The 115,343-nt window shown below is 60.8% G+C and carries 99 protein-coding genes and 2 tRNA genes (1 of these 101 running past the window's edge); 62 read left to right on the forward strand and 39 right to left on the reverse strand.

All coding sequences use genetic code 11. From position 1 onward, the window contains the following. Window positions 1–287 precede the first annotated feature (287 nt). The 10 genes from eno (at window position 288) to ACP7B9_RS11825 (ending at window position 10,387) form a co-directional block, all read left to right on the forward strand. Entirely contained in the window at window positions 288–1,568 is a 1,281-nt protein-coding gene (eno, locus tag ACP7B9_RS11780; RefSeq protein WP_425863592.1) for a phosphopyruvate hydratase, read from the forward strand. A gap of 127 nt (window positions 1,569–1,695) precedes the next feature. Continuing rightward, window positions 1,696–2,502: an FtsB family cell division protein gene (locus ACP7B9_RS11785; RefSeq protein ID WP_425863593.1), complete on the forward strand. Its 807-nt coding sequence runs from the start codon at window positions 1,696–1,698 to the stop codon at window positions 2,500–2,502. Window positions 2,503–2,608: 106 nt separating this feature from the next. Continuing rightward, the gene (locus tag ACP7B9_RS11790; protein ID WP_425863595.1) at window positions 2,609–3,226 is read left to right on the forward strand and encodes a DUF501 domain-containing protein; all 618 of its coding nucleotides are present in this window, start codon (window positions 2,609–2,611) and stop codon (window positions 3,224–3,226) included. A 5-nt stretch (window positions 3,227–3,231) separates the two neighbouring features. Then, a complete protein-coding gene (locus ACP7B9_RS11795) occupies window positions 3,232–4,212 on the forward strand; it encodes an exopolyphosphatase (protein ID WP_425863597.1) in 981 nt (326 codons plus the stop codon). Between the two features lie 27 nt (window positions 4,213–4,239). Further along, window positions 4,240–5,757: a S8 family serine peptidase gene (locus ACP7B9_RS11800; RefSeq protein WP_425863598.1), complete on the forward strand. Its 1,518-nt coding sequence runs from the start codon at window positions 4,240–4,242 to the stop codon at window positions 5,755–5,757. A gap of 103 nt (window positions 5,758–5,860) precedes the next feature. Beyond that, on the forward strand, window positions 5,861–7,306 hold the full coding sequence (locus ACP7B9_RS11805) for an NAD(P)/FAD-dependent oxidoreductase (RefSeq protein ID WP_425863600.1): 1,446 nt from the start codon (window positions 5,861–5,863) through the stop codon (window positions 7,304–7,306). 125 nt (window positions 7,307–7,431) lie between these two features. Beyond that, a complete protein-coding gene (locus tag ACP7B9_RS11810; protein ID WP_425863602.1) occupies window positions 7,432–7,932 on the forward strand; it encodes a GNAT family N-acetyltransferase in 501 nt (166 codons plus the stop codon). 67 nt (window positions 7,933–7,999) lie between these two features. Further along, a tRNA-Leu gene (locus ACP7B9_RS11815) sits at window positions 8,000–8,075 on the forward strand. A gap of 172 nt (window positions 8,076–8,247) precedes the next feature. Further along, complete coding sequence (locus ACP7B9_RS11820) at window positions 8,248–9,093, forward strand: Bax inhibitor-1/YccA family protein (protein WP_425863604.1); 846 nt, start codon at window positions 8,248–8,250, stop codon at window positions 9,091–9,093. A gap of 106 nt (window positions 9,094–9,199) precedes the next feature. Further along, on the forward strand, window positions 9,200–10,387 hold the full coding sequence (locus tag ACP7B9_RS11825) for a TerC family protein (protein WP_425863606.1): 1,188 nt from the start codon (window positions 9,200–9,202) through the stop codon (window positions 10,385–10,387). A gap of 181 nt (window positions 10,388–10,568) precedes the next feature. Here ACP7B9_RS11825 and galK read toward each other — a convergent pair whose 3' ends face one another. Genes galK through ACP7B9_RS11840 form a run of 3 tightly spaced genes read right to left on the reverse strand, consistent with a single transcriptional unit; the run spans window position 10,569 to window position 13,653 of the window. Then, complete coding sequence (gene galK, locus ACP7B9_RS11830) at window positions 10,569–11,729, reverse strand: galactokinase (RefSeq protein ID WP_425863608.1); 1,161 nt, start codon at window positions 11,727–11,729, stop codon at window positions 10,569–10,571. Continuing rightward, window positions 11,726–12,844 (reverse strand): galactose-1-phosphate uridylyltransferase, encoded by a 1,119-nt coding sequence (gene galT / locus ACP7B9_RS11835; RefSeq protein WP_425863610.1) that lies wholly within the window; start codon window positions 12,842–12,844, stop codon window positions 11,726–11,728. Before galT ends, galK begins: the two co-directional genes overlap by 4 nt. After that, the gene (locus tag ACP7B9_RS11840) at window positions 12,841–13,653 is read right to left on the reverse strand and encodes a DeoR/GlpR family DNA-binding transcription regulator (RefSeq protein ID WP_425863612.1); all 813 of its coding nucleotides are present in this window, start codon (window positions 13,651–13,653) and stop codon (window positions 12,841–12,843) included. The genes galT and ACP7B9_RS11840 overlap by 4 nt, the downstream gene beginning before the upstream one ends. A 159-nt stretch (window positions 13,654–13,812) precedes the next feature. On the opposite strand from ACP7B9_RS11840, the gene ACP7B9_RS11845 reads away from it, so the two are divergent. The 3 genes from ACP7B9_RS11845 (at window position 13,813) to ilvA (ending at window position 17,378) form a co-directional block, all read left to right on the forward strand. Next, window positions 13,813–14,742 (forward strand): aldose 1-epimerase family protein, encoded by a 930-nt coding sequence (locus ACP7B9_RS11845; RefSeq protein WP_425863614.1) that lies wholly within the window; start codon window positions 13,813–13,815, stop codon window positions 14,740–14,742. A gap of 93 nt (window positions 14,743–14,835) precedes the next feature. Then, window positions 14,836–16,059 (forward strand): AI-2E family transporter, encoded by a 1,224-nt coding sequence (locus tag ACP7B9_RS11850; protein ID WP_425863616.1) that lies wholly within the window; start codon window positions 14,836–14,838, stop codon window positions 16,057–16,059. Between the two features lie 80 nt (window positions 16,060–16,139). Further along, window positions 16,140–17,378 carry a threonine ammonia-lyase gene (gene ilvA, locus ACP7B9_RS11855; RefSeq protein WP_425863618.1) on the forward strand — a complete coding sequence of 413 codons (1,239 nt, stop codon included), beginning with the start codon at window positions 16,140–16,142 and terminating at the stop codon, window positions 17,376–17,378. 236 nt (window positions 17,379–17,614) lie between these two features. Here the strand turns inward: ilvA and greA are convergent, their stop codons facing one another. Beyond that, window positions 17,615–18,109 carry a transcription elongation factor GreA gene (gene greA / locus ACP7B9_RS11860; RefSeq protein WP_425863620.1) on the reverse strand — a complete coding sequence of 165 codons (495 nt, stop codon included), beginning with the start codon at window positions 18,107–18,109 and terminating at the stop codon, window positions 17,615–17,617. A gap of 189 nt (window positions 18,110–18,298) precedes the next feature. After that, on the reverse strand, window positions 18,299–18,670 hold the full coding sequence (locus ACP7B9_RS11865; protein WP_425863622.1) for a DUF4307 domain-containing protein: 372 nt from the start codon (window positions 18,668–18,670) through the stop codon (window positions 18,299–18,301). Between the two features lie 313 nt (window positions 18,671–18,983). Between ACP7B9_RS11865 and mca the strand changes: the two genes are divergently transcribed. From mca to ACP7B9_RS11895, 6 genes are all read left to right on the forward strand, one after another. After that, a complete protein-coding gene (gene mca / locus ACP7B9_RS11870) occupies window positions 18,984–19,871 on the forward strand; it encodes a mycothiol conjugate amidase Mca (RefSeq protein ID WP_425863867.1) in 888 nt (295 codons plus the stop codon). Window positions 19,872–19,929: 58 nt separating this feature from the next. Further along, on the forward strand, window positions 19,930–20,280 hold the full coding sequence (locus tag ACP7B9_RS11875) for a hypothetical protein (protein ID WP_425863623.1): 351 nt from the start codon (window positions 19,930–19,932) through the stop codon (window positions 20,278–20,280). Window positions 20,281–20,289: 9 nt separating this feature from the next. Next, the gene (locus ACP7B9_RS11880; protein WP_425863625.1) at window positions 20,290–22,461 is read left to right on the forward strand and encodes a thioredoxin domain-containing protein; all 2,172 of its coding nucleotides are present in this window, start codon (window positions 20,290–20,292) and stop codon (window positions 22,459–22,461) included. Window positions 22,462–22,626: 165 nt separating this feature from the next. Further along, entirely contained in the window at window positions 22,627–23,682 is a 1,056-nt protein-coding gene (locus tag ACP7B9_RS11885; protein ID WP_425863627.1) for a hypothetical protein, read from the forward strand. A 2-nt stretch (window positions 23,683–23,684) separates the two neighbouring features. Then, the gene (locus ACP7B9_RS11890; RefSeq protein ID WP_425863629.1) at window positions 23,685–24,530 is read left to right on the forward strand and encodes an ABC transporter ATP-binding protein; all 846 of its coding nucleotides are present in this window, start codon (window positions 23,685–23,687) and stop codon (window positions 24,528–24,530) included. Beyond that, window positions 24,527–25,732, forward strand: a complete 1,206-nt coding sequence (locus tag ACP7B9_RS11895; RefSeq protein ID WP_425863631.1) for an ABC transporter permease — start codon at window positions 24,527–24,529, stop codon at window positions 25,730–25,732. The genes ACP7B9_RS11890 and ACP7B9_RS11895 overlap by 4 nt, the downstream gene beginning before the upstream one ends. A 71-nt stretch (window positions 25,733–25,803) precedes the next feature. Here the strand turns inward: ACP7B9_RS11895 and trhA are convergent, their stop codons facing one another. Then, window positions 25,804–26,451, reverse strand: a complete 648-nt coding sequence (trhA, locus tag ACP7B9_RS11900; RefSeq protein ID WP_425863633.1) for a PAQR family membrane homeostasis protein TrhA — start codon at window positions 26,449–26,451, stop codon at window positions 25,804–25,806. Window positions 26,452–26,623: 172 nt separating this feature from the next. Here trhA and ACP7B9_RS11905 point away from each other — a divergent pair, with 172 nt between their 5' ends. Together ACP7B9_RS11905 and ACP7B9_RS11910 are read left to right on the forward strand one after the other, a co-directional pair. Continuing rightward, window positions 26,624–27,379, forward strand: a complete 756-nt coding sequence (locus ACP7B9_RS11905; RefSeq protein ID WP_425863634.1) for an isoprenyl transferase — start codon at window positions 26,624–26,626, stop codon at window positions 27,377–27,379. 237 nt (window positions 27,380–27,616) lie between these two features. Continuing rightward, window positions 27,617–28,948, forward strand: coding sequence for a PhoH family protein (locus ACP7B9_RS11910; RefSeq protein ID WP_425863869.1), 1,332 nt, complete (start codon window positions 27,617–27,619; stop codon window positions 28,946–28,948). 107 nt (window positions 28,949–29,055) lie between these two features. On the opposite strand, the gene ACP7B9_RS11915 is transcribed toward ACP7B9_RS11910, so the two are convergent. Next, the gene (locus tag ACP7B9_RS11915) at window positions 29,056–29,859 is read right to left on the reverse strand and encodes a hypothetical protein (protein ID WP_425863636.1); all 804 of its coding nucleotides are present in this window, start codon (window positions 29,857–29,859) and stop codon (window positions 29,056–29,058) included. Between the two features lie 67 nt (window positions 29,860–29,926). On the opposite strand from ACP7B9_RS11915, the gene ACP7B9_RS11920 reads away from it, so the two are divergent. After that, the gene (locus tag ACP7B9_RS11920) at window positions 29,927–30,436 is read left to right on the forward strand and encodes a prepilin peptidase (RefSeq protein ID WP_425863637.1); all 510 of its coding nucleotides are present in this window, start codon (window positions 29,927–29,929) and stop codon (window positions 30,434–30,436) included. A gap of 33 nt (window positions 30,437–30,469) precedes the next feature. Here ACP7B9_RS11920 and ACP7B9_RS11925 read toward each other — a convergent pair whose 3' ends face one another. The 4 genes from ACP7B9_RS11925 to ACP7B9_RS11940 form a co-directional block, all read right to left on the reverse strand. Continuing rightward, window positions 30,470–30,664: a hypothetical protein gene (locus ACP7B9_RS11925; protein ID WP_425863638.1), complete on the reverse strand. Its 195-nt coding sequence runs from the start codon at window positions 30,662–30,664 to the stop codon at window positions 30,470–30,472. A gap of 97 nt (window positions 30,665–30,761) precedes the next feature. Continuing rightward, the gene (locus ACP7B9_RS11930) at window positions 30,762–31,208 is read right to left on the reverse strand and encodes a Fur family transcriptional regulator (protein WP_425863640.1); all 447 of its coding nucleotides are present in this window, start codon (window positions 31,206–31,208) and stop codon (window positions 30,762–30,764) included. Between the two features lie 67 nt (window positions 31,209–31,275). Continuing rightward, window positions 31,276–31,938, reverse strand: coding sequence for a response regulator (locus ACP7B9_RS11935; RefSeq protein WP_425863642.1), 663 nt, complete (start codon window positions 31,936–31,938; stop codon window positions 31,276–31,278). Beyond that, complete coding sequence (locus tag ACP7B9_RS11940; protein ID WP_425863643.1) at window positions 31,935–33,680, reverse strand: ATP-binding protein; 1,746 nt, start codon at window positions 33,678–33,680, stop codon at window positions 31,935–31,937. Before ACP7B9_RS11940 ends, ACP7B9_RS11935 begins: the two co-directional genes overlap by 4 nt. Before the next feature lie 162 nt (window positions 33,681–33,842). On the opposite strand from ACP7B9_RS11940, the gene ACP7B9_RS11945 reads away from it, so the two are divergent. Together ACP7B9_RS11945 and ACP7B9_RS11950 are read left to right on the forward strand one after the other, a co-directional pair. Then, window positions 33,843–35,360 (forward strand): CitMHS family transporter, encoded by a 1,518-nt coding sequence (locus tag ACP7B9_RS11945; protein ID WP_425863645.1) that lies wholly within the window; start codon window positions 33,843–33,845, stop codon window positions 35,358–35,360. Between the two features lie 73 nt (window positions 35,361–35,433). Further along, on the forward strand, window positions 35,434–35,904 hold the full coding sequence (locus ACP7B9_RS11950; protein WP_425863647.1) for an NUDIX hydrolase: 471 nt from the start codon (window positions 35,434–35,436) through the stop codon (window positions 35,902–35,904). 541 nt (window positions 35,905–36,445) lie between these two features. Here ACP7B9_RS11950 and ACP7B9_RS11955 read toward each other — a convergent pair. From ACP7B9_RS11955 to ACP7B9_RS11975, 5 genes are all read right to left on the reverse strand, one after another. Then, window positions 36,446–38,143: an MDR family MFS transporter gene (locus ACP7B9_RS11955; RefSeq protein WP_425863649.1), complete on the reverse strand. Its 1,698-nt coding sequence runs from the start codon at window positions 38,141–38,143 to the stop codon at window positions 36,446–36,448. Beyond that, window positions 38,140–38,808, reverse strand: a complete 669-nt coding sequence (locus tag ACP7B9_RS11960; RefSeq protein WP_425863651.1) for a TetR/AcrR family transcriptional regulator — start codon at window positions 38,806–38,808, stop codon at window positions 38,140–38,142. The genes ACP7B9_RS11955 and ACP7B9_RS11960 overlap by 4 nt, the downstream gene beginning before the upstream one ends. Before the next feature lie 143 nt (window positions 38,809–38,951). Then, window positions 38,952–40,382 carry a class II fumarate hydratase gene (locus ACP7B9_RS11965; RefSeq protein ID WP_425863653.1) on the reverse strand — a complete coding sequence of 477 codons (1,431 nt, stop codon included), beginning with the start codon at window positions 40,380–40,382 and terminating at the stop codon, window positions 38,952–38,954. Between the two features lie 139 nt (window positions 40,383–40,521). Continuing rightward, the gene (locus ACP7B9_RS11970) at window positions 40,522–41,181 is read right to left on the reverse strand and encodes a carbonic anhydrase (RefSeq protein ID WP_425863655.1); all 660 of its coding nucleotides are present in this window, start codon (window positions 41,179–41,181) and stop codon (window positions 40,522–40,524) included. After that, window positions 41,181–41,819, reverse strand: a complete 639-nt coding sequence (locus ACP7B9_RS11975) for a DUF4245 domain-containing protein (RefSeq protein ID WP_425863656.1) — start codon at window positions 41,817–41,819, stop codon at window positions 41,181–41,183. Before ACP7B9_RS11975 ends, ACP7B9_RS11970 begins: the two co-directional genes overlap by 1 nt. A gap of 177 nt (window positions 41,820–41,996) precedes the next feature. On the opposite strand from ACP7B9_RS11975, the gene glpX reads away from it, so the two are divergent. Next, window positions 41,997–43,034, forward strand: a complete 1,038-nt coding sequence (gene glpX, locus ACP7B9_RS11980) for a class II fructose-bisphosphatase (RefSeq protein ID WP_425863658.1) — start codon at window positions 41,997–41,999, stop codon at window positions 43,032–43,034. A gap of 40 nt (window positions 43,035–43,074) precedes the next feature. Next, the gene (locus tag ACP7B9_RS11985; RefSeq protein ID WP_425863659.1) at window positions 43,075–44,079 is read left to right on the forward strand and encodes a lipid II:glycine glycyltransferase FemX; all 1,005 of its coding nucleotides are present in this window, start codon (window positions 43,075–43,077) and stop codon (window positions 44,077–44,079) included. 81 nt (window positions 44,080–44,160) lie between these two features. On the opposite strand, the gene ACP7B9_RS11990 is transcribed toward ACP7B9_RS11985, so the two are convergent. From ACP7B9_RS11990 to ACP7B9_RS12010, 5 genes are all read right to left on the reverse strand, one after another. After that, entirely contained in the window at window positions 44,161–45,162 is a 1,002-nt protein-coding gene (locus ACP7B9_RS11990; protein WP_425863661.1) for a hypothetical protein, read from the reverse strand. A gap of 243 nt (window positions 45,163–45,405) precedes the next feature. Next, window positions 45,406–46,668, reverse strand: a complete 1,263-nt coding sequence (gene manA / locus ACP7B9_RS11995) for a mannose-6-phosphate isomerase, class I (RefSeq protein WP_425863663.1) — start codon at window positions 46,666–46,668, stop codon at window positions 45,406–45,408. 140 nt (window positions 46,669–46,808) lie between these two features. Then, window positions 46,809–48,449 (reverse strand): LCP family protein, encoded by a 1,641-nt coding sequence (locus tag ACP7B9_RS12000; RefSeq protein ID WP_425863664.1) that lies wholly within the window; start codon window positions 48,447–48,449, stop codon window positions 46,809–46,811. 10 nt (window positions 48,450–48,459) lie between these two features. Beyond that, window positions 48,460–48,981, reverse strand: coding sequence for a 5-(carboxyamino)imidazole ribonucleotide mutase (purE, locus tag ACP7B9_RS12005; RefSeq protein WP_425863871.1), 522 nt, complete (start codon window positions 48,979–48,981; stop codon window positions 48,460–48,462). A 48-nt stretch (window positions 48,982–49,029) separates the two neighbouring features. Next, entirely contained in the window at window positions 49,030–50,184 is a 1,155-nt protein-coding gene (locus ACP7B9_RS12010; protein ID WP_425863666.1) for a 5-(carboxyamino)imidazole ribonucleotide synthase, read from the reverse strand. Between the two features lie 264 nt (window positions 50,185–50,448). Between ACP7B9_RS12010 and ACP7B9_RS12015 the strand changes: the two genes are divergently transcribed. Then, window positions 50,449–50,949, forward strand: a complete 501-nt coding sequence (locus tag ACP7B9_RS12015) for a GtrA family protein (RefSeq protein ID WP_425863667.1) — start codon at window positions 50,449–50,451, stop codon at window positions 50,947–50,949. Window positions 50,950–50,957: 8 nt separating this feature from the next. Here ACP7B9_RS12015 and ACP7B9_RS12020 read toward each other — a convergent pair whose 3' ends face one another. Further along, complete coding sequence (locus ACP7B9_RS12020; protein WP_425863669.1) at window positions 50,958–51,707, reverse strand: TIGR03089 family protein; 750 nt, start codon at window positions 51,705–51,707, stop codon at window positions 50,958–50,960. Between the two features lie 436 nt (window positions 51,708–52,143). Between ACP7B9_RS12020 and ACP7B9_RS12025 the strand changes: the two genes are divergently transcribed. The 3 genes from ACP7B9_RS12025 to ACP7B9_RS12035 are packed head-to-tail and all read left to right on the forward strand — an operon-like array spanning window position 52,144 to window position 58,155. Further along, complete coding sequence (locus tag ACP7B9_RS12025) at window positions 52,144–52,677, forward strand: WhiB family transcriptional regulator (protein ID WP_425863671.1); 534 nt, start codon at window positions 52,144–52,146, stop codon at window positions 52,675–52,677. 29 nt (window positions 52,678–52,706) lie between these two features. After that, window positions 52,707–56,180 carry a glycosyltransferase gene (locus ACP7B9_RS12030; protein ID WP_425863673.1) on the forward strand — a complete coding sequence of 1,158 codons (3,474 nt, stop codon included), beginning with the start codon at window positions 52,707–52,709 and terminating at the stop codon, window positions 56,178–56,180. Then, entirely contained in the window at window positions 56,173–58,155 is a 1,983-nt protein-coding gene (locus ACP7B9_RS12035; RefSeq protein ID WP_425863675.1) for a DUF5719 family protein, read from the forward strand. The genes ACP7B9_RS12030 and ACP7B9_RS12035 overlap by 8 nt, the downstream gene beginning before the upstream one ends. Window positions 58,156–58,287: 132 nt before the next feature. Here ACP7B9_RS12035 and ACP7B9_RS12040 read toward each other — a convergent pair whose 3' ends face one another. Next, window positions 58,288–58,842: a metallopeptidase family protein gene (locus tag ACP7B9_RS12040; RefSeq protein WP_425863676.1), complete on the reverse strand. Its 555-nt coding sequence runs from the start codon at window positions 58,840–58,842 to the stop codon at window positions 58,288–58,290. 67 nt (window positions 58,843–58,909) lie between these two features. Between ACP7B9_RS12040 and ACP7B9_RS12045 the strand changes: the two genes are divergently transcribed. The 7 genes from ACP7B9_RS12045 to ACP7B9_RS12075 all read left to right on the forward strand — a co-directional run bounded on the left by ACP7B9_RS12045 (window position 58,910) and on the right by ACP7B9_RS12075 (window position 64,265). Further along, complete coding sequence (locus ACP7B9_RS12045; RefSeq protein ID WP_425863678.1) at window positions 58,910–59,329, forward strand: DUF3499 domain-containing protein; 420 nt, start codon at window positions 58,910–58,912, stop codon at window positions 59,327–59,329. 23 nt (window positions 59,330–59,352) lie between these two features. Continuing rightward, window positions 59,353–59,532: a hypothetical protein gene (locus ACP7B9_RS12050; RefSeq protein ID WP_425863679.1), complete on the forward strand. Its 180-nt coding sequence runs from the start codon at window positions 59,353–59,355 to the stop codon at window positions 59,530–59,532. Window positions 59,533–59,559: 27 nt separating this feature from the next. Beyond that, window positions 59,560–60,345 carry an MBL fold metallo-hydrolase gene (locus ACP7B9_RS12055; RefSeq protein ID WP_425863681.1) on the forward strand — a complete coding sequence of 262 codons (786 nt, stop codon included), beginning with the start codon at window positions 59,560–59,562 and terminating at the stop codon, window positions 60,343–60,345. Window positions 60,346–60,473: 128 nt separating this feature from the next. Then, window positions 60,474–60,878, forward strand: coding sequence for a hypothetical protein (locus tag ACP7B9_RS12060; RefSeq protein ID WP_425863683.1), 405 nt, complete (start codon window positions 60,474–60,476; stop codon window positions 60,876–60,878). A 160-nt stretch (window positions 60,879–61,038) separates the two neighbouring features. Further along, the gene (locus ACP7B9_RS12065) at window positions 61,039–62,289 is read left to right on the forward strand and encodes an Ig-like domain-containing protein (RefSeq protein ID WP_425863685.1); all 1,251 of its coding nucleotides are present in this window, start codon (window positions 61,039–61,041) and stop codon (window positions 62,287–62,289) included. 155 nt (window positions 62,290–62,444) lie between these two features. Then, on the forward strand, window positions 62,445–63,707 hold the full coding sequence (locus tag ACP7B9_RS12070; protein WP_425863687.1) for an Ig-like domain-containing protein: 1,263 nt from the start codon (window positions 62,445–62,447) through the stop codon (window positions 63,705–63,707). A 54-nt stretch (window positions 63,708–63,761) separates the two neighbouring features. After that, entirely contained in the window at window positions 63,762–64,265 is a 504-nt protein-coding gene (locus tag ACP7B9_RS12075; protein ID WP_425863689.1) for a prepilin peptidase, read from the forward strand. 20 nt (window positions 64,266–64,285) lie between these two features. Here ACP7B9_RS12075 and ACP7B9_RS12080 read toward each other — a convergent pair whose 3' ends face one another. The 11 genes from ACP7B9_RS12080 to ACP7B9_RS12130 form a co-directional block, all read right to left on the reverse strand. After that, window positions 64,286–64,894 carry a hypothetical protein gene (locus tag ACP7B9_RS12080; protein ID WP_425863690.1) on the reverse strand — a complete coding sequence of 203 codons (609 nt, stop codon included), beginning with the start codon at window positions 64,892–64,894 and terminating at the stop codon, window positions 64,286–64,288. Between the two features lie 207 nt (window positions 64,895–65,101). Further along, window positions 65,102–65,995 (reverse strand): type II secretion system F family protein, encoded by an 894-nt coding sequence (locus ACP7B9_RS12085; RefSeq protein WP_425863692.1) that lies wholly within the window; start codon window positions 65,993–65,995, stop codon window positions 65,102–65,104. 11 nt (window positions 65,996–66,006) lie between these two features. Next, window positions 66,007–66,963: a type II secretion system F family protein gene (locus ACP7B9_RS12090; RefSeq protein ID WP_425863694.1), complete on the reverse strand. Its 957-nt coding sequence runs from the start codon at window positions 66,961–66,963 to the stop codon at window positions 66,007–66,009. Further along, complete coding sequence (locus ACP7B9_RS12095; RefSeq protein WP_425863695.1) at window positions 66,960–68,423, reverse strand: CpaF family protein; 1,464 nt, start codon at window positions 68,421–68,423, stop codon at window positions 66,960–66,962. Before ACP7B9_RS12095 ends, ACP7B9_RS12090 begins: the two co-directional genes overlap by 4 nt. After that, on the reverse strand, window positions 68,420–69,619 hold the full coding sequence (locus tag ACP7B9_RS12100; protein WP_425863696.1) for an AAA family ATPase: 1,200 nt from the start codon (window positions 69,617–69,619) through the stop codon (window positions 68,420–68,422). The genes ACP7B9_RS12095 and ACP7B9_RS12100 overlap by 4 nt, the downstream gene beginning before the upstream one ends. Next, window positions 69,616–70,380, reverse strand: coding sequence for a Flp pilus assembly protein CpaB (gene cpaB / locus ACP7B9_RS12105; RefSeq protein ID WP_425863698.1), 765 nt, complete (start codon window positions 70,378–70,380; stop codon window positions 69,616–69,618). Before cpaB ends, ACP7B9_RS12100 begins: the two co-directional genes overlap by 4 nt. Window positions 70,381–70,400: 20 nt before the next feature. Continuing rightward, window positions 70,401–71,378, reverse strand: a complete 978-nt coding sequence (locus ACP7B9_RS12110) for a pilus assembly protein TadG-related protein (RefSeq protein ID WP_425863700.1) — start codon at window positions 71,376–71,378, stop codon at window positions 70,401–70,403. Further along, on the reverse strand, window positions 71,366–71,764 hold the full coding sequence (locus tag ACP7B9_RS12115; protein ID WP_425863701.1) for a TadE/TadG family type IV pilus assembly protein: 399 nt from the start codon (window positions 71,762–71,764) through the stop codon (window positions 71,366–71,368). The genes ACP7B9_RS12110 and ACP7B9_RS12115 overlap by 13 nt, the downstream gene beginning before the upstream one ends. 170 nt (window positions 71,765–71,934) lie before the next feature. Next, window positions 71,935–72,144, reverse strand: a complete 210-nt coding sequence (locus ACP7B9_RS12120) for a Flp family type IVb pilin (protein WP_425863703.1) — start codon at window positions 72,142–72,144, stop codon at window positions 71,935–71,937. 582 nt (window positions 72,145–72,726) lie between these two features. Further along, window positions 72,727–72,954 (reverse strand): Flp family type IVb pilin, encoded by a 228-nt coding sequence (locus ACP7B9_RS12125; RefSeq protein WP_425863705.1) that lies wholly within the window; start codon window positions 72,952–72,954, stop codon window positions 72,727–72,729. Window positions 72,955–73,128: 174 nt separating this feature from the next. Then, window positions 73,129–73,932 (reverse strand): RDD family protein, encoded by an 804-nt coding sequence (locus tag ACP7B9_RS12130; protein ID WP_425863707.1) that lies wholly within the window; start codon window positions 73,930–73,932, stop codon window positions 73,129–73,131. 43 nt (window positions 73,933–73,975) lie between these two features. Between ACP7B9_RS12130 and ACP7B9_RS12135 the strand changes: the two genes are divergently transcribed. Beyond that, window positions 73,976–74,968, forward strand: coding sequence for a stage II sporulation protein M (locus ACP7B9_RS12135; protein WP_425863873.1), 993 nt, complete (start codon window positions 73,976–73,978; stop codon window positions 74,966–74,968). A gap of 26 nt (window positions 74,969–74,994) precedes the next feature. Here ACP7B9_RS12135 and ACP7B9_RS12140 read toward each other — a convergent pair whose 3' ends face one another. After that, window positions 74,995–75,804: an alpha/beta fold hydrolase gene (locus tag ACP7B9_RS12140; RefSeq protein WP_425863708.1), complete on the reverse strand. Its 810-nt coding sequence runs from the start codon at window positions 75,802–75,804 to the stop codon at window positions 74,995–74,997. Window positions 75,805–76,023: 219 nt separating this feature from the next. Between ACP7B9_RS12140 and ACP7B9_RS12145 the strand changes: the two genes are divergently transcribed. From ACP7B9_RS12145 to ACP7B9_RS12160, 4 genes are all read left to right on the forward strand, one after another. Continuing rightward, complete coding sequence (locus tag ACP7B9_RS12145; RefSeq protein WP_425863710.1) at window positions 76,024–76,782, forward strand: DUF6994 family protein; 759 nt, start codon at window positions 76,024–76,026, stop codon at window positions 76,780–76,782. Between the two features lie 438 nt (window positions 76,783–77,220). Next, window positions 77,221–77,757 carry a hypothetical protein gene (locus tag ACP7B9_RS12150; RefSeq protein WP_425863712.1) on the forward strand — a complete coding sequence of 179 codons (537 nt, stop codon included), beginning with the start codon at window positions 77,221–77,223 and terminating at the stop codon, window positions 77,755–77,757. A 303-nt stretch (window positions 77,758–78,060) separates the two neighbouring features. Then, the gene (locus ACP7B9_RS12155) at window positions 78,061–78,927 is read left to right on the forward strand and encodes an SGNH/GDSL hydrolase family protein (protein WP_425863714.1); all 867 of its coding nucleotides are present in this window, start codon (window positions 78,061–78,063) and stop codon (window positions 78,925–78,927) included. An 80-nt stretch (window positions 78,928–79,007) separates the two neighbouring features. Next, a complete protein-coding gene (locus ACP7B9_RS12160) occupies window positions 79,008–80,081 on the forward strand; it encodes a TIGR01906 family membrane protein (RefSeq protein WP_425863716.1) in 1,074 nt (357 codons plus the stop codon). Window positions 80,082–80,144: 63 nt separating this feature from the next. Here ACP7B9_RS12160 and ACP7B9_RS12165 read toward each other — a convergent pair whose 3' ends face one another. Then, window positions 80,145–81,881, reverse strand: a complete 1,737-nt coding sequence (locus ACP7B9_RS12165; RefSeq protein WP_425863718.1) for a dolichyl-phosphate-mannose--protein mannosyltransferase — start codon at window positions 81,879–81,881, stop codon at window positions 80,145–80,147. Window positions 81,882–82,004: 123 nt separating this feature from the next. On the opposite strand from ACP7B9_RS12165, the gene rsmI reads away from it, so the two are divergent. After that, a complete protein-coding gene (gene rsmI / locus ACP7B9_RS12170; RefSeq protein ID WP_425863875.1) occupies window positions 82,005–82,874 on the forward strand; it encodes a 16S rRNA (cytidine(1402)-2'-O)-methyltransferase in 870 nt (289 codons plus the stop codon). 301 nt (window positions 82,875–83,175) lie between these two features. Continuing rightward, the gene (locus ACP7B9_RS12175) at window positions 83,176–84,672 is read left to right on the forward strand and encodes an NAD-dependent succinate-semialdehyde dehydrogenase (RefSeq protein WP_425863719.1); all 1,497 of its coding nucleotides are present in this window, start codon (window positions 83,176–83,178) and stop codon (window positions 84,670–84,672) included. 191 nt (window positions 84,673–84,863) lie between these two features. Here the strand turns inward: ACP7B9_RS12175 and ACP7B9_RS12180 are convergent, their stop codons facing one another. From ACP7B9_RS12180 to ACP7B9_RS12190, 3 genes are read right to left on the reverse strand one after another with little or no spacing between them, the layout of a single operon-like run. Beyond that, window positions 84,864–87,275, reverse strand: coding sequence for a transglutaminase TgpA family protein (locus tag ACP7B9_RS12180; protein WP_425863721.1), 2,412 nt, complete (start codon window positions 87,273–87,275; stop codon window positions 84,864–84,866). Continuing rightward, window positions 87,272–88,615, reverse strand: coding sequence for a DUF58 domain-containing protein (locus ACP7B9_RS12185; protein WP_425863723.1), 1,344 nt, complete (start codon window positions 88,613–88,615; stop codon window positions 87,272–87,274). The genes ACP7B9_RS12180 and ACP7B9_RS12185 overlap by 4 nt, the downstream gene beginning before the upstream one ends. 11 nt (window positions 88,616–88,626) lie before the next feature. Continuing rightward, window positions 88,627–89,739, reverse strand: a complete 1,113-nt coding sequence (locus ACP7B9_RS12190; protein WP_425863725.1) for an AAA family ATPase — start codon at window positions 89,737–89,739, stop codon at window positions 88,627–88,629. A gap of 122 nt (window positions 89,740–89,861) precedes the next feature. Here ACP7B9_RS12190 and ACP7B9_RS12195 point away from each other — a divergent pair, with 122 nt between their 5' ends. The 18 genes from ACP7B9_RS12195 to ACP7B9_RS12280 form a co-directional block, all read left to right on the forward strand. Further along, window positions 89,862–90,755, forward strand: coding sequence for a TatD family hydrolase (locus tag ACP7B9_RS12195; protein WP_425863726.1), 894 nt, complete (start codon window positions 89,862–89,864; stop codon window positions 90,753–90,755). Window positions 90,756–91,014: 259 nt separating this feature from the next. After that, a complete protein-coding gene (locus ACP7B9_RS12200) occupies window positions 91,015–92,190 on the forward strand; it encodes a transglycosylase family protein (RefSeq protein ID WP_425863728.1) in 1,176 nt (391 codons plus the stop codon). Between the two features lie 98 nt (window positions 92,191–92,288). Next, window positions 92,289–93,167: a 16S rRNA (adenine(1518)-N(6)/adenine(1519)-N(6))-dimethyltransferase RsmA gene (gene rsmA, locus ACP7B9_RS12205; RefSeq protein WP_425863730.1), complete on the forward strand. Its 879-nt coding sequence runs from the start codon at window positions 92,289–92,291 to the stop codon at window positions 93,165–93,167. 3 nt (window positions 93,168–93,170) lie between these two features. After that, window positions 93,171–94,193 carry a 4-(cytidine 5'-diphospho)-2-C-methyl-D-erythritol kinase gene (locus ACP7B9_RS12210; protein ID WP_425863731.1) on the forward strand — a complete coding sequence of 341 codons (1,023 nt, stop codon included), beginning with the start codon at window positions 93,171–93,173 and terminating at the stop codon, window positions 94,191–94,193. Between the two features lie 38 nt (window positions 94,194–94,231). Beyond that, complete coding sequence (locus ACP7B9_RS12215; RefSeq protein WP_425863733.1) at window positions 94,232–96,010, forward strand: ABC-F family ATP-binding cassette domain-containing protein; 1,779 nt, start codon at window positions 94,232–94,234, stop codon at window positions 96,008–96,010. Between the two features lie 669 nt (window positions 96,011–96,679). After that, window positions 96,680–96,841, forward strand: a complete 162-nt coding sequence (locus tag ACP7B9_RS12220; protein ID WP_425863735.1) for a hypothetical protein — start codon at window positions 96,680–96,682, stop codon at window positions 96,839–96,841. Between the two features lie 417 nt (window positions 96,842–97,258). Next, window positions 97,259–97,333 (forward strand) — tRNA-Gln (locus tag ACP7B9_RS12225). Window positions 97,334–97,434: 101 nt separating this feature from the next. Beyond that, window positions 97,435–98,895: a bifunctional UDP-N-acetylglucosamine diphosphorylase/glucosamine-1-phosphate N-acetyltransferase GlmU gene (gene glmU / locus ACP7B9_RS12230; protein ID WP_425863736.1), complete on the forward strand. Its 1,461-nt coding sequence runs from the start codon at window positions 97,435–97,437 to the stop codon at window positions 98,893–98,895. Window positions 98,896–98,933: 38 nt separating this feature from the next. Next, a complete protein-coding gene (locus tag ACP7B9_RS12235; RefSeq protein ID WP_425863737.1) occupies window positions 98,934–99,914 on the forward strand; it encodes a ribose-phosphate diphosphokinase in 981 nt (326 codons plus the stop codon). Window positions 99,915–99,931: 17 nt separating this feature from the next. Next, the gene (locus tag ACP7B9_RS12240; protein WP_425863738.1) at window positions 99,932–100,204 is read left to right on the forward strand and encodes a hypothetical protein; all 273 of its coding nucleotides are present in this window, start codon (window positions 99,932–99,934) and stop codon (window positions 100,202–100,204) included. Window positions 100,205–100,321: 117 nt separating this feature from the next. Next, a complete protein-coding gene (locus ACP7B9_RS12245) occupies window positions 100,322–101,158 on the forward strand; it encodes a hypothetical protein (protein ID WP_425863739.1) in 837 nt (278 codons plus the stop codon). A 390-nt stretch (window positions 101,159–101,548) separates the two neighbouring features. Further along, on the forward strand, window positions 101,549–102,115 hold the full coding sequence (locus ACP7B9_RS12250) for a 50S ribosomal protein L25/general stress protein Ctc (protein ID WP_425863740.1): 567 nt from the start codon (window positions 101,549–101,551) through the stop codon (window positions 102,113–102,115). A 12-nt stretch (window positions 102,116–102,127) separates the two neighbouring features. Further along, complete coding sequence (pth, locus tag ACP7B9_RS12255) at window positions 102,128–102,700, forward strand: aminoacyl-tRNA hydrolase (RefSeq protein ID WP_425863742.1); 573 nt, start codon at window positions 102,128–102,130, stop codon at window positions 102,698–102,700. A 147-nt stretch (window positions 102,701–102,847) separates the two neighbouring features. After that, a complete protein-coding gene (locus ACP7B9_RS12260) occupies window positions 102,848–105,574 on the forward strand; it encodes a LuxR C-terminal-related transcriptional regulator (RefSeq protein ID WP_425863743.1) in 2,727 nt (908 codons plus the stop codon). A gap of 50 nt (window positions 105,575–105,624) precedes the next feature. Further along, entirely contained in the window at window positions 105,625–108,309 is a 2,685-nt protein-coding gene (locus tag ACP7B9_RS12265; RefSeq protein WP_425863745.1) for a LuxR C-terminal-related transcriptional regulator, read from the forward strand. A gap of 830 nt (window positions 108,310–109,139) precedes the next feature. Beyond that, complete coding sequence (locus tag ACP7B9_RS12270) at window positions 109,140–111,845, forward strand: helix-turn-helix transcriptional regulator (RefSeq protein WP_425863747.1); 2,706 nt, start codon at window positions 109,140–109,142, stop codon at window positions 111,843–111,845. Further along, a complete protein-coding gene (locus tag ACP7B9_RS12275) occupies window positions 111,842–114,529 on the forward strand; it encodes a LuxR C-terminal-related transcriptional regulator (RefSeq protein WP_425863748.1) in 2,688 nt (895 codons plus the stop codon). The genes ACP7B9_RS12270 and ACP7B9_RS12275 overlap by 4 nt, the downstream gene beginning before the upstream one ends. 584 nt (window positions 114,530–115,113) lie before the next feature. Next, on the forward strand, window positions 115,114–115,343 hold the 5' portion of the coding sequence (locus tag ACP7B9_RS12280) for a nucleotide sugar dehydrogenase (RefSeq protein WP_425863750.1). Its footprint extends 1,180 nt past the window's final position; the window shows 230 of its 1,410 coding nt (coding positions 1–230); its start codon is at window positions 115,114–115,116; the stop codon falls past the right edge of the window.

Below are 115,343 nucleotides of genomic sequence, written 5' to 3' on the forward strand. Positions count from 1 at the left end.
GCGAAACTCAACCGCCGGCCCCGCCCGACCCTCAACCTTGAGACGCCTGCCAACCGACTCAACCAGCTGCTGCAAACAGCAGCATAACCCCCGCGTTGCTACGACCACTTGACTTTGCCCGAGAAACATCGACACCTAATGTACTTTCGCGGAGGGGTTCGGGTACTCAAAGTCCACAAAAAGCGCTGTCAGCGTAGCAATGAGTGCCCGGTCACGCCGTCCGCTACGATTGAGAAGACAGCGTGGTCGACATTTTCACAACAAAGCTGACTATTTAGGAGCAATACGTGGCACTTATTGAAGCCATTCATGCACGCGAAATTTTGGATTCCCGCGGAAACCCGACCGTTGAGGTTGAAGTTCTGCTGACCGATGGTGCCATGGGCCGCGCAGGCGTTCCCTCCGGCGCATCCACCGGTGCCTTTGAGGCAGTGGAACTCCGTGACGGCGACAAGGCCCGTTACCAGGGCAAGGGCGTTTTGCAGGCAGTTGAAGCTGTTCTGGAAGTTATTGCCCCTGAGCTTGAGGGCATTGACGCTACTGACCAGCGCCTGATCGATTCCATGATGTTGGAACTGGACGGCACCCCGAACAAGGGCAAGCTCGGCGCCAACGCCATCTTGGGCGTCTCCTTGGCCGTGGCAAGCGCCGCAGCCGAGTCTGCTGGACTGCCGCTGTACCGCTACCTCGGTGGCCCCAACGCACACGTTCTGCCGGTGCCGTTGATGAACATCCTCAACGGTGGCTCACACGCTGACTCCGACGTTGACATCCAGGAATTCATGGTTGTGCCGCTGGGTGCCTCCACGTTCTCCGAGGGCCTGCGCTGGGGCGTTGAGGTTTACCACAACCTCAAGTCCGTCCTGCAGGAAAAGGGTCTCTCCACCGGCCTGGGCGACGAGGGTGGCTTCGCGCCGAACCTGCCGTCCAACCGTGCAGCACTTGACCTGATCCTTGAAGCCATCACGCGCGCCGGCTACAAGCCCGGCACCGACATTGGCCTGGCTCTGGACGTTGCCTCCTCCGAGTTCTTCAAGGACGGCGCCTACCAGTTCGAGGGCAAGGCACTTTCTGCCGCCGAGATGAGCGCTTACTACGCTGAGCTCGTTGCCGATTACCCGCTCGTTTCCATCGAGGATCCCCTGGATGAAGATGACTGGGAAGGCTGGAAGACCCTGACCGACGCCATCGGCGACAAGGTTCAGATTGTTGGCGATGACTTGTTCGTCACCAACCCTGAGCGCCTTTCCCGCGGCATCGAAGCGGCTACCGCCAACTCGCTGCTCGTGAAGGTCAACCAGATCGGTTCATTGACCGAGACCCTGGATGCCGTTTCCATGGCCCAGCGTGCCGGTTACACCACCATCACCTCGCACCGTTCAGGCGAGACCGAAGACACCACCATTGCTGACATCTGCGTTGCTACCAACGCCGGTCAGATCAAGACAGGTGCCCCGGCCCGCTCCGAGCGCGTTGCCAAGTACAACCAGCTGCTGCGCATCGAAGAAGAGCTCGACGACGCCGCACGCTACGCAGGCCGCAGCGCGTTCCCGCGTTTCAAGGGCTAAATAGCACCAAGAGTCGCGGTAGCTGGCTAAGGTGGATCACACACCTTGGCTCAGCTACCGCGGCTTTGCCGTTTAACGAAGCCACCGGTGTAGCAAGTCTTGATCGGCAGAAGTAACTAGGAGAAGCATGGCCACGCGACGGCCCTCAGTGCCAAAAGCCACGTTCACTGCCGGTATTGGCACTAGCCCAGATGCATCGGGCAAATCCGGCAAATCGGGCAAATCCGGCAGCCCCGCGGAAAGCGCTGCCGCAGACGGTTCTGCCGCCAAAGGTTCGACGCCGGGTCCCGGCAAGGGTGCTTCGCCTGCCACTGGCGCGGGTGGTGCCCGCGGCAAGACCGAAGGTAAGGCTGGCGGTAAGGCCGGTGGCAAAGTGCGCCAACCCGCCTCGGATCCGAACAGTCGCAATGACCGAAATGAGCAGGACGGTGTGGTTCACTCCGCCGACAACAGTCCCGTGCCGGCGCGGTCCTTCTCCGGACGGTTGTTGGTTCTTGGCCTGGCCATGGGTGTTGTGACAGTGCTGCTGGCTCCAAATGTGCACACGTTTTTGCAGCAGCGTGCGGAAATTTCCGCACTGCGCGCTGACATCGCCGTCAAAGAAGGTCAACAAGACAACTTTGAAGCCGAACTGGCTCGGTGGGATGATCCGGCCTACGTCAAGCAGCAGGCCCGTGACCGGGTCAGTATGTTGATGCCGGGGGAGACCGGTTACTGGGTTTATGGGGCCAACGGTGTTGAGGCGGTTGCCGGCGCGCCCGATGCTGACGCTGCGAAGTCGTCCACGGCCAAGAACTCCACCGAGATTTCCATCAAACCATGGGTGGATGGCCTGTGGGACGCTGTGCAGGAATCTGCCAAGGTTGAGGCAAAGGTTGAGCCGAAAGCTGCACCGGCAACAGCTAGTCCGACGGAGCCAACTACGGCGCCATAATCGGCGGCCGACACGCATGGCTCAGCTGTTCCGCGGCCATCGTCCGCGGGGACAGGCTAAAATGACTGGTTGAACACCCCCGAAAAAGTTTTATGGAAGGCCAACCGTGCCCGCAACTGAAAGCTCCGCCACCGGCGGGCGCGTCCCCACGCAGCATGATCTGGACACGTTGAGCCGTCAGCTCCACCGCCCGGTGCGGGACGTCGTCGAGATCCCGGCACGCTGCGTCTGCGGCAATCCCTTGGTCGCAGCTACCGCGCCGCGCCTGAGCAACGGGATCCCGTTCCCGACCACGTATTACCTGACGCATCCCATCCTCACGGCCGCGGCATCCCGTCTGGAGGCCGCGGGCCTCATGAACGAGATGACCGACCGGCTGGGCGAGGACGCCGAGCTGGCCACCAAGTACCAAGAGGCCCACGAGAGCTATATTGCAGCTCGTGAGGCCATTGGTGAGCGGGCCGGCACCGGTCCGGTGCCCGAGATCGCCGGAATCTCCGCCGGTGGCATGCCCACCCGTGTGAAGTGCCTGCATGTGCTCATTGGCCATTCGCTGGCAGCCGGGCCCGGTGTTAACCCGCTCGGTGATGAAGCCCTAGCGGGAGTTGCCCAGTGGTGGACCGCGGACAAGTGCTACTGCGAAGGTGCCTGGGATGACGCTGCTCCCGTGCCCAACAAGGACCTGAGCCGCCACGTTAAGCACCTGAACAAGCAGGAAGGCTAGGCCCCATGCGCGTTGCAGCCATTGACTGTGGAACCAACTCCATCCGCCTGCTGATTGCAGATATAGCAGATCCATCGGATGGACAAGTTAGCGATGGCCAGGCCAGCGGTGGGCAGCAGCTCACCGACGTGCACCGCGAGATGCGAGTGGTCCGGCTGGGCCAGGGCGTCGACGTCACAGGCATGTTGGCGCCGGAAGCTCTCGAACGCACCTTTGCAGCCGTTGATGACTACGCGGAGTTGATCCGCACCTCGGCCGTGGAGCGGGTGCGGTTTGTCGCCACCAGTGCTACGCGGGATGCGGGCAATCGCGATGTATTTGTCGCCGGTATCCAGGCCCGCCTTGGCATTGCTCCCGAGGTCGTCAGCGGTGCCGAAGAGGCCGAGCTGTCCTTCAACGGTGCCGCCAGCGTCCTGCCCATGACGGAAAACCACAACGTGTTGGTGGTTGATTTGGGTGGTGGCAGCACCGAATTTGTCATGGGTAACGCGGCCGGAGTCACGGCCGCGTTGAGCACCGATATGGGCTGCGTCCGCTTCACGGAGCGCTACCTGCAAAATGATCCGCCCACAGCCCAGGAGATCGCGGTCGCCGAGCACGCCATTGCGGAAAAACTTCAGGAAGTTTTGGCTGTGGTCCCGCTCGGCGACGTTGAGCGGATCGTCGGCGTGGCGGGCTCCATCACCACCATCACGGCGCACGCCCTCGGGTTGGTGAGGTATGACAGCGAGGCGATTCATGCCGCCGTCGTACCTCTTGAAGCGATGGACGCCGCGGCCTCATCGCTGTTGACCATGACACACGCGGAACGGGCCGAACTTGGCTTCATGCACCCTGGCCGCGTCGATGTCATCGGCGCCGGTGCGCTGATCTGGCGCACCATCTTGCGCAAGCTGGTGCAGCTCGGTGACGGCGAACTGGAATCGGCAACCACTAGCGAACACGATATTCTTGACGGAATTGCCCTCGGTGCAGCACGCAGCTGACCTGCCCAACTCACGAAACGAGCCTTCATGGAGTTAGTCCCACGGTTGCGATCCATCGCCGCCGCGCTGATGACCCTTGTCCTGGCCGGATCGTTGTCGGTGGCGGTTGCCCCGGCGGCCTCGGCCGACGATATCCGGAATCGCGAATACTGGCTTGAACAGTCCGGTGTGAAAAAAGCGTGGGATGTTTCCCAGGGTGAAGGCGTCAAGGTCGCCATCATCGACAGCGGCATTGACACCGCCCACAAGGACCTCAAGGGTGCCGTAGTGGGTGGCGTTGACATGTCTGGCGCCGGAAATGCGACAGGTTCCAAGGGAATCGGCGCCGAACCCGAGCACGGCACCCTGGTAGCTACGATGCTCGCCGGTCGCGGCCATGTCGAAAGCACCGCCACCCCCACGTCCAAAAGTGCGACGGCGGCCCCCAAGCCAACTGTTGGCGCAGGTAATGACGGGGTCATCGGCGTCGCGCCCAAGGCTGAGCTGTTGAGTATTTCCGTTTGGCTGGGCAGCGATAACCCGTCCGGCAAGAACATTGACGATCAGATTCCGGCCGCCGTGAAGTGGGCCGTTGACCATGGTGCCAAGGTCATCAACATGTCACTGGGCAGTACGTCCACAGCCTGGCCGCAAAGCTGGGATGACGCCTTTGCTTATGCGGAGGCCAAGGACGTTGTCATCGTCGCGGCCGCGGGCAACCGCAAGTCCGGCAGCGAGCAGGTAGGCGCCCCGGCAACGATCCCCGGCATCCTCGCCGTTGGCGGTTTGGACAAGGACGGAACCGCAAGTGTCGATTCATCCTCGCAGGGCATCAGTATTGGCGTCAGTGCTCCCGCCGAAGATCTCGCCGGGGGACTGCCGGGCGGCGGTTATGCCCGGTGGAACGGCACAAGTGGCGCTGCGCCGATCGTTTCCGGCGTAGCGGCGCTGTTGCGAGCCAAGTACCCCGAGATGAGCGCGGCTCAGGTCGTTAATAGGATCATTTCGACGGCCAAGCCCAAGGGGGAGGGTGTCCCGAATGCGATCTATGGCTATGGAATTCTTGACGCCGAGGCCGCACTGAGCGCCGATGTGCCCCTTGTTGAAAAGAACCCGCTGGGCAGCATTGCTGACTGGATTCGGGTGCACCGTCGCGGTGAGGTGACCCCTCCGGCCGAGGATGGCAAGCCGGCCACCACCGTTCCGCAGGAAAAACCCACCCTGAATGACGCGACAGTACCCGTGGCCATTCCGGCAGGGCAAAGCACGAGCGCGCTGCCAAAGGTTTTGGTCCTCGGCTTTGGCGGGCTCTTGCTGTTGGTTTTGATAGGTGGGTCCACGCACGTGCTGTTGGTCCGCCGTCGTCTATCCACAGTGGGTGGAGAGCCAGCAACTGGAGACAAAGCGGGTGGAGGCTCGCCAACTGGAGAGTCAGCCGGCGCAGCCTCTGGGGGAGATGCTCCTAGCGGGGACTCCTCCGGCGCAGCTGATACCGAAGCAGCTCCTGGTGGAGCCGCTCCCAGCGGGACCGCACCGACACCGGGAAAGCCCGGCCACAAGCACTAACTTCACGTTCGGCGTACATCATGCGGCCCATTAACAGTGTGTCGTTACATTTTCCTGTAACACGGCTAGTGAATATTTTCACAAAGAGCGGTATCATTGGAATATGGCAATCACTCCCACCTTTTCAGCACGTCCGCGCGTCCTTGTAGTTGGCGGCGGTTACGTCGGCCTGTACACGGCCTTCAACCTGCAGAAGAAGATCGCAAAAACAGGTGGCATTGTCACCTTGATCGATCCACTGCCCTACATGACTTACCAGCCGTTCCTGCCCGAGGTAGCCGGCGGCAACATCGAAGCACGCCACGCGGTTGTTTCCTACCGCAAGCACCTGAAGCAGACCGAGGTCATTCAGGGCTCCGTGACGAGCATCGACCACGAGAACCGTACGGCCGTTGTAGCCCCGGCCGACGGCGGAGAGAACTTTGAGCTGCCCTACCACGACGTCGTCGTGGCTGCTGGCGCCATCACTCGTACGTTCCCCATCAAGGGTCTTGCCGAATCCGGCATCGGCCTGAAGACGATTGAAGAAGCCATTGCCCTGCGCAACCAGGTTCTCTCAAACATCGAGAAGGCCTCCACGGAGACTGACCCGGCAAAGCGCAAGCGCGCACTGACGTTCGTTGTTGTTGGTGGCGGCTTCGCCGGCATCGAGACCATCGCCGAGCTCGAGGACATGGCCCGTGCGGCCGTCAAGCTCAACGCTCGCGTTGATCAGTCCGAACTGCGCTTCGTGCTCGTTGAGGCCATGGGCCGCATCATGCCCGAGGTCACCGAGGCTCAGGCCCTGTGGGTTGTGGAGCACCTCCGCGGCCGCGGTGTTGAAGTTCTGCTGAACACCTCGCTGGACAACGCCGAGGAATCCAACCTCAAGCTCATCAACCTGCCGGACAAGTCCTTGGCCCAGCAGTTCGATGCTGACACCCTGATCTGGACCGCTGGCGTCATGGCCAACCCCATGGTTCGCTCCACCGATTTCCCGATCGAGCCCCGCGGCCGCGTTTCTGTCAACGTGAACCTGCAGGTTTCCGGCGAATTCGGCGTCATCGAAAACGCCTGGGCTGCCGGCGACGTTGCGGCTGTTCCGGATGTTACCGGCGGCCTGCCCGACGGTACCTGCGTTCCCAACGCCCAGCACGCTCTCCGTCAGGCCAAGCGCCTGGCCAAGAACCTGTGGGCAAGCCGCTTCAACAAGCCGTTGAAGGGCTACAAGCACAAGAACCTCGGCGCAGTTGCCGGCTTCGGCCAGTGGAAGGGTGTCGCCAAGATCATGGGCATCCAGCTCAAGGGTGCCCCGGCCTGGGTCGCACACCGCGGCTACCATGGCCTGGCCATGCCCACCGTCGAGCGCAAGATCCGCGTCCTCAGCGACTGGTTCGTCACCATGATCGCCGGCCGCGATCTGGCTCAGTTGGAGAACCTGCAGGCGCCCCGCGCCACGTTCGTCTCCGCTGCAACCCCGAAGCCCAAGCCGGCTGCAGCCGCTCCGGTTGAGGCTCCCAAGGCTGAGGTCAAGGAAGAATCCAAGGAAGAAGCAACCGCCAGCAAGTAGCTAGCGCAGCTGTTCCAAGTACGACGGCGGCCCGCGCCTCGGTCTGATTCCAGACTGAGGGCGGGCCGCCGTCGTTTCTTTTGTTTGATGGGGAACCGTTCAGTTCCCGGCGCTAGACTGTGCCCATGATCATCAGAGCTGAGCGTCCCGGGGATCGGCCCGAAATTCTGGCCCTGGTTGAGGCCGCCTTCCCGCAACCGGCTGAGGCCAAGCTCATCAGGGAGCTCTTTGCTTCGAGGGAGTACCTGCCGGCACTCTCATTGGTGGCCGAGTCTGATCGCCAGGAAATTTTAGGTTATGTCATCACCACGCGGGCATGGATCGGCGCCGGCACATCCTTGGGATTGGGCCCCATCGCCGTTCTGCCGGGCTACCAAAAGCAGGGTATTGGTTCGGCCCTGATGGAGGCCACCATCGCCGCGGCCACCACGATGGGGGAATCAACCATCGTGCTGCTGGGCAGCACGGAATACTTTCCCCGCTTTGGGTTCGTCCCCGCAGATTCGTTGGGCATCGCCTCACCTGACCCTTCGTGGGGATCGCACTTTATGGCGCTGCGACTCGAGGGCTTTGTTGCGGGCCAGCACGGACACTTCAAGTACGCGGATCCCTTCAACCACCTCTAGGCCCCGGTTTCTTCCGAGCGTGCCGATCCAGTAATGTGGAGGTCAGCCGCTGGCCAAAACCAGCCGCGCCCCAGTAGCCCAATGGCAGAGGCACCAGACTTAAAATCTGTTCAGTGTCGGTTCGAGTCCGACCTGGGGTACCAATTGCAGCAGTTTCGCGAAACCACTTATTGCAGTCTCTAAGTGAATTTTAGGTGAACTCCACGTGGTAATTCGCTGGCAATACTAGACAGCGGGAACAAAATAGGTTTCCCCAGTGTCGTACTTGGTAGAGTTGCAAATAGTATTTTCCCCCTATTTTGGAGGCACAGCATCATGGCACTTGGTGGTAATCCGGTTTTTGCGAAAGACAAAAACTTCAAGGACCAGCCGGCAGGACAGTTTGGTTACGCCAATGGCGGGGCCAACACCATGGCTGCCCAGTCGCAGTTTTCCACGCAGCAGTTGCAGGACATGTACAACAAACCTGCTGCAGGACCGGCACAGACCGGCCGCATGAGCTATGACGACGTCATCATGAAGACCGTCATGACGCTCGGCCTGGTGCTGGTGGGTGCAGCCCTTGGCTGGATGATCCCGGTTCTCATGTTCCCCGGCATGATTGTTGGCTTGATTCTTGGACTGGTGAACTCCTTCAAGAAGGAGCCCTCGCCCGTACTGATCCTGCTGTACGCCGGATTTGAGGGCCTGTTCCTTGGTGGTCTCTCGGGTCTCCTTGAGAATATGTACCCGGGTATCGCGATTCAGGCAATCCTTGGCACCTTGAGTGTGTTCGTTGTGACCCTAGTGCTGTTCCGTAATGGCAAGGTCCGCGCCACCCCCAAGATGATGCGCTTTTTCATCATTGCAATGGCCGGTTACGCGCTGTTCTCACTCATTAATTTCTTCTTGATGATCTTCAATGTCACCACCACCCCTTGGGGCGTCAACGGCATGGACATCCCGGGCACCAACATTCCCTTCGGTGTTGTGATTGGCCTGCTGGCGATCGGCCTGGCCGCCTTCTCCTTGATCGTTGATTTCACGTCGATCGAGAAGGGCATCCAGAACGGCGTCCCTGCCAAGTATTCCTGGACTGCTGCCTTCGGCTTGACCGTCACCTTGGTGTGGCTCTACGTGGAGATCCTGCGCCTGCTCGCGATCCTTCGCGGCAACGACTAATAATTTCTCAGCTTCAGTATTGCAACGCCCGGCCCATTGGACCGGGCGTTGTTCACATAACTCAAAATCAAGTTCCACCCATGTACGCATCTAACGAAAGCATCTCATGACCGTCTCCCCTCTGATCTGGGGCATTACCATCCTCGTCATCCTGGGCCTGCTGGCCTTCGATTACTTTTTCCACATCCGCAAGGCGCACATCCCCACCCTGCGTGAAGCAGCGATCTGGTCCTCAATCTATGTAGGTCTGGCAGTTGTTTTCGGCGTGGTTGTTTTCATCTTCGGCGGCTCTGCCATGGGCGGGGAGTACTTCGCCGGTTACATCACCGAAAAAGCACTCAGCGTAGACAACCTCTTCGTCTTCCTTGTCATCATCGCTAGTTTCAAGGTTCCCCGCGAGGATCAGCAGAAGGTCCTGCTTTTCGGCATCGTCTTCGCGCTGATCGCCCGCACGGGCTTCATCTTTGCCGGCGCCGCGCTGATCAACACCTGGTCCTGGATGTTCTACATCTTCGGCATCATCTTGCTCATTACGGCAGGTAACCTGCTCAAGGGTGAGGACGGTGACGACGACGGCGCTGACAACTTCATCATCAAGCTCGCCAAGCGTATGTTCAAGACCTCGGAGCACTACGACGGCGACAAACTCTTCACAGTTGTCAACGGCAAGAAGCTGCTCACCCCGATGCTGCTCGTCATGGTCGCCATTGGCGGCACCGACCTGCTCTTCGCGCTGGACTCCATCCCGGCCATCTTCGGTTTGACCCAGAACGTATACGTTGTCTTCACGGCCACGGCATTCTCACTCATGGGTCTGCGCCAGCTGTACTTCCTCCTTGACGGCCTGCTGGATCGCCTGATCTACCTTGCTTACGGTTTGGCCGCCATCTTGGCCTTCATCGGCGTCAAGCTGGTTCTCCACGCACTGCATGAGAACAACCTGCCGTTCATCAACGGTGGCGAGCACGTGCCCGTCTTCGAGATCTCCACGAGCCTCTCCCTGACGGTCATCATCGGCGTCCTCGCGCTGACCATCATCGCCTCCTTGGTCAGCAAGTCCGGCAAGGCCCAGACGGTGTTGAATAACGCTCGTCGCCACTCCGCGAGCTACCTTGAGTTGGACTACACGGCAGATGCTGGCGAGCGTGAGCGCGTCTACCAGCAGCTCATGGTCGAGGAGAACGCCATCCAGAACCTGGAGGTCAAGTTCCGTGACAAGCACAAGGACTCTGAGGAGATCCTCGAGCAGGTTGCCAAGGCACACGCCCTGCACGAAAAGATGACGGGCCGCTAAGCCCCAGTCACTCCTGTACAAAGAAGGGTCTCGTTGCTTTCGACCACTACGGTGGTTGAAAGCAACGAGACCCTTTTGCGTCGGTGGGCGGAGCGTGTCCGTCGCTGGTTGAGCTTGTCGTTCGTTGGTTGAGCCTGTCGAAACCTGGATCTCGACAAGCTCGATCAGCGGGGCCGCTCGGTCAGCTGATTCGGCGGGCTCCCGGTGCCGGCGATACGGCGAAAATATCCGGGGTGGTGAAGCCTGCCTGAGCGAAAGCTTCCTGAATTGCGGTGCTGACCTCGGCCTCCGAGGCTGCCGGAATCAACGCAATTGCCGAGCCGCCAAATCCGCCGCCCGTCATACGTGCGCCCAAGGCGCCCTGCGCCAACGACGTGTCAACGACGAGATCCAATTCGGGGCAGGAGATCTCAAAGTCGTCCCGCATGGAGGCGTGGCTTGCGGTGAGGAGCGCGCCAATGGCGACCGGTCCGGCGTCGTCCAGTACCTCCACGGTGTCGAGGACACGCTGATTCTCAGTCACAATATGACGCACTCGGCGGAATGTTTCTTCATCCAGCAGGCCGGATGCCTCGGGAAGATCGGCCGCGCTCACATCGCGAAGCGCCTTCACGCCAAGAACCTCGGCGCCAAGCTCGCAGGACGCGCGGCGGGCCGCGTAGCCACCCGTCGCGTGGGCGTGCGTGACCTTGGTGTCCACCACCAGGATCAACAGCTCCGCGGCGGCCAGGTCCAACGGAACCAGATTCGATTCCTGCGTGCGGCAGTCGAGGAACACGGCATTGCCGTCGGTTGAAAGCAATGACGCCGACTGGTCCAAAATGCCGGTGGGCGCACCAACAACCTCGTTCTCGGCGCGCTGGCCCACCAGAACCAGCTCGTTCAGGCTGAGCCCCGCGGATTCCAGTTCGTTGAAGGCCGTGGCAACCGCACATTCGATGGCGGCGGAAGAGGACAGCCCGGCACCGGAGGGCACTGTCGAGTGCAGGTACAGGTCAAAGCCGCCGATGGCGATGCCCATCTGGCCCATGACCCAGACAACGCCCAGCGGGTAGGCCGTCCATCCGTCCATGCTCTCGCGGGACAGGGTGGTCAGATCTACGCTGACAATTTCCGAATCGCCGTAACTGGAGACCAGGCGCGCCGTGTTGTCCTCGCGCAGGCGGATGGCAACCGCTGCGGCGCGGTCAATGGCGAAGGGGAGCACAAAGCCTTCGTTGTAATCGGTGTGTTCGCCGATCAGGTTCACACGGCCCGGGGCCGACCATACGCCGTCGGGCTCGGCACCAAAGCTGTCAGCAAACGCTTGGGCTACGTGGCTCGCATCGATGGACGCGCTCATGCCTGTCCTGCTTTCAATTTCGTGGAGACGTTGCGCAACATGGCGGCAGTCTGCTCCGGGGAGGTGTCGTTGATGAAGGCACCCATGGCGGCCTCGGAGCCGGCAAGGAACTTCAGCTTGTCCGCTGCTCGGCGCGGTGAGGTGAGCTGGAGGTGGAAGCGGCTCGCGGGGCGCAGGAGCGTATCCAGCGGGGCCTGGTGCCAGGCAGCAATGTACGGCGTCGGCGTCTCATAAATGTTGTCCAACGTTCGCAGGAGGTCAAGGTACATGACAGCCAGTTCATCGCGTTCCTCGCCTGTCAGGGCCGCGAAATCAGGCACGTGGCGGTGCGGTGTCAGGTGGATTTCCAACGGCATGTGCGCGGCAAACGGCACGTACGCGCTGAAGTGCTCGCCCTGGGCGAGCATGCGTTCGCCGGATGCGGACTCCTTGGCAACGATGTCTCCGAGCAGGGTTGCGGTGCCTTGGTTCTCGTCGTAGAACTTCCGGGCAGCGTTGGCCATGACCTGGCTGCGCGGCGGCACGTAGGAGTAGGCGTAGATCTGGCCGTGCGGGTGGTGCAGCGTGACGCCGATGTCCTGCCCGCGGTTCTCGAAGGGGAACACCTGCTTGATGCCGGGCAGCGCGCTGAGGGCCTCGGTACGGTGGGCCCAGGCGTCAATGACGGTGCGTGCACGTTCGGTGGAGAGCCCGCCAAAGGAGCCCGTGTGCTCCGGGGTGAAGGCCACTACTTCGCAGCGGCCAAAGGCTCGTCCCAGTGTGCCCCAGCTTGGGTTTTCGGGCACGGATCCCACGGCCGGGCCGAGGGAAGGGAAACGGTTTTCAAACACGGCCACGTCGTAATCGGCCTCAGGGATTTCCGAAAGGTTCACACCCGTGGTGGGGCACAGTGGGCACTGGTCTGCCGGGGGGAGGTACGTGCGTGTTTGGCGGTGGGCGGCGATCGCCACCCAATCTCCGGTCAAGGCGTCGAAGCGCAGATCCCCGGTGTTGTCCTCGGAGCGGGCATCCAACGGGCGGGTGTCAACCGCGGTATGGGCCTTGGCCGTATGACCGTCGTCAAAGTAGATGAGCTCGCGCCCATCGGCCAAAAGTGTGGAGGTGGCGTCAGTCATGAGGTCTTCCTGATTGAGGTTGAGGCCGGGGCCGTAATGAAGTTGGTGACCTTGGCAGAGAACAGCGCTGCCGTGGCGGGGCTGACCGCATCGTCGGTGATGATGGTGTCCACCGCGGAGAGCGGTGCGATCGAGGCCAGCGAACGGACCTGGAACTTGGTGCTGTCGGCCAGAATGACCAAGCGGCTGGTGGCTTCGATGAAAGCTGCATTGGTCTCAGCTTCCAAGGAATTGGGGCTTGTCAGACCCCTGCTGGAGTCCAGCCCATGGACGCCCATGAAGCACAGATCGGTGTTGAGGTTGTTCAAGGCAGTTCGTGCAACGGGCCCCACGAGTGCTTCCGAGGGAGTCCGCTCGCCGCCGGTGACAATGACCTTTATGTCCGAGCTCCCTTCCTGTCGGTACAGCAGCTCGGTGACCTTCAGCGAGTTGGTGACAACCGTCAGATGGGGCAGCCGATCCAACGCTCCGGCCAGGCAGACGGCCAGCTGGTAAGTGGTTGTGCCGCCTGTCAGGGCGAGCGTCATTCCCGGCTGGATCAGTGACAAGGCTTCTTCGGCGATGGCCAGCTTGCCGTCAAGTTGCTTGTCCACGTTGAGGAGGAACCCAGGCTCCAGTGAGCTCAAGCGGGCAAGGCGCATGGCGCCCCCGTGGATCTTCCTGGCCAAACCATTGTGATCCAGGGCTTCAATGTCGCGGCGGATGGTCATTTCGCTGACACTGAGAGCTGCGGCGATGTCGGTGACTCGAACCGCCTCGTGAAGCTGCAGCTCCTTGAGAATGCGCGCTTGGCGCTCCGGTGCCAGCATAGGGGACTCCTGCCTATCAATGATGTCTATCAATGATGAAGTGAACTTATAAACAAACTAAACAGTTTCAAACAAAATCGTACATTATGACTCGTCATGTGTCAGCAAAATGTCATCTAACAACTATTTCCGCGCATCTTTGGCGGTACTCTTTTCCTCATGACAACTTCCTCTGACACCGCCGCGATTCGGGCGGCCACCGGAACCCAGTTCACCTTGCGCCACGGCGATGCCACCGCCATTATTGCGTCACTGGCGGCCGGGCTGCGCCATTATGACAAGGGCGGTGTGGAGCTGGTTGAGAGCTACCCGTTGGACTCGATCGCCCCTGGTGCAGCTGGGATCACGCTTGCGCCCTTCGCCAACCGCATCGATGGCGGACTGTGGGAGCTCGATGGCACCCGCCAGCAGCTGGACATCACGGAGGTTCCGCGGAACAACGCCATCCACGGCCTCTTGCGCAATACCGGGTACCACGCCCTTGAATCCAGCGAGACGCACGTGCTGCTTGAAGCTATGATTCACCCGCAGCACGGCTACCCGTTCCTGGTCCGGCATCAGGTCCGCTACGAACTTCTTGCCAACGGCGATCTCCGTGTGGCCCAAACCCTCATCAACGATTCCGCCCGGCCGGCCCCTTTCGTCCTCGGCGCGCACCCCTACTTCACCCTCGGCACCACCGCCGCTGAGGACCTGCACATCCAGGTCAACGCCGCCAGCTACCTGACAGCCAACGAGCGCATGATCCCGACGGCCGCCGTCGAGGTTTCCGGGGTCTTTGATCTGCGCGCGGGCAAGTCGGTGCCGGAGTCACTTATGGATCACGCGTTTACGGACCTCGTGACGGACGACGGCGTTGCCCGGCACACGCTCTCGGCTCAGGACGGGCGGAGCGTGAGTTTGTGGCATGACGCCAGCGTCCGGTACGTGCACGTCTTCATCACGAAGGATTTTCCTGGCCGTTCGCTGGCCGTCGCTATGGAACCAATGACGGGGCCGGCCAACGCGTTCAACAGCGGCGACGGCCTCCGCTGGCTGGCTGCAGGGGAGTCCTTCACCATGAATTGGGGCATCGAATCAACGCTCTAAAGGCCACTGCTTAGGGTGCTGCTTAGGGGCTGCCGCCACGCGGAAGATGGACACCGTTTAACGTATCGGCGGCCAATGGGGAATTATTGATTCATGACGCCTGCACAGCATGAACAACAGAGCTATTCGCAGAATGATTCGGCAGGAGTTCCCTTCGCGATGCGCGTGGCCGGAGCATGGGCTTGGCGACTAGCCATTGTCCTCATAGTCACGGCCATGTTGATCTGGTTGCTGAGCAAGGTCACCATCTTGCTCATTCCCATCATGGTGGCTGCAATCATTGCATCCCTGCTACGACCACTGGTCCTCGGGATGAAAAAAATTGGCATGCCGCAAGGCCTCAGCGTGGCCCTTGCCGAGGGTGGGCTTATTGTTCTGGTGGTGGGTGGCCTGTTCCTCGTGGGACGGCAGCTGGTTGTCGGATTCTCCGATCTCAGCAAGCAAGCCATCACGGGCCTGATCCAGATCCAGGATTGGCTGACAAGCGGTCCGCTGGGTCTGAGCAACGATGAGATCTCCAAGTACCTCGACGACGCACTTGCTGCGCTGCAGAACAACACCAGCGTGATCCTTTCCAGCGCGCTGGGTGTTGGCACCAGTGTCACCCACTTCGCTGTGGGTATTCTGTTGACGCTGTTCATCCTGCTGTTCTTCTTATTGGAGGGCCAGGATATTTGGGCGTTCATCGTCAAATTCTTCCCACGCCGGGCACGCCCCGCAGTGGACGGTGCCGGACGCCGAGGCTGGACGTCGCTGGGCAATTACGCCCGTGTCCAGGTGCTCGTCGCCGCAGTTGATGCCATCGGCATTGGTGCCGGTGCCGCGATCATTCAGGTCCCGTTGGCACTGCCGCTGGGTGTCCTGGTCTTTGTTGGTTCATTCATTCCTGTGGTGGGTGCCCTGGTGACAGGCGTGATCGCGGTACTGCTGGCCCTCGTAGCCAACGGGTGGGTCAATGCGCTAATCATGCTCGGCATCGTGCTCTTGGTGCAGCAGCTGGAAAGTCACCTCCTGCAGCCGTTCGTCATGGGACGTGCTGTCTCCCTTCACCCCGTGGCCGTCATCCTTGCCGTTGCAGCGGGCTCTGGAATCGCAGGAATTCTTGGCGCACTGTTTGCCGTCCCGTTGCTGGCCGTGGCCAATTCCTTCATTCGCTACATTTCCGACCGTGGTTGGGAACATGATCCGCTGCTGCCCGATATTTACGGGCTGCCTCAGGTGATTCCCGACGGCGTCGTCGCTGAGCCAGCGACTGCCCAAGCCGGCGCTGAAGAAGTGCCAGGATCCGGCGTCGTAAGTAAACCTCCGGCCGAATAGGCCGGGCAACCCCGGGCGCGGCAGGACCGTGCCCGGATTTTAGATCCACCTCAGTTCCGTATAGAAAGAGATAAAGAACCGTGAACGCAATCAGCGATCTCCCCGTCACCCTTGCAGATGTAGAACAGGCACGGGAGTTGTTGACTGAGATTATTGCGCTGACGCCGATTGAGAGTTCGCGGGCGCTGGGGCGGATGACCGGCTCAGAGGTTTTCTTCAAGTGTGAAAACCTGCAGCGTGCGGGCTCATTCAAGGTTCGCGGCGCCTACGTACGCATGGCCAAGCTCACCGCGGAAGAGCGTGCTCGCGGTGTGGTGGCAGCATCCGCAGGAAACCATGCCCAGGGTGTTGCCGTCGCGGCAAAGGCGCTCGGCATTAAGGCCCGGATCTACATGCCAGTTGGTGTGGCTCTCCCCAAACTGGCTGCCACACGCGGCCATGGTGCTGAGGTGATTCTGCATGGCTTCAACGTGGACGAATCGCTGGCCGAGGCCGAGCGCTTCGCCAATGAAAGTGGCGCCGTGTTTGTGCACCCCTTCGACAACGTCGACGTGGTATCCGGTCAGGGGACCATCGGCCTTGAAATCCTGGACCAGGTTCCCAACGTAGACACCATCATCATGGGCGTTGGCGGCGGTGGGCTGTTGGCCGGCGTTGCCGTTGCCGTGAAGGCGCGTGCCAAGGAGCTGGGCCGGGAAATCCGGGTCATCGGCGTCCAGGCGGAGAACGCCGCGGCCTACCCTCCCTCCCTCGCCGCCGACGCGTTGGTGCCGCTGAAGAAGGTCTCAACCATGGCGGACGGCATTGCCGTTGGCCGTCCTGGACAGCTGCCGTTCTCCATCATCCGAGAGCTGGTTGATGACGTGATCACTGTCAGTGAAGACTCACTTGCCCGCGCCCTGATCTTCCTGTTGGAACGCGCCAAGATGGTGGTTGAGCCGGCCGGTGCCGTAGGTGTGGCCGCGCTCATGGAAGGCAAGATCGAAAACCCGGGAACTACCGTGGTTGTCCTCTCCGGCGGCAACATCGATCCGATGTTGATGCTCAAGGTGATCCAGCGCGGTCTTGCCGCTGCCGGCCGGTTCATGACAGTCCGAATGATGCTCAACGACCGACCCGGTTCACTGGCGACCATCTCACGCATCATCGCCGAAAACGATGCTAACGTCACCGGCGTCGACCACACACGAGTGGGTGGCTCCATCTCGATGGGCGATGTCTCCATCACCGTGAACCTTGAAACCAAGGGCCACGAGCACTGCGAAATTGTTCTGACGGCGCTGCGCTCCGAGGGCTTCCAGCCGATCGTGGTGCACTAAGGGCCCTGCTGCTGTGCTCCAGTGATCCATTAAGCAGCTCCTGCGGGTGTTTCTCGGCTCCGGAAATCCATTAAGCATGTCCTGCGGGTACTCGGCTTGGTAGCCCGCAGGAGCTGCTTAAACGATTCTGGGTTGCGCCCGGAAGCGGCTCAATAGCTGCAGCGGACACAAGAAAGGCCGGGCTTCCACTGGGAAACCCGGCCTTTCTTGTGTCGGCTGCGCGCTATAGCGGCAGATTAGCCAACGTACGGCTTGGCGGAGACGATGACAACGTCGATGGTGCGGCCATTGGGCGCAACATAGTTCAGCTTGTCGCCAACTTTGGAGCCCATGATGGCCTCACCGAGGGCCGAACGCTCGCTGTAAACTTCCAAGTCACCGGCGCCAACCTCGCGGCTGCCGAGCAGGAAGGTTGTTTCGTCACCGGCGATGGTGGCCACAACAACCATGCCCTGCTCCACGATGCCGTCATCGGCAGGCGCCTCGCCGACACGGGCATAGCGCAGCATTTCGCTCAGCTGGCGGATGCGGGCCTCGATCTTGCCCTGCTCGTCCTTGGCAGCGTGGTAGCCGCCGTTTTCCTTCAAATCGCCCTCTTGACGAGCCTGTTCGATCTTGCTGACGATCTCGGCGCGGCCGGGGCCGGACATCTCGGTGAGCTCAGCCTGCAAGCGGTTGAAGGCTTCCTGAGTCAGCCATGCAGAGGGGGGCGCACTGTTGGTGGTAGCCACGAAGTTCTCCTTGAATGTACAAAAGCAAAGGCCCCGCTGCAGGTTATCCACTGACAGCTCGGGTGTATGCAACCTGAAAGGTGCACAAACCACGCGCTGAAACTCAATGTCTCACCTAGCGGGGCAGATGGTAATAGATTCCAGTTTAGTCAAGAAGAGCGATAAACCCAAGAATGGGGGTGTTTGGTGTTACGCCGGGTCCACGATCCAGCAGCTTTCCACCACGCCCGTGACGGCCAATGCATCGGTCCGCAGCTCACCACGGACCAGAGTTGTGCGGCCATTCTCCGAACCAACATCCTTGCTGTTCGGGCCAACCGTGATGACCTTCCAGCCAACCACCGCATAGGAATTGTCCATGGCCTTTATTTCGCATGCTGCTGTCGCATCGGGGTCCTTGGACACTGTCAGATCTACGGTGGTCACTGTGTCATCAACCACGTTGTAACTGACGATTTTCTGGGTAACACCGCCGTTGCCGCCAATAACTGCCCAGAGAATCCACGAAAGTGACAAGACTGCCGCCACGATCAGGAGAATCTTTTGGGTCTTTTTGGACACGGTTCGCTTGGGTGCGCCGTATCGATTGGTTAGGCTGGTAGGTGCTGAAGAATCAGAGTTTGTCACTGCATCCACTTGTGTCTGTTCCGCGGGGTTGCCGCGGTCTGGCCGCCCCAGTGACGGGGCGTTGGACTAAGGCAAGTTTAGCGTTTATTCGGTGCCCGCTTTGCCCCATCAGATCCATGTATGTTCGACGCCGGTCCCCACCGGCGTCGACCCCTCAACCGTCCGCGGCTCTACAGCAGCCAGGTTCCACCAGAATCGAAAGAAGCCCCACGTGAACAGCAATGAGCGGAACATCACCGAGCGCGCAATGGCCGCCCCGCTGCGTCTTTTGGCAGTCCACGCCCACCCCGATGACGAAGCAAGCAAGGGTGCGGCCATGATGGCGTCGTACGCTGCCTCCGGCGTTGGTGTCATGGTGGCAACCTGCACCGGCGGGGAGCGCGGAGATATTCAGAACCCCGCCCTTGTTGGCGATGCCCATTCGGCCCGCGACATGGGCGGCGCCCGTCGTGTGGAAATGGCCAAGTCGGCAGAGATCCTCGGCATCGCGCACAAGTGGCTGGGGTTCACCGACTCCGGTCTCCCGGAAGGCGACCCGTTGCCTGAGCTGCCGGTGAACTGCTTTGCCCTGACGCCTTTGGAGACGGCTGCCGCGCCGCTGGTCCGCTTGGTTCGGAGCTTCCGGCCGCACGTGATTGTTTCCTACGACGAAAATGGCGGCTACCCCCACCCCGATCACATCATGGCTCACAAGGTTGCCGTCGAGGCCTTCAATGCTGCAGGGGATCCGGAGAAATACGTGGGAACCGGTGACGCCTGGGAGCCCTCAAAGTTGTACTACGATCTGGCGTTCAATCCGCAGCGCTTCCGTGCACTTCACTTTGCCTTGGAGGAGGCGGGCCTGGCCTCACCTTACGCCGAGCGTCTTGCCGCCTGGCTCGAGGGCGACCCCGAAGGTCACACCCCTCCAATCAGCTCGCACCCGACCACAACGCAGATCGATTGCGGTGACTACTTTGACACCCGCGACGACGCCCTGCGCGCCCATGCCACCCAGGTTGACCCGGAGGGCTTCTTCTTCGCCGTGAGCCCCTCGATGCAACGCAAAGTGTGGCCGTGGGAGGACTACTCATTGATCGAATCCCGCGTTCTCACCACCACGCCGGAGAACGACCTGTTTGCTGGCTTACGATAGACAGTGGACGTTTTCCTGTTGGCACCAGCCACACCGGGGATGAAACGAAAGACGAATTGTGCTTAATTTGATGTTGCTTGCCACCACCGACCCGGCGATTCCCACCCAGCCCGGTCTTCGCCCCGGGCTGACCGAGGACCAGGTCACCCCAGGTCTTCTCGGGTTCATCGTCACCTTCTCCATCGTGGCGATCATGTTTTTCCTCATCCGTGACATGGTCAAGCGGGTCCGCCGAGTTCGTTACCGGTCCCAGGTTGAAGAGGGTCGCGTAGGCGGTTCGCATGGTCCCGCTGCCGATCACATGGGTATCCCGATCAGAACGGACGACGCCGAAACTTCCGTTCCGGGGAACACCTCGGCTTCGGCTGGGGAGCCTGAAGCTGACGCTCCGGCGCCAGAGAAAAAATAGCTCTTAGCGATGAACAGGCTGGCGGGTGAACCAAGCGCGTACCTCCGCCAGCATGCGCATAACCCCGTGGATTGGCAGCCGTTTGACGAGGCTGCCTTCGCGGAAGCGGCAGCACGCAAGGTGCCCATTTTTCTCTCGGTGGGGTACGCCGCCTGCCACTGGTGCCACGTTATGGCCGGGGAATCCTTCGAGGACCCGGCCATCGGCGATTACCTGAACACGCACTTCGTCTCCATCAAGGTTGACCGCGAGGAACGTCCCGACGTGGACGATGCCTTCATGGCCGCCACCCAGGCACTCTGCGGTGAGGGTGGCTGGCCCATGAGCGTCTTCCTGACCCCCGACGGCCGGGCGTTTCACGCCGGAACCTACTTCCCGCCGTCGCCCGTTTCTGGCCGACCTTCCTTCATGCAGGTACTCGCGGCCGTTCAAGAGGCGTGGACCGAGCGCCGCGATCAGGTGGAACGCACTGCTGCCGAGCTGGCACAGGCACTTTCCCAGCCGTTGTGGACGGTGCGTGCTGCGCCACCCGCCGAGGTAGAGCTTGCCGGGGTAGAGCTTGGAGTGGCGGACCGCCCAGACTGGACCGGGGCCGCGGCGGCTTCCGTTATTGCTATGGCTGATGCCGAGGATCTTGTTCACGGCGGTTTGGGGCAGGCGCCGAAATTCCCGCCAACTCCCGCCTTGGAATTCCTGCTGCGGCACGCCGCCTCGGGAGCGGACACGGCCTCGGTTGCCCTTGGCTTGGCTGGCCGGACCTTGGGTGCCATGGTTCACTCGGCGCTGTTCGACCAGCTTGGCGGAGGCTTCGCCCGCTACAGTGTGAGCGCCGATTGGTCCGAGCCGCACTACGAAAAAATGCTCTACGACAACGCCGGGCTGCTGCGGGCGTTGGTCCAGTGGGTCCGGCTCGCCGAGCACGTGCCCGACGCCGGGACACCCGCAAGTGCCGTGGCGCCCCTGAGCGTCGCCGACGCACGCGACGCGGCGGCCGTCGTCGTCCATTGGCTGCTGCGGGAAATGCGATTGCCGGGTGGGGCGTTCGCATCGTCTCTGGATGCCGATACCGTCATCGACGGTGTTCACCACGAGGGTGCCAGCTATCAATGGACCCTGGCCGTGATACAGCTTGCCGCTCGCGAGTGCACCGCCACCGAAGAAGAGTCTCTGGCTCTGGCCGATGCCGTGGCTGGTGCCATGAGAGTTGGTGCCGGAGCAGTTCCTCTCAACCCCGGGCGTGCTCTTTCCGCGGACGAACAACAGGCATGGGAACGGATCAAGCCCGCCTTGCTGGCTGCCCGAGCCGGCCGGGTCATGCCCGCGCGTGATGACAAGGTTGTTGCGGCCTGGAATGCCACGCTCATGGGTGCGTTGGCCGAAGCGGCCATGGTGCTGGAGGAGCCCGCCTGGCTGGCCGCCGCCGTCGAACTTGGCGAATATCTGCACGAGGTGCATTGGGACGGGCAACTATTCCGCGTCTCGCACAGTGGCGCGGCGCGTGGCATCAAGGGTCTGCTGGAAGATTATGCGGCGTGTGCCAACGCCTACCTGGAGCTTTATGCAGCCACGGGCGATCCGCGCTGGTTTGATTTTGCCGGGCAGCTGGTTCAGGTGTTGGAAGAGGATTTCATTGCCGACGGCGTGGTGTTCAACCATGGGGCCCACGGGGATTCGGCGGCGGCATTGCAGGGCTCCCGTTTTGCCGATCCGTTCGACAACGCCACGGCCAGCGCGGTCGCGTTGCTGGCCGGTGTGTTTGCTTCGTGGGCTGCGTACACGGGATCGCACAGGCACGCGGTGATAGTTGAGAATTTGTTGGCCGGTGTGCCCGAGCTGGCGCGGCGTGCGCCCCGGGCGGCCGGTGGACTGCTTGCGGTGGCCCAAGCTATGGAGGCCGGTCCGCTCGAGCTAGCCGTGGTTGGTCCGGCTGGCCCCGCACGTGATGCTCTGCTGCGCCAGGCCTGGCTTTCTCCCTCGCCGGGGATGGTCCTTGCTGTGTGGGATGGTTCTGGAACCGCACCCGTACCGCTTTTGGAGGGCCGTTCGCCAGCTCAGGCTGGGGACACCAGCGGGGATGTGGCCGGCGACGTGGCCGCTGCGCCGCTGGCCTACGTCTGCCGAAATATGGTGTGCGCCCGGCCGGTGACGACAGCGCAGGAACTCCGCGATCTCCTCCGGTAACTGCCGGGACGCTGCAAGTCCGCTGATTCTGGCGAGGACTGTCCTTTGTGCCAGTCTTTGTCGCAACGCCCGCAACAGTCTCGTGAATGTGGCGGCTACCGGATAGATTGTTCGGAACACTTCTCCATCCGGGGATCTGTGGGGAGATTCCGGAAGGAAACAAGAATGCGTGTACTTCGTCGTGTCGTTTTTCCCATCGTGTGGCTGCTGATTTTCAGCGTCATTGCGGTGGCTCTCGTCAAGATTGCTTTTATCGACGGGCTCAAGGACCAGGGCGAGCAGCTGGTTCCGGACGCTCGAATTCAGGCGCCCGTTATTGCAGCTGCGCGGGCTACTGTCACCAACAATGTGGAAATGACAGGCACCGTCCAGGCCGACGCCGCCATTCCCGTTCGCTCCACCGCCGTCGGAAAAGTTGTCTACTTCTTCGTTAACAAAGGCACGCAACTTGCCGCGGGGGACAAGATCTACCAGATCCGCAGCGAGGTTGTTCCGGAGCCCGTCGCCGTTGTTGACGACGCCGAGGAGTCCAGTGAATCTGCGGCTCCAGCAGCCGGTCCGGTCTATGCGTACACGGATGTGGTGGCCACGGAGGCTGGAATCCTGGACACCCTGACGGTCTTGATGAATCAAGAAACCAGCGTGGGCGAGACCACCGGAACCATTGCGCCTGGCACGTTTTCCATCACCGGATCATTGACAACGGCACAGCAATTTCGGCTGATGGGTAGGCCAACCACCGCCACCGGAACCGTCACCGATGGCCCGGCCCCGTTCACCTGCCAAAATGTGGAGCTCAGTAACGCTAAGGCAGAAACCGGCACCGGCGCAGCTGTTGTGGGTCCGGGAGTTCCTGACGTGATGGCCGTCGCCCCGGCTGAGGCTGGCAGTGGTCGGGTCAGCTGTTCCATTCCTGCCGAGGTGGAGGTCTTTCCCGGTCTCGGTGCAAGCATCACGCTAACGGCCGGAGAGGCGAAAGACGTCCTGACCCTGCCGCTCACTGCGGTGAAGGGTAGCGTCCAAAATGGCGTCGTATGGATCCAGACGGCGGACGGTGGCGCACCCGAAGAACGCGATGTGGTCCTGGGCCTCAACGACGGCAACCAGGTGGAGATCGCTTCCGGCCTCACGGAAGGCGAACAGGTCCTCGAATTTGTTCCGGGCACCGACGCCGTCATGCCTGATGGGCAAATGGCCGGCTACGGCATGATCGGCGGCTGACCATGACAAGTATTTTCGATAATCGAGATGAGGGCCCCTTCGAGAAGCGGTCCCAGAAAATGGACGACGGCGGTGAGCTCGCCGAACGCTCTCCGGGCACCGTCGGCGAAGCGGACAGCCAAATTGCGCCGTTTGTTGACCTTCGCAACGTCACCCGCACCGTGATTCTTCCTGACGATCAAGAGCTCCACATCCTGCGCGGGATCGATCTGCAGGTGCGGATCGGCGATCACACCGCCATCGTTGGACGATCCGGCTGCGGGAAGTCCACCTTGTTGAACATTCTCGGTCTTCTCGATGTACCCAGCAGCGGCGAGATGTTCTTTGACGGGACACCGGTGGACAGGCTGGGGAACAACACCCGGGCCAAGTTACGTGGAGCCAGCATCGGATTCATCTTCCAGCAGTTCAACCTGCTGCCGGGACGCACAGCCTTGGAAAATGTGGTGACGCCGTTGATGTATGCGGGACGCAAGGAATTTTGGCGCCGCAATGCCATCGGCATGGAGATGCTCGAGAGGGTTGGGCTGGCAGCCCGGGCAAGCACCCAGCCGCACATGCTTTCCGGTGGTGAGCAGCAGCGTGTGGCTATTGCCCGGGCTCTGGTCCGCAGGCCAAAGCTCATCCTTGCCGATGAGCCAACCGGCGCCCTTGACGTGGAAACCGGCCAGGCCGTGATGGACCTATTGGACTCCATTGCCACCGAATCGGGGGCTGCGCTGGTCACCATCACCCACGATCTCAACGTTGCGGCACGGGCGCGTACCCGGTACCGCCTGGATGCTGGTGTCTTGTCTGCCACGGATGGCATTCCGGCGGCCGAAGCACTCATGGCGGTGGGCGCATGACGGGGATCATTTCGGCCATGGTCGAGGCGTGGAGCGAATTGCGCATTCACAAGACCCGCGTCTTGCTGGCCCTGATCGGCGTCGCGCTTTCGGTGGCGGTACTCACCACAGTGGTGGGGGTTGGCAATCTGGCCCGGGAAGGTATTCGGCTCGATTCCGAGCGCAACGGTGGCCGCGAGGCGACCCTGACGGTCAGCATTCAATCCGGCCAGCCCAACGGTGATGCCCTTGACGCTGCACGGACCACCGAAATTCTCGACGCCACCATTGAACGCTATGGCTTCACCCACGCCAGCCAACTGCTGCGCTCACAAGCCCGTTTCCAGTTCCCCAATGGGGTGCAAAACGTGGAACTGCAAGTGGTGGACCCGCCGTACGGAACCATTCATCGCGTGGACGTCACCCAAGGTGCGTGGTTTGCCGACGACGACGCCGAACGCATGGCTCCCGCCGTCGTCGTCAATGAGGCGTTCTATAACGCCGCCGGACGGCCAAACCTCACCACCGAACCACAGGTGAGCGTTCTGGGTGACAACCCGGCAACGGCCGTGATTATCGGCATCATGCCGGACGCCTATCCGCAGTCGATGCCACAGGCGTTCATGCTGACCGAGGCGGCGGCCGCTGTTGGGATTGGCGGGGACCAATTTGGTATGGGCCAGGAACTGCGAATTTGGGTGCCCACTCCCATGGCTCAAGAGCTGGTAGATACGCTCACCGCCGATCTGACGCAACAATTTCCCGGCTCCTATGTTGGCGTGTACCGCAGCGACTATGCGGCGTACGGGGATCCCTTCGCCATGGTGCAGATCATGGTGTCCGGGATTGCCGCGCTGATTCTGTTGCTCGGCGCCGTGGGGCTGCTGAACATCTCCATGGTGACGGTCCGCTACCGGGTCCGTGAGATTGGCATCCGGCGCAGTTTCGGCGCCACCTCGGGGCGAATCTTCACCGGCGTCATGATGGAATCGGTGGTGGGAACGACGGTTGCTGGCGCCGTTGGCGTCATGATTGCCGTTGCGATCGTCAAGAACCCCTTCGTGGAATCCAAGGTTGCGCCGGGGCTGGATGTTTACCCGGCGTTCCCACTGGAGGCCGCACTCCTCGGCCTGGGCGCGGCCGTTCTAGTGGGTGCGCTGGCCGGAGCCATTCCGGCCCTCGTGGCCATCAGGGTCAAGGTCATCGACGCCATCCGCTTCTAGGCTCCCGGTTCCAAACAACAGATCAGGCGACTTTTCCAGCGGAAAGTCGCCTGATCTGTTGTTTGGATGAGTCAGGGGAAGGTCACCAGAATGACGGCAACAAAGTGGCATGCAAAGCCGGCCACGGTCAGTGCGTGGAAGAGCTCGTGGAAGCCAAAGTGCTGGTGGCTGAAGTTCGGTTTCTTGATCCCGTAGATCACGGCGCCGGCGATGTACATGGCGCCGCCTGCGCAGATGAGCAGTGTTGGCGCGCTACCGGCCGCCCAGAATTGCGGGAGGAAGAACAATGCCGTGGTTCCGAGCAGGACGTAGATGGGGACGTACAACCAGCGGGGTGCGCCAACCCACAAGACCCGGAACAGCACCCCGGCCACCGCTCCGATCCAGATCATCCACAACAACAAGGTGGCAGTGGGGCGCGGCAGCATCAGGTAGGACAGCGGCGTGTAGGAGCCAGCGATGACCAGCATGATGTTGCTGTGGTCCAGCCGTTTGAGCGTGGCTCGAGTGGTGGGGGACCAGTTGCCGCGATGATATAGCGCGCTCGTACCAAAAAGAAGGACGCCCGTGGCAATGTAAATCGCGCAGGTGATTTTTGCGGCCGTACTGGGCGCCAGGGCCACGAGGAAGATGCCTGCGATCAGCACCAGGGGTGCGGTTCCTGCATGCAGCCATCCTCGCCAGCTTGGTTTGTGCTCTATTTCCGGGAGGCTGGTCATGGGAAAAGCATAACGCAGCGCCATGCTATGTTACTGATCGGTAATGTGCGTCTTGGTGCGATTCAATGTCACCAGCAGGTAATCTAGAGCTAGCAAGATTCGTACGGCCGCAGGGCCATTATTCGCAAAGGTCCGGTGCACTCAAATGCGGTTGTCTACCACTTCTTTGCGGATGCCAAAGTTGTTGTACAACTTCTATGAACGGCGATTGGCCCGCGCACTCGACACAAGCCGCGTACCCGCCCACATTGGCGTCATGGTTGACGGCAACCGCCGCTGGGCCAAACAATTCAACGCCCCCACCAGCGAGGGTCACCAGGCTGGCGCCGACAAGATCCTGGAATTCCTGGGTTGGTGCCAGGACCTCGGCATCAAGGTTGTCACGCTGTACATGCTCTCTACCGACAACATGAGCCGCTCACCAGAAGAGCTTGACGAGCTCATGGGCATCATCGCCAACACCCTTGATCTGCTCGACGCCGATGCCGACATCAGCGTCCACGCCATGGGCGCACCGGAACTGCTGCCCGACTACCTCGCGGCCCGGCTTTCCTCGCTGACAACACGCGTCCCGGCCAAGGAACGCATCCACGTCAACATGGCCATCGGCTACGGTGGACGGCGCGAAATTGTCGATGCCGTCAGCGAGCTCCTCCATGATGCCAACAATGCCGGACGGACCATGGTTGACGTTGCTGACTCACTCACCGTGGATGATATTTCGAAGTACCTCTACACGCGCGGCCAGCCGGATCCGGACCTGGTCATCCGCACCTCCGGCGAGCAACGCCTCTCTGGATTCCTGATGTGGCAAAGCGCGTACAGCGAGTTTTACTTCTGCGAAGCGCTCTGGCCCGCCTTTAGGAAGATTGATTTCCTGCGCGCCCTGCGCGACTATGCCGGGCGCAGCCGCCGCTTCGGCGCATAAGAGTTTCCGCCCCCAACGATGGCGATCGGCGCCGTCGTCCGCCGTCATGCAACTGGGCAACATCGCTGTCACCCAAAGTTCACATCAACGTCATCAGACACGCCCCTAAAATGTGCCCGGCAGCACATTAAAGCGGCGTAGCTTTGGGCATAACGGAGGGCAACTCCGCCCGACGTACCGATTGGATTCCGGACCCGTTTAAAGGTCCGGAGGGCTGGAGCAGACGTGGTCGAAACCATGAACCTTGAGCAGCATTCACAGAGCCCGCACACTGGGGCAAAATTGCGTACGTATATCATCGACACCTCTGTTTTACTGTCGGATCCGCGCGCAATCGTCCGCTTTGCCGAACACCAGGTGGTGGTGCCGATCGTGGTGGTTTCCGAGCTGGAGGGCAAGCGCCACGATCCCGAACTTGGCTACTTTGCCCGCACAGCCCTGCGTCTGCTCGATGATCTGCGCGCACAGCATGGCAGCCTCGCCTCGCCGGTTCCCCTAGGGAACGACGGCGGGATGTTCCGTGTGGAACTCAATCACGTTTCGCTCGATGTGCTTCCGGCAGGCATGCGGAGCATGGACAACGACTCACGCATCCTCGCGGTCGCCAAGAACTTGGCCAACGAGGGCCATGCCGTCACGGTGGTCTCCAAGGATGTGCCGATGCGCGTCAAGGCGTCCGCACTGGGTCTGGTGGCGGAGGAATACCGCAACGAACTGGTGCAGGATTCAGGCTGGACGGGTGTTGGTGAAGTCGATGCCACTGAGGCCGAGATGACGGCTCTGTACAACCACGAGCCCGTACCGATCCCCGATGCTTCCGTCCTTCCGGTCAACACCTCGCTTGTCATCACTAGCAACAGGGGATCTGCTCTGGGCCGCGTTGGCGCAGACCAGCAGGTCCGGCTGGTGCGCGGAGACCGCGAGGTCTTTGGTCTGCACGGCCGCTCGGCCGAACAGCGTCTTGCCTTGGATCTCCTGTCCGATCCGGAAGTTGGAATTGTCTCCCTCGGTGGCCGGGCAGGAACCGGCAAGAGCGCGCTGGCCCTGTGTGCAGGGTTGGAAGCAGTCCTGGAGCGAAACGAACACCGCAAGGTTGTGGTGTTCCGGCCCCTGTACGCCGTGGGTGGTCAGGAACTCGGCTACCTGCCCGGTTCCGAAAGCGAAAAGATGAACCCGTGGGCCCAGGCAGTGTTCGACACTCTTGGCTCCGTGGTTTCAGACACGCTCATGGACGAAATCATGGAACGCGGACTGTTGGAGGTGCTGCCGCTGACTCACATCCGCGGACGCTCCCTCCACGATTCCTTCGTGATCGTGGATGAAGCACAGTCGCTCGAGAAGAACGTGCTGCTGACGGTCATGAGCCGCATTGGCCAGCGCTCGAAGATTGTTCTTACCCACGACGTTGCCCAGCGTGACAACCTCCGAGTGGGCCGGCACGATGGCATCGTGGCAGTGGTAGAGACGCTCAAGGGACACCCGCTCTTTGGGCACGTCACGCTCACCCGCTCCGAACGCTCACCCATCGCAGCCCTCGTGACGGAAATGCTGGAGCGCGCAGAAATCTAGTTCCCCTATTTCATCTGTGTGGCAGTTGTTGTACGAAAAACACCGGAAATCGGGGAAATCGGTGCAACTACTGCCACACAGATCTTAGGTGGGGACGATTTTGCTGGCTATGCGTCAGGGCCCAGATCCCACGGGATGTGGGCCCTGACGTCTGTCAGTCCCATGCTGACTTCTTCAAAGAGATCATCGAGCATGTACTCGTCAATGCCCAGGAGGATCATCCAATGCCCGGCTCCGGCGGTGCTGCCGTCCAGGGACTGGGAGGCCACGCAGATGCCCGTCTCCAGATCGATGCGGACGGCGGTGCGGCCCGGGAATAACAAAGGGGCATCGGCGAAAACGGGTCGGTAACTGGCATTGGGCGTCAGTACGGCCTCGACGGCGGATCGGCCATGGTGGGTTACCGCGGCGATGTGTTCAATTTCTGCCACGTTAGCAAAGGGCGCCTCCAAGGGAACGGGGCGATCGCCCGCCAGTTCCACGGGATCCAGCGCGGCGGCCGATCTGCCTGAACCATAAGCGGGCTCACCATAGAGGGCCTCGGGGCGGCGAACCACATAGCCGTCGCCGTCCTTCACTGGATTCACAAGAGCTGGCGGGAGCAGCCAGGGCTTCCGGTTTCCGCTGATGAAGAGCGAGTCCTTGGACTCGTTGATCTTGGTGGTGCTGGCCAATAGCTTTCCCTCGGGGGTCTCAACGCGAAGGGCTCCGGGGCGGCGGACCCAACAGTTCATGGCCAAGGCCGGAGCAAGATGCGCGGCGCCCGCGCCCGCCACCCAACTGGTGCCTGCGCCGCCGTCGGCCTGGGTAGGAAACTTACGGTGCAGCTCAAACCGGAGTGTCTGCCAACGCCACGGCGAAGACCTGCAAATGTGCCTAAATGACTCGGCCGAGTACGGGGAGGTGCTCATATCCACAGCTTAGTCCCGGCGCCGCGAATTCCGCCCGAAGTGTGGGGGATTGGCGTAGCATCGCGCTATGGTCACACGGCTGATGGACTTGTGGGGGAGCAGTGTCCCCGCATTCCTGTGCGTCGCGGCCGCCTGCCTGTATCTGCTGTGGCTCGCCGTCGTCTTGAGCGTTGTTGATGTTCGCACGCACATCTTGCCCAACCGCTACGTCCTGCCGGCCTATCCGGTGGCGGGGGTGCTGTTGGTGGGGGCTGCGCTCGCCGCCGGTGCTCCACAGTATGTGGTGGGAGCTGCTGGCGGTGCGGTGGCCATGGTCGGACTGTATTGCTTGCTGTGGGTAGTGCGCCCGTCCGGACTGGGGTTTGGGGATGTGAAGCTGGCCGGCGTTCTTGGACTGTTCCTTGGTTTCCTGAGCTGGCAGCACGTGGCGTTGGGTGCCGCCGCGGGATTCGTTCTTGGGGGTCTGTGGGCGCTGGCTCTTGTGGTGAGTGGCCGTGGAACCGCCAAATCGGCTATTCCCTTTGGGCCGTCAATGCTGGCGGGAACACTCGCCGTCATGCTCCTGGTCCCGGCCTGAACGGCCGGACCCTTTAGCTTGGACCTCCGCCGGCTAGATGCTGGTGACGTAGCTGCCCACACGACCTGAACGGGGTTCGCGGGTGGTCACATAGGCGCCAGCTGCTCCGGAGTGGGACGCAGTGGTGCTCACGTAGTGGCCGGCGGGTTCTGAGGAGGGGCTCGTGGTGGTTACATAGGAGCCATAGTGGGCGGTTTCGAGGCGTGCTGAAAGTGTGAAGGTGTTCATAATAAATCCTTTGGGTTGCGTGTTTTGGGCGCAACAAATAGCGCCCAGATGTTGTGTGGACTAGAGGGTACGGAGGGAGCGTTGCTCCCGTGGCCGGTTATTCGGCGGAGATATCAGCAGACTGGCATGCGGAGCACAGGCCCCAGAACGTAACTTCGGCCATCTGAATGGTGAAGCCATTGGTGTTCGACGGCGTGAGGCAAGGGCTGGCCCCGACGGCGCAGTCCACGTCCTCAACGCTCCCGCAGTTGAGGCAGGCCACGTGATGGTGGTTGTCACCCACGCGACTCTCATAGAGGGCCGCCGATCCGGCCGGTTCGATCTTGCGAATCAATCCGGCGGTCACAAGAGCGGCCAGTACGCCGTAGACAGCCTGCAGGGAAGTCTTCGGCAGCGCAGTGGAGACGATGGAGTACACCGTCTCGGCATCGCGATGGCCGGGCTTGGATACGGCGTCGAGAACGGCGACCCGTGGTGCGGTCACCTTCAGTTGGGCGGACCTAAGCCGACCCTCCAAAATCTCATATTGCGCATCCTTGGCCATGCTTCAACTCTAACAGTTGTTTTGAATTACTCAAAACAAAACCGGTGAGGCCTTTGCCACCTTTGAACTACCGCGCCGGCACGCTGTAACGGTGTTCGGGCCTACCCGTGGCGCCGTAGCGCAGAGAGATGGCGATAGCGCCGTCGTCGGCCAGTGCGGACAGATACCGCTGGGCCGTAGTTCGGGAAATTCCGACGGCGGCTGCCACGTCCGCGGTTGACTGGTCTCCGCGGGTGGCAAGGGCCGCCAGGACGGCCGACTCGGTTGCCGAACTCGTCTTCGGTCCCGCGGCCGGAGCGCTGGGGTGTAGGGCCTGCCATGCATTCTCGAGCCGGTCCTGGTTCAGGCTGCCGGTTTCTGATAACAGGCGCCGGTACCTGGCGTAGCCGCGCAACCGGGCTTCCAAAAGTTCCGCCGAGAAGGGCTTGATGAGATATGCCAAGGCTCCGCGCCGCATGGCCTTGCGGACCGATTCGGGGTCGGAGGCGGCGCTGAGCATCATGGCGTCGTTATCGATGGTTCGCAGTAGATCCAGCCCCGATGCATCGGGAAGATACACATCCAACAGCACTAGATCGGGCCGCTCGGCAGTTATGATCTGGAGCCCGAGGGCGGCTGTGGGAGCCGGGGGCAGGGCGCGAAAGCCCGGTACGGCGTCGACAAAACCGGCGTGCAGCCGACCCACGTGAAAATCATCCTCGACGATGAGGACGGTGAAATCTTGGCTCATGGTTGCTCCTTGAAGCGGGGTTCCAGTGCTATGACGCCTGGCAGTCGGGCGCAGAATACGGCGCCCTGGGTTTGAGGGGAGCCACTGTCAGCAACCCACACGTCGCCGCCGCGACGTCGGGCAATATGACGGACAAGGGCCAGACCCACGCCGTGGCCGGCAATGGGGTCGGTCATGGGGGCAGTAATGGGGTCAAGAGGGGAGGGGGCGGCTGTTGAATATCCGGCCGTGAAGATCAGTCCACTTTCGCCGCGCAAACCGTCCCCGGAATCGGCCACGACAAGGTGAAGCGTGCCGCCGGACTCCGTGTGCTCATCCAACACCTCCACCTCAACCCATTTGTGGGGGGAGGCGCCGGAGACGGCTGCCGTGATGGAGTTGTCGAGGAGATTTCCCAGCACGGCCGTCACGTCCTGCGGATCGGTAATGTGACCGCGGATGGAGGTGCCCGGGCCAATCCGCAGTTCCACACCGCGCTCATGGGCCTCGATGCTTTTGGCGCCGATGAAGGCCTCAAGATAGGGGTCGCTGAGCAGGCCCAGGTCCTGGGCCGGATACGTCAAGGGGCCGCTGTCCATGATTTCGCCAATGTAGTCACGCGCCTCGGCGGTGCGATCCAAGGCCAACAGGCCAGCCACGGTGTGCAAGCGATTGGCGAATTCGTGCCGCTGCGCTCGCAGGGCGGTGCCCAGTGCGTTGACGGCGTCGAGCTGGCGGGTGAGCGCCTGAACCTCGGTCCGGTCCCTGACCATGATGACGCGCCCCAACGGCAGTGCGCCCTTTTCGTTGGGTCGAATGTCATTGAGTCGAACCGGGCGGGCAGTGACAATGACAACGCGCTCGTCAACCACGTGTTCGTGTGGCCCGTAGTCCCCGGTGACCGCGCCAAGAAAATCTGGCAGACCACTTTCCGCCAGCGAAAGGCCGCTGTAATCGAGGGTCGATCCGGGCGTCAGAAGCCGGCGCGCACCCTCGTTGAAAACGGTGATTGTGCCGTTCTCGGAGATCCCTATGACACCTTCATCAACTCCGCGCAAGACCGCTTCCTGATCCTGGGCCAAACCGGAAATCTCCTCCGGCTCCAAGCCGAGGGTGAGCCGTCGCAGTCGGGCGCCCATTATGGTCGAGGCCACGGCAGCCAAGGCCAGCGACGCGGCGGCGATCAGGGCCACCGGCACAATGTTGCGCAGCATCCCGGCAACGATGTCGTCGCTGTCAAAGCCCACGCTGACCTCGCCCACCACCTTGGTGGTCGAGCCAGGGGCAAAAACGGGAACCTTGGCCCGGGCCGATCGTCCCAGCGTGCCGTTTTCCTGCGAAGTCTCCTCGCCGCCCGAGAGGGCCACCGACGGGTCTGTGGAAACCATTTGCCCCAGCAAAGCCGGGTTGGGATGCGCAAGCCGCAATCCGGCGTCGTCCGTCACCACAACAAACAGGGCGCCCGTGCGTTCCTGGGCTGAGGTGGCGAAATCCTCCAGCGGCCCACCCGCCAAGGTTTCAGGGGTCAACAAGGCCGTGGGAGTGGCGGCGAGGGTGGCGGTCTCGCGGCGAACGTCCTCCGAGGAGGCCACGGTTCGGGCCACGGCAAGAGCGCGCTCCTCGGCCTGATCGCCCAGCCACTGATACGTCAGAGCCGCGAAAGTGCCCGCCGTCATGAGCACCACGGCGCACACCACGGCCAGCTGCAGCAGCAGCACGCGGGTGGAAAAGCGCAGCCTGACGGCGGCTCGGGCTTGCGTCATTGAAAGCATCTTTCGCTCGGCACAACGGTGTGGGTTTAACGGGATAAACGTACTCAATGGGCACTACTTGTGGCAAGTGCACTAAACCCTAGGAAGTGATCCAGGCCACTCTAATCTCTGTATTGAGGCTCACAAATGCGGCCTTTGTACAAAGGAGTTCAAATGCTGGTAATCCTTGGGTTTGCCATGATCGCGGTCTTCATGACCCTGATCATGACGAAGAAGTTGACGCCCGTGGTGGCCTTGATCGTGGTCCCCACCATCTTTGGTCTTTTCGCAGGTGCCGGTCTGGGCATCGGCGATATGGTCATGGATTCAATGAAGAGCCTAACGTCAACGGCGGCGTTGTTGATGTTCGCGATCGTATTCTTCGGCATGATGATCGATGTTGGCCTGTTCGACCCGCTCGTAAAACTGATCCTGCGCACCCTCGGCAACGACCCCGCGAAGGTAGTGCTCGGCACGGCCGTTCTGGCGGCGGTGGTTTCCCTCGACGGCGACGGTTCCACCACGTTCATCCTGACCACGGCGGCCATGCTGCCCATCTATCTGCGCCTTGGCATGAGCCCGGTGGTGCTGACCTGTGTTGCTGGTCTGGCCAACGGCACCATGAACATCCTGCCCTGGGGCGGTCCCACGGCCCGCGCCGCCGCAGCCCTGAAGGTTTCGCCCAGCGAAGTGTTCGTCCCCATGATCCCGTCGCTGATCGCCGGCATGATTGTCATCTTCCTGTTCTCCTGGCACCTCGGCGTGCGTGAACGCCGTCGTCTGGCCCTGGCTGGCAGTGTGTGGGCCGGTGCTGCTGGTGCTGCCGGCACTTCCGCGGACGACGCCGGCACCACCTCGGGCGGTTCCGCCGGCAACACCTCGGCTCGCTCGGGTGGCTCGGCTGCTTTGGGTGGCTCCGGTACCGGATCCGCCGGCGTGCTGACCATCGAAAAGCCGCGCTCCGCGGCACAGGCACGGTTTGATGCACAGGTTCGCGCCGTTGCCGAGAAGGATTCGGAAACGGTCAACACGGCCCTTGCCGATTCCCAGCTGGATCCCAACCGCGCCACGCTGCGACCCAAGTTGTTCTGGTTCAACCTTGTCCTGACGGTGACGCTCATGGTGGTGCTGGTCATGGACGTTCTGCCGCTCGCCTATATCTTCATGGTGGGTTCCGCGATCGCACTCGTGGTCAACTTCCCCCGGGTCAAGGATCAGGCGAAGGCGCTCGTTTCCCATGCAGGAAGCATTGTCGCCGTAGTTTCCATGGTCATGGCGGCAGCGGTCCTCACCGGCGTGCTCAGCGGTACCGGCATGGTGGATGCCATGGCAGCTTGGCTGGTCAGCGTCATCCCCACCTCCATGGGTCCGTACATGGCCGTGATTACCGCCCTGTTGAGCATTCCCATGACGTTCTTCATGAGCAACGACGCCTTCTACTTCGGCGTCTTGCCGGTCCTCAGCGAGACCGCAGCGCACTTTGGCATCGACCCGGCAGCCATGGCCCGTGCCTCGATCACCGGCCAGCCTGTGCACATGCAGAGCCCGCTGGTTCCGGCCGTCCTGTTGCTGGTTTCGTTGTCCCGCGTTGACCTTGGCGACCACCACAAGAAGGTCCTGTGGCGTGCCTTGGTTGTCTCCCTGGTGATGTTGGTTGTGGCCATCGGAATCGGAGTCATCCCCTTCGGCTGACCTTCCCACCAAAAGCAGGTCCGGACGCCAATGGCGGACGGGCCTGCTTTTTTTTGGGGGATAGGCTGAAACCATGGGATCACCGGAATTCATCGTCAACCTCCGCAAGAAGATCGGGCATGACCCGCTGTGGCTGCCCGGCGCACGTGGCGTGGTGTTCGACGACGCCGGCCGCGTCCTCCTCGCCAAAAGCACAGACACGGGCGGCTGGGCGCTCATCACCGGAATCCTGGAACCGGGGGAGGAACCCGGCCCGGGCATGCTGCGGGAAATCTTCGAGGAGACAGCCGTCGTGGCCCGGATCGAGCACCTCATGGGCGTGGTCGCCGTGGGCCCGGTGACGTTCCCCAATGGCGATGTGTGCGAATTCTTGAATGTGGAGTTCATCTGCCGCTACGTCAGTGGCACCGCGCGCGTCAATGACGACGAGTCCCTTGACGTTGCCTGGTTCGCGATCGAGGACCTCCCGCCGCTGCGCCTCGGCCACCTCGCGTGCATCGAGCGCGCGTTGGCGTTCGACGGCGAGCCCCACTTCCAGCGCTAGCCTCCGCCCCTCTGCCTTGACCCGTCACATAATGCCGCTATGGACGTTCAGAACGGCATTATGTGACGGCTCGAGGAGTGGCGCCCGGGGCACGCGCCTTTGCTGCGCAGGTTGCGTCTTGTCTGTGGTGTCCCGGAACCAACGGGTGTTCCAGCGCTAACCTCCGCCCCTCTGCATTGACCCGTCACATAATGCCGCTATGGACGTTCAGAACGGCATTATCTGACGGCTCGAGGAGTGGCGCCCGGTCTGGAGCAACGCAAAAGGCGCGTGCCGTCGTCGTACTGAGAAAAGGACGACGACGCCACGCGCCTTTGCTGCGCAGGTTACGGCTTGTCTGTGGTGGCCCGGAACCTCCGGGACTTCCAGCGCTAACCTCCACCCCTCTGCATTGACCCGTCACGTAATGCCGCTTTGGACAGTCAAAGCGGCATTATGTGACGGCTCGACGAGTGGCGCGCGGTCCGCAGCAACGCAAAAGGCGCGTGCCGCCGTCGTACTGGGAAAAGTACGACGGCGGCACGCGCCTTTGCTGCGCAGGTTACGGCTTGTCTGTGGTGTCCCCGGGAGCATCCGGGTCTTCCTTGGTCAGCTGAAGGGTGTCACCGAGCTGTGTGTCGGCGGCCTCGGCTGAGCCGGACTTGCCGGCAAGACGCTCGGCCTCCATGCGTTCGGCTTCCTCGCCACCCACGGCCTCGCCACGGGCAACCATGCCGGAGGTGTCGGAGAGCGGGATGACCTTCATGAAGATGGCCAGCACCAGGGCGATCACCATGAACGGGATCAGGTACCAGAACACCGGTGCCAGGGAATCGGCGTAGGCGTTGATGATGCCGTCCTGGATGGACTGCGGCAGCTGGTGCAGCGCCTGCGGGTCGAGCGATGACATGGCGCTGCCAGCTTCCTCCGGCGATGCGCCACCGGCCGCGAAGACCTCCTTGAGGGACTCGGCTAGGCGCGTGGTGAACATGGCGCCGAATACGGCCACACCCAGGGCTGAGCCAACTTCACGGAAGTAGTTGTTGGTGCTCGTGGCGGTTCCCAACTGAGCGGCCGGAACCGAGTTCTGCACCACGATCACGACGATCTGCATAATCAGACCCAGGCCCGCACCGAAGACGAACAGCTGGGCGCAAATGACCCAGATGGGCGTTTCTGCGGACAGGGTTGTCAGCCACAACATGGCGATGATGGTCAGGATGGAACCGGCAATCGGGAAGGCCTTGTACTTGCCGGTCTTGGTCATGCGGATACCTGACCAAATGGAGGTACCCATCAGGCCAACCATCATGGGCAGCATGAGCAGGCCGGATTCGGCGGCTGAGGTGCCCGAGGACATCTGCAGGAAGGTCGGCACGAAGGCCAAGGCCGCGAACATGCCCATGCCCAGGACGAATCCGATGGCCGTGGAGTTCAGGAAGATCGGGTTCTTGAACAGTGACAACGGGATGATGGGGTCCGCGGCGCGGCTCTCGGTGAAGATGAACAGGGCGATAGAGGCGATCAAGCCGGCGCCCCAGGTCCAGGTCACCATCGAGGTCCAACCGTCGGTCTTGCCACCAAAGTCGGTGAAGAAGATCAAGCAGGTAGTGGCGATGGAGAGGAATACCACGCCAAGAATGTCGATCTTCTTGTCAGCCTTTTTGGTGGGCAGGGTCAGCGTGAAGAAGGCGACGATGAAAGCGGCGATACCGATCGGGATGTTGATGTAGAAAGCCCATTCCCACGTCAGGTGGTCAACGAAGTAACCACCCAGCAACGGGCCAGCCACTGCGGCAAGGCCGAAGATGGCGCCCAGAGGACCCATGTACTTACCGCGATCCTTGGCGGGGACGATGTCGGCGATGATGGCCTGCGAGAGGATCATCAAGCCACCTCCACCGAGGCCCTGGATAGCGCGGAAGATCACGAAGCCCCAGAAATCGGTGGCGAAGGCACAGCCAACGGAGGCCAGCGTGAAGATGGCAATGGCAGCAAGGAACAGGTTGCGGCGGCCGAGGATGTCACCAAACTTGCCGTAGATGGGCATCACGATGGTGGTGGCCAACAGGTACGCGGTGGTGATCCACGTCTGGTGCTCCACGCCGCCGAGCTTGCCCACGATGGTGGGCATGGCGGTGGAGACGATGGTTTGGTCGAGGCTCGAGAGCAGCATTCCGGCGATCAGCGCGGAGAAGATGATCCAGATCCTCTTTTGGGTCAGCAGGAGCGGTTCGCCTGCCTTGAGTGCGGTACTCATGATGTCCCTTCAAAGGTTAAATGCGAAAAGGAGAAAAGTTGGTGGGCCGTGCGGAGGTTTTGCGCGAGCAGATCGGCGTAACCGATGGTGTTTGTTTCCGAGAAGAAGTCTTGGCTGGCGCGGTGCGAACACGTGCCAAAGAGTGCAGAGACCATGACGGCTACGGGGTCATCCGGCTCGAGCCCTTCACGCTGGGCGATTAGATCGGCGAATTCCCGCTCACGCAGGTGAGCGCCGCCCATCATTCTCATCATGAGCTGCGGTTCCTTCTTCATGGCCGCGATCAGCAGTTGAATCTGTTCGCGGGTGAAGTTCAGTTCCTCGACCATGGCGCAGGTGAGTCCGTGCAGGTCGGCCAGAAGGGTGTTGCTCACTCCGCTGGGGCCGCGTTCAACACCTTCCGCGCCCGCCAGGAATTCGGCAATCGCTTCGGCGGGGAACTCGTCCAACAGGTGGCCCATGATGGCGTCTTCCTTGGACGGAAAGTAGTTGAAGAAGGTGCGGCGTGAGACGCCCACGTCCTCGCAGAGCTGCTCGATCGTGAACCCGTTCAGGCCCTGCTCAGCCGTGAGGGCCCGGGCTCGCGCCGTAATGGCGGATCGGGTGGCCTCGCGCTTGCGGGCACGCAGCCCGTGGGGCTGGCAGGAATTTGCACTTTCAGTCACAAAGTAAAAGTTTGCACTATTTGTGCCAAAGTGCAAAACGTTTTCTCTGTTGCGTTAGTCACACTCTCTTAATGCACGACGGCGGGAGGTCACCTTTCGCAAAAAGGTGACCTCCCGCCGATGGGCCCACGGGTGTGTGAGAGTTACTTCGGGGCGACCGTCATGGCCAGAACATCGAGGCCCTTGTCCAGCTGCTCCAACGTGATTTCGCCACGGTCAACGAAGCCCAGGGCCAGCACGGCTTCACGGATCGTGAGGCCTTCCTTGATGGCGTGCTTGGCGATCTTGGAGCCGTTTTCGTAGCCGATGTACTTGTTCAGCGGCGTCACGATGGACGGTGAAGCCTCGGCCAGGAAGCGGGCGCGCTCGACGTTGGCGGTCAGGCCGTCGATCATCTTGTCGGCCATGACGCGGCTCGTGTTGGTGAGCAAACGGATGGACTGCAAGAGGTTCGAGGCCATGACCGGGATGCCGACGTTCAATTCGAAGGCGCCGTTCGTGGAGGACAGGGCGATCGTGGTGTCGTTACCAATAACCTGAGCGGCAACCATGATGGCGGCCTCGGCGATGACCGGGTTGACCTTGCCGGGCATGATCGAGGAGCCGGGCTGCAGATCGGGGATGTTGATTTCGCCCAGGCCGGTGTTGGGGCCGGAGCCCAACCAGCGAAGGTCGTTGTTGATCTTCATGATCGAGTAGGCGATGTTACGCAGCTGGCCGGACGCCTCGATGAGACCGTCGCGGTTGGCCTGAGCCTCGAAGTGGTTGCGGGCTTCGGTCAGCGGCAAGCCGGTGTCCTGGGCCAGCAGGGCGATCACGCGCTGCGGGAAGCCGGCCGGCGTGTTGATGCCGGTACCGACGGCGGTGCCACCGAGGGGAACCTCAGCAACGCGGGGGAGTGAGGACTCGACGCGCTCGATGCCGTAGCGGATCTGGGCGGCGTAGCCACCGAATTCCTGGCCAAGCGTGACGGGCGTGGCATCCATCAAGTGGGTGCGGCCGGACTTCACAACTGTTGCGAATTCGGCTTCCTTGCGCTCCAAGGACTCGGCCAGGTAGGCCAATGCCGGGATCAGGTCGTTGATCAGGGCCGAGGTTGCAGCTACGTGAACCGAGGTCGGGAAGACGTCGTTGGAGGACTGTGAGGCGTTGACGTGGTCGTTCGGGTGAACAACCTTCTCGGAACCCGCAGCAACGAGTGCGCGGTTCGCCAAGGTCGCCAGGACCTCGTTCATGTTCATGTTGGATGAGGTACCCGAACCGGTCTGGAAGACGTCGATCGGGAAGTTGCCGTCGTAGTCGCCAGCGGCAACCAGATCAGCTGCGGCCTCGATGGCGCGTGCCAGTTCGGCGTCCAAAACACCCAACTCGGCGTTGGTGGTAGCGGCAGCCTTCTTGATGCGTGCCAGTGCAGCGATGTGGGCAGACTCCAGTGTCATGCCCGAAATCGGGAAGTTTTCAACGGCGCGCTGGGTCTGGGCGCTGTAGAGAGCGTTGACCGGAACTCGGACCTCGCCCATCGTGTCATGTTCAATACGGAATTCTTGTGCGGTAGCCGCGGCAGTATCAGTCATGCCTACACCCTATCGCCGCGGCGCCCCGAGCTAAAAACCGCAGCCTCCCCGGCCGTCACCAAGTTGCCAACTTAGCCCCAACAAAAGGAGGCCCGACGCCGGAACCTGGGTTCCGCCGTCGGGCCTTCCAAGAAGGGTGTCAGACCCCGAGGGATCCGTTGCTGTAAACCAGATCCGCGCGCCCATCGACGAGGCGGTACGTCAGGCCAACCACGGCCGTACGCTGGCGGGTGACGGCGCTGGCGATGATGGGGGAGTTCTCCACGAGGCGGGCAGCGGTCTGCTTGACGTGCTCGGTGATCATGTCGCTGACGTCGGCGTCCTTGTCCTTGCGCAACGATGTGAGCACGGACGGGGTGATGCGTTCCACAAGGTCGCGGATGAAACCGGCGGGCATGGCGCCCGTGGCAACAGCCTGCTGGGTGGCCGTCACGGCGCCGCAGCTGTCATGGCCCAGCACTACAATCAACGGCACATTGAGGTAATCGACGCTGTACTCAAGGGAGCCCAACACCGTGTTGTCGATGACGTGGCCGGCCGTGCGGACAACGAAGGCGTCGCCCAAGCCAAGGTCAAAGATGATCTCGGCGGCGAGGCGCGAATCCGAGCAACCGAAAATTACCGCGAAGGGGTGCTGGGTGGACAGCAGCGAGGTGCGGCGTGCGGCGTCCTGGTTGGGGTGGGAGGAACTGCTCGCAACAAAGCGGGCGTTCCCGGCCATCAACGTTGCCCATGCCTCGGCGGGTGAATGGGGGTGGTTTGAAATCGCGTCGACGTTGCCGTCTTCTCCGCCAATCATTATTTGCCGTCCTTCGCTGTGGGAGTTGTGCTTGCTTCGCCGCTGGCATGGCCAGAATCGGCCGCAAGCTGCGTTGTGGCGCCGGTGGCCAGAATATCGAAGTCCTCGAAGTCGGCGGCCCCGGTCAAAACGATCGTGGTGGTTCCGCTTGTCAGGACCAGGCTCCGGTCACCCTTAGGTTTATCACGGAGCTCCCACTCTTGTCCGTCAATGGTGCGGCTGCCCGTCACGGGGGCATCGCCGGTCTGGGCGGAGGTCCACGTTGGATTAGCCGTTATTGACTGGCGGAGGGCAATGAAAGTATTGCTTCCCGTGACGTAACCTACGTCCCAGAAAGCCACGCCGTCGTTCCCCGGGGGATTCCACCGCGCATAGTTGGCCGACCAGCCCTCAGGAAGTGCCGGAGCCACAGGCGTGAATCCGGCAGTGTCGGCAGCGTTCGCTGCAACAGCCGGGACGTCGATGGTGGATCGGTATGTTTCGGCTTTTTGCTGTGGGTTAAGCCACACAATGACAAGCACGATGGCCACTGTTGAGAACATGGCCAGCAGCATGCCGATCACTGATGCGTTGGCACGTTTGGCGGCGCCGGCAGCAATTACGGGCTTGACGGCTGGGGAAGGGCTGGAATCACTCACGTGACCATCTTCCCAGAATTTGTGCGTCAAAATAGCACGGCCCGTCCCGCGTGGGATACATCACAAGGATTCGGCTGCCGGTGTCGCCTATGATGGGCGGGTAGGCAAAAATACGTCAGAGGTGCGCACTGGAGCGCACAAGAAATTCTGCGCCTACCTGAACAATGAGGTTTTCACGTGGCTGAAAAAGCATCACAGTTGGATTATTCGCAGTTGTCCCGGTCGCTCGCAGTTGGCGATGACGAACCGGACCGAAATCTAGCCCTGGAACTTGTCCGCGTGACCGAAGCTGCCGCTATTGCAGGCGGGCACTGGGTTGGTTTTGGTGAGAAGAACCTGGCCGACGGCGCGGCCGTTGACGCTATGCGCTCCCTCCTTTCCACCGTCCATTTCAACGGTGTTGTTGTCATTGGCGAGGGTGAAAAAGATGAAGCCCCCATGCTGTTCAATGGCGAGGTAGTGGGCGACGGCTCCGGACCCGAGTGTGACGTTGCCGTGGATCCCATCGATGGAACCCGCCTGACGGCCATGGGCATCAACAACGCACTTTCGGTGCTGGCTGTTGCAGAACGCGGCACCATGTTCGATCCCTCCGCCGTGTTCTACATGGAAAAGCTGGTCACCGGCCCCGAAGCCGCCGACATGGTTGACCTGCGCCTGCCCGTCAAGCAGAACCTGCACCTGATCGCCAAGGCCAAGGGCGTCAAGATCAACCAGCTCACCGTCATGGTCCTTGACCGCGACCGTCACCAGCCGCTGATCGCCGAAATCCGCGAAGCCGGCGCCCGCACCAAGATCATCCTCGACGGCGACGTTGCAGGCGCCATCGCGGCTGCACGTTCCGGCACCGGTGTTGACGCACTCATGGGCATCGGCGGCACGCCCGAAGGCATCGTCGCGGCCTGCGCCATCAAGACCCTCGGCGGCGTTATTCAGGGCCGCCTCTGGCCCACCTCTGATGAGGAGAAGCAGAAGGCGATCGACGCCGGACACGATCTGGACCGCGTCCTCTCCACCAATGATCTGGTCACCAGCGACAACTGCTACTTCGCTGCCACCGGCATCACCGATGGCGATCTCCTCCGCGGCGTGCGTTACGACAAGGGCCGCGTGCTCACACAGTCGATCGTGATGCGCTCCAAGTCGGGCACCATCCGTTTCGTGGATGGCGAGCACCAGGCACACAAGTGGGAGTCCTACGCTCGCCGCAGCTAATTGGCCCGTTAGTCAGGCCGTCAGCCGGTAGGCTGGAAGCATGACTTTTAGTGTTGTGCCTTGCCTTGACCGCGACGAATGGGATGCTGCTGTTGATTCGCAGCAGGGGCATCCCATGCAACTGTGGGGTTGGGGTGAAACAAAGGCTGCGCACAATTGGCGCGTAGACCGGGTGCTGGTGCGCGATGGCGAGAAGCTTGTGGGCTCAGCCCAGATCCTGCTGCGCACCCTCCCGGCACCGTTCCGCTCCCTCGCGTACCTCGCGAGGGGACCACAGGCTGAGGCGGGCCTCGAGACTGAGGTGCTCAACGCCGTCGGACGTTACGTCAAGACCACCCACAAGTCCGTTGCCCTGAGTATTGAGCCGGACTGGGATGCCGACACGGTTGCTGTGGCGTCGTTGCCGGCTACGGGTTGGGTGCCCAGCAGCAGCACCATTTTGATTCCGCGCACCCTCATTTTGGATCTGACGCGCACCGAGGACGAGCTGCTGGCGGCCATGTCCAAGAAGACGCGCCAGTACATTCGCAAGTCCAGCCGCGAGGCCCTTGAATATCGTGCCGTCACCGAGGCCGAGTTGCCGCTGTGCATGGCCGTGTACAAAGAGACCGCTGAGCGCGCCGAGTTCGGCATCCACGAAGATCGCTATTACGCGGATATCCTGCGGAATCTCGGCGGCGGATCGCCCATCTATGGCGCGTTCGACGGCGAGAAGCTGGTGGCATTCCTGTGGCTGGCCGCGAGTGGTTCCACGGCGTTTGAACTCTACGGTGGAATGACCGAATCTGGCAGCCTTTTGCGCGCGAACTTCTCCTTGAAGTGGCTGGCGATCCAGGAAATGAAGGCCCGCGGGATCACGCGCTACGACTTCAACGGACTCCTCAATGACGGGGTCTCTAAGTTCAAGTTTGGTTTCGCAGACCACGAGAACATGCTGGCGGGCACCTGGGACCTGGCGTTGTCGCCGCTGTACCCGGTGTTCGCGAGGGTGCTCCCGGTGGCGCGTCGCTCCGTGAAGAAGGCCCGCGGCATCCTCAAGCGCTAATTGCTCCTTGACCCGTCAGATAATGCCGCTATGGACGTTCATAGCGGCATTATCTGACGGGTCAACAGCTGCTGATGAGCCCTATTCGAAGTCCTTGCGGGTATTTAGCAACCCTTGAAGCGAGCGGCCAGCCAGATTTGCGGGGTCCGGCCAACCGCCTAGCTTCAGCGCCCGGGCAATCTTGGTGATCACCACCAGTTCACCTGCCGCGATATCGTCCTTGTTTATGAGCACCTGGTGCCATCCCAGAGCCTTGGTGATGTAGTCGCGGTCGTGATCCTTGGCCTGTTGGCTCGGGGTGAAGTGGTGCAGACCGTCGTATTCTGCACAGCTCTTGTACTCTTCACAGGCCAGATCGGGCGCCACTTTTCCTTGACCTGCCGCATTCCGGATCTCCACATTGTGCTCAAATACGGGCAGGGGCCACCGCCCGATCATCAGCCGCAACTCCGTCTCCCGGGGTGAATCCGAGCCCACCCTCACCAATTCCATGGCCTGAAGCAGCTTTCCCATGCCACGGTGCCTCCGGTGCCCGGCGATGTAGGCAGTGAGCACGTCCAGAGGCACCAGCGGGTAGACCGGGGGACCAAATGAGCGGTGGTGTTCGCGGACAAGTTGATCGGCGACGACCACCAGCTCCTCAACCGTGAGCAGCGCGGCGAGGTCCAGCAGTGTTCTCTGCAGGGCGGTTACGGGGACTCCGGTATGAACAACAACGTCACCGCGGGCGAGCTCGAGTTCGTGCCCGTGGACTTGTTTCCTGCGCGGCCTGGCGTCGCCCGCGGGCCTGGTCAGATCGAATAGCTGACGCTCCTGATCCTCCTCGAGGCGGCGGGGGAGGTACAACCCGTGAATTCTTGCTGCGGTCAAATGGCTGATGATGGCATTCGGGGTGGCCTCGGTCAACGCCCGGCAACTTTCAAGGAGCTCAATCTCCACGTTCGTGGGAACCCTGATGCCGCGGCTGGGCGTGGAGAGGTCCCGGGCGCGGGTCCGCCTCTTGGTAACACCCCGTCGAAGGGCCGCCTCCAGGGTGAAAGGGACCCGGGTGATGGACATCGGAAGAGGACGTGGACTTCTCATGTTTCCATTAGGACAAAATTTCAGGCCCCTGTGGCCCGGATTTGCCGATTTAGGCAAATCTGTGGATAACGCAGAGCGGTATCCACAGGTGCAGGACCCTCGAGCCGTCACATAATGCCGCTATGAACGTCCATAGCGGCATTATCTGACGGGTCAACGCTGGGATCGTGGAGGGGCGGCGCCGGGAGAATGACGGGTCAACGCTGGGGACGTGATGGGGCGGCGCCGGGAGGGTGGGGAGCGTCAGGCGGCGACCGTGATGGCGAAAACCACTGCAGGAGCGGGATCGGGAGCGCTCGAATCCTCGCTACGGTTCACCACGGGGTGGACCATGACGGGGTTCTCTGCGGCCGGGACAAACACGGAGCCGCCGCGGCTGAGGACCATATCGCCCCGAGGGGAATCGAGCAACACCGAGCCGGACACGGCCAAAACAATCATGGGGCCGTTCTGGACCAGAGGTACGGGCTCTGAATCCGAGGAAATCTCTACCCGCTGCAGCGCAAATTCCGCAAAGGGCGGCTCCCAGACCTTTTGGCCTAGGTCGGTTACCCGGGTGGGAACCACGGGGACCGCACTCGGTGCGAAATCGACCGTCTCTAGAAGTTCGGGCACGTCGACATGCTTACCAGTGAGGCCTCCGCGCAACACGTTGTCTGAAGATGCCATGACCTCGAGCCCCAGGCCGCTCAGATATGCGTGGATATTTCCGGCGGGAAGGTAGATGGCCTCGCCGGGTTCAAGCGAGACCCGGTTCAGCAGGAGCGAAACTAGGACACCTGAATCGCCCGGGTACTGCTTGGCAAGTTCGACGACGGTGAGCAGGCTGGCGGACAGCTCGCCCGAGGAGGCGGACAGCGCAGCTGCTGCCAGACCCACCAGCTCCGTGGTGGCCGGGCCGCCACCGATCAGCATTTCAAAGGCCTTCCGCACAACCATGGGCTCGGCCATGCGGGAATTCAATGTCATTTCCACTTGGCCCAGGAGCTCGGGCACCTCGGCACCCGTCGACGCAATGGCTGCACCAACGGCACGGAACAGCTCGGCGGCCTCGGCACAGGGGCGGAACCCGCACAGCGCCTCAAACGGAGTGAGGGCCAGAATCATTTCCGGCTTGTGGTTCTCGTCCTTGTAGTTGCGGTGTGCCGCATCTCGGGGAACGCCAGCAGCTTCTTCATCGGCGAAACGTTCGCTGGCTCGTTCCAGCGTTGGGTGCACCTGCAGGGAAAGGGCCTGGTTGGCGGCGAGGAGTTTGACGAGAAACGGCAGCTTCGCACCGAATGCGGCGTGGACTTCTTCACCGAGCGTGGACAGCGGGTGCTCGGAGATCAACTGGTCAAGCGAAACGGGGCCATCAGGGGTAGACGCGATCGACGGCGAGTCCGGGTGAGCTCCCATCCACAACTCAGCCTCGGGGCCGCCACTGGGCTGTGCGCCGAGGAGCTCAGCGATGGCAGTGGACGAACCCCACGGGTAGTCGCGCATGACATTGGTGAGTGCAAACATTAGGTGGTTTCTCCTGGTCCAAGACAAGCTAAAGATCGATTGAAAGATTTCGCGGGTGTACCCGGGCCGCCGGTGAAGGCTGGCCCGGGTACAACCGGATGGTGCTGAGCTAATACGCGCAAGCCCGCGCAAACAAGTGGTTAGCCTGGCGAGCAGGTGCCGTTGTTGACCAAGAGCGATGTCAGCATGGCGGCGTCACCGTTAATGGCCAACTGCTGCAAGTAGTCCTGAGTGATTTCGGGATCCGGCGCGGCCGGAGCGCTCTGAGCTGGAGTCTCGGCGGCCGGGGCTTCAGCGGCGGGGGCTTCGGCAGCGGGCTCCGCCGGAGCAGCAGGATCGGCCGGTGCTGCGGACTCAGCGGGAGCGGGAGCCGGTGCGGGAGCCACGGCAGCTGATGTGGCAGGCGCCGGGTTCAGCAGGGCCTCGACCCGCTGATGAATCAGGTCAAAGTCCGGGTATGTCGAGAAGGACTCTTCAAAGTCTGGAGGGCCGATCGTCAATCGTGACAACCCGTGGCTCTTGGATTTCAGCGCCAGCGACACAAAGCTGCCCAACTGCCCGGCCGGAATGTCCGATTCCATGACCTTTGAACCGGCATCGGCAATCGAATTGAACTTGGTGAACACCGTCGCAGGATCCATCTGTGCCAGCATGGCCGCCTGGATGCACTGCTGACGTTGGCTGCGGCTGTAATCAAGCACCCATTCCCGAGAGCGGGCGTACCAGAGGGCATGGTAGCCATCTAGGGTTTGCACTCCGGGCGGAATCCAGCCAGTCGGTGGCAGGTGATCGCCCGTGCCGTTGACATCGTCGCCGCTGATCGGCACCCAGCCACCGGCGTTGATTTTGACCCCACCCATGGCATCGATGAGTTGGGAGAATCCAGCCATGTCGACCAGCACATAGCCCTGAATCTGCAGCCCCAAAATACCGCCGGCAGCGTCCATCATGGCTGCCGCGCCGGGGTCTTGGGCGCCCGGGTACAGATCAGGGTGGTTGTTGGTGACGTCGGTGTACAGGAAGTTGATAATGCATTCGTCACCGCAGCTATACCCGTCCGGATACGCGCCCCACAGCGGGGAATCCGGCGTGAACTGGGCGTTCTGAAGGTTGCGGGGGATGGAGATCGTTGCGGCCTCGCCCGTCTTGGCATCAACGCTGACCACCATGATCGAATCAGGCCGCCGGCCGCTGCGGTCCTCGCCAGCGTCTCCACCCATGAGCAGGAAGTTGTAGCGCCCGTCCACAGGTTTCATGTCCGGACCGGCCGCAAAAATGCTGGAAATCGCGTTACGTCCGGAATTGATCAGCATTGCCCCGTAGCCCAGCGAGCCGCAGGTCAGCACCATGAGCACCGCCACGGCACCGCTGACCAAGGCACGCATACCAGGGGCCAGCATGCCGGGTTTGATGATCCGCAGCGTGTTCAGGAACATGAAGGCCCATCCCACGGCCGCCGCGACCATGGCCACGATAACAATCATTGAGGTCCACGGATTAGTGAAAAGGTTTAGCAGCGTTTCACGGCTCACCAAGGCAAGGACGACGGCGAGGATCACCACCGCCCAGACGGTGAAAGTCACGCGTAGGGCAAGGCGGCCTAGCCGCTTGTTACCGGCAACAATCTGGGCTGAGCCGGGCACGAACAAAGTCAGCAGCACAAGGAACCAGGCTCGTTTTGAGCGCACGGGTGCCGACGCCGATTCCGGATACCGGACGGGATTCGTCAACACGGGAGGGCGGTTGGAGGCCGTGGTTACCTTCGGGCTGCTGAAACTCATAGGCTCGTGTTCACGCCCCCGCAGAAGGCAGAACGGCCAGCGGGTAGTCCGCACCAGCCTTTTCCCGCAGTGCCGCGCCCTTGGCGGAGGCCTGATCATTGAGTGACTGGGCAAATTCGGCAAGCTGCACCGAGAGTGAAGCAGCCAGTTCATCGGTGCCTGAGGCCAGCATGCGCACGGCCAGCAGGCCAGCATTGCGGGCACCGCCAATCGATACGGTAGCTACGGGAACGCCAGCGGGCATCTGCACAATGGAAAGCAGGGAATCCATGCCGTCCAGTGTCTTCAGCGGGACGGGCACACCAACAACGGGAAGCGTCGTGACGGAGGCCAGCATGCCGGGGAGGTGCGCGGCACCGCCGGCGCCGGCAATGATGACTCGAATGCCGCGGGCCGCGGCGTTCTGGCCGTAGGCGATCATCTCGGTGGGCATGCGGTGGGCGGAGACCACATCGGTTTCAAACGGGATGCCGAATTCGGAGAGGGCCGCTGCGGCTGCTTCCATGACGGGCCAATCGGAATCGGACCCCATGACAAGCCCCACGAGGGGAGTTGCGTTGTTGTTACTCAAAAGAAGTCCTTACTTTCCGTCACGAATGATGTTTGCCACGGTGGTGGCGCGGGCGCGGGCGGCGGTGACGTCGTCGTTCTTGGAGGCGATGACGTTGACGTGACCAATCTTGCGGCCCGGGCGGACCGACTTGCCGTAGCTGTGAACCTTGACGGTGGGTTCGGCGGCCAGGGCGGCTGCGTAGGCGCTGAAGAGATCCTGGTTGGCGCCGCCGAGGAAGTTTTTCATGACCACAATATCGCCCAGCGCGGAGGTGTCGCCCAAGGGGAGATCCAACACGGCACGAAGGTGCTGCTCGAACTGGCCGGTGACGGCGCCGTCCATGGTCCAGTGGCCAGTGTTGTGCGGGCGCATGGCTAGTTCGTTGATCAGGAATCCGGGGGCACGGCCGGGCGTTTCGAAGAGCTCCGCGGCCATGACGCCGGTGACGCCAAGCTCGTTGGCGATGCGCAGTGCCGCGGCCTCTGCGGCAGCTTCAACCTCGGAGGGAAGGCCGGGAGCCGGGGCGATGACTTCGTCGCACACGCCGTCGACCTGAATGGACTCAGCCACGGGCCAGGCGCGGGATTCGCCGGAAGGGGTCCGGGCAACCAGTGCGGAAAGCTCGCGGGTGAAGGCCACCATTTCCTCCACGAGGAGAGGATTCATGGCCTCGAACCAGTCGGCGGCTGCGTCGGCGTCGGCGGCTGAGCGCAGAACCTTCACGCCCTTGCCGTCATATCCTCCACGAGGCATTTTCAACACGACGGGCCAGCCCTGCGTGTCACCGAAGGCCACAATCTCAGAGACAGAGGCGACAGCCGCCCACTCCGGGTTGGGCAGACCAAGACGCTCAATGGCCGCGCGCATCACCAGCTTGTCCTGCGCGTTAATCAACGCATCCGGACGGGGCTGGACGTTCACGCCGTCGGCGATCAATGCCTGAAGGTGCTCGCTCGGGACGTGTTCGTGATCGAAGGTGAGCACGTCCACGCCGTGGGCAAATTCGCGCAACGTCTCCAAATTCTTATAGTCGCCAACGGGTGCCTGCGCCACGACTGGCACGGCACACACGTCGGGGGCTTCCGCCAAAATACGTAAATCAAAACCAAGGGCCACGGCGGCAGGGGCCATCATGCGGGCCAGCTGTCCGCCGCCCACCACACCGATTACAGGAAAAGTCACAGTCCCCAGAGTACCGAAAGTCTGTGAGGTTCCATGCTTTTGCAGGGCCTGTTGCCCCTATTAAGCGGCTATTAACCGGTAAGTATGGGCGAACTGTCAGGGCATTCCCGGCTTATACGCCAATTCCGGGGTGGCACCGGGATTAGAATTTGAGGGAGGCATCCGGGTGATTCGCCCGCATTGGCCGTATATTCGGTACCTGAAATATTCAGTACCTGAATTCGAAGCACCGATTTCGCAGCACCGCATTTCCAACGGAGGACCATGAACCAGACACTCACCAACCGCATCAAAGGCCTGATGGGGCTCTTTTGGCGTGAAGTGGCCAAGTTCGGCGTGGTCGGCGGCGTTGCGTTTGTCATCGACACCGGCATTTACCTGTGGCTCCTGGGCGGCAGCATGGGCGGGCATCCCACCAAGGCCAAGCTCATCTCGGCCGCCGTGGCCACAGTTTTCTCGTGGCTGGCCAACCGCTACTGGACGTTCCGCCACCGCCGCCAGGCCAACATGGTCCGCGAAGTTATCCTGTTCATCATCATGAACGGCGTGGGCATGGGCATCGCCGCGGCCTGCGTCTACGTCTCACACTGGGTCCTGGGCTACGAAACCGCAACGGCTGACTTCATCGCCGGCTCGGTCATCGGCCTAGTCCTAGGCACAATCTTCCGCTTCTTCGCGTACCGCTTCTGGGTCTTCACCGAGGAACTCGATCAGGAGCCCGGATTCGACCGCGATCACGAACTCATCGAGGCCGACCGCAAGTAGTTCACCAATCAGGCGGTGACGTTTTCACTGCTTCGCAGGTGCTCGGTGGCTTCCACTGCGGTATCAAGCAGCACAACCGAACCCCCTGTTGCCCACGTTTTTAAGGCACCGCGTACGACGGCGTTCCAACCGTTCCGCACCTCAAGCAGCACTCGCTGGGGTGCTTGGGTACCCTGCGGGAGGAGTTTGGCATAGTTGGTGGTGGCCGAATCGTGCTGCCAGGCCATGTCTGATTCTTCCGGGGACTCATCGGCAAAGAACACATCCCCGTGGGCCCGCACATCTCCTGAATAGTCGAGGCTGCGCGGCGGGAGTTCACCCAGCCAGCGCATCTGTAGGGCGGGCAAAGCCACCGCCACAACTAGTGGTGCTGCTTTGACGCCCGCGATACGTTCGTTCGCGGCGACCGGGTCGGTGGTGGCGACGATGTCAGCCTCGCTGAACGGGTCCGGCGTCGTGCCTTCGTGGCTATCCGAAGAGGAGGTGGTGATGACTGTTGCGCCAACAGCCCAGGCGGCCAGAAGCCACACCATGGAGCGCCAGTGCAGGGGAAGATCGAGGGCGATGAGCGTGCCAGGTTCGGCGTCGAGCTCGTCCACGAGGTAGTTGGCAGTCTTGGCTATCCAGTTTTCCAACACTCGGCCCGAGAGCTCCACGCGCTCGGAATCGGGGCCGTACCAGGAGAGCCTGGGTGAGGTGGGATTCTGCGTGCGGAAGGCATTGAGGAGTTCGGCGGGGTTATTGGGTGTCAGTTCCATGCTGCCATCTTTCCATGCCTCCTTATAAGCCAACGTTGAAAGTCAACTTTGCCAGTCACCTTGGGGTCTGAACGGCCTCGATTCGGAGCTTGAGATATCCATCGATTGGACGAATTGACTTTCGTCACGTGACGTGCGTTACATGGTTGATGTCGGGCTTGAGAAATTCTTCTAAAATTCACCTAGCTCCCGCGGAACTGCCTCGAATTCATGGTCTCGGTGCGTCATTGCGCGGATTTATTGGTACCAAACTGTCCGGCGTGGCGCGCCCGATGAACGTGTCAAGTACTGGTTATCATCGCGGGCCGCTTGACGTGAGCGACTTACATGGATGTAATTAGACCCACGAACCGCTGTTATTGGCACTGCATTCCGCGCATCGCGGAATCTCGGAAATCGGGAGGCAGTGTTGGCGGCAACATTCAGGAGGACGACCATGGGGCAATCGCAGCTGAGTGTGGCAACATTGCACGACGATTCCGTGGCGGCAAAGGCAGCTGCCGAATACCACTCGCGTGGCGTGCCATCGGACTGGTATGTCGATCCGGCAGATCCGGACGCGGCCGCCTTTCACGAACGCCAAAACCGGCAGTCGCTCGAGGACGCAGCAACAGCATTTCTGACCTCGCACGAGGACGATGAGTCCGAGGAGACTCTCCCTCTTGCAGCTCCGGAAATGGATCCAAAGATCAATATTGATCCTGTGTGGATCGGCCTTCGCCCGCGTCTTGACGATTTCAGCGACGAAGGTGAACTAGGCTGGCAGACTGATGCCTTGTGCGCGCAGACCGACCCGGAAGCGTTCTTCCCTGAAAAGGGTGGTTCCACCCGGGACGCCAAAAAAGTCTGCGGTGCATGCAATGTCAAGGCACAGTGCCTTGAATACGCTCTTGCCAACGATGAGCGGTTTGGAATCTGGGGCGGCCTGTCCGAGCGTGAACGCCGGCGGCTGCGGAAGCGAGCGGTCTAATTCTTGAAGCAGTAAATGTCACTGCCATTGTGGTTGCTCACAATGGTGGTGCCTACCTCCCTACAGTCTTGGCCGCCTTGGCCGCACAAACCCGCTTAGCCGACCAGGTGTTGGCAGCCGACACAGGATCCACAGACAATTCGGGGGAGTTGCTGCGCAAAGAGCTTGGCGAGCGGAACGTCATCTCACTCGACGGACGCAAGAGCGGGCGCAAAAGCGGACACCATGGCGAATCCCGCAAGGGATTCGGCGCCGCCGTCGATGCCGTGCTGGAATATCACACACGTCAACGTCAGGGTTCCACCCCCGTGGCGAAGGTTGCGGCGCGCGTCGGTGCGCTCGCAGGCGGAGTAGTCGCCCCAAGCGCCGGAAGCACAACCACCACCGCGGTCCTCAATGACGAGGTCGCCGTATGTAACGAGTGGATCTGGCTGCTGCATGATGACGCGGCCCCGGCCCCGGACGCCTTGGAGCTTCTGCTGGAAGCCACCGAGCGGGCAACTACCGCAACTGTTGTTGGTTGCAAGCAGCTTGACTGGGACAACCACCGTCGGCTGGTCGATGTAGGCCTGTGGGCCAACCCTTGGTTTGACCGCTTCACACTTGTGGGCCTGGATGAACAAGACCAGGGCCAATATGACGACAACTCCGACATGTTTGCCGTCAACACCGCTGGCATGCTGGTGCGGCGTGATGTTTTCGAGCGCCTAGGCGGCTTCGACCCGGCGCTCCCCGGCCCCGGCGACGATCTGGACTTTTGCGCCCGCGTTCGTCTTGCCGGCGACAGGGTCATCGTTGTCCCCGCCGCTCACATGTTTCACACCGTACAGCGGCCCCACGCCCTGGGCTCGTCGGCGGCGGCTCGCAAGGCCACAATCTTCCTTCGCCTCAAGCATGCGCCTCTTTGGGTTGTGCCGTTCCTGACCATAGGCACCTTCTTTGCATCGCTCTACTGGCTGGTGGCCGGCTTTGTACTCAAGGCCCCGGGTCACGCCATTCGGATGTTCGTTGCCACGTGCGCCGGATTGCTCCGGCCTGCCATGTTGCAGCGCAGCCGGAAGGCGCTGGCCGGCCACAGGAGCCGGCGTCGCTCGGTTCACAAGGGTGTCCTGGTAGAAAACAAGACCGCCCGCAACCACTTGAAGTTGCTGCGTGAATCCGTAGGCCCCGATGAGGACCTCTCGCATGAGATCCAGGACAGCCCCTCGGTCCTTGAACCTACCGGTGAAGCCCACCACGAAACCGTCACCCCGCTGGCAGCGATCAGGACTGCACCCCTTGTCAGTGCTCTCGGACTGACGGTGCTGTTGACCATTCTTTCGTTGATCGCCCTTTCACGTTTCCTGGGAGTCCCGGCTCTGACGGGCGGCGCACTGCTGCCCGTTTCGGAGCAGATGTCCCTTGTCTGGCAGCACGCCACGGATTGGTGGATCTCGCTGGGCTCCGGTCTGGCCGGACGCGGCAATCCCTTTAACTTTGTTCTTGGCCTCCTCAGCTCACTGGGCGGCAACGGTTCGCTGGCCGTCCTGTGGATGGTGCTCTTGGCGCTGCCACTCTCCGGCTTTACCGCGTGGCTCGCCTCGGGAGCATTTTCCCTGCAGCGCTGGCCACGCATCGTGGCTGCGCTGGCCTGGGCCGGTGCCCCTGTTCTTCTCGTAGGGATGGGCCAGGGCAGGGTTGGCGCCTTGCTGGCCCACATCCTGATTCCGCTGGTCATGCTGGGCCTGGTCCGCGCCGTCGGTGGAGCCGTTAGCGCTGCCCCCAAGGTCGTGACGATTCCCGGCGCCCTCGCAGGTTCCGCTACAGCCACCATCTCGAAGCTGGGCCGCCCCGGCGTTGACCGCAATCCGTCTTGGACGGCAGCGGCCGCCGCGGGTTTGGGCCTGGCCGTGGTGACGGCAGCGTCCCCGAGCCTGCTGCCCGTGGCCGTGGTGGGAATCCTGCTGACCGCGATCTTCATGCGCGGCCGCGGCAAGACCATCTGGTGGGCGCTTGTACCTCCCGCCGCTCTTTTCCTGCCTCTGATCTCGTCCGCCTGGGCCAACCCGCGCGCCGTGCTGGCCGATCCCGGCTTGCCCATGGCATCAACGGCGGCACCGCTCTGGCAGCAGTTGCTTGGCTTCCCTGAGCAGGTCAACGCTGTTGAGGGCTTGCTGGGCCTCGGCACTCTCGTCGCCGCTCCGTGGTGGACCTGGGTTGCCGTGGGCATCATCGGTGCCCCGGTAATTGTGGGCGCCGTCGTGGCTCTCGTGTTGCCGCTGCGCCGGGCCGCCACGGTACGCTCGCTCTGGCTTGTGGCGCTGCTGGCGATGGCTGCCGCATACGCCGGCAAGTTCATTGCCGTAGCGTTCGACGGCGTCACTCTCGTCACGCCGTTTAGCGGTCCTGCCGTTTCGGTTGCGTTTTTCGCGCTGTTGGGCGCGGCGATTCTTGGCTTGGACGCCGTTCAGAGTCGCGCGTGGAATCCCGCACATGTGGGCCTGACGCGCAGCGCTGACAGCACAAACGTCAAGCATTACCGCACGGCTAAGACCACGGCAACCGTGTTGTCGGTGATTCTCGTGGCAGCGCCCGTGGCAAGTCTTGGCCTGTGGACGGCACAGCAGGTTTCCCTCCAGCCGAGTGCGCCCGCTTTGACCGGTTCGTTCCTGCCCCAGGGAGCTACCACCGGCACCATTCCGGCCACGGCGGCCGATCGCGGCACCGGTCCTGAGGCCAGCCGAACTATTGTCCTGACGGTCATGACCGACGGCGGCGTGCAGGCATCGCTGATGCAGGGAGCTGGAACCACGCTTGATTCCATGTCGACCATCGCCACGGCCGCTCGCATCACGGGAGACCCCGGAGCCGAATCGGTTCTGGCCAGCGATCCGGCAACGGCAGCGCTGGAGGACACCGTGGCTGCCATCCTGTCCAAGTCCGGTCTTGATCCGCGCGAAGGCCTCGTTGAGTTGGGCGTCGGCTTTGTAGTCCTGCGCCAGGGAGACACCGCCGCCGAGTTGCTCGCTGGCGAATTGGAAGCCGTTCCCGGTCTTGACACTGTTGGTCCCACCGAATCCGGCTGGTTGTGGCGCGTTCAGCCCACCTATGCCGCGGCCGGACTGACAGATGTTGTCAATCGGGTGCGGATCGTGGATTCCGCTGGCAAGTCCGTGGCACCCGTGGAGTCGCAAGGCCAGAACGTTGCCACCGAGATCCCTGCGGGTGAATCGGGCCGGCTGGTGGTGTTGGCCGAGCGGGCCGATTCCGGCTGGCAGGCATGGCTGGATGGCAAGGCCTTGAAGGCCACCAACTCTGCGTGGGCGCAAGCCTTTGAGCTGCCCGAAGCCGCCGGAAAACTTGAAATCCGCTACGTACATCCGCTCAATGCGGTCATGAATCTGGTGCAGCTGGTCCTCTTCGGACTGACCGTGCTGCTGGCCCTGCCCGTGCGTACACGACGCGGCCGCACCGGGGCGTACCGGGACGAAGCATCATTGCAAAAGGTTGGTAGAAGTGCCTGAGATCAAGGACAGCAACGGCGATAACGGCCCGGAGATTACCGGGGCAGGGAACTCGCTTCCCGAGGAGTCGAAAACTCCTCAGGCTGACGCAAACATGACGTCCGACGCCGGGACGGCGCCTGCCGCTGAAACCCTCCCGGAGGGTGCCCCCGCACCTGCCGTAGCTAAGGCGGCCGAGCCCACGAAGTCGGCTGAAGTTGCTGAGACGGGCAAGCCTGCCAAGGCGGCCAAGGAACCGAAGCCAGCTAAAGAGCCTAAGCCCGCCAAGGCTGCGAAAGCAGCGAAGGTAGCGGAGAAGACGGCCCTCGCTGAGAAGGTCGCCGCTGAGAAGGCCGCCGGAGAAAAGACTGCGAAGACTCCTCGCGCAGCGAAGGCGCCTCGCCGCGCCCAACGCACGGTCCGCCGTCGTTGGCCACTTGTTTTAGCTGGAACGGCAACGCTGGCCCTGGCCGCCGGAGTGATTGGTGCGGGCACCGTGTTCCCCGGAAACGATGCCACGCACATCACTGAGGCCGTCCCGCACATGCTGCCGGTGGGCGAATCCATGGCCAATTGCCAGGGTCCCACTCAGTTGCTGGCCGGTTCGTCGGCCGGGACGGATCCGGAGTTCTCCGCGAACTCGTCCTCGACCAAGTCCACATTGAACGCGGTTGTGCTCAGCGGTTCTGCCGGCGATCTTCCGGGGGCTGCTGTTGAGGCGCTTGATGGAAAGTCCTCACCGCTGTTCACCGTTTCAGAGGCTCCGAGCACTCCTGCCACAACGTCGGCCGAGGTCAATGGCAAGCCCAAGATGAAGGCTGTCGTCGCCCGCGGAAAGTCCACTGACGCATCCTCGGTGCTGCGAATCCAGCCCCTGGGTGAGGAAATTCCCCGCGGTGCAGCTTCCGTTGTTGTCAGCTCGGACGACGGCGACCTTGAAGGCCTTTCGGGCGCGACGTGCCAAACGCCGTCGAACGAGATGTGGCTTTCAGGAGCGAGCACCTCGGTGGGCCGCACCGCCATTCTTGCGATCTCGAATTCGTCGCCGAGCGCGGCCACTGTTTCCTTGGATATCTATGGCAGCAATGGTCCGGTTCAGACGGCCGGCGGCAAGGGCTTGGTTGTTGCGCCAGGGACCGTGCGTTCGGTGGTGCTTTCGGGGCTTGCTCCCGACCAGGACATGCTCAGCGTTCACCTGAAGAGCTCCGGCGGTGCCGTGAGTGCCGTCATCCAGGAGTCGGTGTTGCGTGGGTTGACCTCAGGCGGTGTCGACTACCTCGCTCCGGTACAGGATCCCAGTTCCACGCAGACCATTCCGGGTGTACGCGTGCAGGCCCCGGCAACGGCGGCCAAGATTTCCGGACAGTCCGGTTATGAGGACGCTACGACCGTGCTGGCCGTGACGGTTCCAGGTGTTGCGGATTCCGTGGTTGAGGTCAAGGCCTATGGGGCCGACGGTCAGGTTGCGCTTCCCAACGGGGGAGTTTTCACGGCTGCTGCCGGCAAGGTCAACCAGTTGTCGTTGGCTGGATTGCCTGAGGGCACGTACTCACTGAGCCTGAAGGCCGATGCTGCCGTGACGGCGACTGCCAGGATCGTGAACTCCACGAAGGCTGGCGAAGCCACCGATCTGGCGTTTGCACCCTCGGCAGGACGTCTGGGGGACACGCACCTCGTGACATTGCCGCAGGACGTAACCTCAAGCCTGGTCTTCGTTGCTCCTGAAGGAACCTCAACTGTCAGCCTGGTGCCGATCTCTGCTGATGGAGTTCTCGGTGCTGCCAAGACCATTGAGTTGGCGGTAGGTGTCACCACAACGGTGAATCCCGCCGATCTCCTCGGCTCCGGTGCGGTGTCGGCGTTGGTCTCGGTTTCCGGGGCGCCAACCTACGGCAGCCAGTTGCTGACTAAATCCGGTTCTGCCGGGATTGCCGTGCTACCCATAGCCGGCACCTCCGTTGGAACCCAGGCCATCAACATCACCACGGGTTACTAAGCGGATCGCAAAACTATGCGCAGGACTCGTTGCGGATATGGCGCATCGTGTCTTGTGCGCCAAACTGCAAGCCAGTTTGGCGCATAACATAAGCGAAATTGGCTAAATAGACGCGCGTCAGTGTCCGGGAACTTAGTGTCCGGGGAAGCGGCGGAACATGGGATCCACGGCGTCGGGGTCGATGTTGAGATACCCGGCCACCTGATCCACCATGACCTCATGGACCAGCTCGCGTACCTGCCCCGGGGTGTCGCACAGGGCCTCGATGGGGTGCCGGTAGATAGAAATGGACGGTGGCTCGGCCGGGGCGTCCGCCGTGGCGGCCACGGCCCGGGCATATTTGCCAAGGGGTGCCTGGGCCCCCGAGGCAATGAGTGCTTCCAGCTTGTCCGGCACTTCCTCCACCACGTATTCCACGGTGGCCAACGCTGCGGGCCACAGGTTTCGCATGCGGTCCGCGGAATCAACCACCAAGTCCTCGAACTTTTCGCTGCGGGTCCGTGATCCCGGCAATGAGGCGGGAATCAGGGGCCCACGCAGCCCGCGGCCATGCCGGTCCCGCCGTCGGCGTGCGAAGGAGCGGGGCTCCGAGATGGCCCCCGAATCGGGGGTGGGTACGCCGTCGAAATCTTGCGGCTCCAGCGAGATCGTGAGCCGTTCTTCGCCGTGGCTAGCATTGAACTTCATCATTTCACTGTAGGCCGCGGAGGTCCCAAGGGGAAATATCGCGGCGGGGAGGGTAGTCTTGTGAACCGTGGGAACCCTTCGTCAATGCACCAGATCCGCCTGCCGTGAAGCGGCCGTGGCAACTTTGACGTACGTCTATGCAGATTCGACAGCTGTTTTGGGGCCGTTGGCGACCTTTGCAGAGCCGCATTGCTACGATTTGTGCGCCAAACATTCGGCCCGGCTTACAGCACCTCTGGGCTGGGAAGTCATTCATTTGGCCCGCTCGGACAAGCCGCCCGTGCCCGGCCCGGATGATCTCCTTGCCCTCGCCGATGCCGTCCGTGAGGCTGCCAACGCCGGCTCGGATGACGCGGACGACGCCGGGATCTCGCCGATGCGCGAACGTCGTGGCATGCTTGAACCGCCAACTTTTGCGCCCAGCAGCGCCTCGGCAAGCGGCAGGCGCGGTCACCTGCGCATCCTGCGCGATGAGACCACCAGCTGAACCCCTGAGGGAATTGGAAGACCATGGCCAGAATTAACGATGTCCTGATGGCAGTCTTGCGCTGCCCCGTCACCGGATCCACCTTGATTCAACAGGGCGAAGAGCTGGTCAGCACGGAGAACGGCCCGGACGGTTCGCCCCTGCGTTACGCGATCGACGAGGGCATTGCCCTGCTCCTGCGCCCCGAGCAAATTACTTCGTAGCTGAACTTCTTTCGGGAAAGGGACGCCGTGACTGAACGCTGGGAATCCATTGGAACCTCTGTCCGGCGCCGTCGAGCGGAAAATCCCGGCCCCATGACGCTGGACGGAACCAACTCCTACGTCCTCAGCGCCCCGGATTCCACAGGCGTTGTGGTGGTGGATCCCGGCCCCGATCTTGCCCCGCACCTGGCCGAACTTGCCGCCGCCGGAACGGTGCAGCTGATCCTCATCACGCACCGCCACGGCGATCACACCGATGGCAGCGCCACCCTGCACGCTCTCACCGGTGCCCCCGTCAGGGCCTTCCTTCCCGAGTATTGCCACGCGGGGGAGCCCCTGTCCGACGGCGAGATCATCAAGGCGGGCGGCCTCACCATCGAGGTACTGGCCACGCCCGGACACACGAGTGATTCGCTGTGTTTTTTCATCAAGGACGCCGGCGTGGTCTTGACCGGAGATACGGTACTGGGCCAAGGCACCACGGTGCTGGATTACCCCGACGGCAAGTTGGTTGATTACCTGGAATCGTTGGAGGCCCTGAGGCTTCTAGGATTGGCACATTCGCCCGTGGTGGGGCTGCCCGGACACGGTCCAGTGCTGCCGGATATTGCTGCAACCGTGGTGGCCTATCAGGCGCATCGGCACGAGCGCCTCGGTCAGGTTCGTGCCGCCGTGGAACGTCTCCGCAGCCAAAAAGGCGTTGAGCCTACAGCGGCAGACGTTGTCGACCTGGTCTATGGGGACGTGCCGGCAAACGTCCTTGGTGCCGCGGCGTTGTCTGTTGAAGCGCAGCTGGAGTACTTGAGGGGCTGAAGGTCCTCGCTGGTCGAGCCTGTCGAGACCAACGGCTCAATCACTGTCTCTGCCGCACTTGCCCCGTTTGGGCTACAGTCTTTGAAACGGCGCGCGGTGCCGTTCGGACCGATCGGTGGGCGGCAGCAATGAGTCAGGACCATGGTTCCATCCGCCGTCGTGGCTGGCCGGGCGTGATACTTTGGGCGCTCTTGGTGATCCTGTCCATTGTTCTGATGACCAGAGGCCTCTGGATTTCAACGTTTTTCGGGTTCACCCCGGACCCGGAGTTTGTGGAGGACGCGCGAGTCGGCAGCCGTTACCTGCTCGGCGGCTCCGCAGCCTCCCTGACTGCAGCACTCTGGTCGTACCGGCGCGGGCATCCGCACTGGGTGACACTGCTTGTGGCGGCGCCTGCCGTCCTGATCGGGGGAATTGCCCTAGTCTGGCCCTACAGCTTGGCCCGGCATCTCGCCGCTGCAGTCGCCCTGCCGGTGGCTGTAGCGGGAATCACCGGCGGTCTGGTAGACCGGGGATATCGCCGAGTCCGGTAGTAGAGCGGGGCTGAGACACTCTGCCGCACTTGCCCCGTTCGGGCCGGTTCCCATGACGGAAGAATCGGAAAAGCCCATACCGCAGGCGTAAGATTTGAACGTTAGTCGTGCATGCTGCACGCGCCGTACTTGTGGACGCGTCCACCCATCTGGAGTTTGAATGTCACAACCGGATCAGTCCAAGAAGGCCCGTCTGGGTTTGAAAATCACCTTGGCCTTCCTTGCAGTATTAGCCCTTGGTGGTGGCGGCGTAGGTGTTGCCGTGGCACATCCATGGCAGCCCGGTGAGCGGGCCAGCGAGGCACATACCGGGACGGTCACGCCGTCGGCCGTTCCAACGACGCCCGCGGCGACACCCGTGACCCTCACTCTGACACCCCAAACGGGCGCCACCTTCGTCAACCCGGCGGATGAGGTCACAGCCCTTGCGGAAAACGGCACGGTCACCAGCGCGATCTTGAAGGAAACCGCAACGGGTGAAACCACTGATGGCGAGCTGTTCGTCAGCGGCCGCAAGTGGGTCAGCAATGCGCCGCTGAAGTTTGCCACGGATTACACCTTCAATGTCACCACCGAGGATGAAGTAGGCAATCGCAGCACCACGGTCAGCACGTTCACCACAGTTCAGGCGTCGAACGAGGCAGACCTGGCCATGTTCCCGGCCGCAGGTTCCACGGTGGGAGTTGCCCAGCCGCTGCAGTTCACGTTCAGTGAGCCGGTGACGAACAAGGAGGCCGTGGAGAAGGCCATCTCCATCACTGCGTCCTCAGGCCAAGTGGGTGCTTTCCACTGGTACTCGGACACATTGCTGCGATACCGCGCCGAGGATTTCTGGGCGGCCAATACCAAGATCACCGTTGACATGAAGCTCTTCGGCGTTGACTTTGGCGATGGGCAGATTGGCAATTTCAACCAGACCAACATTGTCCAGATCGGCAACAAGGTGGAAATGGTTGCCGACGCCGCCAACCTCAAGGCCAGCATTTACATCAACGGCGCACTCGTCAAGGAATACCCGGTGACCATGGGGGATGAGCGCTTCCCCTCCGCTTCCGGCTACCTTGTGCTCCTCTCTGACAAGCAGCGCAACGCCCACTTCGTGGCCTCCACCATCGGCCTGAAGCCGGGTGACCCCGCAAACTATGGCGAGGTTGATGTCGAGTACGCAACTCGGCTCACGCCCAGTGGAGAGTTCATCCACCAGGCCACGGATAGTGCCATGCCGTACCTAGGCCAGGTCAACTTGTCGCATGGTTGCATTGGGATGTCGGCTGAAGGCGCCAGCTGGGTATTCACCAACATGGGCACGGGAGATCTGGTCCACGTGGTCGGCAGCCCCAACGAGACCATCGCACCCACGGACGGTTTTGGCGACTGGAATATCCCGTTCGCCCAGTACGCGCACAGGTAACTCCATAGCTGGGCACCTACTATTAATGCAAACGTGACGGCGCTGTGACTGGCCGCTGGCGTGTTCTGTACCACCCATAGCGTAAAATGGGAACTTAGCGCACTAAGCGCTCGCATTAAGTACCGTGGAATAAGTCCACCGAATGGGGAGTTTGCATGGCGGAGTTTGAAGAGACCAAGAAACCTCGCAAGGGGTGGAAGATCGCAGTGATCTCCTTGGTCGCTTTGGTTATTGCCGGTGGTGGAATTGGTGCGGCAACGGTCAATTCTTGGATGCCGGACGGCCTGCTGGCTGATTCTTCGGCGTCTCCAACACCCACCAAGACGGTTGAATCAACTCCCGAACCCACGGCCGCGGCCATTCCCGCCGTTATCTCACTCACACCCGCTACCGGCACGGAATCCGTCAACCCGGTTAGCGAGATCGCTGCCGAGGTCGCTAATGGGACCGTATTCCACGCAGTACTGAAGGAAACCGAAACGGGCGCCGTTCTTGATGGCGAGCTCGCCGTGAGTAACAGCAGCTGGAAGTCCACAACGCCGCTGAAATTCGCGACCGCCTACACCTTTAATGTCACCGCGGTCGATTCGGAGGGCTTCAAGTCCACAAAGATCAGCACCTTCACCACGACCCCCGCAACGCATGAGGCCGACGCCGTGCTGTTCCCGAACGACGGCGACACTGTCGGCGTGGCGCAGCCGTTGCAGTTTGTTTTCAGCGAGCCTGTCCTGAACAAGGAAGCCGTTGAGAAGGCCATCAAGATCACCACCAGCACGGGCCAACAGGGTTCCTTCCGCTGGTACTCGGACACGCTGGTCCGCTACCGCGCTGCCGATTACTGGCCCGCAAACTCCACGGTCAACGTCGACATGCAGTTGCTGGGTATGGATCTGGGCAACGGCATGATCGCCAACTTCAACAAGAACTACAACGTGAACATCGGCAACAAGGTGGTCATGGAGGCCGACGCCGGTGCGCACGTGGTGAACATCTTCGTCAACGACGTACTCACCAAGACCTACCCGGCCACCTTGGGTGATGAGGCGTTCCCGTCTGCATCGGGCTATATTGTGCTCACCAATGACCAGCAGCGGTACGCGACGTTCAAGGCCTCGACCATCGGCCTAAAGCCGGGCGATCCGGGGGACTATGGTTCCGTAGACGTTGAGTACGCCACGCGGCTTTCCTACAGCGGCATCTTCATCCATCAGGCAACCACCTCGGCCATGCCGTACTTGGGCGTCCGGAACCTGTCCCACGGTTGCATTGGTCTCTCGGCCGAAGGTGCCAGCTGGGTGTTCAACAACATGGGTGCGGGCGACATCGTCCACACCGTCAACACGCCCAACGAGACCATCGCACCTACCGATGGATTCGGCGATTGGAACATCCCGTACGAGCAGTACGCCTCACGCTAGAACTCGCGGTGTAACAGTCCCTTTTTGTGTTGCCCTCTGCAGTAGCATCAGCCTATGATCACTGCGCTGCGGGACCTGTGGACCGAGACTCCGGTGGCTTTCTGGCTGGTCCTGATTGCTGGCCTGTACTACCTGGTGATGGCAGTCCGGTTGGCCGTGATTGACATCAAGCACCAGCTGTTGCCGAACAGGATTGTGTTCCCGTCTGCGGCCATTGCCGGGGTACTGTTGCTCTCGGCCAGCCTGGTTATGCTCGACGGCGCCACCGCCTTGCGAACGATCCTCGGCGCCGTGGTGTTGTGGGTTGCTTACGCTGTGCTCAGGCTGATCTCCCCGTCCAGCATGGGTTTTGGGGATGTGAAGCTGGCCTTCGTGCTCGGGCTGTATCTCGGTTTCGTCAGCTGGCAGGCCGTGCTGTGGGGGACCGTGCTGGCTTTCGTGCTCGGAGCCGTATGGGGGCTGGCCTTGATTGTCTCGCGCCGCGGCACCGGCAAGACACAGATCCCGTTTGGACCGTTCATGCTTGCCGGTGCGCTGGTTGTACTGGTGGTGGGTTAAGCGCAGACCCGAATTTCAAGCTATTCGGCCAGACCATTATCCTTTAGGTAATTTTTCCACCATGCAAGACATTTATCGGCCAGATCCAAAACGTCCCAGCTCTGGGGCACACCATTTTCTATATATTCCACTTTTGTTTCCATTGTTCGTGTACGGTCATTTGGACGGAAACTGACCTTTCGAATTTGGACGTCAAGCTTGCCATCATCTCGTCCAGCGTGCTTAGACGTGTTAGCGGCTTCGAGGCATATTCTTAGTGCAGGAGACTTCGCAATTTCCGTTCTGAGATCTTTGACTAGGTCCTCAACAGCGAGGTCAGCCTTTACCCAGTCATACAAGTGGCTGCAGAGTATGAAGAATGTCATCGCGTCGGCGCGCAGGTCGAGGTGGTTAGCGGGCACAGTCGACGCAGTGGCGCAGAGTATTTTGTGTGCCCGTTGGACGTAAAACCACATTTCGGACCATCGCCGGTCGACGTATTCCACGTACAATTCAGCCGACAGCGTCCCTGAACCACTGAAGTTGCTGAACAGCTGAACGTGATTGGAGGGCTCTGCATCATCTACAGAGAATTCTTCGGCTCGGGTATCGCCGGTCAGGCCAGTTCCATCATTCGCAAGTTGAGTCATTTCTCTAGCCATTCTGATAGTGAAAGAAGCTCGGTTCAACTGTTTCGTGGAGAAATCAGGTCGCAGACATCTGACCGTTTGTACGGACAGAGGCCACCATGAACCTCATAATTGAGATGGGGCAGGCACTGGAGATGACGCACAAAGGCACCGGCAAGACACAGATCCAGTTTGGACCTTTATGCTTGCCGGTGCGCTGGTGTTGGCTTAGAGTCCGCCACTGCTGAAGAGGTTCACGATGCCAACTATGGCTGGGCTGAGCATTACAATGAAAAGTACGGGCAAGATGGTAAAGATCAAGGGAAACAGGATCTTGACCGGTACCTTCATGGCCTTTTCTTCGGCGCGCTGACGACGCTTTGTCCGTAACTCATTGGCCTGCGTCCGGAGGACCTTGCCTATGGCGATGCCGTACTTGTCCGCTTGAACAACCGCCCTGACAAAGGACTTCAAATCCTTAACCTGGGTTCGTTCCACCAAAGCCCAATAGGATTCCGCCCGGTTCCGGCCCATTTGGATGTCCTGCATGGTTCGCGTGAGCTCCAATGCAAGTGGCCCCTTGCCCGTGGATGCGGCCCGTGCCATGGCGCTTTCAAACCCGAGACCGGCCTCTACCGCAATGAGCATCTGATCGAGGGTGTTGGGGAGTTCCAAGGTGATGGCTTCTTGGCGAGTCTTTGCCTTCGAATCGAGCAAAACATCGGGTGTGAAGTAGGCCAAAACTGTGGCGCCGATGAGCATCAGTAGGCCAAGCTTTCCCGGATCCTTAGAAAAGAAGAGAAAACCGACCAAGAATACCCCCAACGCCAGTAGGGGCTTTAGAACGAGGAGCCGCTGGAGGGGCATCTCGACAGGCCGTCCGGCCCTGTTGAGAAGCTGATTGAGCCAGCCCACGTAGGACTTCGGGGCCAATCTACGGGCGATCTCATTGAGGTTCTCATTCGGTGTTTTGGCTTTTTTGGCTTTCGCCGGCACTGGTCCGGTCAGGAGGTTTTGCCTGACCAGCTTGCGCGTCCCGGTATCGGCAGCGAGCACCTGGAATAGTAGTAATGCAACGGGCAACGTGATCAATAGGATCGCAGCCAGAGCTATGGGTGACATGGTGGTTCCCCCTAGAACTTGATCTTTACGACGGCCCGAAGCCAGAGAGCTCCGACGCCCAGTAGGACTGCACTGACAATTGCGAGGGCGATCCCCAAGAGCGATTCGAAAAGCACCGAAAAATACGTTGGATTCATGAAGAACATGATGAGTCCTACGCCGAAGGGCAAGCAGAAAAGAACCAGTGCTGACATGCGCCCTTCTGCGCTGAGCGCCTCCACTTGTCGCCTAATTTGGCCTCGGTCCCGGATTGTGTCCCCCACATGATCCAAAACGTCTGCCAGATCACCGCCAGCCTCACGATTGATTTCGATGGCCTGGGCCACCCAACTGAAATCTTCGCTCTGCATCCGAGTTGCGGTGGATAGTAGTGACTCGCCAGTATCCCTACCCAGCCGGGTTTCGTTAACCACTCGCGCCAGCTCTTCGGACATGGGAGCATCGGAATCCACGGCGGCGGCGTCGATTGCGTGCATCATGCTGTGCCCCGCCCGTAAACCGCCGGTTAGGAGTTGCAGGGTGTCTCCGAGCTGGTCATTGAAGGCAGACCTGCGTCGGTCAGTTTTGATTCGAACCAAGGCCCATGCGAGCAGCGGAATCAGGGGCAACATGAAGAAGGCGACGACTGGAATGTCCAGCAGGAAGAACACTAGGAAGGCCACCACAGTTGCGGCCACAACCCAGATGATGAAATCAGCCGGGCGGGTCTTGATTCCTGCGAGTTCCAATGACGTGCCCGTGGTGTAGCGGACGCCGCGACGGTCAAGGAAGCCATTGATTGCATCAACTGTGGACTCAGTGACCTGTCCCAGTTTCTTGTCTGCCGGACCCTGCTTTGAGCCTTGTGGGCCGGTGGTCAACCGCTCTTTGGATACCCGGCCGTGCTTCGGTTTGAAAACTACAAAGACGAGCAGTAGGAGCGCGGCCAGGCAAAGCGGGACGCCTAGTGCAATCAGGGACGGATTCATCGTCTTACCCCTTGAACAGGGACATCAAAGATATGGGGTGAGATTTGGATGCCCAAATCGGCAAACCGTTCCACGAATCTTGGTCTGATTCCTGTGGCTACGGGTTTGCCCAAGTACTTGCCGTTTGCGTCTACGCCCGCTGAATAATCAAAGAGGAACGCGTCCTGGAGAGTGACTATGTCACCCTCCATGCCCTGAACTTCTGTTACATGGGTGACTCGCCGGGTACCATCGCGCAATCTGGTGATTTGAACAATCAAGTCCACAGCCGATGAGACCTGTTCCCTGATGGCCCGCAACGGGAGCTCGATTCCAGCCATCATAACCAGAGTCTCAAGACGGGCAATGCAGTCTCTTGGCGAGTTTGCATGAACGGTAGACAATGAACCGTCATGGCCGGTGTTCATGGCCTGAAGCATGTCCAGGCTTTCACCGCCGCGTACCTCACCAACCACAATACGATCTGGCCTCATGCGCAAGGAGTTCCTCACGAGTTCTCGAATGGCCACTTCACCTTTGCCCTCAATGTTGGGTGGCCGGCTCTCAAGACGAATCACATGTTCCTGTTGTAGTTGCAGTTCAACGGCATCCTCAATGGTAATGATGCGATCGGTGGGTGGAATGAAGGAGGAAAGAACATTCAACAGCGTGGTCTTTCCCGTGCCAGTTCCTCCGGAAACCAGGATGTTCATTCGCGCCCAAACACAAGCATGAAGTAGTTCAGCCATTTCCGTAGACAACGTGCCAAAGTCAATGAGGTTTTGGACTGTCAGTGGAACGTGGCTGAACTTTCTGATGGTCATGGTGGGCCCATTGACTGCAAGTGGCGGAATGATCACGTTAACGCGGGAACCGTCTTCCAACCGGGCATCAACGAGTGGTGAAGACTCGTCAATTCTTCGGCCAATCCTTGACACGATCTTGTCGATTACCCGGCGCAGCTGTGCCTCGTTGGCAAAGCGGTGGGTAGTTTGGATGATCTGTCCTAGACGCTCAATGTAGATGGCATCTGTACTGTTCACCATGATCTCGGTGATGGTTGGATCATCCAACATCTGCTGCAAGGGCCCGTAACCCAGGACATCGTCAGAGACTTCCTTGATGAGCCGGCGCCGTTCGTCGCCCGAGAGTGCCGCTTGTTCCTCCGCAATGATGTCGGCAAGCTCCGAAGCCGCAAGCTTGTTGAGCTCATCTTCAACCATGGTGGGATCACTTAAACGGGCGCCGAGCCGTTGAAACAGGGATTCCGTGGCCCTGGTTTTGAGTCCGGCAAGACCGTCTGTGAGAGGGTGTCGGTTGGCGGGTACCTGTTCCGGCTGGCTCTCATGACTGACGTTGGGCGGGAGATACAGGCCCGGATGTGAGTAATTGGCCGCCGCTTGGGCTGATGGTTCCGGCAATTCCTGAACCGTAGCGGGAGTTCCTCCGCGCACGGCGGCAAGTCGTTCTGAGAGATTCATGAGATGACCACCCTCCTGTGTACCTTCTTCTGTGGCTGAGCCAACGCCTTGGGATCAAAACGGGAAACGAGCTTGCGCAAACCCTTAGTGGCCGCGTCGCGAACGTTGTCCTGCAACAGGGGAACGCCTCTGTTGGTGGAAAGCGGAATGTTCCGTGACCTGGGCAGGACCACGTCAACGGGGATACCCAGGGTGTCTTCCACGTCCTGGACCCTCAGGCCGCTGAACCTGTCAGCGAAGTTCAGCACCACGTGGCGCCCCGGTGGCACCAAGTTAATCTCGTGCAGGACACCCAACGCGGCTCGAAGGCCCTTGATGCTCGGAATGTCCATTCCGCAGACCCATACCGCGTCGGTGGCCTGTTCCAATGTCGCAATGACGTGTTCGCCAAGACCGGGTGAAGAATCAACCACGACAAAGACAAATTCAGAGGCCAGCTGTGCCAGCACCCGGGCTACCTGTTCACCGGAAATGTGCTCCGATTCAGTGGGGCTGACAGGGGCCGCCAACACATAGATACCGGACGGGTGGACGGTCAGGTAAGCCTTGAGTACCATCGAGTCGTTGGCGGCAGCGCCGTTGACGGCGTCCGAGAGTGTGTGTTCCGGGCTGAGCTGCAGTCCCGAAGCTACGTCCCCGAATTGAACATCGAAGTCCACGAGAACAACCGACATTGGAGCCAGCTTGGCCAATCCGATAGCGAGGTTTGTCGAAACCGTCGTTTTTCCCACACCACCTTTGGGGGACATGACGGCGATGACACGGCCCTGCTGGCGTTCCGGATCGTGGGCCGGCGTCAGCCCGCGGCGGCGGCTGGCCGAGGCCAGGCTGGCGCGTTCCAGCATGACTCGAATTGTGTCAATGTCGGCATCTGGGCTGAGAAGATCACGAACGCCGCTGCGCATGGCCTGCAGGGCAAGGGCCTCGGTAGTCTCGTGAACCAGAAGGACGCTGATTTCCGGGTACATGAGATCGAACACGGATGCCAATTTGATGGCTTTGTCCAACGGGACACCTGGACCAACCACAATGACTTCTAGTGGCTCTCCGGTTTGCCGGTCCAAAATTTCCTCTGGGCCGACGGGGAAGGGAACACTGGGAATTGATTGGACTGTTCCCGTCAATGTACCGCTGGCCGCGGACCGCACCCGTCGCTCAAACTCTGGAACTGTTGTGATGACGTTGAAGCGGCTCATTTGAATACATCCCCCTTGAAGAGCGGTGCCGGCGAATCTCCAGCGGCTCCTGAGACGTCCTTGGCTACCCAGATATGCCCGAATTCTGCGGCATGAACCAACTTGATGGCATCTGCTGGGGCTAGAGCCACAGTCACGACCCAACTGGCCGGTCCAACTGTTTCTGGTGCCGTTGAGGGTGCCGGTGTGCTGCCCGCAGCCGGGGTATCGGAAGCTCCCTGGACTGCGGCTTGCATAGATACCACCAACGCCTTGCGCAAGGTTAGTTTCGAAGCGGGAATTTCACTCGTTCCTGGTTCGATGCCCGAGTTATAGGAAAGGAATAATGCCGCGTTGTCCCCCGGCTTGAGTTGTCCACCCACCACGCGATCGGCGGTAACCGAGAAGCTGAGCTGCTGCATAGTGTCGGGAACCTTGATGGGATTGCTGCCCATATAGGCTGCGGCATCGGAGAGCCGGAGATTCGAGACTTGATCGCCCGGGAGCAGCTTCATGGCGGTAACTTTGTCCTGGACCGACTCGAGATCCGTCAAGGCACCATCCGCCACCAAATTTTTCGGAATGGATTTCACTAATACTGCATCGCCGAAACTTGAGACTGTGGTGCCGGCGGCGATTTCTTTTTGAACCACCACAACACTGGTGGTTTCGGTTCCTTCAGCTGCGCGAGCATCCGCACCGCTTACGTAATTGACCAGCATCACAGTGCCAAGAATGGCTAATACTATTGCTGCGATGCCCCCCAGAAGGCGTGTTTTCACGATATTTCCCCTCGTTTATCTTACTTAGTGAGCTTCACTTGGTTTACGCCGTAAATACCAGGTTCCCCCCAAGTGAAACCTTCTGAAAAGCTGATTTGCTCGATGAAATGACCGTAGAGGCCTCTGTCACTTTTGCCGGGTCCGTCGCTGGCCCATTCGCCTACGGCAGAGCCTCCCTTTAAGAAAAACCCTTTGAGGATAAATACTCCCCAACCGGAAATATGAAATTCCTTATCTTTGTCTCTGGTTTCGTCAAAGATGGGGAGAAGTACTGTCTTGCCAATTAAGGAAGCAGTAAATAGATCCTCACATTCGATGTTGTTTCCATTGTCAGACTTTGCCCATTGGCCAACAGTAATGATCGTTTTGCAGTTATCATTTTCCAGCCATCCAAATCCACCCGGCAAGGAATGCGGCTGACCGGTCGAGCTGCATTTCGAGCTGCTGTGAGTCAATATCGCTCTGTCCACCCCGTCGAGGGGGTATTTGACTGAGTCGAGCTCGCACGCGCCGAAGGTGATTGGAATGATCGGAGTGCCGGACTTGATTCCGCCCCATTTGGCGGCAGCCACTGCGCGGACCGTGGCGTCCACGCCGGAGATGGGCAAGATGATCTTGGGTCCGTCGCCGCTGACAGTTGACGTTGTAGCGGTAACTTCCTCAGTGCCTATTTCGAGGAGCACAGAGCTGCTGCCGTCGTTCGAGTTGCTATTCACCAAGCTGTCCGCAATGGCTTTCAGTTCGCCTCCTACAGGCCCCGGAATGCAGGCGTCTACCGTGCCAACGCGCTTTGCACATTCGCCGGCAACTGCCAGGGCGGCGGCGTCTGCTCCATTTTGAAGTTGCGCCTTTTCTGCGTAGGCGATTCCCACGTTGACCACAAGAGCGACCACGAGGACCATCGCGACCATGAGAACAGCAGCCAGCACCGCAATGGCGCCTCGTTCCCCATCCTTGCTGCGGGCACTCTTCGCCTGGAGGGCTACTAACCACCGCATAGCATGCTCGCTTTCCCCGTCAGTGTAATGGGGGTGCTGCCTAGAATGGTGGAGCCCGCTGGGCTGAACGGCACAGGCACCGGGTAGGTGGCTGTCACGGTCATGACGCCGTCGGCCGGGCAGTTGGATGACGAGAAGTTGATGGCTCCTGCGGTACCAAAGTCCGTCAGGCCCACCACGTTGACCATGGCGTCTAACCGGGCCTTGCCCTGGTCACCGTCGATGACCATGCTTCGGGCCGCGGCGCGTGCGATCTGGGTGAGTGTGATTTGCGCGTTGTAGGCGGCACCCATCAGGACGATCCCAAATACCAGACTGATCAGCAGCGGAACTACCAATGCAAATTCGACGGCTGCCGCGCCTTTTTCTGATCTACGATCCCCCATGATCCTGCCCCTCGAAGTAGTCAGGGTCCCAGCTTGTTAACGTCGTTGAGACCTAAAGCTGAAGAAAATGTTTGAATGAACTGCATCCATATTTCAATGCAGAGTAAGTGCTGCGGTTTGCGGGCGAACCATGAACGGTGCGCCCGCAAACGTGTTGCGCAGATTGAATATCAGGCAGCGACGATGCCGACTTCGGTACCAAGGGTGTCGAAGAAATCGCTGAGCTGTCCGCCGAAGGCGGTGACTGTGCCGGCGATTGCGAGGGCGATGAATGCCACCAGCAAGGCATACTCAGTTGCGGTGGCTCCGCGCTCTCCGTCACGGAAACGGTCGGCGGTGGCGATGAACATGGACTGCATGGTTACGTAGAGCTTCAACATTTCAAGTTCCTACTTTCATAAAAGGAAATCAATTTGCCGAAGAACGGAGGCGGGTCAAAGAGACCAAGCGAGAATCCTAAATGGGAGACCATTGAGAGACCGTGCGAGAGACCTTGCGAGACCAGCTTTAGAACTTCGGATGAAACCCGGTGAAATCTTTTCCCCCGGCTGAGAACAACTAAACCCCACTGGGGCCCTGTGCCTCTAGAGTGGTCAACACCCTAATTTCTGAAGCAGAAAATCTGGGGTCGAGTTGCTTGTAAACATTGACTGTAAGCGCTTTCCCATGAGTCTTCATGGAGTGCTGGTCGCGACTGACCCTGTAATTGGGGAGACAGCAGTACTTGCAGTACTTGCAGTACTTGCAGTACTTGCAGTACTTGCATTACTTGAATTCGAGTACTTGAATTACTTGAATTGCAGTACGCGCTGTACCTAGTTTTCAAATATGGAACAAAGACTGGACTCGGAATCGTGCGCAATTCAGGCATTCTAATGTTGTTGTGGGCACGCAGAAACGGCGGCCCCAAAGGGGGCCGCCGCGGGCATTGAGCCAGGACCAACGTGAGTAGGCGTCAAGAATTACGGGTTGAGTAAAGTCCCAACAGTCGTCGCCGTGGTTGTAAAGTAACCGCCCAATCCAGTGCCAAACGCGGAGACTCCGCCAACAATGGCAACAGCAATGAGCCCAATCAAGACAGCGTATTCCGTGGCGGTGGCGCCCCGTTCGTTGTCGTCACTTTCTGCGAGTCGAAGACGGACCCACCAGGCGACTGGCAGTGCAGTTGAAATAACATAGACCAAGAGCATGTCATTGCCTTTCGGATGGCGGATTCCCGCCTGAGACCAAGCAGCTCCTTACGGGCTGCCCCGGGTGGCATGACGCAGCCCCGGTTTTGTCTACTAAACGCCGCCACGCATCAAGGTTCCAGAGTAATGACCACTCGACTGCAGGGTATTTGGAAAACTGAGTACTCGTTTCGACTACTTAGTTTTCACGCCATGCCGCTGGATCTGCCCGCGTATTTCGTCAGCACGCTGGGCCGCGGCGGTCATACGTGAGTACTCACGTTCGCGACGCTCGGAGATCAGCGCAGCCAGGAAAACATCCGGGGGAGTGCCTGGCGCTGGCAGTGGGGCGACGAATGCGCTGGCCTCGTTGGCCAGCTCAACACCCAAAGACATGCGCGAAGCCGGCGCCATGGATTGTCCTTGGCGTAAGTACATGGAGATGCGCCGCGCCAGTGTGTCGGGCAGGCGGCCAATATCGGCAAGAGCAGCCCACTGCGCCAGCTGCGGATGGACCGAGACCTGAAGCGGAACCACCTTGGCCACGCGGTCGCGGATTGCGTACGTGCCGGCGAGCATGTCGCCGAGCCTCTTTGATTTTTCATTGAACAAGGACACCAGGCACGCAACGGAACCGAACGTCATGTAAATCTCCAAAACCGCCAACAGCGCTCGGATCATGGCCTGACGAAAACGGATGGAACCGCCGTCGTCCCTCACAATCCTCAGTCCCATGGCCAACTTTCCCAGTGATTTCCCGCGGGTGAGCGTCTCTACCGTAATGGGCACGATCACCAGCAGCGTCACCACCATGACAAGCATGATGGCCCTCGTGGCCGCACCGTCGATCACTAGGGGAAGGGCCGAAAAGAGCAGTATCAAGCCGATGCCCACAATGATGGTGGCCACTACATCGATCGCCGTGGCCAAGGAGCGCGCGGCAAAGGATGCGGGGCGAAGCTCAAGGACAACGGCTTCGCCGGTGATGATTGCGGACATGCAATCAGTCTATCCACGCGCCACCACCGATATGCTGGGGCAGATGGACATGGATGCCTTTACAACAGTGCACGGCCCTCAATGGGCGCGCCTCGATGCCCTTGCCCGCAAGCGCCGCCTGACGGGGGACGAAGCCGATGAGCTTCTGGAGCTCTACCAAAGCGTCTCGGCGCAGCTCTCGTTGATCCGTTCGGTTGCGGCGGAAAGCTCTGTTTCCACCTCTCTGTCGGCAACTCTGGCCAATGCGCGGACCCGTTTCACTGGCGCCAAGTCCAATTTCTTCGTTGATACGGCACGATTCTTTGCCATCTCGCTCCCGGCTGCCTTCTATCGTCTGCGATGGCTGACTGTCATCATTGGCGCCGTCTTTGTCGTGATCGGAACGCTGTTTGCCGTGTGGACCGCCGGGAATCCCGCTGTGATGGCGGCCATGGGAAGCGACGCTCAACTACAGAAACTCGTTGACCACGACTTCGTTAACTACTACTCGGAAAACCCGGCCGCGTCCTTTGCCGGCGCCGTATGGACTAACAATGCGTGGATCGCCGCGCAATGCGTGGCGTTCGGTGTGACGGGCGTCTTCATCCCGTACTCAATCCTCATGAACGCACAGAACGTGGGCATGACCGCCGGTGTCATGTTCGCCTTCGAGCGCGGCGACGTCTTCTTCAGCTACATCCTCCCGCACGGTCTCATGGAGTTGACGGCCATCTTCATCGCCGCCGCCGCGGGGCTGCGCATCTTCTGGTCATGGGTGAGTCCAGGTGCGCAGACCCGCCTCGACTCGCTGGCCCGTGAAGGCCGATCCCTCATCACCGTCGCCGCCGGTCTGGTACTTGTCCTCTTCGTTTCCGGACTTGTGGAAGGTTTCGTCACGCCCAGTCCGCTCCCGGTGTGGGCCAAAATCACTATCGGCGCCCTAGTCCTGGCTGGTTACTGGGCGTACACCTTGATCCTGGGTGGCCGGGCTGTGCGTGCAGGGGAGACGGGCGATCTCACCGCGGACGACGCCGGAGCCTCCGTTCGCTCCGCCTGAGGCTGCCGCTGGGGTGCGGTTTTCGGTCAGGGCTGATTTTTCTGATTTGGCGGGGCGGTCGCCGCCAACACTGTTGCGAAGCGGTGTGGGTCGGCAAGGTGCGGGAAGTGCCCGCTTGCAGGAAATACCTCGATGGTTGCCTGCGGGATCCGCTCAGTCAGCCACTGTAGGTAAGCAACCTCGGGTTCGCTGCCGGCAATGACAAGATACGGTACCGCATTGTCCCGAAGGTTCTCGAGCACATTCTCAAACTTGTACCGCATGAATTCCGGGGTCTGTTCCATGACCTCGCGCCAATAGCCCGTGACGAGTTCCTGGGTGGGGTGGCTGGTGTCGCGCAGGAGTTGCTGAGCCTGCGGGGGCAGAAGTTCCAGATGAAAACTGGCATTGAAACCCTGCCAGACATTCATGAAATCAGGGCCCATAAGCTGATCGGCGAGCGAATGAAGTAGCTTGGCAAACCCCTCGGTCTGCAGGGTTTGATCCACATTGACGACGCCTTGAACTGGATATGCCGAGGCGTAAACGGTGGCAACAATGGCAGCCAATGAATGCCCCACCATGACTGGTTCTACCAAACCGGCCTCATGCACGGCATCATGAACCATTTCGGCGACGGACTCGATGTCGTAGCGGGGAGCCGAATCCGAATCTCCATGGCCCGGCAGGTCCAGCGCGAGGACTTGGCGTGCGGGATCAAGCTCAAATAACAGATCCAGTGTGGGGTTCCACATTGCCCTGTTGAACGACAGACCGTGCAGGAGCGCCAAAGGTGGACGTCCATCGAAGACGCCGGAAGTACGTCCGGCCAGGCCGCCGACCTTGATCGTTTTCACCCTGCCAGAATTTCCCTTGCCATGTGTATGTTCCATCAACCCGGTCCTAACCGGTTACGGATGCTAACCACATCTTGTCTTGAGTATTTGACTGACGTAGTCCGTTGTCAACGTTGTTGGCCGGCATGGGTAGCGATTGCTCCGTGCCCATGTCACTGGGCCCGAGTAACAACGACGAACAAACCCTCTGGAGCTTGACATGCCCATTACGCTTCGAGCATGAGAGTCTTTGATATTTTTTTCGACTATAAAACCGACAATCCGCGGACGAACAATCCCGACCCGGACAGGGACAGTCCGAGGCTGCGGTTGGATCATGAGCTGCTGTGGAGCAAGGCGTTGCCCTCCGGGGACCCTTTTGCCCCGAGCATTTCGTCAGCTCGGAAGAACGAGTACCTCATCTTCACCGACGCCCGCGATGCGAGGCATTGCTATGGCAGTGACGCCATCACCAGCTCCTACACCACATGGTCAAGGCCAGCGTCATTGGTCGAGGCCATCGCCGGTCTGGAGGACGTGCAGCGGGCCCGCTACCTTGACCCGCCGTACACCATCGGCAGTGCCATGATTTGGCCCCTCAGATCGAAAGATCGGCCTACCATAAACCAGGCACGAGGCCTTCGCCTAAAGGTCGCTGACCGGATGGACCTCACCCTTGAATGCATCCGGCGTCACTACGCAGGAGTGCCAGAAAGCCCCCTCGCCAGTGTTCTCAACGCATACTCGGACTTCTTTGCGCTCTTTCAAGACTTCAAGGGGTTCGTGGACTTCTTCCACTTTCAAGACCTCGTGACGCCAGACTATGACCGTGTTCAGCTCTTCCTACCGTGCGACATCTTCGAGCCTTCCGGACCACCGGCCACAACCGAGGCGTACGTGACATACCGGGAGGCCACGCTCGACTTCATCGCAAAAAGAGGCCAGCGTATGGCCGATTGGGTTACGGAGAATCACCCCGAGATTGAAGTTCGCCGGTAGTGACCTAGTCGTTCCGTAGATCGGTAAGGGACGCGGCCGGGCCCGCCATAGAACCCACACGGCCGCCCTGCTACAAAAAGGCGCACTATGGGGTCATAGGATTCCAAACTGAAAGTGGCGGAGGCAGCGGCCAACCACGCATACTGCCGCCGTGGTTCCGTTAGATGTCATTTTCCGAAGTTGACCGCACGGAAGGTCCAAAGTCGTCTGCACTCGGTCCAAGACCAGTCCAAGACGGGTAGTCACCACTCGTGCCAAGGCGCCCCCGATGTTATAGCGTGGCGATCCTGACCCGGTGATTTTGGCCCCGGAGCTGAACGGCGCTTTGAGCCGCTAACAGGGCACAGTCCCGAAATGTAAAAGCGCACGGTCTCCTCCGCCTGACGATGGTGGTGCGCCATTGAAAGAGCCGCACTCTTTTCACTAAATGGAGGAACCATGAATGCTAGAACTAGGCGCCGACTCGGACCGGGAGCCCTGCTGGCAGCGCTGATGCTGGCCGCAATTCAGCCTGCGAACGCCGCCAGCGATAACTCAGGCGTTATCCATGACAAAGACTACGATTTTGGGTTCAGCAGCCCTGCCGGAGAGAGCTGCACATTCCCTCTTGGTGTCGTGGGCACCAACGGAATCATCCACACCAAGGAATGGCAGGACAGCGACGGAAACACGTCACGCTTCTTCTTTGCCGGTAAGGGAGTCAACCTCACTTACACAAATGAGATAACCGGGAAGTCTGTGACAATCAAAACTGCCGGTTCCGTCGCGCATACCACCGTGAACGCAGACGGGACTGTCACCCTCGAATTGATCGGCCATAACGGTCTCTCCCTGTTCCCGGCAGACATTCCTGCTGGCCCCTCCACGAAGCATCACATCGGCCGCGTGGTACTCACGATTGACGCCAACGGAATCTTCAAGGTCCTGAGTGTATCGGGCAGAGAGCGAGACATTTGCGCAGAACTGGCGAACTAGTCACGACGCTCTCGGCTCACCGCGGTAGGCCCCCTAATTGCCTGCCCCTACTCACATGACCCAGTAATTCTCCGAAGGAGTTTGCTGGGCGATGCTGGGCACATGGCAAGGAAGAGGGGTTACGGAGACACGGGGAATCGTCCAGACACATCTGGGAGGAGATCACTATGGGTGGTCCCCTCCCAGCCTTTTCGTCGGTCAGCCTTCGAAACAGCCGTGTCCCATAGAGCATCCATTGCCGGCGTTCAGCGTTGCGGCAAAACCCGCACTGCCGCCCTGCGAAAAAAAGGCGCACTATGGGACATGGGATTCCAAACTGAAGGTGGTGGGGGGAGCGGGCAGCCACACATGCTGCCGCCGCATCCTTGGCTGCGCTTTGTGGCCATGGGCGATTCCTTCACAGAGGGCCTGGATGATCCTGAACCGCTCAGCCCAGGCGGACATAGGGGATGGGCGGATAGGGTGGCTGAGGAACTCAGCCGCGGCGTCCCTGATTTTGCCTATGCCAACCTAGCTGTCCGCGGGCAGCTCTTGCACGAAGTCTTTGAGACCCAGCTAGGTCATGCCCTGGCCCTGAAACCCGATCTCTTGTCGATGCAGGCTGGTGGGAACGATCTCTTTCATCCCGGAGCCGATCCGGACAGGCTGGCGGCGGAGGTGGAAAACGCCGTCGAAATCCTCCGTTCACGCGGCGTGAATGTGTTGATCTTCGTCGGCCCGGATTCGGGTCGAGCCACCGTCCTTGGACAATTCCGGGCCAAGATCGCCATCTACAACGAAAACCTGCGGGGGATTGCAGAGCACCACGGCGCCCTGATCGCAGACCTGTGGTCCATGGCGGAACTGCACGATTCCCAGATGTGGAGCGCGGACCGGCTCCACCCGTCATCCTTGGGCCACCACGCCGTCGCCGCCATGGTGCTGAAGACCCTAAACGTGCCGCACAATCTGGAGCCGCGCTCGCCGAAGTCGCTGCCCGAGAAAAGGTGGCGGCAGGCCCGGGCCGAGGACATCGTCTGGGCGAGAGAATACTTCGTACCCTGGGTTGTCCGGGGCATTCGCCACGAACCGCCTAACGGAGGGCATGGCGCTAAACGCCCCGTGGCCGCGCCGATCGAGACTGCACCTGTGACACCGGAGCCTTCGAATCGTTCCCAATTCGGGACATAACTGTGGATCTGGTGTCAGTTTGGTAGCGACGCGGGGTGGCAGACCCCTGCCGTGGTGGGGTGCCGGTATCGTTTCGACTTGTGAGCGAGAATTCAAAGCCCCAAGACTCAGCCAAGGACGCTGCGCAGGAGGCCCCTACCAGGGACATCCCCGTGTCAGTGCCCGTCATTCAGGCGCAGAAGGCGGCCCGCCGTTTGTCAGGCGCTGCCACATCTGACCCCGCCGCGAAAATCAAGCTTGAGGATCATCTCGACCCCGAGCCAATGCGAGCTGCTGCCCGGATGCCTGCCCTGCCCAGCGACGATGAGATTGCCGCTGCCCTGTCCAAGAGCGTCAGAGACACAAAGACCGGTCCAAGCGAGGACACGCACACCAGCATGATCACCATGCGCCCTCCGGCCGAGGATGTTGCCAAACGCCAGGCCGCCATGGAAAGGGCCGCCAACACCAAGCCCGTGCTGACCCGTGTCTTCCAGGTGCTCATTGCCGTGCTCTACCCGATCGTGCTGTTGGTGCTTGCCATCCGGTTGGTCACATCGTCTGTTTTTCTCTGGGTTGAATATCACCGCCCCGGATTCCCTGTTGATTCCTTCGGGTTCACCACCGATGACCGCATGACGTACGGCTCCTACACGGTGGACTACCTTTTGAACCTGGCTCAATCCCGCTATTTGGGTGACCTGGTGGATAAGTTCGGCGACCCCCTATTCCTTGCCGGCGAAGTGAACCACATGGCCGACGTCAAAACCGTGATTGTCATGGCGTTCATGGCAGGTCTTGCGTTGGCGGTCGTCATGATCATCGGCATGATGTACCTGGCCCGCCGCAGCTTTGGCGGGATTCGCCGGGCCCTGTTCGCCGGATCCATCGCCACGCTGGCACTCATCATTGCCATCGGCGTCTTCGCGGCTACCGGTTGGGAGCGCTTCTTCACCGACTTCCACGAGATCTTCTTCACCGACGGCACCTGGACGTTCTACACCGACGACACCCTGATCCGCCTCTTCCCCAGCCAGTTCTGGACGGATTCCGGCATCTTCATCGGCGCCTTCGTTCTAGTGGTTGCGTCCCTGACCCTAGCCTTCACCTGGCCCACCAAGGACCGCCGCCAGGCCAACTTGGCCGCGCAGCGCCCAGGCCGCAGGTCGGCCTAAAAGCCTTTAAAGTAGTACGACGGCGGCCGGGTTGGCCGCCGTCGTACGTCATTAAAGGGGTGGTTAGATCCAGCTGGGGAGCCACATATGCTGGCGCCAGTAGGTCTCGGTGATCATCTCCGCGGCCCAAATTGGGTAGAAGAATGCGCTGAGCGCCACGACCAGGACCAGGAAGATGGCGACTACGGCGGCGCCTTGCTGCCGGCGCCATGGGGGATCGCCGATCTTGCCCATGACCATGCCGAGGACCATGACGAGGGCCAGGATCATGAACGGTTCGTAGGCGATGGCGTAGAAGAAAAAGATGGTGCGTAGCGGGTAAAAGAGCCATGGCAGGAAGCCCGCCGCGAAGGCGAGCAGGATGGCTCCGGCGCGCCAATCGCGCTTGGCGATCCACACGCCGATGAGGAACAGGAGGGCCAGCGAGCCGCCCCACCAAATCAGCGGGTTGCCAAGGCTCGTGACTGCTGCGGTGCACTTGTCCACGGTGCAACCGCCGTCGCCGTTCTCGAAATTCTTGACGAAGAACGATGTGGGGCGGCCCATGACAAACCATGACCACGCGTTGGCCTTGTAGGGGTGGTCGGAGCCGAGCCCGGTGTGGAAGGAGTACGCCGTGGAGTGGTAATGCCAGAGTGAACGCAGCGAGTCCGGGACCCAGCCCCACGGGCCGGCGGGGTTGGAGGCGGCCCAATGGCGGTCGTAGGCGTCCTTGGACAGGAACCAGCCGGTCCACGTGGCCAGGTAGGTGACGGCAGCAACCGGAACCATGCTGACGAACGCCACGATCCCGTCTTTCCAGATGGCGCCGGCCACCCAGAACTTGATGCCGGCGATCCGCCGGGCGTTCATGTCCCAGATGACGCTCATCAGGCCAAAGGCGGCAAGGAAGAACAGGCCTGACCACTTGGTGCCGATGCACAAGCCGAGGGTGACGCCGGCGGCGAGGCGCCACCAACGGATCCCCAGCCAAGGGCCGTAGAGGAGCGCCTTCGCCGGGATGCTTCCGGCGCCTTTTGTGCCTTGGGCACCGGCGGCATTGGCGAGCTTGGACAGCTTAGCCGCGAGCCGGCGTCGTCCGTCATCACGATCCATGAGGATGGCGCCAAAGCTCAGCAGGGCGAAGAACATCACGAAGATGTCCAGCAGCGAGGTCCTTGACTGGACAATCGCGTGGCCATCTACGGCGAAGAGCAGGCCGGCCATGGCTCCCAAAAGGGTGGAGCGGAACATCTTTTGCGCGATCAGGGCCAGGATGAAGATGGAGAGCGTGCCCACGAGTGCGGCCGTGAAGCGCCAGCCGAAGGTGCTGTCGGAGCCGAAGAGCCACATGCCGAACGCGATCATCCACTTACCCACGGGCGGGTGGACCACATATTCGGCGGTACTTTCAAGGCTGGTGAAAATGCCCTGGTTGAAGAGGTCGTTGGCCTTCTCTGCCCAATTGCGTTCGTAGCCGCTCTGTAGGTAGCTGTAGGCGTCTTTGACGTAATAGGTCTCGTCGAAGACCAGCGAGTTGGGCTGGCCGAGCCGTACGAAGCGGAGCAAACCACCGATGGCCGCCGTCAGTGCCGGGGCGAGCCAAAACCACAGTCGCAGACCGGGCGGCGTGAATTGGGTGCCCAGCAATCTGTCTCGGAGAGCGCTTTTGGTGAACGCCTTGGCCGGGTCCTTGACCCAACGGTGGGTGGGTTCGGTGCTGGCTCGGGACACGTGGGCGCCATGACTGGGCTCGGCGGAAACGTCTCGGTCTGGGGCTGTTGGAGAGGTATCCATAACGGGGGGTTGCACGGTGTCCATGCTACCTAAATGGGACTCTGTTGCTGTGGCTACTACGCTGGAGTCATGGAAGATGACTTTGGCCAAGAAAACGACAACGCAGCAGACGGATCGGAAGACGGTCTTGACGTGGCCGAAGGACCCATGGATTCAAGCCTGGCACCCACCAGCAAGCCGGGGGAGGGCTACATAGTTCTAGCGGCTACGCCGATTGGAAACATGGGCGATGCCTCGTCGCGCCTCATTGCCTGGCTCGGTGCCGCGGACATCGTGGCCGCTGAGGACACCCGCCGCTTGCACCGCCTGGTGACCAGTCTTGGTGTGAAGGTTGGCGGCCAGATCATCAGCTACCACGAGCACAATGAGGCCGTGAAGACTGCGGAGCTGCTCACCCAGGTCCAGACCGGCAAGACCCTCCTGATGGTGACCGACGCCGGTATGCCCTCGGTCTCCGACCCCGGCTTCCGCTTGGTGGCCGCAGCCGTTGAAGCCGGAGTGAAGGTGACCGCGGCCCCTGGGCCCTCGGCCGTGCTGACGGCTTTGGCGTTGTCCGGTCTGCCCACCGACAGGTTCTGCTTTGAGGGTTTCCTGCCCCGTAAATCGGGCGAGCGGGCTTCGCGGTTACACGATCTGTCCGTTGAAAAGCGCACCATGGTGTTCTTTGAGGCCCCGCACCGGCTCGAGGCCATGTTGCGCGCCCTGCACACCGCTTTCGGTCCTTCACGTGAGGCGGCCGTGTGCCGGGAGCTGACCAAGACGTATGAAGAGGTGGTGCGCAAGCCACTGTCGGGTCTCTTGGAGTGGGCCGAAACCACGCAGATCCGCGGCGAGATCGCTATTGTTGTTGGCGGCGCCCCGGACTCCGATCCCGGCACTCTCGAGGATCACGTGGCCTCCGTCAACGAGCTCATGGGCCAGGGCATGCGCATGAAGGAAGCCGTGGCCGTCGTCGCGCACGATGTCCATGCCAGCAAGCGCGAACTGTACAGCGCCGTTCTGGCTGCGCGCGCATAAGGGTTTCTCTGGCTCGAGCCGTCACATAATGCCGCTTAGAACGTTCTAAGCGGCATTATGTGACGGTTCGAGGGCCACCCGCGGTGGTGGGCGTCGCGCTCAAGGTGCGCGGCCCGCCGTCGTCCGCTTCTTGTTGTACAAATGCACAGCGAAACCGCCTCTTGCAGTGCGGACATGCGTAGACACTCCCGTTCGCCGAGAACTACCGTGAACGTAACGTAATGAACAACACGCCGCCGCAAACCCCTTGTCCAGACAGCATCGCTATGTCGGGACTGCGGCGCAAGACGAAGGAGTCATCATGACCGTGACAGCTGCTACCGAACTTTCCGAGCGCGAAAGTGCGCTGCTGGCGAGTGTTCCCACCGGGCTGCTCATCAATGGTGAGTGGCGCAGCGCCGCCTCGGGCAAGACCTTCAAGGTCGAGGACCCTTCCACCGGGGAGGTTCTTCTTGAAGTGGCCGACGCCGGTGCTGAAGATGGTGCCGCGGCCCTCGATGCCGCCGTGGCCGTCCAGGAGGAATGGGTCGCAACGGCTCCGCGCGTGCGTGCCGAGATTCTGCGCCGCGCCTTTGACATGGTCATGGCCCGCGCCGACGACTTCGCACTCCTCATGACCCTCGAAATGGGCAAGCCGCTGGCCGAGGCCATGGGCGAGGTCAAGTACGGTGCCGAATTCTTGCGCTGGTTCTCCGAAGAAACGTCGCGCTCCTTTGGTCGCTTCTCTTCCAACCCCGAGGGCACCCAGCAGATCCTGGTCCAGAAGAAGCCGGTTGGTCCGTGCCTGCTGATTACGCCGTGGAACTTCCCGCTCGCCATGGCCACCCGCAAGATCGCCCCTGCGATTGCGGCCGGTTGCACCATGGTGCTTAAGCCTGCAAACTTGACCCCGCTGACGAGCCACCTGTTCGCCCAGATCCTGATCGAAGCTGGTCTGCCCGCCGGAGTCCTTAACGTTGTTTCAACCACCGACGCCGGGGGAGTGACCGGACCGCTGATCAAGGACAGCCGGTTGCGCAAACTCTCGTTCACTGGTTCAACTCCCGTGGGCAAGCGCCTCCTGGCCGACGCGTCCACCAATGTGCTGCGAACCTCGATGGAGCTGGGCGGCAACGCACCGTTCCTCGTCTTCGAAGACGCGGATCTGGATGCTGCTGTTGAGGGTGCCATGGCCGCGAAGCTGCGCAACATGGGCGAGGCCTGCACGGCAGCCAACCGCTTCCTGGTGCACGAATCGGTGGCCGAGGAATTCGCCACCAAGTTCGCCGCCAAGATGGGTGGATTGACGACGGGCCGCGGCACGTCACCGGAAACCACTGTGGGCCCGTTGATCGATGCCAAGAGCCGCGACAAGGTCCACTCGCTGGTCACCGATGCACTGGCCGACGGCGCCACCGCGATTGCCGGCGGCGGCCCCGTTGACGGGCCCGGCTACTTCTACCAGCCCACGGTTCTGACAGGTGTGGAGCCCGGCGCCCGCATCCTGACCGAGGAAATCTTCGGCCCGGTGGCCCCCATCGTCACGTTCAAGAACGAGGACGAAGCCGTAGCCCTGGCCAACGACACCGAGTACGGCTTGGTCGCTTACGTCTTCACCAAGGACCACAACCGCGGCATGCGCATGGCCAACCGCATTGAAACCGGCATGATGGGCCTCAACGCGGGAGTCATCTCCAACGCAGCGGCTCCCTTCGGCGGCGTCAAGCAGTCCGGTCTTGGCCGCGAAGGCAGCATCGAAGGAATCGCGGAATACCAGTACACCCAGTACGTAGGTATGCCGAACCACAACAACGCCTAACCTCCTTCTAGACGCGGCATCACTAAACGGCGGTTTTTCGGCAACGCCGCATCACCTCCGGGGCTTTAAACCGTTTCGCTCCCTCACTCTGTGCATACGAGTGAGGGAGCGAAACGGTTTAAACGCCGTTAAGTGATGGAGCGTTGGAGTTTTAAGGCCGTTATGTGATGGAGCGTTTGTTGTGGCGAGGGTCAGTAACGGGTGAGGAGCGACGCCGGGACTAGGGTCGCCCGGAGTCGTGTCCCTGGCGTCGCACGGGAATGCAGACGGGCGGCCACGGCCTCCACGGCGTCGGCGAGATCGTCACGCCCGGTCGAGGACGCCGCGGGCGGTCCGAAGGCCAGTTGTTCATAGGCGTGGAGCACCAGCGCCAGCCCGGGCTGAGCTGACGGCCCCAGAAGTTCCGCGATGCGTTCAGCCTGTAGGGCAGGGGTCAGCGCGGGGTCGATGTTGCAGCCGTGGTCGGCCGCGGAAGCCAGCAGCTCGCGCCAGGCAAGGACCTCAGGCACCCGGCCGGTGGCTCCGTCCTTCGCGCCAACGCCGGCAGGGCCGCCGCTGCGCACCCGAGCCAGGCGTCGACGTCGGACATAAATGCGGGCAAGGGCCGGACTGGTCAGCACCAGTAGGACTAGCGCAATGACTCCCGTTGTTCGGAGCCAAGAACCGGAAACTGTTGCGGCGGCGGAACCACCCGCAGCGGCCGCAGCAGTGGTGGCCGTGGCCGTCGGCGCCGCGGAGGCCGTGGCCCCATCGATGGGAGCGTCGATGGGGCCCGCGGTGGGATTGGCCGAAGTTTCCTCCTGCGCATAGTCGGGAATGAAACCGCGCGACGGCGTCGGCTCGAACGGTACCCAGCCAAGACCCTCAAAATAGATCTCCGGCCAGGCATGGGCGTCCTTGCCGCTGGCCTGATATCCGCGCAGCGGCTGGCCGTCCAGCTCGCCGATCTCGGTGGTCCGGGTCCCCGGGGCATACCCCACCACAATGCGTGACGCCAAGCCAACTTCCCTGGCCATCACGGCCATGGCGGCGGAAAAATGCACGCAATAGCCGCTCTTTTCCGTCAGGAACGATTCCAGCACTGCCATCCCGGAACCGTCGTACCCTTCAGCGGCGGGAGTATTCAGGTTGTAGTTAAATTCAGAGGAACGCAGGTAATCCTGGATCGCTATGGCCTTGGCAAAAGCGTTCGGCGCGGCCCCAGCAATCTCCTGTGCGGTGTCCTTCACCAGCGCCGGAACATCGGCGGGCAACGCGGTAAACACCGGGTCGACGCCAGCGGCATTGCCAGACGCTGCGGCCAGAGTTGTCGGGGAGAGCACGGGCATCTCACTGCGCACAACATAGGCCTGGTTCGCGGTGGAGGTGAACTGGCCCTTGATGGTCTGCGTCGACGGATTCCACCGCCACCGGCCCGTGAGGTTTTCAACGCTGGTGGGGGATAGCGGGGCCGGCAGCCACTCACTGCTGAGCGCGTCGATGGTCACCATGGTCAGCTTTTGGGTCCGCGCGACGGCGGGTGCGGGTCCGGCCGCCGGTGCCAGATCGGACGTGCCGAGTTGCAGTGAGGACGGCGATTCAGAGGGCTGCCACGACTTGCCTGTGAAGTTCTCCAGCGTGCTCAAACGAAGGTACTGCGGCCCGTCGGTGTTACTCAAATACGTCAGGTTGACCTGATTTGACTGCGAACGAAGGTCATCGCCGAGTGAAATCATCGGGTCCAACCGCGCGCCCGCACCGGATTTGTCCAGGCGGGAACCCTGCGGGAAGGATCCTTCCGTGAAACCGGGAATGGCCGCCGGGACAATGGCCATCACTAGGACGACGGCGGCGCCCAGAGCAGCTGCCCGGGAGAGGGTTCCGGTGGAGAATCGCACTCCCGTGGCCCGCACTTTTCCGTCGGGCGCGTACCACCGGCAGCACCCGAGAATGAGTAGGAAACCCGCGCCGGCACCGATGAAACCCAGTGTGCCGATGCCCGTGCTGGTGGTGAGGGCCGGCGGCAGCATGACCAGCAGCAGGCCCAAGGAACTGGCCGCCGGCATAGCGACCGTGATGGCCACCGTATCGATCAGAAGCGCCACGAACCCCAATCCGGCGCAGAACAGGAAGAACATGGGGACCTCCGAGGACACCGGAGTGTTGCTGGACATGATCAGCGTCGAGGCATCCGAGGCCATCTCCAACGCAGCCCGGAACGTGCCCGCCGTCGGAATGAAGCCCAAAAGTGAGGTGGTGGGAAAAAAGACGAACGTCAGGCTTATGAACCAGCCAGCCAGTGCCCCCAACGGAGCATAGGGATCAAGGGCCGGGTAACGCCGCAGCACTGCCGGAAGTAGCAATGTTCCGGCAACCACGACGGCGGCTCGCGGCCACCAGCCAAAATCTTCCAGTACGCCGCCCAAGCCAAGCGAGGCGCCCATGACGGCACCAAAAATGGCGAGTGCCAGAACCCAGCGAGGGGGGCCGGTCCGTGGGTCGGCGAATATCCCGCGGGATTTTGGCGCGCCACTCGCGGGGCCGCTTGCGCCGCCCGCAGAGCCAGCCGGACCGGCGTCGTTCCCGTGCGGTGGCCGGCCCTGGGCTGGCAGCATCCGGGTCATGGGCGCCGCCCTGCGATTGCCGCGGGCTGCCCCAGTTGTAGCCAGGCCTGCTCCAGATGCGTGCCCGGCGTGAGTGCCGTGGCCCGCCAGCCGGCGCGGCGGAGGATGTCCAGCGCCGATTCAACCTCGTGGGGTTCGCTGCACAGGAGCAGGGCGAAGGCGCTTTGGGTCGATTCGGCCATGTCCGCCAGGAGGAGCGCCTCGGCGTCGCTGAGCAGGCCGGTCACTGCCATGAGCGGTCCTCGGCGCCGGCCGGCGTGGAGTTTGTGGGCCAGGCCGTTGATGAAAGGTGCCACGGGCGCGTCTTCGGTCTCGCTGAGTTCCAACGCCGCCAAAGAAGCGGCAACGTCAAAAACGCCCTGGCTGCCGCTGTATTCCTCGGCGCCCGGATCGGGTGCCGACGGGGAGGAAGCGAAGCCCGGCAGTCCTCGATGATCCAGCACGCGCAGCAGATAGCCGCGCTCCAACACATGGGCGGCAATGGAGACGGCGGCGACAATGGCCGTCTCAAACGCCGCCGTCGTTCGCAGTTCCGGAAGACCCACCATGCTGTGTCCGGCAATCTGAAAGCGCTCAATGGCTTTGTTGCCCTCACCGAAGGCCTGGGCGCGACGGTCAAGAACTAGGGCCGCCTCGGGAGTGGTGACGGATTCTTCCGCCCGGACCATGAGCTTTCCCTGCCTTGCCGTGACCGGCCAGTGGACGCGGCGCAACGGATCGCCGTAACGGTATTCGCGGGTCATGGCATCGTCGTGACTGGCGTGCGCGAGCTCAGGGGTGCTGCGGGCGCCGTCCTGGCCGCGGCCATCGGTCAGTGAAATCGGCGGAAGTTCGACGGCGGCAGGGGCTATGGTGAGGCGGTCGCCGTCGTCCAGTCCTCGCTGCACATAGGTGACATCGAAAGGGTCAGAGAACTGGCCTCGCAGTGGCCCAACCGTGAAGACACCGCGGTGGGCAGGGTGCAGGGAATAGTGGTATCGGCTGAGTAGTCCGCGCGGCACTACGGGATGCGGGTGGCTGAACGTGGGGACATCGCGGAAACTGACCGGCAACTCCTCAACGAGCTTGACCCGGCCACCGCCGGGAGTTCGCCCGTGGACCTCAAGGGTCACCGTAACTGGCGAACCGACCCGCCCCAGGGCAGGTGCCAAGGTGCGCTTGACCGTGAATCCGGGCTTGAGCAGGTAGACGGCAGCGCAGGCAACCGCAGGCAGGGCGCAGCAAAAAACGGCCAGCATCAAAAGGTCCCGGCGGCCAAGGACAAGAGCTAACAGGAGGGCAAGTGCGCCCATGGCCAGCAGGATCCAGCCTCGGGGTCGGAAGAGTCGCAGGGAGAACACGCCCGAACCCCTTAGCGGGAGTCCCTGGTGGTTCGGGGCGCGGAGGTGTTCGGAACTGAGGTGACTGGTGCGCCGGCGCCCGGCACCGGAACCGTGGCCAACAGATCATCGATCACGGATTCCGCCGTCACGCCTTGGCTGGCTGCGCTGCGCTCAACCAGCAAACGGTGTGCCAAGACGGGGTGTGCCAAATTTCGGATATCGTCCGGCAGGACAAAACCACGCCCGGCCAGCGCGGCCGCTGCCTTGGCCGCACGTAATAGTTGCAGCAGGGCCCTGGGGCTGGCGCCCAAACGCAGCTGTGGATTGGTGCGGGTGGCCTGGCCAAGTGCAACTGTGTAGGCGCGCACGGCGGGGGAGACATGGATGGCCGCGACGGTTTCGATCATGGCGGCAACCTCCTCATCGCTCGCCACCGGCAAAACGGAGTCCAAAGGGTTCACCGATTGGTGGGTTTCCAGCATGGCCAGCTCAGCCGAGGTATCCGGGTAACCCATGGAGATCCGGGCCATGAAGCGGTCACGCTGCGCCTCGGGAAGCGGGTAGGTGCCCTCCATCTCAATGGGGTTCTGGGTGGCGATCACCATGAAGGGCTCGTCGAGGGTATAGGTGGTGCCGTCAACGCTGACCTGGTGTTCGGCCATGGATTCCAAAAGGGCCGATTGGGTCTTAGCGGAGGCCCTGTTGATTTCATCGCCAATAACGATGTTGGCAAAAATGGCTCCGGGCCGGAACTCAAAGGTTTGTGAGGACTGGTTGTAGATGGACACGCCCGTGATGTCGCTGGGGAGCAGATCAGGGGTGAATTGGATTCTGCTGACGGTGCAGTCAACCGTCTTGGCGAGTGTCTTGGCCAGCAGCGTCTTGCCCACCCCGGGGACGTCCTCCAGTAGTAGGTGGCCTCCGGCGAGAAGTACCGTGAGTGCGAGCCTGACCGATTCTTCCTTGCCGTCAATGACGGTGTTCATGACGCCCATGATCTCGGCGCTCAACTGGGAAAATCCGTCTGGATCCATGGGGCGGGTCCCGTCGCCAGCGCGTGTCGACCGCGGACGGCGCTGTGGAAGCTGCGGTGCACCTGCCGCCGAATTATTGGCTGTCAGCAAAGTCTCCTGAGGGTGCATGCCCCACCTTCCCAATTGGCGCCCGGCACAAGGATCACCGGCGTTGTGACCTACGCTACTAGCTTCCCACCCTTTTGGCCGCACCGGCAGGCACTCAGGATTAGCCGGTAAAGTAAATGACCATGTGCACCGAAGATGTTCCCCGCCCGTACCGCCCCGAAATGCTTAAGAACGACGGCGCTACTCACCGCGGTGACTTCGCCCCGGCTCCGGCGGTACTTCCGGTACCTGTCTATGACAACCACACCCACTTTGACTATGGCGATACCCCCATCGAGTTGGGCGCCGCCCTAGATGCCGCGGAATCCGTGGGTATTGCAGGGGCCGTCCAGGTAGGGTGCGATCTCCCGTCGTCACGATTCACCGTGGCGGCCGTAGATGCGGATCCGCGGCTGCTGGGCGCCGTCGCGATCCACCCGAATGACGCACCAGAGCTGGCTGTTGCGGGGGAGTTGGAAGCTGCGCTCGCAGAGATTGATGCCATGGCGGCCCACCCTAGGATTCGGGCCATCGGTGAGACCGGACTCGACTACTTCAGGACCGGCGAGGATGGTGTGGCAGCCCAACACCACTCCTTCCGGGAACACCTGGACATTGCCAAGCGCCGGGACCTGGCGTTGCAGATTCACTGCCGTGATGCGCACGAGGATGTGCTGAAGATTCTGGCCGAGGTTGGAGCTCCCTCGCGGTTGGTCTTCCACTGCTTCTCGGGCGATGCCGAGCTGGCCCAAATTTGTAACGATAACGGCTGGTACATGTCCTTCTCGGGCACGGTGACGTTTAAAAATGCGCACAATTTGCGCGCGGCACTCAGCGTGGCCGATCCGGCACTTATCTTGGCCGAGACCGACGCGCCTTATTTGACGCCACATCCGTTCCGCGGACGGCCCAATGCTAGCTATATGCTGCCGTACACGGTACAAAGCATGGGTCAATTGCTGGAACGGGACCTGAGTGAATTTTGCCAACTTCTGAGCAAAAATACCGAGAGCGTGTACGGATCCTGGGCCGACTAGCGGTGTAGGACTGGTCACTTTTTCGTGATCAAACCTTGTCCATCAGGTCACGATTAGGTTACGCTGATGAACTATTAGCCGTGGTCGGGGAAGGCCAACGGATGTAATGCTGGTGTGCCCACCGTTCATTTCGGGTTCATCACAACCGTTCGCAGGAACTTTTCTAGCTAGATCTGTGCCCAATTATTTGCGGCTCTTTTCATGCCTGAACTGCTCTCTACTTCTTCGTGCCCGGGTGCTCTAGTAGTTATGAGAACTCGTGTCTTCGATCTTCACCGCCAATGGCAAACTGAGCTATTTGAAGCTTGCCTGTCAGGCCGCCGTCCTTTTGGCACTCGTTGTGGGTGTCATGGCATTCGTTACGGCCAACAAGACCTTCACCCTTGTGGTTGACGGCCAAGCAAGCTCAGTTCAAGCCCACGGCGGGTCCGTGGCCGACGTGCTCAAGGTTGCTGACATTACAGTCGGCACCGAAGACCACATCACCCCGGCCTTGGACACGGCGGTTGAAGATGGTGCAACCATCACCCTCAACACAGCCAAAGACATTACGGTCCGGCTCGATGGTGCCGAGCAAACTGTCACCACCACCTCCACGAAGGTCAGCGGTTTGATCAGCCAATTGGGCATCGCCGCAGACGCTAAGATCTCGGCTCCGGTGGATACACTCCTGGCAAGCTCCAGTGACATCAGCATCATCACCCCCAAGCAGGTCACGATCGTTGTTGACGGCAAGAAGTTCGTCGCCAACACCACGGCCCAAGACGTTTCAGGCGTACTGGCCGAAACCGGCGTCAAGCTGGCCACGACAGACCGCGTGTCCGCACCGGGTGTTGCCACGGTTGTTGACAACATGGTGGTCAAGGTGACTCGCGTCAACACGGCAGGCACTGCCACCGAAACCGCGGCAGTTCCCTTCGAGACCGAGGAAAGCGTAGATGCAGCGCTTTACAAGGACGAGAAGAAGACCACCAAGGCTGGCGTAGCCGGTTCGTTGGAGAAGACGTTCCGCACTGTCACCGTCGACGGCGTTGTTGTCAGCCGCACTGAAACCGGCTCCAAGGTAGTTCTGGAACCTGTTGACGCCGAGATTTCCATTGGCAGCAAGGAACGCCCCGTCGAGAAAGAGAAGGCGGCAGAAAAGACTGAGGCCGCCGCCGGCACCAACACCGGTGCAGCCGCTCCCGCCATGTCCAATGAGGCCATGTGGGATGCTATCGCCCAGTGTGAATCGACCGGCAACTGGTCCATCAACAACGGCAACGGCTACTACGGTGGCCTGCAGTTCGACATTGGCACCTGGATCAGCGCCGGCGGTGGAGCATATGCCCCCAACGCCAGCCTGGCCACCAAGGCTCAGCAGATCGACATCGCCAACAAGGTCTACGCAACTCGCGGCTTGCAGCCCTGGGGCTGTGGCCACGTAGTTGGTTAGCAAGACCCGCACATAAATACAGAGCACAGCGCATACTCCCCTGATAGCTTCGGCACAATCAGGGGAGTGTGCGCGTTAATAGCAGATACCATTGTTCAGTGACCTCCACAGATCCCAGCCCCACACCCTTGCCATTGCTAGGTGCCACCGAAATCCGCCGACTCGCGGAAGAAATCGGTGTGCGCCCCACAAAAACGCTGGGACAAAACTTTGTCATTGACGGCAACACCATCCGTCGCATCGTCGCCGCGGCCAATGTTGACCCAGGCGAAACGGTGCTGGAAGTTGGCCCCGGCCTTGGCTCCCTGACGCTGGGACTGCTCGACGTCGCGGCCCGAGTTGTTGCCGTGGAGATCGATCCAGTGCTGGCAGCAAAGCTGCCCTCCACCATTGCCGCGTTCCGCCCCGACCTGGTGGGCAATCTCGACGTCGTCCTTTCCGACGCCATGAGGGTCATGGAGCTGCCCGCCGAGCCCACCGCCCTCGTGGCAAACCTGCCGTACAACGTGGCCGTGCCGGTTGTCCTGCACCTGCTGGAACATTTCCCCTCGCTGCAGCATGGCCTAGTCATGGTTCAGGACGAGGTGGCGGACCGCATGGTGGCTGGCCCCGGATCCAAGACGTATGGCGTGCCGTCGGTCAAGGGCGCCTGGTATTCGAAGATGCGCAAGGCCGGGGTCATCGGCATGAACGTTTTCTGGCCGGCGCCGAAGATTTCCTCCGGGCTGGTGGGCTTCACCCGCCACGAACCGCCCGTGACCAGGGCATCCCGCGAAGAAGTATTTGCCGTCATCGATGCCGCCTTCGCCCAGCGCCGCAAGACACTCCGCGCAGCCCTTGCCGGCTGGGCCGGTGGCGCCGCCGAGGCAGAAAAGTACCTGCGCGCGGCCGGTGTGGATCCCAGCGCCCGCGGCGAGGTCATCGACGTGGCAGCGTACGCACGCATCGCCGAAGCCAAGCTTCCCTTCACGGCGTAGCCCATGGACTCATCGAAGAAGGCCGGCACGCGGCACACTGCCTCGGGCACTGTTGATCCATTCGTGGGGGACCCGGCGTGGGCGCCAACGCCGCGCCGCGTCAAGGTCCGTGCACCGGGAAAGATCAACGCCTTCTTCAGGGTCGGCCCGCTGCGTGAGGACGGCTACCACGGCGTCGCGAGTACGTATCTGGCCGTCTCGCTCTATGAAGAGGTGGCCATCACCACCAAGCCCGGCACGCCGGCTACCGACATCACCGTGAGCATCAGTCCGGAGAGCTCACTCGACGCCGAGTTGCTCGCCAGCATCCCTCTCGATGCCAGCAACCTGGCCGTGCGGGCAGCACTCCTGGTCGCCGATATTTCCGAGAATCCCTGCGGCGTGCATATCGAGATCACCAAGCATGTGCCGATCGCCGGTGGCATGGGAGGGGGATCGGCCGACGCCGCCGCGGCCTTGGTGGCCTGCGATTCACTGTGGCACACAGGGCTGTCCTGGGAAGAGCTTTCCCAGCTCGGTTCCGAACTGGGCGCGGATGTGCCGTTCGCGCTTTTGGGGGGTGCCGCCGTCGGACTTGGTATTGGGGATCAGCTAACTGCTGCACTGGCACCCACGCCGCTGCACTGGGTGTTGGTGCCGGCCGATTACGGACTCTCGACGCCGGTGGTTTACGGCACGCTGGATAAGCTGCGCGCCAGTTCCGGCGCAGAGGTAGCAGAACCGGGCGAAGTTGAAGCGGGAGTTTTGGCGGCATTGCGGGCCGGGGATGCGCACGCGTTGGCGCCCTGGCTGCACAATGATTTGCAGGCTGCGGCAGTTTCACTCGCGCCAGGGCTGGCAGATGTCTTGGCCCAGGGGGAGGGCGCCGGTGCGCTGGCTTCGCTGGTTTCCGGATCCGGTCCCACCGTGGCGTTCCTGGCCGTGGATGCCGCGCATGCAGAAGATTTGGCGGCGGCACTGACCGCCAACGGGCATGAGGCCTGGGCCGTTGAAGGACCTGTGCACGGCGCACACATAGTTTTGTAAATTTTTGTTCTAAAAACCTGTAAGGAAAGTGGTACCACGTGGCTCATTTGCTTGGCGGCGAAAATCTTAGCGTTGCCTTCGCCACCCGAACCGTCCTTGACGGTATCAGCGTCGGCATCGAAGAAGGGGACCGCATTGGCATTGTTGGACGCAACGGTGATGGCAAGTCCACACTGATGCGCCTGCTGGCCGGGCGGCAGACTGCCGATTCCGGCCGCGTCACCGTGCGTGGCGGCGTGCAGGTCAGCTACCTTGACCAGACGGACGTGCTCGACGGCGACGACACCGTTGGCTTCGCGATCGTGGGAGAGGCGGCCGATCACGAATGGGCCTCCAACCCCAAGATCCGCGAGATCATGGGCGCGCTGGTGGGCGAGGTCGATTGGCACGCCAACATTCACTCGCTCTCGGGCGGGCAGAAGCGTCGTGTGGCACTGGCCAAGCTGCTCATCGGCGATGACGATGTCATCATGCTCGATGAGCCCACCAACCACCTTGACGTTGAGGGCGTGGCCTGGCTGGCCAAGCACCTCAAGCAGCGCTGGCGTGCCAACGAAGGCGCCTTCGTTGTGGTCACCCACGATCGCTGGTTCCTGGACGAAGTGTGCACCCGCACGTGGGAAGTTCATGACGGCATCATTGACCCGTTCGACGGCGGTTACGCCGCCTATGTTCTGGCTCGTGCAGAGCGTGACCGCTCGGCATCCGTCATGGAGTCCAAGCGCGTCCAGCTGGTCAAGAAGGAACTGGCCTGGCTGCGTCGCGGCGCCCCCGCACGAACGGCGAAGCCCAAGTTCCGCATCGAGGCAGCCAATGAGCTGATCGCTGATGTGCCGGAGCCCCGTGACACGGTGGCGCTGTCCAAGATGGCAACCGCGCGTCTGGGCAAGGACGTTATTGACCTTGAGAACATCTCCCTGAGCTACGGCGACAAGGAAATGTTCGACAACATCACCTTGCGCCTGGCCCCGGGCGAGCGGCTGGGTCTGGTCGGCGTCAATGGTGCCGGCAAGACCACCTTGCTGCGCCTGCTCAACGGTGAGGTCCCGCCGTCGTCCGGCAAGGTCAAGACCGGCTCCACGGTCAAGACCGCCGTGCTGACACAGGAAGTCAATGAGCTCGACGATGTGCTGAACATGCGCGTCATCGAGGTCATCGAACGCGAGAAGCGCTCCTTCGAAGTGGGCGGCAAGGACATGACGGCCGGCCAGCTCGTGGAGCAGCTCGGGTTCACCAAGGACAAGCAGTGGACCATGGTGAAGGACCTCTCCGGTGGTGAGCGTCGGCGCCTGCAGCTGCTGCGCCTGCTGGTCGGTGAGCCGAACGTGCTCATGCTCGATGAGCCCACCAATGACCTTGACACCGACACCCTCGCGGCCGTGGAAGATGTGCTGGATGGCTGGCCGGGCACGCTCGTAGTGGTTTCGCACGATAGGTACCTGCTGGAGCGCGTCACCGATCACCAGATGGCGTTGCTCGGCGACGGTCAGTTGCGGGGATTGCCTGGCGGCGTTGACCAGTATCTGGAACTGCGCGAGGCTGCCGGTCTGGCTCCGTCGTCGTCCGCCCCGACCGCCGTTGCTGCGCCCTCCGGTCCCACCGAGGGCCAGAAGCGTGATGCCCGCAAGGTGCTGAACCGTCTGGAGCGCCAGCTGGGCAAGAACTCCGCTGCCGAGGCCAAGCTGCACGAGAAAATGGCTCTGCACGTGGGCGAGTACGACGTCCTGGGCGACCTCAACGCCAAGCTGGCCAAGCTTGCCACCGAGCGTGAAGGCCTAGAGCTGGAATGGTTGGACGCTTCGGCTGTCCTAGAGTAAATTTCCGGCCCGGTTGCTGCTCTGCTAGCGAATGTCCTGTCCTGCGCTGACTTCGCGTCGAGCTTGCCGCACAACACTGTTGTGCGGCAAGCTCATCTCCAGCTCAACGCAGAACAGAACATTCAAGAGCTGGGGGATTCCAAAGGCTAAGGGTTGATCCCTCCACAGCTGGGTCCACCGGAACTTTTATTCACATTGACGACGTCGGGGCTGTCGCCGCGGCTTATCGTCGCTGACTCTTGTGACATGAGCCCTCGCCGAAGCCGTCAGCAACAGCCAATCGGAACTTTCCTAGCCGCGATGGGTGGCACAGCCAGACAAAGTGTTCTGGTGACTCGTGGATACTCCACTCGCAGCATTAGCAAAGCCGTATTTGACGGACGCGTTGTGCAGTGTGCTCGTGGTGTCTATGGGGTCCCCGATATTTCTGCCGACGATGCTTTCCTTGCCATCCACCAAGCCCGGCGAAGCTGCTTGAGTAAAGTCACGAGCTTGGGGTTGTGGCTATTGAACGAGCCACGGGAGCTCCACGTAGCCACGGCGCATGGCCGCCCCGTTCCTGGCTGTGTGGGCCATCGCGTCAGTGGTGGCCAGACCCTAATCGATATTTTGCATCAATGCGTGAAATGCGGCAGCGAATTAGAGGCCCTTGTCGTGTTGGAGTCGGCTGTGGTCAAGAAGAAATGCTCGATCAATAGCCTTCGCAAGTCATTCAACGCTCGTACAGAATCGGCGGGGCGTGCCATCGTGGAAATGATTGATCCGCAGTCCATGTCCATCGCCGAAACCTGCGGGCGCTACCACCTTCGCCAAGCCGGATACAACGTGTAGGGGCAGGCCTACATCAAGGAAGCCGGGCACCTGGACCTGCTGGTAGACGGAATTTTGGGCTTAGAAATTGACGGCGAGGCCTATCACAATGATCAGAATGCGTGGAAAGAGGATCTTCGCCGAGACACCATGTACGTCATTAAAGGTATGTGGCGTCTGAGAATTCCGGCGGCGATCGCGCTTTATCAACCTCACACCATGCTGGGTTGGGTTGAGCAGGCTCTCGGGAGGATTCGTTCGTCGCAGCCACCAGATCTGAGATGAGTGAAGGAGCCGCGAGCCGCAGGGAATTCGTGTGATTTGCGCCACTGGGTCTGCAGAATTGTAGGCGCCCGCCCGGTCTCAACTCGCGAAATATGCCTTCCGCGTGGCACACTATATTCTCGTGACCTTCCGGCGAGAGCGGGAAGTGCATGGTCCGCCCTGGTGTAATGGCAGCACCCCAGCCTTTGGAGCTGTGGAGTATAGGTTCGAATCCTATGGGCGGAACCAACTTCGACGCATCTGTCAAGTGGCTCGAGCGGGTACCATGGAGTAGTTTCCCATTGCGTACGTTTGAAAACGGACTTTGGTCCGGGCAGGAGTGCCACTTAGTGAGCCCCCAAGAAATTCCCACCGACAACCCCGCAGCAGTCATCGTCTTGGCTGCCGGCGCAGGCACTCGGATGAAGTCACGCACACCGAAAATCCTGCACACCATTGGTGGCATCTCCATGGTTGGCCACGCCATCGCAGCAGCGCAGGGTTTGACCCCGGCCAAGCTTGCTGTGGTTGTCCGCCACGAACGCGATCTCGTCGCAGCACACATCAACGAACTTGATGACAGTGCGCACATCGTGGATCAGGATGAGATTCCCGGCACCGGCCGCGCCGTCCAGCAGGCATTGGATGCCTTGGACGTCCAGGAAACAGTCACAGGCACGGTAGTAGTCACCTATGGTGATGTCCCGCTGCTGACCACCGAACTCCTGACCGAGCTGGTCGGAACCCACAATGCGGACAAGAATGCAGTGACGGTTCTGACCGCCGTGCTCGACGACGCCACCGGCTATGGCCGCATCATGCGCCACGAAGATGGCACCGTACTTGGCATCAAGGAGCACAAGGACGCCACGGACGCCGAGCGCGAAATCCGTGAGATCAACTCCGGCATCTACGCTTTCGACGCCGCCGTCCTGCGCACTGCACTCAAGAGTGTCACCACGGACAACAACCAGGGCGAGATGTACCTGACCGACGTCCTGTCCCTCGCAAGGAACGACGGCGGACGCGTCGCAGCAGTCTCCACCACCGACCGCTGGCAGGTTGAAGGCGCCAACGATCGCGTTCAGCTCGCGGCCCTTGGCACCGAGCACAACCGCCGCATCGTTGAAGGCTGGATGCGCGCAGGCGTCAGCATCATCGACCCCGCCACCACCTGGATCGACTCCACAGTACAGCTCGCTGAGGACGTCACCATCTTGCCCGGCACCCAGCTGCATGGAAAAACAACGGTGGCGCGCGACGCCGTCGTTGGTCCCGATTCAACGCTCACCGATGTGCAGATTGGCGAAAATGCCGAAGTGACGCGCACCCACGGCTCCGGCGCCATCATCGGCGAAGGCGCCCACGTTGGCCCGTTCACCTACCTGCGCCCCGGAACCGTGCTCGGCGCCGACGGCAAGATTGGTGCGTTCTACGAAACCAAGAACGTCACGATCGGCCGCGGCTCCAAGCTTTCCCACCTCGGTTACGCCGGTGACGCCGAAATTGGCGAGGACACCAACATCGGTTGCGGCAACATCACGGCCAACTTCGACGGCGTGAACAAGCACCGCACCGTGATCGGCTCGGGCGTTCGCACGGGATCCAACACCGTGTTCGTCGCCCCCGTGACAGTTGGCGACGGTGCCTTCACCGGCGCAGGCGCCATTGTCCGCAAGGACGTGCCCGCCGGAGCGCTCAGCCTGACCGTTGCTGCGCAGCGCAACGCCGAGGGCTGGACCGTGGCGAACCGCCCGGACAGCATCCCGGCGAAGGCTGCCCAAAACGCTGCCGATCACGCCAGCAACTAAAACTTCTCACCTACCCCACCACCGCGAGAAAGAAAATCATGAGCGAACTAAGTCATAACGTCGACAGAAAACTGGTATTGGCTTCGGGCCGAGCGCACCCAGAGCTGGCCGAGGAAGTGGCACGCTGCTTGAACACGGAACTGCTGCCGATGTCGGCCTACAACTTCGCCAACGGTGAGATCTACGTCCGCTCGGGGGAGAGCGTTCGTGGCAAGGAAGTGTTCATCATTCAGGCGCACCCGGCACCGTTGAACAACTGGCTCATGGAGCAGCTGATCATGGTCGATTCCATGAAGCGCGCGTCCGCTGCCACCATCACGGTTGTTGCTCCGTTCTACCCGTACGCCCGCCAGGACAAGAAGGGTCGCGGCCGCGAGCCGATCTCGGCACGTCTGGTTGCTGACCTGTACAAGACTGCTGGCGCCGACCGCATCATGAGCGTGGATCTGCACACCGCGCAGATCCAGGGCTTCTTCGATGGTCCCGTTGACCACCTCTTTGCCATCCCGTTGTTGGCTGACCACATCCGCAACATTGTGGGGGACGACGCCGTAACCGTGGTTTCGCCCGACACCGGACGCGTGCGCGTGGCTGAGCAGTGGGCAGAGCGTTTGGGTGGCGCGCCGTTGGCATTCGTGCACAAGTCGCGTGACTTGACGGTGCCGAACCAGGCCGTTTCCAAGACCGTTGTGGGACAGGTCGAGGGACGCACCTGCGTTTTGATTGACGACATGATCGACACCGGTGGAACCATCGCCGGCGCCGTGCGCGTTCTGAAGGACGCCGGCGCCAAGGACGTCATCATCGCCGCAACGCACGCCGTGTTCTCCGATCCGGCCGCCGAGCGTCTCGCCAACTGTGGTGCGCGCGAAGTTGTTGTGACCAACACGCTGCCCATCCCGGAAGAGAAGCGCTTCCCGACGCTGACGGTGCTGTCCATTGCGCCTCTGCTGGCACGCGCTATCAAGGAAGTCTTCGAGGACGGCTCAGTTACGAGCCTGTTCGACGGCGACGCCTAAGTAACTGCTGGTCGAGCTTGACCTCGCTGGTCGAGCTTGTCGAGACCAAGGGCTTGTCCCCACGAACGGCCGCTTCCCTCACCGGGGAGGCGGCCGTTTTGCGTTCGCCAGATGTGCGTTTCCTGCTGGAAGTTGATCCGGCGCAGCTGTACTCGCGCCTGCCCTCCGCTGCCCGTTCCTTATGCGCCCAACTGGTGCTGAGTTCGGCGCATGGTCTACCGGGCGCTGTACTGGGCACGGGTTCGGCGCATAAAGGACCGTCACTTACAGCATGCGCCGGATTCCATTGACAGTCCGGCGCATAAAGTAGGCGTTTGTTCCTCCACAGGTGTCGCCCAAGGCTGAGTTATCCACAATCACGACGGCGGGGCTGTCGCGGCCGCCCTTCCGCGGACACGCTAGGTTGCATGACACTTTCAGAAGCAGTAAAGAACCGCTCTGTAGCGGATGAAGTTGCTTGGTATGGCAAGGTCGCGAGAAGGAAAGACCTGCTGTTGAGGGGATGCACGGCCTGGGGTCTGAAGCAGGCCGTGGGAGCCGGAACAATCAGCGAGATTAGCCGTGGCTACTATGCGTTGCCGGATGCTGATCCGTTGGATATACATCTAGCCCTGCATCAGGCACGGCGGACTTGTTTCACGAAGGCCGAGCAGCTGGGGCTGTGGATCATCAAAGCCCCACTTCTTCCGCATGTTGCAGCAGCACATGGCAGGCCGATTTCTGGTTGTGTGGTTCACAAGGTGAGCGGACGTCAGACCTTGATGGACATTCTGCGCCAATGCGTAAAATGTGGTTCCGAGGTGGATGGTCTGGCTGCCTTGGAATCTGCGGTGGTACTCAAGAAGTGCACCATCCCTGACCTTCGTGCAGAATTCGCCAAGCGCGAAGACACGGGTGCTAGAGCGATCATCGACATGATTGACCCACAGGCCATGTCTATCGCAGAAACCGTGGCCAGATACTACCTACGCAAGGCCGGGCTCAACGTCCAGGGCCAGTTTCACGTCAAGGACGTTGGCCATTTAGACCTCTTGGTTGAAGGCGTTCTAGGTGTGGAAACAGACGGAGAGACTTACCACAACACAGAGGGCGGATGGGCTGAGGATCTGCGGCGCGACAACCTGCTGGTGATCAAGGGTTTGTGGTGCTTGCGCATTCCGGCCAAGGTGGTGCTGGGGAGCCCAGATGTCATGCTGAAATGGGTCTGCGAGGCGCTGGCGATGATCAGTTCTGCGCCACACTGAGGACTGAGTCCGGCGCATAAGCTCACAATACTTCCGGCATGCTCCACACTGCGAGTGAGTTCAGCGCATAGTGGCCCCGGCGCCCAGCTCGGCATGGGTTCGGCGCATAGCAAAAGTGGGCAGCAAATGTGGAGTCGGCGAAAAGTGGGCGGCGAAAAGTGGTGGCGGCAAAAGTGGGCGGCAAAAGTAGGCAGCAAACGTGGTGGCGGAAACCACCGCCACCGCGGCGAAGCGGACCCCGCAGCTCTGGTAAGCTAGACCAGTAAACCTTGGCGAGGGACACCGTAAAACGTGTCCGTGATCGACTGGGTCCCACAGCTCCTGAATCTTTGATGGATTGTGTTGACCTGTTTAGTCCACGCCCACCCAAAGAAATGAAGGAGCTTTTTCATGACTGATTTGAACCTCACCGGTGAAGCACGCATCGAGTTCGGCAAGGGTGCTGCACGCCGCATCCGCCGCGCAGCCCAGATCCCCGCAGTGATCTACGGCCACGGCGTTGCTCCCCTCCACATCGTTCTCCCGGAGCGCGAGACGGTTCGCGCCATCCGCGCCTCCAACGCACTGTTGACCGTTACGGTCGACGGCGTTGCTCACCTTGCCCTCGTCAAGGACGTTCAGAAGGACCCCGTTCTTCAGATCGTTGAGCACATCGACCTGTTGACCGTTCGCAAGGGTGAGAAGGTCCTCGTTGACGTTCCCGTTCACCTCGTTGGAGAGCCTGCTCCCTCGGTTGTTGTCAACCAGGAAGAAATGACCATCAGCCTGTCCGCAGATGCCACCAACGTTCCGGTTCGCATCGATGTTGACATCACCGGCCGCACCGCCGGTCAGCACATCTACGCTTCGGACCTGGTTCTGCCGGCCGACGCTGAGCTGGGCAACGAAGACATCATGCTGATCGCTCACTTGGCTGAGCAGGCCGCTGAAGCCGTAGCTGAAACTGCAGCAGAGTAGTCTTCACCTTTCATGAGTGATACATGGCTTGTAGTCGGGCTCGGGAACACCGGGCCCGGCTACAGCCGTAACAGGCACAATATTGGTTACATGGTGGTTGAGGAATTAGCCTCCCGCCATGGAGCAACTTTCAAGACCCATAAAGCGAAGGCCCTGATTGCAACACTCAGGCTGCCCGTTGGTGGGCACAAACTTATTTTGGCCAAGCCTTCCGTCTTCATGAACCTCAGTGGAGGTCCGACGGCGGCACTCGCCAAGTTCTATAACCTCCAGCCGGATCATGTGATTGCCGTCCATGACGAGATCGACATCCCTTTTGACACAGTCAAGTTAAAACAGGGTGGCGGTGAAGGTGGGCACAATGGCCTGCGTGACATTTCAAGGACCCTTGGCACCAAGGAATATTTCCGGGTCCGTGCAGGAGTTGGGCGCCCGCCGGGCCGGGCCGATGCGGCCAGCCACGTGCTGCGGGACTTCTCAACTGCCGAAAACAAGAACCTGCCGTTCCTGATCGACAACTCAGCCGACGCCGTCGAACTTCTTGTCACCGATGGCCTGCTGGAAGCCCAGGGCAAGTTCCACTAAGCGGCTCAGCGCCTGCATGGAACCGAAGAACCCCACAAATGCAAGCCCTTATTCCAGCCCACTAACGCTGTTATACTCAGCCTAATTGTGACTCGGTAAGTTGTTGCTCCGAGTTTTTGGGGGATCGGACTCGAGGGAATTTGGCTTATGGCAGAGGTCTGGGGTAATTTTTTGCCCGCTCAAGGCAGTCAGACTGAGCGTAATTCCAGCCGTCGAGCCATGGGCGCCGGCGACCGGCGGCGATGGTCCTCCTTTATCCGCCGGGACCTGGTGCAGGCGGCGGCTGCCAAGCTCGTTGAAGGGGAAAGCTACGGGCTAGTGCTACTCGGTTCCGGCGGAGTAGGGAAAACAACGCTCGCCCGGTCCATCGAAAAAGAAATTTCCGGTCAGGTCCACCTCGTCAAACTCTTCGGTTCCGCCACTGAAACGGCCGTCCCCTACGGCATGTGGAGCATGCAGTTGGCACGGTTGCACAGACAGAATGACAACACACCGAATTCCATCATTCAGGGGATTGCCGACTTAATTCAGGCCGACGCCGACGGACGCGACGTGGTACTGGTCATCGATGACTTGCCCGGCGTTGACACCTCAAGCATGGGTGTGCTGATGCACCTTATTTTCAGCGGCATCGTGAGGGTGCTGGTCCTAGCCCGGAGCACCAATGATTTACCTGAAGACCTGATGTGGCTGCGTAAGGACGGCATGCTGTCCGAATTGTTATTGGAAAACTTTAGCAAGACCGAAGTGCAGAAGCTGATTACCAAGGCCCTCGGTGGATCCATTGCGGCGGCGGCGGTGGCAGTCTTACATGAAAGCAGCGGCGGCAACCCACTCGTGCTGCACACCCTGATCCATGAAGAGCTGGGGAATGGCCACCTGGTCCAGCACAATGGAACCTGGATCCTGAGCAGTGAAAGGCTAACGGGCCCATCGATCCTTCTGGCCGAATTAGTTGAGGCACGGCTGTCCAGGGAGACCGCAGAGGTTCGTCATGGTGTTGCGATGATGTCTCTCATTCAGCGCGCCCCCCTGTCAATGGTGATAGACGTCTTGGGAACCGACACTGTTGCTCAGATGGAAGAACACAACTATCTAACCCTTAGCCAGCATCCACGGCGTTACACCTCCCTGACTGAACCCTTCATTGGTGAAACAGTGCGGGCCATGATGGGTATGGAAGAAAAGGCCCGGTTGTACAGGGAGGCGATCGAGGCTGTCCCCATCGATCCGGCGAAGCTCTCCCGCCAAGAACTTTTGGCATTCGCGGCCTGGGCCAATGACGCCGGGATTCCGGTGAAACCCGAGACAGCCGTTTCTGCTGCCAAGGCGGCCTTAATGTACCTGGATCCGCGTCTGGCATTGACGTTTGTTTCCTCGCTGCCACGATCCTCTCCATTGGCAATCCGCGGCGCAATGCTACGGAGCTCGTCGTACTCAATGCTGGCGGACTACCCGAGGGCCGTTGAGGAACTGCTTGACTTCAGGGAAGTGGCGGAATCACTTGCGGATATAGATCACTATGCCCAATGGGTGGCTGCTCTAGCCAGTGTCTTGGTGTGGGTTGAAGGTGGACTGGAACAAGTTCCAGGGCTTCTAGAGACGGCGATGGCACGAATAGATCAGGTTGGCCAAGATCTGAACCAGCAGGACCGGGCAAATAGGAGCCTGAACTTGGCCTTTTTTGGTTACCAAGTGAACAGTGGGCTTTTTTCCGAAGCTGCGGCCGGCCTCGAGGCAGGCTATTGGCAAATCGAGGATCCGCGGTACAGCCTCGCTTGCGGGAGTTTTTTGGTTCTGGTCTGGGCATTTACTGGCCGGGAACTTGACGCGATCGATTTGGCGCGAGAAATTGGCCAACATCCCGATGGAAAATATCAAGATCCGGGCGTGCTGGACCTTCAATTTCAAGGGTTGATCATTGCCCACATCTGGTCAGGACAATGGAAAAAGGGTGCTGAGCTCTTGACGCAGATGCTCGCCACCATGGGCCGCTACTCAGAGCATCACGGCGGCCTCATAGAGTTGGGTCTTGGAATCAGCTATGCGTTCGCCGGCAGGGCGGCTGAGGCTTCCGAGATACTCTTGGTGGCTGCGGCCCAACTGGAGATCCGGGATATGTACAACTGCACCCAGATGGCTTATTCGGCGTTGGCGTGGGCCTTTGCGGATCTTGGGAATGATGTTGAGGCAGCAAAGTACCTAGCCCTGGTCCACGGAGCTCGCCCAAACACGGCGTGGGCCAATTTGGCCATGGCAAAATATTTCACCCTCAAGGCGGAATGCCGGATGGGTGACCCGAGCGCAGTCGTGAAGGCGGTGCATTCCGCGGAGGAAGATACGGCCGCCGGTAGACACACCTTGGCAGCCTTGAGTTTGCTTGCATCCACCGAAAAGTCCACCGAAAACGGGAGTGACAGGGACTTGCGCCTTCTGGAAGCCGCCTCGGCAAAGGGGCAAGGCCCCCTGGCTAAAGTGTCGCTGCAGTTGGCCGAGGCGTCTTTGGAGAAGGACATTGACAAGGCCTTGCAGGCAGCAGCGGGAGCCGAAGATCTGGATCTTCTTGCGCTCAAAACCAGATGTGCCACTCTGGCTTTTGAATGGGCAACAAAAGCTGGAGACCACCAGCGCGTCGAAGAGGCAAAGGTGTGGCTTAACGGTCACGAGCGGTCGGAGCCGGCACCACTGTCCCTCACCGAAAATGAAGGATTCAAGCTGACTCAGCGGGAACTGCAAGTAGCCAGGTTGGCGGCCAAAGGCATGGGAAACCGGGCCATTGCGGATGTCATGCGGGTATCAATCCGGACCATTGAAGGGCATCTCTATCAAGTATTTGCGAAACTGGGTATAAACTCCCGGCATGACCTCCCCTAGTTTTCAGGGAGGAATTGCGAGCGGCGGCTTTGTGGAAGGGGAAGATGTCCATGGTGGGACTCGGTCTTGGATCACCCTTCATTCGGCAAGCCGAGCTTGCCGATATTCACCTAGCCATCGACGGCGAGAACTGCCGCGCCGTCTTCCTCAGTTATGACACTGGTCTGGGTGCCTCCAGCATCCTGCGCGAATTGGTCCTTGAGTCCGGGCAGAACCGAGCTGTCCTGACATTGCAAGGAACGCCGTCTCTTAGTGCCGTCCCGTTTGGCGCCTTGGCGCCAATCCTGCGTGGGATCCATGGAGACACATTGGGTCTCCGTACACAGGTGTTCCGAGCCGTTCTGAAGGCTATCGATGACCTGAAAAACACCCAGAATTCGGATCTGAACGCACTCCCTCTCATTGTCTTGGATGACGCGCATGCGGTGGACACTTCCACGGCTGAGCTACTGGTTGATCTAGTGCTCGCAGGCAGTGTCATCCTTGTGGCCTCGCATCTGCGATCCCGGGGCATGCCCGAACCCTTGCCACGCCTGTGGTCAGCCGGGTTAGCCGAGAACATTGATATGACCCCGCTGACCCGTGATCAAACGCATGCGTATTGTCAGGCTCTATTGCAGGGCCCCGTTGCCCTTCAAACGAGTTGGTACTTCTGGTCATCCGCCAAGGGGAACCCGCTCTTGATTAAGTTGCTGGTCTCGGAGGCAGTCGACGACGCCCTGCTGACTCAGAGCCGCGGGGTTTGGGTTTATCAAGAGGGGCCCCGCACCGTTGGGCGGAATCTGCGCGATGCGGTTGCACATCAGATTCGTGGACTGAGCATCCATGCTGAAGAGGCGCTGGACCTGGTGGCCTTGGCGGAGCCTGTTTCTTTGATACTTGTCGAGGCCATCAGCGGTGAGGCTGCCGTCAAGCAACTCGTGGAACGGGAACTGGTTCACGTGACAGATCTCGACAACGGCACACTCCGGCTGGCCAGCCCCATTTATGGCGATGTGATCCGCCATACTGTGTCGCCTGCCCACCGTCGGATATTGTTCGACGCCATGAATCAGCGGATGGATTCCCACCGGCCAACCGGGGAGGGCCTGCTGCGCTGGGTCTCGTGGGCGATTGATTGTGGCTTGGATGTTGCCGATGAGCTACTGCTGCAGGCGGCCTTGATCGCCTGCAAATTGTCACAGCCCCTCGTTTCCTTGGAGCTGACCAGGCACATTACTGGCCAGGATAATGCGCTCAGGGTGGCAGCGATCAAGTCCCGGGCAGAGTACCTCCGCGGTGACTACCAGGCTGCTGCGATACTGCTCGATGACACTCTTGAGGAGGCTCACAGTGTGGAAGATTTGATCTTCGCATCGCTCCTGAAGGTGGCCACCCGGATGGCATTGGGCATGCCTGCTTCCGGTATTGCAGACGAGATTGAGCAGTTGGAAACTGGAGGGCTCAGGCTTGCCGGCCAGGCTCCCGCGGAGGCTGACACTATCCACGCAATGGTCGAAGACCGGGTCAAGTTGTTGAAATTGATGGCGTTCTCCCAAACCGGTCAGTATCGGAACATGGAACCGCTCATTGCTGCCCTGAAGGCCGGTTCAGCGGTGCCGGAAGCGGAGCGGAAGCTGGTCCTGACCTTTGCCTTGACCATGGAAGCTGAACAGCTCTGCGCCCAGGGCCGGCTGGCAGAAAGTCAGCAGCGTTCCAGTGAAGCCTTTGCCATTGAACATAGCGATGACTATGACATTTTCTTCATCCCCGAAATGATTGTTTTCCGGCAGCTCACGACGGCGTTGGTTGCGGGAGATTTGGATCAGGCCCAGCTCCTCTTGGACCGGTTCTTTGTCGATGCCGGTTCCGTCATTCTCTCTTTTGGTGGCAGCGCCAACGTTGGGCGGGGGATGGGCTATGTGCGTCAGGGTCGCTTTGATCAGGCGGTTGAGGCCTTGCTGCCGTGCATTGAATCTTTGCGCGCCACTGATCCGCAGCAGCTTTTGGGTTTCTGCACGGCTCTGACAGCTTATTCGGCGGCGCAACTTGGACAGGTGGATCTTGCCTCCGGGTTGTTGGCCGATTACCAGGAGAAGCCGGGCATGTTCTTGATTACGTCTCATGAACGCGCTTTCGCTGCGGCTGCCAGAGAGCATTTGAAGCACGACGGCGTTGGCTTGGCCGCGCTCATGGCGTTGGCCGATGAGTCAAGGAAGGAAGGCTCTGCACTGCTGGAACTGAACGCCTTGGTTCTCGCGATGGAACTAGGCGAACTTAACCACGTGGATCGACTTTTGGATGTTGCCGCTCACGTGGACGGTCCGTGGTCCGCGGCGGTGGTCCAGTTTGTAGGCGGCACCCGCAAGAATCATGTAGCCAAGTCAAATGGATCAGATCGTGGCCCTAAGGTTGTGCATTCACCGGCGCTAGCTGATGTGCCATGGTACTCAGGGAACAATGTTGATGTTCCCGGAATGGAGTCGGCCTCTAGCGCTGGAGCGGTCAACGGTCAGCCGCTGATAGCGCAAAACAATGGGGATCTCGCCATGTTGGGAAAACTGACTAAACGGGAATCGCAAATTACCCTCATGGCCGCGAATGGCCTTACTGATCGGGCGATTGCTGGGCAGTTGCAGCTGTCTTTGCGCACCGTTGAAGGTCACTTGTACCGCGCGTATTCGAAGCTCGGAATTACCAGCCGGGACGAGCTTGCGCCGCTTCTGGCGCACTCCGGACCTACGGAGAGTTCGTGATTTACCGCCGTCGTTCCTGAAAATCCTGGAGGGGAGCCGACGACGGCTGGGGGAAGGCCTTGGTCTCAGAAGGCCTTTCCGCCGTCGGCTCCGAACTGGGAGCCCGGTGGCTTGCACCGTGCAATATGGTGGGTTCGTCAATCTTGAAGCGCCAATCGACGCGGTGCGTCACTGCGATCCTCGTTGTCAGATGCCCCCATGTGGGACACACGCCCGATGCTCTGGTACGAGGCATTTGAAACCCTCCAGCTAGACGAGCATCGGTGTGTGTGCTTCAATTACAACCCGTTTGGACATCACAAACACGGGTGGTCACTACCCGAGTAGTTCCCCGCACATTCGGCACGGGCCGCACGAGTAGCTGAATTGTTACTCGCATTGGTACTCGGTGGAATCAAATTCCCAACCCAACCACCTGCACACCGTCAATTTGAGCTAATTCTGCTCAAATGGCTCATTCCGTTATGGCCACGGGAACAGACGTGGGAAGCAAAAACTGTTCCGGAGAATGCGTCGCCAAATTTTCCGAATGTTCCATGTGACACATAACAATGAGTAGCACTTTGCACAAGCAAGTAGGGGTCGCAGGCAGAAACGAGTACAGAGTACTCGTGCATGTCAGGAAACGGCTAGATACCGTGGAGCAACGGCAACAGCTTATGCGCGAGTCGGATCTTGTCAGGCGTCGGTGAATGGTTTGAAGTGGTCTCAACTTCGTTGAAAAGTGATTTCAACCTGAGGCTGGCGTCACTTCGCACCAGTGAATGTACTGGAGCCCAAGGACCGATGCGCGCAGGCTTCGCGGATCAAAATCCAGGGGGATGGGAACGGTGCAGGCAACTTCAACGAAGTGGCAGGTCACAGGGCGCGAGGCGATAGTTGATGCGATTGTGGGTGAGCTGAAATCTGAGGCCGCCGGCACCTTCAGCTCTCCTGAAATATTGGGGGTCTTGTTGGCGGGACCTCCCGGCATTGGCAAAAGTCATCTGGCGGCACAAGCGGTGAAGGCACTGCAACCAGACGTACTTGTTGTTCACCTTTACGCCAGTACTCACATGTCAACCGAACCCTATGGTGCACTGGCGGCGCTCCTCAGTGAGTTGGAGCCGGAAAGCCTCACCCATCATGTGCAAGTCTTGGCGGCGACCTTGCGGCGCCTGGAATCGATGGCAAATGGACGGGACATGTGCATTCTCATTGACAATGCGCATGAACTGGACGAGCAGTCGGCTGTCATATTGGCACAACTTGCAAAAACCAGGTCCATTCGTCTGCTCTTGACCTGCGGATCCAGTGATCAACTTCCCCACGAACTTTCCAACCTGATCAAAGACGGCTTCGTTCGGCGCATCGCCGTTGAGCCATTTTCCTTCCGGGAGCTGGTCAAAGCAGTCGAGATGCGGTTGGGTGGACGGATTTCCCAACGTGCGGGCCGTCAACTTTGGGCGGTAAGCGGAGGGCATCCGAAGTTCCTCACGGCGTTGACCGAGGACATGGTCTCCTCTGGGGCGCTAGTGCTCCGTGACGGATCTTGGTGCCTTGATGATTCCATTGCCGGACCCGAACGGATCTCTTCTGAGCTGTTTTCAAACCAATTGCGCAGGCTCAACGCGGAGCAGCTCCGGACACTTGAAATTGTGGCCTCTGCGCGAGCCGTTTCAATCAGCACACTTGTGGACGTTGTGGATGATCACGATGTTGACGCCTTGGAGGAGATGGGCATAGTTCGCATAGGCGCGGACCATTTTGTCAGGGCCATCCACCCGCTGTTGGCCAAGGTTGTCCGGAACAAGGTGCCAGCCGGGCGCAGTAAGGAACAGTGGGAATCGGTCAACATGCATTCCCCCGTGGTGCACAATTTTGCATCAGAGGACGTCGGCATGGTTCTTTGGACGCTGGAATCCGGTAGGAAACTGGATCGCAACCTGGCCCTTGATGCAGCCAGAATTGCCAATGACGAGATGAAGCCAGCCATGGCGCTTCGTTTCTTGGCCACTCTGGATCCGCAGCTCGATGGAACAGCAGCAACAGCCACCGCCGAGGCGGTCCGGGCGCATGTTGCCATGGGAGATCGGACTTCGGCAAGGACGTTGCTTGCAAGCCTCTATTCCTCGTATCACGAAGAACCCACCCTGACCGAGTGGGTTATTTCTTTGTTGGCCGAGACTTCAGTGCTACTTGCTTCTAAGGCCACGTGGGCGGAAGCCTTGACGAATCTGGAAAAGGTTCGCGGGGAGCTGTATCCGGATTCCCTGGAAGGCGAGAGGGGACCGGAGAATCCAAACATTGGTGTCCTTCGCGATACCTTGATTGTCCACACAGCCGAGGCAGCATGGTGGACAGGAAATTTTCCGGATTCACTTGACGGACTTGACCTTGCGTACCGGGCGAGGAAAGGGGTTACCGCCAACCAGTCCCTGCTACTTGGTAGCCAGCTCTGCCTTATGAATGCTGCAAGCGGGAACGCAACCGCGGCAGCGGAACTTTCGGACAAACTGATGCAATCCGTCACCGCGGTTGGACTTGCCCAGGGCTGTGCTGCCAAGACACGTGAGAACTTGTTCTTCGCAAACCTGATACTTGGAAGGCTAGACATAGCGGAGGAAGCTGCCCGGGCCTTGTGCGGGAAGGTGGCCGGCGACAGTGACATTCATGTCAGCGCGTTTGCCGATCTGGCCATGCCCGTCTTGCTGGTGATGCGTGGCCATGGCGGAGAGAGCCTGTCTCTTTTGGAGCAGGAGATTGCTCAGCTCCGTCTGCAGGACGAGTACGGGGCCTTGGGATTGGCGCTTTCCGCTGGCGCATATGCGTGCGTACTTTCGGGCGACAACGATTCTGCAGCCCTGTACCTTGCGGATCTGGACGGTTACAGTTCGGATGCGCCTTGGTTGATGGAGAGAGCCGGGAAGTACTTTGAGCTCGCCGCCCGAGGAAAAATGGGGGACCGCCAAGGCAGCATCTTAGAGCTGATCCACTTGGCGGAGTCTGACCGGGAATCGGGACGTGGGATCTGGGAAGTCGAGTCATTGGGCCTGGCGCTTCGCCTAGGCTCCTTGGAGGTGGCTCCACGTTTGTTCGATTCGGCTAGCAGCTTGGACGCTGGCTACGATCCCTTTTACAGGGACTTCGCAGAGGGATCGTTGACCAGCGACGCCGGGCTTCTGGTCCGGGCTGCCGAACATGCAGCGCAGCTCGGCAGCGACAACGCGGTGGTTGACGCTGCCGAAGTGGCGTTGGCATTGGGGACAATTGACCAACATCAGCACCGCCACCTGAGCGGGCTCCTGGAATTGTGCCGCCGGAATATGGACGCGAACTCTAAGCGTGCCGGTGACGCACAGCCCCTGACGTCCCGCCAGTTGGAAATTGCCAGAGAGGCAGCGGCCGGGGCTAGCAACAAGGACATTGCCACCCGACTCCACGTGTCCATCCGGACCGTCGAGGGACACCTTTATCAGATCTTCGGCAAACTTCGTATCTCCGAGCGTTCCGACTTGAGCTATGCACTAGCGCAAGCCGAAGGGGAGCGTCCGTGAGGTCTCCGGCATCGCATGAAATTCTCCTTGGGCGCGAGGAGTTGGTGGCTGACATTCTGGCAACTGTCCTCTCTGACGATGGCCACGGTTCATTGTTGGTAGGCGATGTGGGCCTGGGCAAAACATCAGTTGCCGCGGCCGTGCTTGAACTGGGAGGAAGCAAGATCCGGCCGTTTCACGCTTTCGGATCATCTGCGCTTGCCAGTGAACCGTTTGGAGTCCTGGCACCCTTTTTGACGGGGCTCCATGATGGCCGGGCATTTTCCTCATCTGATGTCCTGAGGGCGCTGTCCTCGGCATTGCGAACAGGCACCGATGAACGTGCAGTACTTGTCATTGAAGATGCCCAGTTTCTCGATGACAGTAGCGCTGTCCTGTTAGCCCAATTAGCTGCCGCCAACCAAGCAAGATTCATACTCCTTTGCGCACCTTTTCCTGCAGTTCCAGCCGAGCTCTGGTCCATGTGTTCGGATGGGCTCTTGAAGAGTTTTGAATTGGCACCATTGCCCCCAGCAACCATGCTGGAACTGTGCCGGCACCTCCTTGGGCGCCAGGTGTCTCCCAGCGCGAGCACCACACTGTGCCGACGTGCGTTCGGAAACCCGATGTTCCTAGTGGAACTCATTAAACATGCACGCAGCACTGGGGCACTGGTGGAGCACAACGGAGTCTGGCTGCTGGTCCACGAGCTCAAGGGATCGACAAAACACGTGCGAGAGGTTCTCAGGTACCACCTCTTACAACTCGGTGAAGTGCAGCGGCAGGCACTTGACTACGTTGCCCTGGCTGGCAGCCTTGATCTGGACACCCTTCGCCAAGTCGTGAGCAGCAGCACGGTGGACGATCTTCAAGAGTCCAAATTGATTGTGATTTCCAACGATTCCGTTCGCGTTGTGGGCCTAGCTGTTCCTCCCATGGGAGAGGTCATGTGTGAAATCCTGCCGGCGGCAAAAACCATGGCCATGCGCAGGACCCTGCTCTTACTGCTGGATTTATCCGCGGCACGGCCTGAAACACTGCTCCGCTGTGTCAGGTGGGCGTTGGAGGACGGCTTCGACGTCCCCGACATCAGCATCTTGAAAGCGGCACAACTCGCCAACCGGTTAGAGCTGACGGACCTTGCCGACCTTGCTGCGGCGGCCGTGACGTCACCGGGACTTGAAGAATTGGCGCGCCTTGAACAAGCCCGAACCATGGCTGTGAGAGGGGAGTATCCTGCCCTGCAGGAGTTGACCGGAGAAATTATGGCGACGTCGAGTGATCCAGAGATGGTTCGTCTGGTTGCGAGTCTTTGCGGACATGGCGGACTGCGTCCTGGCCTGGACGGAGCACTTCTGACCACCATCGCCAGTGATTGGCGGGAAGCCGTGGATCGCTTGTCAGGTGAGGGACGCTTGTCAGATGAGGGATCCATGAAGGGGCCGCAACTGTTGACAGAACACCGCACAAGCGTCCGGCTGCTGGAAATCCAGGGTATGCACCGAGACGGAAATTACCACGGGAGCGAGGATGAATTGGCGCAGATTTTCGCGACCTCGGCGGACTGCCCCTCAAACCTCTTGGTCTCTTGCACGCTGTTATCTGAAGTCTTGTCGGCCACCGGTAGGGCGGTCCAAGGGCGAGAACTCTCTTCACGTGCCGCCGATCTGCTGGACTTGGACGTTGAAGCGTTGGCTTACTACAGGGAATTTGTTGTGCGGAACCACCTTCTTGCGCTGTGGCATGCCGGCGAATTCAGCCTCTTACGCGAGGTAGTGGACCACGAGGCCGATCGCAATACTGCCTCGATGCAACGTCATGGAGGAAGCTATCAGCTAGCCAAGGGACTCTGTGATTTGGCCCAGGGCGGGATGAATGATGCCCTAGCGACCCTCGTCCAGGCAGTGGAAGCCCTCCGATACCGTGATCCAGGAAACGACCTGCCCCAAGCCCTTGCTGCAGCGGCCTATGCAGCAGCAGTCCTTGGACGGGAAACCATCAAGGAGTCCTACGCAAAACTGTATGAGGCAACCGGTCCGGGGCGAGACACAGCCTCATCCCTGCGATCCCGGGCTTTTCTGCTGGCGGCCAAGGGGATATTTGAAGGAAACTCACGTCCCCAGCTGCGCCTGGTTGCGGATGAGGCTGCCGCTGTGGGCATGGTCCATGTGGAGATGGATGTGCTGATGTTGGGCATTCACGCTGGCGACCTTGGACTAGCGCTGAGATTGAAGGCCGTTGCCTCACGCTGTGAAGGGCGGCATGCGAAGAATGTTGCCGACTATGCCAAGGCTCTCTCGGAGAAAGATCCTCTGGCGTTACTGGCGTTCAGCGACGCCGCCGAAAGTGATGGACGCGAATTGGATGCCGCCCGGAGCGCGGGAAACGCCGTCGCCATCTTGAGCCGGCGTGGAGATCGGAACCGTTTGCACAGCGCACAGCGCGTGGCAAAACGCCGCCTGGCAACGCTGGTTCACGGTCATGACCCCTTGTCGGAGCGGCTGAGTACGGGACCGCAATTGACCCGCCGTGAACGAAAAGTCGCCGCCATGGTCCATGACGGAGCCAGTAACCGGGACATCGCTGCCGAGTTTGGGCTATCGCTGCGCACGGTGGAGGGGCACCTCTACCGAATTTTTGCCAAGCTTGGAATATCGGATAGATCAGAAATTGCAAACACTACCTCTGAATCCTGGAATGCCTAACGGGGCGGGAGTATATTAGTGCTGCAGTAACCACAACCAACTCGACGGGCTTTCGCGAGTGGATAGTTTTCACGCCATCTGGGGTGGATTCTTGATAACTCTTTTGCCTTGCGTCGAAGAAATGAAGTGGGCTGCACATAAAGGCGCGCTAACGACGCAAAATACATATCACTGATGGTGGGGAAGTAATTTACTTCCCCATTTTTGCGTGCCCAGCAACAGTCTGGATTCACGGGCCCTGCTAGGTAGCAAAACGAGTGTTGTCAGTGTCGGCGCCGAGTATGCTCCGCTGGCGAATGAAATGCTGCCTGTAAAGACGGGTAGGTTGCACTCGTGTCCAGAGTGACATAGCTTCATAGGCTGTTTTTATTGGTCAAGTCATTCGACTTGATTAAGTACGAAAATAATTTGAACGGTTTTGACATTGAGTGCGGATATACCGGGATACCTGGTAGTCGAATAATTCTGATCTGAGCAGATGCGCCAATCGCAAGTCACTCTTGAGGCCGTTGTCCAACGTTACTTATTAAGTAACCAGATTCCATCATTTGACGTATTTCAATTATTAGGGGAGCAAGAGACTAATGGTGCACATTATTAAGGACAAAACGCTCGAGATGGTTTTCGCTGCCCAGACGCAAGTTCAGGAAACAGCAGATCCGGCCGGCGTAGTTGAAATGGAATGGCTTCGCGATACCGCTGCCCAACCCGCGCTACTGCCTCAGGACGGTGGCGAATTCAGGTTCGATGTTGCGATCGTGGGCCTTGGCTACGTTGGGCTGCCTACGGCCCTTGCCATCAGTACTTCGGGCCG

Origin of the sequence: Arthrobacter sp. TWP1-1, from assembly GCF_049897845.1 — a bacterium.
Taxonomy (GTDB): Bacteria; Actinomycetota; Actinomycetes; order Actinomycetales; family Micrococcaceae; genus Specibacter.

Bases quoted from the DNA above. Each gene is read 5' to 3' on its own strand.
- ACP7B9_RS11785 (WP_425863593.1), top strand. From the start codon at position 1,696: ATGGCCACGCGACGGCCCTCAGTGCCAAAAGCCACGTTCACTGCCGGT.
- ACP7B9_RS11795 (WP_425863597.1), top strand. From the start codon at position 3,232: ATGCGCGTTGCAGCCATTGACTGTGGAACCAACTCCATCCGCCTGCTG.
- ACP7B9_RS11800 (WP_425863598.1), top strand. From the start codon at position 4,240: ATGGAGTTAGTCCCACGGTTGCGATCCATCGCCGCCGCGCTGATGACC.
- ACP7B9_RS11805 (WP_425863600.1), top strand. From the start codon at position 5,861: ATGGCAATCACTCCCACCTTTTCAGCACGTCCGCGCGTCCTTGTAGTT.
- ACP7B9_RS11810 (WP_425863602.1), top strand. From the start codon at position 7,432: ATGATCATCAGAGCTGAGCGTCCCGGGGATCGGCCCGAAATTCTGGCC.
- ACP7B9_RS11820 (WP_425863604.1), top strand. From the start codon at position 8,248: ATGGCACTTGGTGGTAATCCGGTTTTTGCGAAAGACAAAAACTTCAAG.
- ACP7B9_RS11825 (WP_425863606.1), top strand. From the start codon at position 9,200: ATGACCGTCTCCCCTCTGATCTGGGGCATTACCATCCTCGTCATCCTG.
- galK (WP_425863608.1), bottom strand. From the start codon at position 11,729: ATGAGCGCGTCCATCGATGCGAGCCACGTAGCCCAAGCGTTTGCTGAC.
- galT (WP_425863610.1), bottom strand. From the start codon at position 12,844: ATGACTGACGCCACCTCCACACTTTTGGCCGATGGGCGCGAGCTCATC.
- ACP7B9_RS11840 (WP_425863612.1), bottom strand. From the start codon at position 13,653: ATGCTGGCACCGGAGCGCCAAGCGCGCATTCTCAAGGAGCTGCAGCTT.
- ACP7B9_RS11845 (WP_425863614.1), top strand. From the start codon at position 13,813: ATGACAACTTCCTCTGACACCGCCGCGATTCGGGCGGCCACCGGAACC.
- ACP7B9_RS11850 (WP_425863616.1), top strand. From the start codon at position 14,836: ATGACGCCTGCACAGCATGAACAACAGAGCTATTCGCAGAATGATTCG.
- mca (WP_425863867.1), top strand. From the start codon at position 18,984: ATGGCCGCCCCGCTGCGTCTTTTGGCAGTCCACGCCCACCCCGATGAC.
- ACP7B9_RS11880 (WP_425863625.1), top strand. From the start codon at position 20,290: ATGAACAGGCTGGCGGGTGAACCAAGCGCGTACCTCCGCCAGCATGCG.
- ACP7B9_RS11885 (WP_425863627.1), top strand. From the start codon at position 22,627: ATGCGTGTACTTCGTCGTGTCGTTTTTCCCATCGTGTGGCTGCTGATT.
- ACP7B9_RS11890 (WP_425863629.1), top strand. From the start codon at position 23,685: ATGACAAGTATTTTCGATAATCGAGATGAGGGCCCCTTCGAGAAGCGG.
- ACP7B9_RS11895 (WP_425863631.1), top strand. From the start codon at position 24,527: ATGACGGGGATCATTTCGGCCATGGTCGAGGCGTGGAGCGAATTGCGC.
- trhA (WP_425863633.1), bottom strand. From the start codon at position 26,451: ATGACCAGCCTCCCGGAAATAGAGCACAAACCAAGCTGGCGAGGATGG.
- ACP7B9_RS11905 (WP_425863634.1), top strand. From the start codon at position 26,624: ATGCCAAAGTTGTTGTACAACTTCTATGAACGGCGATTGGCCCGCGCA.
- ACP7B9_RS11910 (WP_425863869.1), top strand. From the start codon at position 27,617: ATGAACCTTGAGCAGCATTCACAGAGCCCGCACACTGGGGCAAAATTG.
- ACP7B9_RS11915 (WP_425863636.1), bottom strand. From the start codon at position 29,859: ATGAGCACCTCCCCGTACTCGGCCGAGTCATTTAGGCACATTTGCAGG.
- ACP7B9_RS11920 (WP_425863637.1), top strand. From the start codon at position 29,927: ATGGTCACACGGCTGATGGACTTGTGGGGGAGCAGTGTCCCCGCATTC.
- ACP7B9_RS11925 (WP_425863638.1), bottom strand. From the start codon at position 30,664: ATGAACACCTTCACACTTTCAGCACGCCTCGAAACCGCCCACTATGGC.
- ACP7B9_RS11930 (WP_425863640.1), bottom strand. From the start codon at position 31,208: ATGGCCAAGGATGCGCAATATGAGATTTTGGAGGGTCGGCTTAGGTCC.
- ACP7B9_RS11935 (WP_425863642.1), bottom strand. From the start codon at position 31,938: ATGAGCCAAGATTTCACCGTCCTCATCGTCGAGGATGATTTTCACGTG.
- ACP7B9_RS11940 (WP_425863643.1), bottom strand. From the start codon at position 33,680: ATGACGCAAGCCCGAGCCGCCGTCAGGCTGCGCTTTTCCACCCGCGTG.
- ACP7B9_RS11945 (WP_425863645.1), top strand. From the start codon at position 33,843: ATGCTGGTAATCCTTGGGTTTGCCATGATCGCGGTCTTCATGACCCTG.
- ACP7B9_RS11950 (WP_425863647.1), top strand. From the start codon at position 35,434: ATGGGATCACCGGAATTCATCGTCAACCTCCGCAAGAAGATCGGGCAT.
- ACP7B9_RS11955 (WP_425863649.1), bottom strand. From the start codon at position 38,143: ATGAGTACCGCACTCAAGGCAGGCGAACCGCTCCTGCTGACCCAAAAG.
- ACP7B9_RS11965 (WP_425863653.1), bottom strand. From the start codon at position 40,382: ATGACTGATACTGCCGCGGCTACCGCACAAGAATTCCGTATTGAACAT.
- ACP7B9_RS11970 (WP_425863655.1), bottom strand. From the start codon at position 41,181: ATGATTGGCGGAGAAGACGGCAACGTCGACGCGATTTCAAACCACCCC.
- ACP7B9_RS11985 (WP_425863659.1), top strand. From the start codon at position 43,075: ATGACTTTTAGTGTTGTGCCTTGCCTTGACCGCGACGAATGGGATGCT.
- ACP7B9_RS11990 (WP_425863661.1), bottom strand. From the start codon at position 45,162: ATGAGAAGTCCACGTCCTCTTCCGATGTCCATCACCCGGGTCCCTTTC.
- manA (WP_425863663.1), bottom strand. From the start codon at position 46,668: ATGTTTGCACTCACCAATGTCATGCGCGACTACCCGTGGGGTTCGTCC.
- ACP7B9_RS12000 (WP_425863664.1), bottom strand. From the start codon at position 48,449: ATGAGTTTCAGCAGCCCGAAGGTAACCACGGCCTCCAACCGCCCTCCC.
- purE (WP_425863871.1), bottom strand. From the start codon at position 48,981: ATGGGGTCCGATTCCGATTGGCCCGTCATGGAAGCAGCCGCAGCGGCC.
- ACP7B9_RS12015 (WP_425863667.1), top strand. From the start codon at position 50,449: ATGAACCAGACACTCACCAACCGCATCAAAGGCCTGATGGGGCTCTTT.
- ACP7B9_RS12020 (WP_425863669.1), bottom strand. From the start codon at position 51,707: ATGGAACTGACACCCAATAACCCCGCCGAACTCCTCAATGCCTTCCGC.
- ACP7B9_RS12025 (WP_425863671.1), top strand. From the start codon at position 52,144: ATGGGGCAATCGCAGCTGAGTGTGGCAACATTGCACGACGATTCCGTG.
- ACP7B9_RS12040 (WP_425863676.1), bottom strand. From the start codon at position 58,842: ATGAAGTTCAATGCTAGCCACGGCGAAGAACGGCTCACGATCTCGCTG.
- ACP7B9_RS12050 (WP_425863679.1), top strand. From the start codon at position 59,353: ATGGCCAGAATTAACGATGTCCTGATGGCAGTCTTGCGCTGCCCCGTC.
- ACP7B9_RS12060 (WP_425863683.1), top strand. From the start codon at position 60,474: ATGAGTCAGGACCATGGTTCCATCCGCCGTCGTGGCTGGCCGGGCGTG.
- ACP7B9_RS12065 (WP_425863685.1), top strand. From the start codon at position 61,039: ATGTCACAACCGGATCAGTCCAAGAAGGCCCGTCTGGGTTTGAAAATC.
- ACP7B9_RS12070 (WP_425863687.1), top strand. From the start codon at position 62,445: ATGGCGGAGTTTGAAGAGACCAAGAAACCTCGCAAGGGGTGGAAGATC.
- ACP7B9_RS12075 (WP_425863689.1), top strand. From the start codon at position 63,762: ATGATCACTGCGCTGCGGGACCTGTGGACCGAGACTCCGGTGGCTTTC.
- ACP7B9_RS12080 (WP_425863690.1), bottom strand. From the start codon at position 64,894: ATGACTCAACTTGCGAATGATGGAACTGGCCTGACCGGCGATACCCGA.
- ACP7B9_RS12085 (WP_425863692.1), bottom strand. From the start codon at position 65,995: ATGTCACCCATAGCTCTGGCTGCGATCCTATTGATCACGTTGCCCGTT.
- ACP7B9_RS12090 (WP_425863694.1), bottom strand. From the start codon at position 66,963: ATGAATCCGTCCCTGATTGCACTAGGCGTCCCGCTTTGCCTGGCCGCG.
- ACP7B9_RS12095 (WP_425863695.1), bottom strand. From the start codon at position 68,423: ATGAATCTCTCAGAACGACTTGCCGCCGTGCGCGGAGGAACTCCCGCT.
- ACP7B9_RS12100 (WP_425863696.1), bottom strand. From the start codon at position 69,619: ATGAGCCGCTTCAACGTCATCACAACAGTTCCAGAGTTTGAGCGACGG.
- ACP7B9_RS12110 (WP_425863700.1), bottom strand. From the start codon at position 71,378: ATGCGGTGGTTAGTAGCCCTCCAGGCGAAGAGTGCCCGCAGCAAGGAT.
- ACP7B9_RS12115 (WP_425863701.1), bottom strand. From the start codon at position 71,764: ATGGGGGATCGTAGATCAGAAAAAGGCGCGGCAGCCGTCGAATTTGCA.
- ACP7B9_RS12120 (WP_425863703.1), bottom strand. From the start codon at position 72,144: ATGTTGAAGCTCTACGTAACCATGCAGTCCATGTTCATCGCCACCGCC.
- ACP7B9_RS12125 (WP_425863705.1), bottom strand. From the start codon at position 72,954: ATGCTCTTGGTCTATGTTATTTCAACTGCACTGCCAGTCGCCTGGTGG.
- ACP7B9_RS12130 (WP_425863707.1), bottom strand. From the start codon at position 73,932: ATGTCCGCAATCATCACCGGCGAAGCCGTTGTCCTTGAGCTTCGCCCC.
- ACP7B9_RS12135 (WP_425863873.1), top strand. From the start codon at position 73,976: ATGGACATGGATGCCTTTACAACAGTGCACGGCCCTCAATGGGCGCGC.
- ACP7B9_RS12145 (WP_425863710.1), top strand. From the start codon at position 76,024: ATGAGAGTCTTTGATATTTTTTTCGACTATAAAACCGACAATCCGCGG.
- ACP7B9_RS12150 (WP_425863712.1), top strand. From the start codon at position 77,221: ATGAATGCTAGAACTAGGCGCCGACTCGGACCGGGAGCCCTGCTGGCA.
- ACP7B9_RS12155 (WP_425863714.1), top strand. From the start codon at position 78,061: ATGGGATTCCAAACTGAAGGTGGTGGGGGGAGCGGGCAGCCACACATG.
- ACP7B9_RS12165 (WP_425863718.1), bottom strand. From the start codon at position 81,881: ATGGACACCGTGCAACCCCCCGTTATGGATACCTCTCCAACAGCCCCA.
- rsmI (WP_425863875.1), top strand. From the start codon at position 82,005: ATGGATTCAAGCCTGGCACCCACCAGCAAGCCGGGGGAGGGCTACATA.
- ACP7B9_RS12175 (WP_425863719.1), top strand. From the start codon at position 83,176: ATGACCGTGACAGCTGCTACCGAACTTTCCGAGCGCGAAAGTGCGCTG.
- ACP7B9_RS12180 (WP_425863721.1), bottom strand. From the start codon at position 87,275: ATGACCCGGATGCTGCCAGCCCAGGGCCGGCCACCGCACGGGAACGAC.
- ACP7B9_RS12190 (WP_425863725.1), bottom strand. From the start codon at position 89,739: ATGCACCCTCAGGAGACTTTGCTGACAGCCAATAATTCGGCGGCAGGT.
- ACP7B9_RS12195 (WP_425863726.1), top strand. From the start codon at position 89,862: ATGTGCACCGAAGATGTTCCCCGCCCGTACCGCCCCGAAATGCTTAAG.
- ACP7B9_RS12210 (WP_425863731.1), top strand. From the start codon at position 93,171: ATGGACTCATCGAAGAAGGCCGGCACGCGGCACACTGCCTCGGGCACT.
- ACP7B9_RS12235 (WP_425863737.1), top strand. From the start codon at position 98,934: ATGAGCGAACTAAGTCATAACGTCGACAGAAAACTGGTATTGGCTTCG.
- ACP7B9_RS12245 (WP_425863739.1), top strand. From the start codon at position 100,322: ATGACACTTTCAGAAGCAGTAAAGAACCGCTCTGTAGCGGATGAAGTT.
- ACP7B9_RS12250 (WP_425863740.1), top strand. From the start codon at position 101,549: ATGACTGATTTGAACCTCACCGGTGAAGCACGCATCGAGTTCGGCAAG.
- pth (WP_425863742.1), top strand. From the start codon at position 102,128: ATGAGTGATACATGGCTTGTAGTCGGGCTCGGGAACACCGGGCCCGGC.
- ACP7B9_RS12260 (WP_425863743.1), top strand. From the start codon at position 102,848: ATGGCAGAGGTCTGGGGTAATTTTTTGCCCGCTCAAGGCAGTCAGACT.
- ACP7B9_RS12265 (WP_425863745.1), top strand. From the start codon at position 105,625: ATGGTGGGACTCGGTCTTGGATCACCCTTCATTCGGCAAGCCGAGCTT.